Source organism: Natronococcus sp. A-GB1 (assembly GCF_029688845.1).
GTDB lineage: Archaea > Halobacteriota > Halobacteria > Halobacteriales > Natrialbaceae > Natronococcus.
In genome coordinates, this window is record NZ_JARUKW010000012.1 from 1 (window position 1) to 110604 (window position 110604).

Annotated in this window: 115 protein-coding genes, 3 tRNA genes and 3 pseudogenes (1 of these 121 only partly in view); 58 read left to right on the forward strand and 63 right to left on the reverse strand. The window is 65.5% G+C overall.

Annotated features, from left to right (window positions below; translation table 11 throughout):
- The first annotated feature begins 345 nt into the window (after positions 1-345).
- Complete coding sequence (locus tag QA600_RS14230) at positions 346-576, forward strand: hypothetical protein (RefSeq protein WP_005559786.1); 231 nt, start codon at positions 346-348, stop codon at positions 574-576.
- Positions 577-979: 403 nt separating this feature from the next.
- On the opposite strand, the pseudogene QA600_RS14235 reads toward QA600_RS14230, so the two are convergent.
- Positions 980-1534, reverse strand: a pseudogene (locus tag QA600_RS14235) (manganese catalase family protein); the annotation flags it as partial.
- Between the two features lie 173 nt (positions 1535-1707).
- Positions 1708-3093: an NAD(P)/FAD-dependent oxidoreductase gene (locus QA600_RS14240; protein WP_278292611.1), complete on the reverse strand. Its 1386-nt coding sequence runs from the start codon at positions 3091-3093 to the stop codon at positions 1708-1710.
- Between the two features lie 114 nt (positions 3094-3207).
- Here QA600_RS14240 and QA600_RS14245 point away from each other — a divergent pair, with 114 nt between their 5' ends.
- Both QA600_RS14245 and QA600_RS14250 read left to right on the forward strand, forming a co-directional pair.
- The gene (locus QA600_RS14245) at positions 3208-4176 is read left to right on the forward strand and encodes a D-2-hydroxyacid dehydrogenase (protein ID WP_278292612.1); all 969 of its coding nucleotides are present in this window, start codon (positions 3208-3210) and stop codon (positions 4174-4176) included.
- A 151-nt stretch (positions 4177-4327) separates the two neighbouring features.
- Positions 4328-4759 carry a universal stress protein gene (locus tag QA600_RS14250; protein ID WP_278292613.1) on the forward strand — a complete coding sequence of 144 codons (432 nt, stop codon included), beginning with the start codon at positions 4328-4330 and terminating at the stop codon, positions 4757-4759.
- Between the two features lie 13 nt (positions 4760-4772).
- On the opposite strand, the gene QA600_RS14255 is transcribed toward QA600_RS14250, so the two are convergent.
- Positions 4773-5159, reverse strand: a complete 387-nt coding sequence (locus QA600_RS14255; protein WP_278292614.1) for an ArsR family transcriptional regulator — start codon at positions 5157-5159, stop codon at positions 4773-4775.
- A gap of 142 nt (positions 5160-5301) precedes the next feature.
- The gene (gene asd / locus QA600_RS14260; RefSeq protein WP_278292615.1) at positions 5302-6336 is read right to left on the reverse strand and encodes an aspartate-semialdehyde dehydrogenase; all 1035 of its coding nucleotides are present in this window, start codon (positions 6334-6336) and stop codon (positions 5302-5304) included.
- Between the two features lie 208 nt (positions 6337-6544).
- Between asd and QA600_RS14265 the strand changes: the two genes are divergently transcribed.
- Positions 6545-6811, forward strand: coding sequence for a hypothetical protein (locus QA600_RS14265; RefSeq protein WP_278292616.1), 267 nt, complete (start codon positions 6545-6547; stop codon positions 6809-6811).
- An 87-nt stretch (positions 6812-6898) separates the two neighbouring features.
- On the opposite strand, the gene QA600_RS14270 is transcribed toward QA600_RS14265, so the two are convergent.
- The 5 genes from QA600_RS14270 to QA600_RS14290 all read right to left on the reverse strand — a co-directional run bounded on the left by QA600_RS14270 (position 6899) and on the right by QA600_RS14290 (position 10864).
- Entirely contained in the window at positions 6899-7090 is a 192-nt protein-coding gene (locus tag QA600_RS14270; RefSeq protein ID WP_005559773.1) for a 30S ribosomal protein S17e, read from the reverse strand.
- Positions 7091-7179: 89 nt separating this feature from the next.
- Positions 7180-7821, reverse strand: coding sequence for a DUF447 domain-containing protein (locus tag QA600_RS14275; protein WP_278292617.1), 642 nt, complete (start codon positions 7819-7821; stop codon positions 7180-7182).
- Positions 7818-8675: a triphosphoribosyl-dephospho-CoA synthase gene (locus QA600_RS14280; protein ID WP_278292618.1), complete on the reverse strand. Its 858-nt coding sequence runs from the start codon at positions 8673-8675 to the stop codon at positions 7818-7820. The genes QA600_RS14275 and QA600_RS14280 overlap by 4 nt, the downstream gene beginning before the upstream one ends.
- Before the next feature lie 81 nt (positions 8676-8756).
- Positions 8757-9977 carry a PQQ-binding-like beta-propeller repeat protein gene (locus QA600_RS14285; RefSeq protein WP_278292619.1) on the reverse strand — a complete coding sequence of 407 codons (1221 nt, stop codon included), beginning with the start codon at positions 9975-9977 and terminating at the stop codon, positions 8757-8759.
- A 134-nt stretch (positions 9978-10111) separates the two neighbouring features.
- Positions 10112-10864 (reverse strand): hypothetical protein, encoded by a 753-nt coding sequence (locus QA600_RS14290; RefSeq protein WP_278292620.1) that lies wholly within the window; start codon positions 10862-10864, stop codon positions 10112-10114.
- 99 nt (positions 10865-10963) lie between these two features.
- Here QA600_RS14290 and radB point away from each other — a divergent pair, with 99 nt between their 5' ends.
- A complete protein-coding gene (gene radB / locus QA600_RS14295) occupies positions 10964-11674 on the forward strand; it encodes a DNA repair and recombination protein RadB (RefSeq protein WP_278292621.1) in 711 nt (236 codons plus the stop codon).
- Positions 11675-11758: 84 nt separating this feature from the next.
- Here the strand turns inward: radB and QA600_RS14300 are convergent, their stop codons facing one another.
- Both QA600_RS14300 and QA600_RS14305 read right to left on the reverse strand, forming a co-directional pair.
- A complete protein-coding gene (locus QA600_RS14300) occupies positions 11759-12232 on the reverse strand; it encodes a hypothetical protein (RefSeq protein ID WP_278292622.1) in 474 nt (157 codons plus the stop codon).
- A gap of 590 nt (positions 12233-12822) precedes the next feature.
- Complete coding sequence (locus QA600_RS14305; protein ID WP_278292623.1) at positions 12823-13980, reverse strand: CBS domain-containing protein; 1158 nt, start codon at positions 13978-13980, stop codon at positions 12823-12825.
- A 103-nt stretch (positions 13981-14083) separates the two neighbouring features.
- Here QA600_RS14305 and QA600_RS14310 point away from each other — a divergent pair, with 103 nt between their 5' ends.
- The 3 genes from QA600_RS14310 to QA600_RS14320 all read left to right on the forward strand — a co-directional run bounded on the left by QA600_RS14310 (position 14084) and on the right by QA600_RS14320 (position 16125).
- Positions 14084-14386, forward strand: a complete 303-nt coding sequence (locus QA600_RS14310) for a lycopene cyclase domain-containing protein (protein ID WP_278292624.1) — start codon at positions 14084-14086, stop codon at positions 14384-14386.
- 63 nt (positions 14387-14449) lie between these two features.
- Positions 14450-15217 carry a CAP domain-containing protein gene (locus QA600_RS14315; protein ID WP_278292626.1) on the forward strand — a complete coding sequence of 256 codons (768 nt, stop codon included), beginning with the start codon at positions 14450-14452 and terminating at the stop codon, positions 15215-15217.
- Between the two features lie 92 nt (positions 15218-15309).
- Positions 15310-16125: a YihY/virulence factor BrkB family protein gene (locus tag QA600_RS14320; RefSeq protein WP_278292627.1), complete on the forward strand. Its 816-nt coding sequence runs from the start codon at positions 15310-15312 to the stop codon at positions 16123-16125.
- 65 nt (positions 16126-16190) lie between these two features.
- Here QA600_RS14320 and QA600_RS14325 read toward each other — a convergent pair whose 3' ends face one another.
- Positions 16191-17099, reverse strand: coding sequence for an AEC family transporter (locus tag QA600_RS14325; RefSeq protein ID WP_278292628.1), 909 nt, complete (start codon positions 17097-17099; stop codon positions 16191-16193).
- Positions 17100-17321: 222 nt separating this feature from the next.
- A complete protein-coding gene (locus QA600_RS14330) occupies positions 17322-17966 on the reverse strand; it encodes a hypothetical protein (RefSeq protein WP_278292629.1) in 645 nt (214 codons plus the stop codon).
- A gap of 207 nt (positions 17967-18173) precedes the next feature.
- Between QA600_RS14330 and QA600_RS14335 the strand changes: the two genes are divergently transcribed.
- From QA600_RS14335 to QA600_RS14355, 5 genes are all read left to right on the forward strand, one after another.
- The gene (locus QA600_RS14335) at positions 18174-18773 is read left to right on the forward strand and encodes a hypothetical protein (RefSeq protein WP_278292630.1); all 600 of its coding nucleotides are present in this window, start codon (positions 18174-18176) and stop codon (positions 18771-18773) included.
- Positions 18774-18864: 91 nt separating this feature from the next.
- Entirely contained in the window at positions 18865-19923 is a 1059-nt protein-coding gene (locus tag QA600_RS14340) for a site-specific DNA-methyltransferase (RefSeq protein WP_278292631.1), read from the forward strand.
- A 68-nt stretch (positions 19924-19991) separates the two neighbouring features.
- Positions 19992-21659, forward strand: coding sequence for a gamma-glutamyltransferase (ggt, locus tag QA600_RS14345; protein WP_278292632.1), 1668 nt, complete (start codon positions 19992-19994; stop codon positions 21657-21659).
- Between the two features lie 89 nt (positions 21660-21748).
- Positions 21749-24886: a PAS domain S-box protein gene (locus tag QA600_RS14350; protein ID WP_278292633.1), complete on the forward strand. Its 3138-nt coding sequence runs from the start codon at positions 21749-21751 to the stop codon at positions 24884-24886.
- Between the two features lie 97 nt (positions 24887-24983).
- A complete protein-coding gene (locus QA600_RS14355) occupies positions 24984-25283 on the forward strand; it encodes a HalOD1 output domain-containing protein (RefSeq protein ID WP_278292634.1) in 300 nt (99 codons plus the stop codon).
- Between the two features lie 995 nt (positions 25284-26278).
- On the opposite strand, the gene QA600_RS14360 is transcribed toward QA600_RS14355, so the two are convergent.
- The 3 genes from QA600_RS14360 to QA600_RS14370 all read right to left on the reverse strand — a co-directional run bounded on the left by QA600_RS14360 (position 26279) and on the right by QA600_RS14370 (position 29109).
- On the reverse strand, positions 26279-26509 hold the full coding sequence (locus tag QA600_RS14360) for a hypothetical protein (RefSeq protein ID WP_278292635.1): 231 nt from the start codon (positions 26507-26509) through the stop codon (positions 26279-26281).
- Positions 26510-27164: 655 nt separating this feature from the next.
- A complete protein-coding gene (locus QA600_RS14365) occupies positions 27165-27923 on the reverse strand; it encodes a hypothetical protein (protein ID WP_278292636.1) in 759 nt (252 codons plus the stop codon).
- Between the two features lie 1033 nt (positions 27924-28956).
- Positions 28957-29109 (reverse strand) — tRNA-Met (locus QA600_RS14370).
- Positions 29110-29210: 101 nt separating this feature from the next.
- Between QA600_RS14370 and QA600_RS14375 the strand changes: the two genes are divergently transcribed.
- The gene (locus tag QA600_RS14375) at positions 29211-30200 is read left to right on the forward strand and encodes a hypothetical protein (protein WP_278292638.1); all 990 of its coding nucleotides are present in this window, start codon (positions 29211-29213) and stop codon (positions 30198-30200) included.
- Positions 30201-30204: 4 nt separating this feature from the next.
- Here QA600_RS14375 and QA600_RS14380 read toward each other — a convergent pair whose 3' ends face one another.
- The 4 genes from QA600_RS14380 to QA600_RS14395 all read right to left on the reverse strand — a co-directional run bounded on the left by QA600_RS14380 (position 30205) and on the right by QA600_RS14395 (position 34463).
- Entirely contained in the window at positions 30205-30588 is a 384-nt protein-coding gene (locus QA600_RS14380; RefSeq protein WP_278292639.1) for a DUF5830 family protein, read from the reverse strand.
- Between the two features lie 118 nt (positions 30589-30706).
- Positions 30707-30871 carry an HVO_2523 family zinc finger protein gene (locus QA600_RS14385; protein WP_278292640.1) on the reverse strand — a complete coding sequence of 55 codons (165 nt, stop codon included), beginning with the start codon at positions 30869-30871 and terminating at the stop codon, positions 30707-30709.
- 38 nt (positions 30872-30909) lie between these two features.
- Entirely contained in the window at positions 30910-31227 is a 318-nt protein-coding gene (locus tag QA600_RS14390) for a carboxypeptidase regulatory-like domain-containing protein (RefSeq protein ID WP_278292641.1), read from the reverse strand.
- A gap of 113 nt (positions 31228-31340) precedes the next feature.
- Positions 31341-34463, reverse strand: coding sequence for an adenosylcobalamin-dependent ribonucleoside-diphosphate reductase (locus tag QA600_RS14395; protein WP_278292642.1), 3123 nt, complete (start codon positions 34461-34463; stop codon positions 31341-31343).
- A 1145-nt stretch (positions 34464-35608) separates the two neighbouring features.
- Here QA600_RS14395 and QA600_RS14400 point away from each other — a divergent pair.
- A complete protein-coding gene (locus QA600_RS14400; RefSeq protein ID WP_278292643.1) occupies positions 35609-35779 on the forward strand; it encodes a hypothetical protein in 171 nt (56 codons plus the stop codon).
- A 357-nt stretch (positions 35780-36136) separates the two neighbouring features.
- On the opposite strand, the gene trpG is transcribed toward QA600_RS14400, so the two are convergent.
- The 4 genes from trpG to trpD are packed head-to-tail and all read right to left on the reverse strand — an operon-like array spanning position 36137 to position 40147.
- On the reverse strand, positions 36137-36772 hold the full coding sequence (gene trpG, locus QA600_RS14405; protein ID WP_278292644.1) for an anthranilate synthase component II: 636 nt from the start codon (positions 36770-36772) through the stop codon (positions 36137-36139).
- Entirely contained in the window at positions 36769-38466 is a 1698-nt protein-coding gene (gene trpE, locus QA600_RS14410) for an anthranilate synthase component I (protein WP_278292645.1), read from the reverse strand. Before trpE ends, trpG begins: the two co-directional genes overlap by 4 nt.
- Positions 38463-39122 (reverse strand): phosphoribosylanthranilate isomerase, encoded by a 660-nt coding sequence (locus tag QA600_RS14415; RefSeq protein ID WP_278292646.1) that lies wholly within the window; start codon positions 39120-39122, stop codon positions 38463-38465. Before QA600_RS14415 ends, trpE begins: the two co-directional genes overlap by 4 nt.
- The gene (gene trpD / locus QA600_RS14420; protein WP_278292647.1) at positions 39119-40147 is read right to left on the reverse strand and encodes an anthranilate phosphoribosyltransferase; all 1029 of its coding nucleotides are present in this window, start codon (positions 40145-40147) and stop codon (positions 39119-39121) included. The genes QA600_RS14415 and trpD overlap by 4 nt, the downstream gene beginning before the upstream one ends.
- Before the next feature lie 181 nt (positions 40148-40328).
- Here trpD and QA600_RS14425 point away from each other — a divergent pair.
- Positions 40329-40403: transfer RNA gene (locus QA600_RS14425), tRNA-Val, on the forward strand.
- Positions 40404-40746: 343 nt separating this feature from the next.
- Positions 40747-41310: a hypothetical protein gene (locus tag QA600_RS14430; protein WP_278292648.1), complete on the forward strand. Its 564-nt coding sequence runs from the start codon at positions 40747-40749 to the stop codon at positions 41308-41310.
- A gap of 38 nt (positions 41311-41348) precedes the next feature.
- Here QA600_RS14430 and QA600_RS14435 read toward each other — a convergent pair whose 3' ends face one another.
- Positions 41349-42293 carry an A/G-specific adenine glycosylase gene (locus QA600_RS14435; RefSeq protein WP_278292649.1) on the reverse strand — a complete coding sequence of 315 codons (945 nt, stop codon included), beginning with the start codon at positions 42291-42293 and terminating at the stop codon, positions 41349-41351.
- A gap of 122 nt (positions 42294-42415) precedes the next feature.
- On the opposite strand from QA600_RS14435, the gene QA600_RS14440 reads away from it, so the two are divergent.
- Positions 42416-42739: a hypothetical protein gene (locus QA600_RS14440; protein WP_278292650.1), complete on the forward strand. Its 324-nt coding sequence runs from the start codon at positions 42416-42418 to the stop codon at positions 42737-42739.
- 22 nt (positions 42740-42761) lie between these two features.
- Here QA600_RS14440 and QA600_RS14445 read toward each other — a convergent pair whose 3' ends face one another.
- Positions 42762-45947 (reverse strand): PAS domain S-box protein, encoded by a 3186-nt coding sequence (locus QA600_RS14445; protein ID WP_278292651.1) that lies wholly within the window; start codon positions 45945-45947, stop codon positions 42762-42764.
- Positions 45948-45999: 52 nt separating this feature from the next.
- Positions 46000-47904: an OB-fold nucleic acid binding domain-containing protein gene (locus QA600_RS14450; RefSeq protein ID WP_278292652.1), complete on the reverse strand. Its 1905-nt coding sequence runs from the start codon at positions 47902-47904 to the stop codon at positions 46000-46002.
- Positions 47905-48008: 104 nt separating this feature from the next.
- Between QA600_RS14450 and QA600_RS14455 the strand changes: the two genes are divergently transcribed.
- The 3 genes from QA600_RS14455 to QA600_RS14465 all read left to right on the forward strand — a co-directional run bounded on the left by QA600_RS14455 (position 48009) and on the right by QA600_RS14465 (position 50654).
- Positions 48009-48503 (forward strand): Mov34/MPN/PAD-1 family protein, encoded by a 495-nt coding sequence (locus QA600_RS14455; RefSeq protein ID WP_278292653.1) that lies wholly within the window; start codon positions 48009-48011, stop codon positions 48501-48503.
- A gap of 82 nt (positions 48504-48585) precedes the next feature.
- Positions 48586-49017 (forward strand): FAD synthase, encoded by a 432-nt coding sequence (locus QA600_RS14460; RefSeq protein ID WP_278292654.1) that lies wholly within the window; start codon positions 48586-48588, stop codon positions 49015-49017.
- A gap of 272 nt (positions 49018-49289) precedes the next feature.
- Positions 49290-50654 carry a cell surface protein gene (locus QA600_RS14465; protein ID WP_278292655.1) on the forward strand — a complete coding sequence of 455 codons (1365 nt, stop codon included), beginning with the start codon at positions 49290-49292 and terminating at the stop codon, positions 50652-50654.
- Between the two features lie 229 nt (positions 50655-50883).
- Here the strand turns inward: QA600_RS14465 and ilvD are convergent, their stop codons facing one another.
- A complete protein-coding gene (ilvD, locus tag QA600_RS14470) occupies positions 50884-52623 on the reverse strand; it encodes a dihydroxy-acid dehydratase (protein ID WP_278292656.1) in 1740 nt (579 codons plus the stop codon).
- 91 nt (positions 52624-52714) lie between these two features.
- Positions 52715-53353 (reverse strand): molybdenum cofactor guanylyltransferase, encoded by a 639-nt coding sequence (locus QA600_RS14475; RefSeq protein ID WP_278292657.1) that lies wholly within the window; start codon positions 53351-53353, stop codon positions 52715-52717.
- Between the two features lie 198 nt (positions 53354-53551).
- Between QA600_RS14475 and QA600_RS14480 the strand changes: the two genes are divergently transcribed.
- The 3 genes from QA600_RS14480 to QA600_RS14490 all read left to right on the forward strand — a co-directional run bounded on the left by QA600_RS14480 (position 53552) and on the right by QA600_RS14490 (position 58171).
- Entirely contained in the window at positions 53552-54712 is a 1161-nt protein-coding gene (locus tag QA600_RS14480) for a glutathione-independent formaldehyde dehydrogenase (RefSeq protein WP_278292658.1), read from the forward strand.
- A gap of 93 nt (positions 54713-54805) precedes the next feature.
- The gene (locus QA600_RS14485; RefSeq protein ID WP_278292659.1) at positions 54806-56497 is read left to right on the forward strand and encodes an ATP-dependent DNA ligase; all 1692 of its coding nucleotides are present in this window, start codon (positions 54806-54808) and stop codon (positions 56495-56497) included.
- Between the two features lie 684 nt (positions 56498-57181).
- Positions 57182-58171, forward strand: a complete 990-nt coding sequence (locus QA600_RS14490) for an mRNA 3'-end processing factor (protein ID WP_278292660.1) — start codon at positions 57182-57184, stop codon at positions 58169-58171.
- A 25-nt stretch (positions 58172-58196) separates the two neighbouring features.
- On the opposite strand, the gene QA600_RS14495 is transcribed toward QA600_RS14490, so the two are convergent.
- Positions 58197-58364: a hypothetical protein gene (locus QA600_RS14495; RefSeq protein ID WP_278292661.1), complete on the reverse strand. Its 168-nt coding sequence runs from the start codon at positions 58362-58364 to the stop codon at positions 58197-58199.
- Positions 58365-58515: 151 nt separating this feature from the next.
- Here QA600_RS14495 and QA600_RS14500 point away from each other — a divergent pair, with 151 nt between their 5' ends.
- Positions 58516-58674, forward strand: coding sequence for a hypothetical protein (locus tag QA600_RS14500; RefSeq protein ID WP_169331752.1), 159 nt, complete (start codon positions 58516-58518; stop codon positions 58672-58674).
- On the opposite strand, the gene QA600_RS14505 is transcribed toward QA600_RS14500, so the two are convergent.
- A complete protein-coding gene (locus tag QA600_RS14505; protein ID WP_278292662.1) occupies positions 58669-59850 on the reverse strand; it encodes a GTP-binding protein in 1182 nt (393 codons plus the stop codon). The two genes, QA600_RS14500 and QA600_RS14505, sit on opposite strands and share 6 nt — an antisense overlap.
- Before the next feature lie 318 nt (positions 59851-60168).
- Between QA600_RS14505 and QA600_RS14510 the strand changes: the two genes are divergently transcribed.
- The 6 genes and pseudogenes from QA600_RS14510 (at position 60169) to QA600_RS14535 (ending at position 65270) form a co-directional block, all read left to right on the forward strand.
- A complete protein-coding gene (locus QA600_RS14510) occupies positions 60169-61197 on the forward strand; it encodes a PhnD/SsuA/transferrin family substrate-binding protein (protein WP_278292663.1) in 1029 nt (342 codons plus the stop codon).
- Positions 61198-61284: 87 nt separating this feature from the next.
- Positions 61285-61971, forward strand: coding sequence for an ATP-binding cassette domain-containing protein (locus tag QA600_RS14515; protein WP_278292664.1), 687 nt, complete (start codon positions 61285-61287; stop codon positions 61969-61971).
- Positions 61964-62791 carry a phosphonate ABC transporter, permease protein PhnE gene (gene phnE / locus QA600_RS14520; protein ID WP_278292665.1) on the forward strand — a complete coding sequence of 276 codons (828 nt, stop codon included), beginning with the start codon at positions 61964-61966 and terminating at the stop codon, positions 62789-62791. Before QA600_RS14515 ends, phnE begins: the two co-directional genes overlap by 8 nt.
- Positions 62792-62993: 202 nt before the next feature.
- A pseudogene (locus QA600_RS14525) lies at positions 62994-63203 on the forward strand (histidine kinase); the annotation flags it as partial.
- 81 nt (positions 63204-63284) lie between these two features.
- Positions 63285-64268, forward strand: a complete 984-nt coding sequence (locus tag QA600_RS14530; protein WP_278292666.1) for a beta-ribofuranosylaminobenzene 5'-phosphate synthase family protein — start codon at positions 63285-63287, stop codon at positions 64266-64268.
- Between the two features lie 678 nt (positions 64269-64946).
- The gene (locus QA600_RS14535; protein ID WP_005559661.1) at positions 64947-65270 is read left to right on the forward strand and encodes a transcription factor S; all 324 of its coding nucleotides are present in this window, start codon (positions 64947-64949) and stop codon (positions 65268-65270) included.
- A gap of 4 nt (positions 65271-65274) precedes the next feature.
- Here the strand turns inward: QA600_RS14535 and QA600_RS14540 are convergent, their stop codons facing one another.
- Positions 65275-65655, reverse strand: a complete 381-nt coding sequence (locus tag QA600_RS14540; protein ID WP_278292668.1) for a MaoC/PaaZ C-terminal domain-containing protein — start codon at positions 65653-65655, stop codon at positions 65275-65277.
- 226 nt (positions 65656-65881) lie between these two features.
- On the opposite strand from QA600_RS14540, the gene QA600_RS14545 reads away from it, so the two are divergent.
- The 5 genes from QA600_RS14545 to QA600_RS14565 all read left to right on the forward strand — a co-directional run bounded on the left by QA600_RS14545 (position 65882) and on the right by QA600_RS14565 (position 68503).
- Positions 65882-66019 carry a hypothetical protein gene (locus tag QA600_RS14545; RefSeq protein ID WP_278292670.1) on the forward strand — a complete coding sequence of 46 codons (138 nt, stop codon included), beginning with the start codon at positions 65882-65884 and terminating at the stop codon, positions 66017-66019.
- Between the two features lies 1 nt (position 66020).
- On the forward strand, positions 66021-66458 hold the full coding sequence (locus QA600_RS14550) for a hypothetical protein (protein ID WP_278292671.1): 438 nt from the start codon (positions 66021-66023) through the stop codon (positions 66456-66458).
- Between the two features lie 24 nt (positions 66459-66482).
- A complete protein-coding gene (locus QA600_RS14555; RefSeq protein ID WP_278292672.1) occupies positions 66483-67016 on the forward strand; it encodes a hypothetical protein in 534 nt (177 codons plus the stop codon).
- A complete protein-coding gene (locus tag QA600_RS14560) occupies positions 67013-67144 on the forward strand; it encodes a hypothetical protein (protein ID WP_278292673.1) in 132 nt (43 codons plus the stop codon). Before QA600_RS14555 ends, QA600_RS14560 begins: the two co-directional genes overlap by 4 nt.
- Positions 67145-67228: 84 nt before the next feature.
- Positions 67229-68503: a DNA polymerase IV gene (locus tag QA600_RS14565; RefSeq protein ID WP_278292674.1), complete on the forward strand. Its 1275-nt coding sequence runs from the start codon at positions 67229-67231 to the stop codon at positions 68501-68503.
- On the opposite strand, the gene QA600_RS14570 is transcribed toward QA600_RS14565, so the two are convergent.
- Positions 68504-69133, reverse strand: coding sequence for a uracil-DNA glycosylase family protein (locus QA600_RS14570; protein ID WP_278292675.1), 630 nt, complete (start codon positions 69131-69133; stop codon positions 68504-68506).
- Positions 69134-69238: 105 nt separating this feature from the next.
- Between QA600_RS14570 and QA600_RS14575 the strand changes: the two genes are divergently transcribed.
- Positions 69239-69730: a metal-dependent hydrolase gene (locus QA600_RS14575; RefSeq protein WP_278292676.1), complete on the forward strand. Its 492-nt coding sequence runs from the start codon at positions 69239-69241 to the stop codon at positions 69728-69730.
- A gap of 230 nt (positions 69731-69960) precedes the next feature.
- Positions 69961-70524 (forward strand): annotated as a pseudogene (locus QA600_RS22815) (transposase); the annotation flags it as partial.
- 14 nt (positions 70525-70538) lie between these two features.
- On the opposite strand, the gene QA600_RS14585 reads toward QA600_RS22815, so the two are convergent.
- Positions 70539-71510 carry a phosphoadenosine phosphosulfate reductase family protein gene (locus QA600_RS14585; RefSeq protein WP_278292678.1) on the reverse strand — a complete coding sequence of 324 codons (972 nt, stop codon included), beginning with the start codon at positions 71508-71510 and terminating at the stop codon, positions 70539-70541.
- A gap of 149 nt (positions 71511-71659) precedes the next feature.
- Here QA600_RS14585 and QA600_RS14590 point away from each other — a divergent pair, with 149 nt between their 5' ends.
- From QA600_RS14590 to QA600_RS14605, 4 genes are all read left to right on the forward strand, one after another.
- Positions 71660-72322, forward strand: a complete 663-nt coding sequence (locus tag QA600_RS14590) for a phosphate ABC transporter permease (RefSeq protein ID WP_278292679.1) — start codon at positions 71660-71662, stop codon at positions 72320-72322.
- A 260-nt stretch (positions 72323-72582) separates the two neighbouring features.
- Positions 72583-73371 carry a hypothetical protein gene (locus tag QA600_RS14595; RefSeq protein ID WP_278292680.1) on the forward strand — a complete coding sequence of 263 codons (789 nt, stop codon included), beginning with the start codon at positions 72583-72585 and terminating at the stop codon, positions 73369-73371.
- Between the two features lie 39 nt (positions 73372-73410).
- Entirely contained in the window at positions 73411-74628 is a 1218-nt protein-coding gene (locus QA600_RS14600) for an amidohydrolase family protein (protein ID WP_278292681.1), read from the forward strand.
- A gap of 49 nt (positions 74629-74677) precedes the next feature.
- Entirely contained in the window at positions 74678-74989 is a 312-nt protein-coding gene (locus QA600_RS14605) for an ASCH domain-containing protein (protein WP_278292682.1), read from the forward strand.
- A gap of 9 nt (positions 74990-74998) precedes the next feature.
- Here QA600_RS14605 and QA600_RS14610 read toward each other — a convergent pair whose 3' ends face one another.
- From QA600_RS14610 to QA600_RS14645, 8 genes are all read right to left on the reverse strand, one after another.
- On the reverse strand, positions 74999-75313 hold the full coding sequence (locus QA600_RS14610) for a zinc ribbon domain-containing protein (RefSeq protein ID WP_278292683.1): 315 nt from the start codon (positions 75311-75313) through the stop codon (positions 74999-75001).
- 211 nt (positions 75314-75524) lie between these two features.
- Positions 75525-76697 carry a C45 family autoproteolytic acyltransferase/hydolase gene (locus tag QA600_RS14615; protein WP_278292684.1) on the reverse strand — a complete coding sequence of 391 codons (1173 nt, stop codon included), beginning with the start codon at positions 76695-76697 and terminating at the stop codon, positions 75525-75527.
- Between the two features lie 283 nt (positions 76698-76980).
- Positions 76981-77562: a hypothetical protein gene (locus tag QA600_RS14620; RefSeq protein ID WP_278292685.1), complete on the reverse strand. Its 582-nt coding sequence runs from the start codon at positions 77560-77562 to the stop codon at positions 76981-76983.
- Between the two features lie 115 nt (positions 77563-77677).
- Complete coding sequence (locus tag QA600_RS14625) at positions 77678-78025, reverse strand: glutaredoxin family protein (RefSeq protein ID WP_278292686.1); 348 nt, start codon at positions 78023-78025, stop codon at positions 77678-77680.
- Positions 78026-78096: 71 nt separating this feature from the next.
- On the reverse strand, positions 78097-78564 hold the full coding sequence (locus QA600_RS14630) for a DUF6691 family protein (protein WP_278292687.1): 468 nt from the start codon (positions 78562-78564) through the stop codon (positions 78097-78099).
- A gap of 85 nt (positions 78565-78649) precedes the next feature.
- Positions 78650-79207, reverse strand: coding sequence for a YeeE/YedE thiosulfate transporter family protein (locus tag QA600_RS14635; protein WP_278292688.1), 558 nt, complete (start codon positions 79205-79207; stop codon positions 78650-78652).
- A 132-nt stretch (positions 79208-79339) separates the two neighbouring features.
- The gene (locus QA600_RS14640; RefSeq protein WP_278292689.1) at positions 79340-80137 is read right to left on the reverse strand and encodes a succinylglutamate desuccinylase/aspartoacylase family protein; all 798 of its coding nucleotides are present in this window, start codon (positions 80135-80137) and stop codon (positions 79340-79342) included.
- An 86-nt stretch (positions 80138-80223) separates the two neighbouring features.
- On the reverse strand, positions 80224-80727 hold the full coding sequence (locus QA600_RS14645) for a DUF309 domain-containing protein (protein ID WP_278292690.1): 504 nt from the start codon (positions 80725-80727) through the stop codon (positions 80224-80226).
- A gap of 204 nt (positions 80728-80931) precedes the next feature.
- On the opposite strand from QA600_RS14645, the gene QA600_RS14650 reads away from it, so the two are divergent.
- From QA600_RS14650 to QA600_RS14690, 9 genes are all read left to right on the forward strand, one after another.
- Entirely contained in the window at positions 80932-81093 is a 162-nt protein-coding gene (locus QA600_RS14650) for a hypothetical protein (protein ID WP_160167170.1), read from the forward strand.
- A gap of 48 nt (positions 81094-81141) precedes the next feature.
- Positions 81142-81224 (forward strand) — tRNA-Leu (locus QA600_RS14655).
- A 602-nt stretch (positions 81225-81826) separates the two neighbouring features.
- A complete protein-coding gene (locus QA600_RS14660) occupies positions 81827-82630 on the forward strand; it encodes an inositol monophosphatase (protein ID WP_278292691.1) in 804 nt (267 codons plus the stop codon).
- A 63-nt stretch (positions 82631-82693) separates the two neighbouring features.
- Positions 82694-83812, forward strand: a complete 1119-nt coding sequence (locus QA600_RS14665) for a DUF63 family protein (RefSeq protein ID WP_278292692.1) — start codon at positions 82694-82696, stop codon at positions 83810-83812.
- A gap of 72 nt (positions 83813-83884) precedes the next feature.
- Positions 83885-84541, forward strand: coding sequence for a DUF2391 domain-containing protein (locus QA600_RS14670; protein ID WP_278292693.1), 657 nt, complete (start codon positions 83885-83887; stop codon positions 84539-84541).
- A gap of 68 nt (positions 84542-84609) precedes the next feature.
- A complete protein-coding gene (locus QA600_RS14675; RefSeq protein WP_278292694.1) occupies positions 84610-85500 on the forward strand; it encodes an NOP5/NOP56 family protein in 891 nt (296 codons plus the stop codon).
- A complete protein-coding gene (locus QA600_RS14680) occupies positions 85497-86135 on the forward strand; it encodes a fibrillarin-like rRNA/tRNA 2'-O-methyltransferase (RefSeq protein ID WP_278292696.1) in 639 nt (212 codons plus the stop codon). The genes QA600_RS14675 and QA600_RS14680 overlap by 4 nt, the downstream gene beginning before the upstream one ends.
- Before the next feature lie 165 nt (positions 86136-86300).
- Positions 86301-87632: a hydroxylamine reductase gene (hcp, locus tag QA600_RS14685; protein ID WP_278292697.1), complete on the forward strand. Its 1332-nt coding sequence runs from the start codon at positions 86301-86303 to the stop codon at positions 87630-87632.
- Positions 87633-87706: 74 nt separating this feature from the next.
- Positions 87707-88789 (forward strand): glutamate--cysteine ligase, encoded by a 1083-nt coding sequence (locus tag QA600_RS14690; RefSeq protein WP_278292698.1) that lies wholly within the window; start codon positions 87707-87709, stop codon positions 88787-88789.
- Positions 88790-88795: 6 nt separating this feature from the next.
- Here the strand turns inward: QA600_RS14690 and QA600_RS14695 are convergent, their stop codons facing one another.
- Positions 88796-89794: a Gfo/Idh/MocA family oxidoreductase gene (locus tag QA600_RS14695; protein ID WP_278292700.1), complete on the reverse strand. Its 999-nt coding sequence runs from the start codon at positions 89792-89794 to the stop codon at positions 88796-88798.
- 91 nt (positions 89795-89885) lie between these two features.
- On the opposite strand from QA600_RS14695, the gene QA600_RS14700 reads away from it, so the two are divergent.
- Both QA600_RS14700 and QA600_RS14705 read left to right on the forward strand, forming a co-directional pair.
- Positions 89886-91079 (forward strand): AGE family epimerase/isomerase, encoded by a 1194-nt coding sequence (locus QA600_RS14700; RefSeq protein ID WP_278292701.1) that lies wholly within the window; start codon positions 89886-89888, stop codon positions 91077-91079.
- A 125-nt stretch (positions 91080-91204) separates the two neighbouring features.
- Positions 91205-91801 carry a helix-turn-helix domain-containing protein gene (locus QA600_RS14705; protein ID WP_278292702.1) on the forward strand — a complete coding sequence of 199 codons (597 nt, stop codon included), beginning with the start codon at positions 91205-91207 and terminating at the stop codon, positions 91799-91801.
- A gap of 6 nt (positions 91802-91807) precedes the next feature.
- On the opposite strand, the gene QA600_RS14710 is transcribed toward QA600_RS14705, so the two are convergent.
- Complete coding sequence (locus QA600_RS14710; protein WP_278292703.1) at positions 91808-92899, reverse strand: M24 family metallopeptidase; 1092 nt, start codon at positions 92897-92899, stop codon at positions 91808-91810.
- Positions 92900-93038: 139 nt separating this feature from the next.
- Here QA600_RS14710 and QA600_RS14715 point away from each other — a divergent pair, with 139 nt between their 5' ends.
- Positions 93039-93911, forward strand: a complete 873-nt coding sequence (locus QA600_RS14715; RefSeq protein WP_278292704.1) for a COX15/CtaA family protein — start codon at positions 93039-93041, stop codon at positions 93909-93911.
- Positions 93912-94114: 203 nt separating this feature from the next.
- Here the strand turns inward: QA600_RS14715 and QA600_RS14720 are convergent, their stop codons facing one another.
- The gene (locus QA600_RS14720) at positions 94115-94303 is read right to left on the reverse strand and encodes a hypothetical protein (protein WP_278292705.1); all 189 of its coding nucleotides are present in this window, start codon (positions 94301-94303) and stop codon (positions 94115-94117) included.
- 174 nt (positions 94304-94477) lie between these two features.
- Here QA600_RS14720 and QA600_RS14725 point away from each other — a divergent pair, with 174 nt between their 5' ends.
- The gene (locus QA600_RS14725; protein WP_278292706.1) at positions 94478-94672 is read left to right on the forward strand and encodes a hypothetical protein; all 195 of its coding nucleotides are present in this window, start codon (positions 94478-94480) and stop codon (positions 94670-94672) included.
- Positions 94673-94685: 13 nt separating this feature from the next.
- Here the strand turns inward: QA600_RS14725 and QA600_RS14730 are convergent, their stop codons facing one another.
- The 4 genes from QA600_RS14730 to QA600_RS14745 all read right to left on the reverse strand — a co-directional run bounded on the left by QA600_RS14730 (position 94686) and on the right by QA600_RS14745 (position 97508).
- Entirely contained in the window at positions 94686-94877 is a 192-nt protein-coding gene (locus QA600_RS14730; RefSeq protein ID WP_278292707.1) for a hypothetical protein, read from the reverse strand.
- 131 nt (positions 94878-95008) lie between these two features.
- Positions 95009-95800, reverse strand: a complete 792-nt coding sequence (locus QA600_RS14735) for a 2-oxo acid dehydrogenase subunit E2 (protein WP_278292708.1) — start codon at positions 95798-95800, stop codon at positions 95009-95011.
- Positions 95801-95848: 48 nt separating this feature from the next.
- Complete coding sequence (locus QA600_RS14740) at positions 95849-96595, reverse strand: hypothetical protein (protein WP_278292709.1); 747 nt, start codon at positions 96593-96595, stop codon at positions 95849-95851.
- Between the two features lie 79 nt (positions 96596-96674).
- Complete coding sequence (locus tag QA600_RS14745; protein ID WP_278292710.1) at positions 96675-97508, reverse strand: aldo/keto reductase; 834 nt, start codon at positions 97506-97508, stop codon at positions 96675-96677.
- 291 nt (positions 97509-97799) lie between these two features.
- Here QA600_RS14745 and QA600_RS14750 point away from each other — a divergent pair, with 291 nt between their 5' ends.
- Positions 97800-98828: a proline racemase family protein gene (locus QA600_RS14750; RefSeq protein ID WP_278292711.1), complete on the forward strand. Its 1029-nt coding sequence runs from the start codon at positions 97800-97802 to the stop codon at positions 98826-98828.
- Positions 98829-98908: 80 nt separating this feature from the next.
- Here QA600_RS14750 and cmk read toward each other — a convergent pair whose 3' ends face one another.
- From cmk to QA600_RS14770, 4 genes are read right to left on the reverse strand one after another with little or no spacing between them, the layout of a single operon-like run.
- Positions 98909-99520, reverse strand: a complete 612-nt coding sequence (gene cmk, locus QA600_RS14755; RefSeq protein WP_278292712.1) for a (d)CMP kinase — start codon at positions 99518-99520, stop codon at positions 98909-98911.
- Positions 99521-99575: 55 nt separating this feature from the next.
- Positions 99576-100031 carry a hypothetical protein gene (locus QA600_RS14760; protein WP_278292713.1) on the reverse strand — a complete coding sequence of 152 codons (456 nt, stop codon included), beginning with the start codon at positions 100029-100031 and terminating at the stop codon, positions 99576-99578.
- On the reverse strand, positions 100031-101629 hold the full coding sequence (locus QA600_RS14765) for a sodium/proline symporter (RefSeq protein ID WP_278292714.1): 1599 nt from the start codon (positions 101627-101629) through the stop codon (positions 100031-100033). Before QA600_RS14765 ends, QA600_RS14760 begins: the two co-directional genes overlap by 1 nt.
- Positions 101622-102122: a hypothetical protein gene (locus QA600_RS14770; protein WP_278292715.1), complete on the reverse strand. Its 501-nt coding sequence runs from the start codon at positions 102120-102122 to the stop codon at positions 101622-101624. Before QA600_RS14770 ends, QA600_RS14765 begins: the two co-directional genes overlap by 8 nt.
- 269 nt (positions 102123-102391) lie before the next feature.
- On the opposite strand from QA600_RS14770, the gene QA600_RS14775 reads away from it, so the two are divergent.
- Positions 102392-102865 carry a hypothetical protein gene (locus QA600_RS14775; protein ID WP_278292716.1) on the forward strand — a complete coding sequence of 158 codons (474 nt, stop codon included), beginning with the start codon at positions 102392-102394 and terminating at the stop codon, positions 102863-102865.
- Here the strand turns inward: QA600_RS14775 and QA600_RS14780 are convergent.
- The 5 genes from QA600_RS14780 to QA600_RS14800 form a co-directional block, all read right to left on the reverse strand.
- A complete protein-coding gene (locus QA600_RS14780) occupies positions 102856-104595 on the reverse strand; it encodes a YcaO-like family protein (protein ID WP_278292717.1) in 1740 nt (579 codons plus the stop codon). The two genes, QA600_RS14775 and QA600_RS14780, sit on opposite strands and share 10 nt — an antisense overlap.
- A gap of 407 nt (positions 104596-105002) precedes the next feature.
- Positions 105003-105440, reverse strand: coding sequence for an RNA-binding protein (locus QA600_RS14785; protein WP_278292718.1), 438 nt, complete (start codon positions 105438-105440; stop codon positions 105003-105005).
- A 61-nt stretch (positions 105441-105501) separates the two neighbouring features.
- Positions 105502-105708, reverse strand: coding sequence for a DUF1918 domain-containing protein (locus QA600_RS14790; RefSeq protein ID WP_278292719.1), 207 nt, complete (start codon positions 105706-105708; stop codon positions 105502-105504).
- A gap of 67 nt (positions 105709-105775) precedes the next feature.
- On the reverse strand, positions 105776-105949 hold the full coding sequence (locus QA600_RS14795; protein ID WP_005559566.1) for a hypothetical protein: 174 nt from the start codon (positions 105947-105949) through the stop codon (positions 105776-105778).
- Between the two features lie 45 nt (positions 105950-105994).
- A complete protein-coding gene (locus tag QA600_RS14800) occupies positions 105995-106669 on the reverse strand; it encodes a type 1 glutamine amidotransferase domain-containing protein (protein WP_278292720.1) in 675 nt (224 codons plus the stop codon).
- 137 nt (positions 106670-106806) lie between these two features.
- Here QA600_RS14800 and QA600_RS14805 point away from each other — a divergent pair, with 137 nt between their 5' ends.
- Positions 106807-107256, forward strand: coding sequence for an Hsp20/alpha crystallin family protein (locus tag QA600_RS14805; protein WP_278292721.1), 450 nt, complete (start codon positions 106807-106809; stop codon positions 107254-107256).
- A gap of 23 nt (positions 107257-107279) precedes the next feature.
- Here the strand turns inward: QA600_RS14805 and QA600_RS14810 are convergent, their stop codons facing one another.
- The 5 genes from QA600_RS14810 to QA600_RS14830 all read right to left on the reverse strand — a co-directional run.
- Entirely contained in the window at positions 107280-108281 is a 1002-nt protein-coding gene (locus tag QA600_RS14810) for a bifunctional oligoribonuclease/PAP phosphatase NrnA (RefSeq protein WP_278292722.1), read from the reverse strand.
- Between the two features lie 135 nt (positions 108282-108416).
- A complete protein-coding gene (locus QA600_RS14815; RefSeq protein ID WP_278292723.1) occupies positions 108417-109415 on the reverse strand; it encodes an ornithine cyclodeaminase family protein in 999 nt (332 codons plus the stop codon).
- Positions 109416-109466: 51 nt separating this feature from the next.
- The gene (locus QA600_RS14820) at positions 109467-109682 is read right to left on the reverse strand and encodes a hypothetical protein (protein WP_278292724.1); all 216 of its coding nucleotides are present in this window, start codon (positions 109680-109682) and stop codon (positions 109467-109469) included.
- Between the two features lie 375 nt (positions 109683-110057).
- Entirely contained in the window at positions 110058-110480 is a 423-nt protein-coding gene (locus QA600_RS14825; protein ID WP_278292725.1) for a DUF3054 domain-containing protein, read from the reverse strand.
- Between the two features lie 65 nt (positions 110481-110545).
- Positions 110546-110604, reverse strand: partial view of a hypothetical protein gene (locus tag QA600_RS14830; RefSeq protein WP_278292726.1) — the 3' end only. 334 nt of this gene lie beyond the right edge of the window; only the last 59 of its 393 coding nucleotides appear in the window; its start codon lies off the right edge, out of view; its stop codon occupies positions 110546-110548.

The following is a 110604-nucleotide window of genomic DNA, read 5'->3' on the forward strand; positions in this document are numbered from 1 at the left end:
CCACTAAGCCCACACAGCGATTGCTGTGTGGGCTTTCTGTATTTATACCCCTACGCGACAGAAACCTCTCTGTAGAGCATAGCAAGTATTCAACACCCATCAGATCATCAAACATGTTTGGACCCGTTCTTATACGAGAGCGGTGAGATAGTCGTACATATGTCGAACTCACCGAACCACGACGTTGCCTCCGTTTTTGAACTGTTGTCGCGCTCAAGATGTCGGTACACCGCCTGTTACTTTTTGCAAAACCAGCACACGTCGATCGAGCAGTTGACCCGTCAAATTACCGCCTGGGAACAGGAGTGTCCGCCGGACGCGGTAAGCGAAGCGGAGCGTCATCGTGTGAGGACATCGCTGATACATCACCATCTTCCCCGACTCACCGAACATGGACTCCTCGAGTACGATCGCCGAAGCGGGGACGTTACGAGCACGGCGACGTTCGAGTCGATGCGCGATGAGATCAGGCGGGTGCGCACGCTCGACGATGGACCGGTACCCGACGAGGAACCGCTCGATTCGGTCCTCTACGCGGAACCGCTAACGGAAGGATCCCCGACTCCGAGCGAGTGACGACCGTCGCTCGGAGCAACGCGACTGCCGAACACGGTGTGTCCGATTCGAACCGTCTCGAGTGCGCTCGACGATCGGCACTGGTCGGCGCAGTCGCTCGAGAGAACTGAGTTGTCGCCCGGAACACTAACGTCCAGCGTCATTCCGTGGCGGCGTGCCGCGTCGGCTGGCTAACCCTCGTGCCGGGCGGGGGACTCGGTCCCCAGACGTGACGGGAATCCGTCACGGTCGAGATGTCACGTGCCCGGGTTCGCCGTACTGTCATCGCACCCGAATGGGTTCGCTCGGACGGGGACTAAAGGCACGTATTCATGCTAGGCCACTGGGGTGTTTAAGTCTTGTTTGCGACTCCTGCTGGCGGGTGCTGGATAATTCGGTTTCGAGACAGGCGTATCGAGAGCGGTTACCCGTCTCCCTCCTCCGGAATGTTGTACGTACTCGGATCCGGCTCCGGCGGGATTCCGGATCCGTCGCCGGGCTGTTCGGCGAGGGAGGAGAACTCGCCCTTGCTGTCCGGGCAGCCCCCTGCGTCCACGGTGCTTCCGGATCCGACTGTGGGTCCTGCCTGGTCGACATGAACGAGTAGTTGACCTCCTGGTTTTCCTCTTCCTGCGGGAAACTCGCCGGAACTGGAACCGGGTCCTCGAGCGACTCGAGTGCGGCGAGCCACTGGTTCTGGCATCGTGTCGCGCGTGATAAGATACGAGAGCATGTCCTACATCCCGGGGTCGTCGGTGTACTCGTAGAGACGGGTGGCGAGAGTGCGCCCGGTCCCCTCGGCCATCACGTTCGCGTAGAAGTCGCCCGCGAGGTTTCCTGAGGCGACCACGTGGCCGCCGGAGAACGGGATGCCGTTGCTGTCGACGGGCATCGCTGACTGGCCCGCCGAGAGGAACTGGCACGGGTTCTGCCCGGTCATCGACGCGGTGGTCGATGCGACGTCTTCGGCGTCCTCGCTCCTTGAGTGTGACTGCGGGAGTGATCTGAGGGAAGGGGGATACCGAATGGACCGAATCCGAGGTGCGGTATTAGAGACGAGTTGGCCCCTCGTTACTGTCGGTCTCGATCCCTGAGTGTCGGGGGTTCTGCAAACAGAGACCGTGGTTACACGAACCCGAGAGTCGGTCTCGTTCAGTAGAAGTACTCGTCTTCGGAGAGCTGGACGTACCGCCCGTCGCGATAGGCGAACTTGCGTTTCTTGTAGGCCGCGAGCAGCCTCGTCGCGCCGATACCGGCGGAGTAGGTCTGCTCGAGGATCGCCGTGTCCGTTCCGGAACCCTGCATCTCGTTGATGACCTCGAACGCCCGGTCCCAGTCGTCGGGCTCGTACTCGGCGACGATGTCGGCGAAGGCGACGTTACGAATGATCTCGTCGCCGATGGCACGTTTCCAGACCTCGTTGTAGTTCTCGAGGGAGTCGGTCGCGGCGAGACGTCCGGCGATCTTGCCCGTCCGTACGGCGACGTGGTAGCCGCCCTCGTGGAACGCCGACGTGGTGCCCATCGCGCCGCCGGCGACGGCGATGTTCGCGCCGACTGGTGAATCGATCGGTCGCGTCGAGGAGATCGGGTACGTCTCCGTCCCCCTCGATTTTCCGCGATCCTCGACGATCGGGATGTCTTCCTCGATGTCGTACTCGTCGCCGTACTCCTGTTCGAGCAGTCGGCGGATGTACTCGGCTCCCGACGGAAGTTGGTCGTCGGTCGGCTCCAGCAACGCGTAGGCAGCGGGATCCGAAACGTCCTCGAGGGTCATCCCGATCGGCATCGTTAGACCGACCCGGGCGACAGTGCCGTCGTTGGGGAACACCCACGGGTAGGCGGTCTCGCCGGGCATGTACCCCCACCAGAACTTGAGCCGATCCTCCTCGAACAGTTCGGGGGGAAACTCCCGGTACTCCTGGTAGGCGATATGGTTCGCCTCCGGCGGCGAGAGGTGGTCCGAGACGCTCCGCCCCGGCGGGGTAAACTGATCCAGCGCGTCGAGGGTAATCCGGCGCTGCGGGCCGTCCGCGAGGACAACGTACTGTGCTTCGAGTTGGTCGCCGTCCGACAGGGTCAACGTGTGGGTCGGCCCCTTCGGACTCGAGGCGCGCAGATCGGTCTCGAGGGATTTGACACCGGTTCCGACCCGGAGGTCGGCGCCGGCGTTCGCGGCGCGTTCGTGGAGCCAGTCGTCCATCCGGGCGCGGTGGAAGGTGTAGCCGAACCTCGGGTAGTCGGCCTCCATCCCCGTCGTTGTCAGTTCGAGCCGGTTCGACGGCCCGACGAATTCGGTGGCCTCGAGTTCCTGGTGGATGACGTCGTCGGGAATTTCCCGATAGTCGAAGTCCATGATGTCGATCCAGTAGTCGAGCATACCGGCCGCGTCGGTCGAGTCCGGGCCGAGTTCGTCACGGTCCTCCCGCGGGACACCCTGTTCGAACAGCACCGTCTCGGCGCCGTGTGCGGCAGCTCGCTCCGCCGCACAGGCGCCTGCGGGGCCGCCGCCGACGATCGCGACGTCAACGCGTTCCATACTTCGTTGGGACTGGACGGGCCGTATTAAACTGTCTGAAGTTCGGATCGATCACCGGCGGCGGTACTCCCCGCGAACTGAACGCTTTTGGGGACACCACTCGAGGCACCGGATATGCCCGCTACCGACGAGACGGATCTGCTCGTCCTTCGTAAGGGAACTCACGGAACGCCGATCGAACGGTACGCCGAGACGCTTCGGGATCGGCTTCCCGACCGAACCGTCGAACTCGCCCGCACGCCGACCGCCGAGCGCGAACTGATCGAGGACGCCCGCTTCGTCACCGGGATGACCCTCGAGGAGGAGTTGCTCGAGGCCGCCTCGAACCTCGAGGTGTTCGCCTGTGCCTACGCAGGGACCGGTCATCTGCCACTCGACCGACTCCGAGAACGCGGTGTCAGGGTGACCAACGCCTCGGGCGTCCACGGGCCGAACATGGGCGAACACGTCCTCGGTGCGATCTTGCACTTCACACGCCGGTTTCACGTCGCCGAGCGCAGGCAGCGCCGACGTGAGTGGCGCCACTACCAGGCCCACGAGCTTCAGGGGTCGACGGTCACCATCGTCGGCCTGGGCGCGATCGGACGGGCGACCGCCGAGCGCCTCGAGCCGTTCGACGTCGAGACGATCGGCGTCCGCTACAGCCCGGAGAAGGGCGGCCCCACCGACGAGGTCGTCGGCTTCGACGACGAGCCCTTCGAGGATGCGCTCGCCCGGACCGACTACCTCGTGCTCGCCTGTCCGCTCACCGACCTCACGCGGGGATTGATCGACCGCGAGGTCATGATCACGCTCGATCCCGGAGCCGTGATCGTCAACGTCGCCCGGGGGCCGGTGATCGACACCGATGCGTTGCTCGAGGCGCTGCGCTCGAGCTGGATCCGCGGGGCCTCGCTCGACGTTACCGATCCGGAGCCGCTACCGGAGGACCATCCGCTGTGGAACGTCGGGAACGTCCAGATCACGCCCCACAATGCCGGACAGACGCCTCAGTACTACGATCGGCTGGCCGATATCGTCGCGGAGAACGTTCGTCGGTTCGACGACGGCGACGACGACCTCCGGAACCAGGTCGTTCCCTAAGCGGGCTCCGATCACGGTCGAGGCTCGCGAGTTCCGACTATACTTTTTTGACTCGCGGACACCGACCGTCGAGTATGGCATCGAGCACGATCGTTCGATCGGCGCGGCCGATTCGATTCACCACGGGTCGACCGAAACGGAGGACAGGAAGATGACGCTGACGTTCGACGGGACCGTGATTGTCCCGGCGGCGGATCCGGACGACGGGGAACGGACCGCCCGTGCCCTCGAGGGTCATCTCGCGCCGTCGAGTACGGTGATCGCCGTCAACGTCATCGAGAAAGCAGGTGGCGGGATCGACAAGGCACCGATGGAGCAACGCGAGGATCACGCCGGCGACATCTTCGAGCGGATCAGGGGTGTCCTCGACGAGTCGCCTGCCGCGGTCGAGACGGAGGTGCTGTACGGCACCGACGTCGTCGAGCGGATTTTCGAGGCTGCCCGCGAGGAGCAAGCCGACGCCGTCGTGTTCAACGCTCGAGAGGGGAACCGGATCGCGGAGTTTCTCACGGGCAACGTGGCGAGACGGCTGGTCAAGGAGGCGTCCGTCCCGGTCGTTGCCCTCCCACAGACGGAACCCTGACCGTCGACGGCGCCTACTCGTCGATTCGGGTCAACCGACCCAAAAGCCCGGATCCGTTTTCACCGAGAGAGACGGCGTTCGAACCCGAATCGACGTCGACCACGTTGGTCTCGGCCAGTTTCGGAAGGTGAACGTGGTGAAGCGAGAGCCGCATGCGGCGACGCGTTCCGATAACTGCGTCGCCGACGCTGGCGACCGATCCGCTCTCGGAGCCGTCCTCCGCAAGTACCACGTGGTCTACGAGGTCGTCTACCGAAACCGGCGCGTCGGATTCCGCGAGGCGCCGGAGGACGAGACGCCGGCGCCGGTTCGCGAGGAGGTCGAACGTCGCACTCGTTTCGTCGGCGGCTTCGGTCGACAGAGCGGTCAACGACTCCGGATCGGAGATGGCGGGAAGCATCGTTCGTTGGTGGGGTCGTCCGTACTTCTGCGCCGCGCCAAACTGTGATGGAGGGGCGCCGCGACTCCGGATTCAGGTCGGTTGCTGCAGATACGTGGTACGAACGAAAACTACAGAAACAGGACGTCGGCCGGCGACCGGGTTACAGGTAGCCGTTCTCGAGCAGCAGTTCGCCGTTCAATACACTCGCGCCCGCGGCGCCGCGGATCGTGTTGTGCGCGAGACAGTTGTACTGCAGGCCGAACGAGGACTCGCGGAGCCCGCCCGCGGCGACGGCCATCCCGTCGCCAAGCGAACGGTCGAGGCGGGGCTGTGGGCGGTCGGGCTCGTCGAAGACATGGATGAGTTGGTCGGGCGAGGAGCGAAGCTCGAGCGAGGGGTACGAAGCCATTGCGTCGGCCGCGTCCTCGGGTGAGAGGTCCTCGTCCGTTTCGACCCAGACGTTCTCGAGGTGGCCGTCGATCGTCGGGATGCGGTTACAGGAGGCGGCGACCTCGACCCTGTTGTGGCTGAGTTCGGCGCCGTCGAACTCGCCGAGCAGCTTGCGGGACTCGGTCTCGAGTTTGTCCTCCTCGCTGCCGATATAGGGGATCGCGTTGTCGATGATCTCCATCGAGGAGACGCCGTCGTACCCCGCACCGGAGACAGCTTGCAGGGTCGCGACGTGGATCTTCTCGAGGCCGTAGTCGGCGAGCGCCGCAAGGGTGGGGACGAAGGTGATCGTCGAGCAGTTGGGGTTTTTGACCATTGCGCCGTCCCAACCGCGTTCGTCGCGCTGGACCTCGAGCAGGTCGAGGTGGTCGGCGTTCACTTCTGGGATCACGAGCGGAACGTCGTCGGCCATCCGCGCGTTCGAGGAGTTCGAGGACATAACGTACCCCGCCTCGCAGAACGCGGGCTCGACCTCGCTCCCAACGCTCGAGGGGAGCGACGAGAACAGCAGGTCGACGTCGTCGGGCACCTCGTCGGGATCGGTCGCCGAGACGGTCGTCTCGGCGACGTCGTCGGGGATGGGGCCCTCGACGCGCCACTTTGCGGCCTGCCGATAGCTCTTCCCGGCACTCGAGTCGCTCGCCGTGAGGGCGGCGATCTCGAAATCAGGATGGGGATCGAGAAGTTGAATCAATCGCTGTCCGACGGCTCCGGTCGCGCCGAGTACGCCAACTCGTACTGCCATTTTCCCGACTCTCGGGGTCGTATCCGCAAAACGGTTTGGATTTCCGCGACTGCTGCCGTCCGCCGGAGGCTGTCGGCTCGTAGACGGCCGTATAGAAGAGATTAAGAAAACGGAGTCGATCATATCGACTGATGCAGTACTACCAACGCCGACGCGATCCAGGTACCGCAACGGCAGCGTCTCACATCCTTCGCTTGAGGTGGTCGCAGTGACGAACTCGACGGCCGGTCTCGGCGATCTCGGTCTGTTCGAGACCCGGTTCAGTATCGGTGCGACGATCCTCGCAGTGCTCGCCGTGGTGCTCGGGATCGTTCTCGGCGTGATGGGATACCAGGAGATGAGCATCCCGCTCGCCGGAGAGCTCTCGATCGTCACCGGAATGGTCGGCCTCCTGTTCGGGCTCTTCTTCGGGATCGTCGCGTTCGTCGCCGCGGCCTACATGGACTCGGGTTACGGCGACGACCACGGACACTGAACCGATCACCGAATCGGCCCCATCTCTTCGACCGACCGACGCGACGCTATCGACTCTCGGTTTCGGATTTCCGGGGAAGAACTCGAGTTATGCCGGGACTTCGGCGCCTTTCTTTCGCGTGACGTAGCCGGCAATGCGGTTGCGAACGCCCTTGGACTCGACGTTCGTCAGCTTCGTGACGCTGTCTTTGTTCTGTTCGAAGTCGGTCGTGAACGCCTCCGGGTACCGCTCCAGCAGGAGGTTCCCGGTCTTCTTGACGTAGGCCGGTTTGATTGCCATACAGATAGGTTTCCCGAGCGCGCCCTAAAGCCATTCGTTCTTCGGCGACACGGCGGGTGTGTCGCGAGCGATGACACTCGGAGGCGTCGTCACCACTCGGCGTGGTCGCGCACGCACTCGAGGGCCTCGCGTTCTCGCTCGCTCCCGGCACGATCGACGACCGAGGCGAAGTACTCCAGTCGCTCTCGGAGCGCGTCCTGGTCGTACGCCGGCACGCCCAGACGTGAGGCAGCGACGGTCGCCTCGATCACGGCGCCGAACCCGCGATCGATCGTCGGCACCGTCTCCGCAACGACGTCGGCCTCGAGGGGCCGGAGCGTCCACTCCTCCCACTCGGTTTCGCCCTCGAGACCCGAGTCGACCCGCTCGACCGCGACGCGTACCCAGGCGTTGGCCGACTCGAGGATCGGCTCGTCGAACTCGTTGATCGAGAGCGCGGCGTCAGCAAAGGCGACGGGGTCGACGGTGAACTGGACGTACCCCTCGCCCTGCCGGTGGAAGTTCCGTCTGGTTCGTGTGTTTCCCCACGTTTTCGCGGTGACGGGATCGTCGTTCTCGTCGCCGTCGCCGGCGAACAGCCCGAGCGGAGCGGCGTTCCACCGGTCGTTCGGCCCGAGCGTCGTCACGATCGACTCCGTGACGCCTGCAAGCAAGACGGGCCACTCGACGGTATCGGGATCGGCGCTTGTGTTCGTACTCGCATCCGCGGTTCGGTCCGAGCGCTCGGTCACAGTGTCACCGTTTCGTGCTCGAGGGCGATGAACAGCCCGGCTGCGGTGAGATCGGCCGTCGTCCCCGGGTTGATCCCGCGGTCGACGAGTTCGTCGGCGAACGCCTCGACCGTCTCGCGATCGGTCTCGAGCGCGTCGCGCTCGACCAGGGCAGCCGCTCGCTCGGTCACCTCGGCCGCGACGGCCTCGCCGCTGCGGTTCGCGACGAGCGTGTCGGGTCGCTCCGCGAGCAGGGAGAGAAAGACCGCGGCGGTCCGTTCGAGGATCGGTCCCTCGGCCGCGGCGAGCCGTTCGGCTGCCGCGAAGGAGCGTTCGAACCCGGTGACCCACTCGCGGGCGACGTCGTCTCCAGGGACGCTGCGGTCCATCACGTCGAACAGCGTGAGGCCGAGGTCCTCGAGGGTTGGAATCGCAGCCGCGCCGCGTCGAACGTCGAGCGGGGCCATTCCCTCGGGCGGATCGGCGACGAAGACGTCGACGTGTTCGAACGCCCGGTAGAACGCGGCCGCGTCGGCGACGGTCGTCCCCTCGAGGACGCCCTCGACGACGGGCTGTGAGAGGTCGTCGCGGGTCGCCCGGACGAGCGGGACGAGCAACAGCAACGCGCCGAACTGGGTGTTGCCCCCCTCCTGGTCGGTCATTCCCTCGACGGCGCGCTCGAAGGAGTGACCCACGGCCGCGCCGTTCGCGGCCAGTTCGAGCCCGTCGCGGGCACCGACGGCCCCGGCGAGGAAGTGTTCGAACCGCAGGTCCTCGAGGTCGCGGTGGCGATCGACGTTGCCCGGTTTGGGCGTCCCCGCGACCTCGAGCAACAGCGCGAGTTCGGCGGTGCGGTCGGGCGCGGCTCCGTACATACGGTCGTCTACGGTGGCCCGGGATAGAAGTACGTCCCTTTCTTCGCTGTGAGTGCGATCTCGGCTCGGAGTCGCGAGCGACTACGAGGATCGAACGGCGGTGAACTGCCCGTCTCTGTCCACGTAGATCGTTTCCCCGTCGACAACGGCGTCGATCGGGAACCCGTCGCTCCAGTGGGCCTCGTCGAACGTGAACGTCCAGCGTTCGCTCCCGTCTTCGAGGTCGAAGCCGACGAGTTCGTCAGGCGAGGACCGCCCGCGACGGCTGTGGGCGACGACCACGAGGTCGCCGACGATCGTCGGCTTGCCGTAGGCGTGGGTTTCCCGATCGTTCCACGGCGCCTCTGCACCGGTGCTCGAAAGCGTGTATCGCCCGTGAGTGACCGCCGTGTCGCCGACGGCCGCGCTGTCGAACGCGTCGCTGACCGTCTCGACGATCTCCCGCGAGCCGACGTCGAAGACGACGACTCCCTCCTCGGTGGGCGTTTCGACGAACAGGGCGTCCTCGGTGGCTGCCAGCCCGCTCGCGGTACGGCCCGATTCCAGATGATCCGTCCACAGAACCTCGCCTGTCGTCGGATCGAGCGCCGCGAGCCCGTCCGCACTCGCGCCGGACTCGCTCCGACGCTTATCGAGCAGGGCCCAGACCGTTCCGTCGGCGACGGCGACCGTTCCGTTCCTCGAGTGGAACCCGTAGGCGCCCTCGCCGGCCTCGGTCTCGACGTCGACCGTTTCGTGCTCCCACCGGAGCGATCCGTCGGCCGCGTCGTACGCGCGAAGGGTCCCGTCGACGCTCACGTAAACCGTTTCGAACGCGACGACGGGCGAGGAGACCGACTCGGCGTCGTCGAGCCCCTCGCTCCAGCGAACCTCGCCGGTTTCGGTCTCGAGCGACGCGACCCCATCGCCCGCGACGTAGACGCCGTCGTCAGCGATCGCCGGGGTTCCGGACGCCTCGATCGCGTCGGCCGTCCACCGGAGGCTGCCGTCCGCAGCGTCGAGCGAGTGAATCTCACCGTCGGTTTGCAAGAAGACGACACCCTCGACGACCGAAGCTGGACCGCTGTGTTCGTACTGCCAGGCGATCGCGTCGGGTCGACCGATCCCGTCGCTCGAGGGGACGTGTCGACAGTTCCCGATCGTCCCACCGTGTGAGGACCACCCCTTCGGTTCGGATTGGTCGGGGGTTACGGGGGCGTCGGGGGATTCGTTCGCGCTACTCGTTCCGACTGCTGCGAGGGCGGTTCCGGTTGCGAGCGCTGCACTCGAGACCATCACCGATCGTCTATTCCATTCACCCATACAGACTTTCATATTTTCCAACTATATGTCTTTTATGGAATTTTGAAGTTATAGCATAACTTGATAATCTAGTAGTGAGGAAAACGACCGCAAGTGCGAGTCCGTTTGCCCGTGGCTTCGGGCTGACCACTGACTCAGAAGTCGGAACCGTCGGTCGTCTCGTCCTCCTGGTGTCGGATCAGTGCCTCCTCGATCGTCAGTTCGCCTTCGGCCACTCGTCGAGCCAGCACCTCGTCGATCGCTCGGTTCGTCTCGCTGTGCTCGCGGGCCCGATCCTTGATCATCTGCAGCTCGCCCGCGGTCGGTTCGATCTCGCGGCGCTCGACGGGCTCACCCTCGAGACGGGCGATGTTCACGGCCGCGAGCACGTCGCCCATTCCGCGCGCGCCGGTACCGAGGTAGGGTGTGGTTCCCGTCTCGTCGACGAGTTCGACGCGGACGTCCTCGAGGTCGTTGATCAGCGTCGAACTCTGGATCCGGGCGCCGTCGCCGATCCGAACGACGGGTGAGGCGGCCTCGGCGACCTCCCGCTGAATGGTGTCGACGGCGTCGGAGAGAGGGACCTGGAACGCGGCGACGACCATCTCGCCCGCCAGCACGGCGATGCCGGGTTTCCGTCCGGGGTCGACGCCGACAACCGTTCGACCGCCCTCGCCGCGGGCGGTCGTCAGCGCCTGGTCGACCGCCCGACGAGGTGCGTCCGGGTCCGCGACGACCGTTGTCACGTTCGGGAACGTCTCGGCGTAGTCGGCGCCGGTGACGACGACGGTCGTTCCCTCCGGCAGCGGCTCGTCGGGTTCGACGGTCGTGAACGCGGCGCCGCGCTCGCGCAGCTCGTTGACGACGCCGTGGTATACTTCGAAGTCTGACGTGGCGACGACGATCACAGCCGTCCTTCACTCCCAATCCGAATAAACGTACGCGAACCGCCGTCGGCACGGGGTGGATTTCAGGAGGTTTTTGCGCGGTGGCGAGCAATACCGCCCGTGAACGACGAGCCGATTCCGACCGGCTGTGGGCCGATCGACGAGCTGCTGGGAAACGGGTTCGAGCGCGGAACCGTCACGCAGCTGTACGGACCGCCGGCCGCCGGCAAAACGAACCTCGCGCTGTCGGCCGCGGTCGAGACCGCCGTCGCGGGCGAGACGGCCGTCTACATCGACACCGAGGGACTCTCGATTGACCGCTTCGAGCAGTTGCTCTCCGCGAGGGCCGACGAAACCGAGGACGTCGAACGCGTCGCCTCCCGGATCGTCGTCGAGGAAGCGCTCGATTTCGAACAGCAGGAGGAGGCCGTCCGGGACGCCGAGGAGTTCGCCGACCGCGCCTCGCTGATCGTCCTGGACAGCGCGACGGGGTTCTACCGCCTCGAGCGAACCGGCGAGGGCGACGACGGCGAGGCGCTTCGCGGGGTCGCCCGCCAGATCACTCACCTGCTCTCGCTGGCGCGCAAACACGACCTGGCGGTCGTGCTCACGAACCAGGTGTTCTCCGATCCCGACAGCGACCGAACCCGCCCGCTCGGGGGAAACACCTTGGAGCACTGGACGGGAACCGTACTCAGGATCGAGCGCTTTCGCGGGGGCAACCGACGGGCGACCCTCGAGAAACACCGCTCGAAGGCTGTCGGGGATTCGGTCCAGTTCCGGATCACGGAGACGGGTCTCGAGGGCGGGGACGGCGACGGGCTTCGCTGATCTCGCACGCAGTAGATCGCCGTCACCACTCGACAGAATGCCGTTCGGCGGCCGACTCTGTCTGTAGAGCGTCACCGATCGACGTTACGCCTCGCTGCGGCGGTACCCCGCGACGAGAACGCGCGAACTCCTGTAGAGGACGACGACTCCGGCGCCTCCGACCAGGAGTCCGAGGGCGACGATACCCCAACCGAATCCGTCCAGCACTGCCGACAGCCCTGCCCACGTCGCGGCTGCAAGCGCGGCGAACGCGAACGCGGTGAATAGCAGGTACCGAACGAGCGCGACGCGGGGCGACCCCCGCCCGAGCGCCTCGAGGCCGCCCAGCTGGACGGCGGCGACCTCGATAGCAATCTGGAGTCCGATTGCTATCGACACCACGACCAACAGCAGGCCGCCGACCGGAGGGAGCTGGTGAATGCCGGCGAGCTCGAGGACGCGGCCGACGACGAAACTCAGCACCGTCATCGAAGCCGCCACCGCCGGGATTCCGATCAGCACCGCAGCACCGAGGTAGACGAGACTCGGAACCACCAAGGAACGTCGATCGGTTGACATACGATTAGTCGCTCGTATCATCGCAAAAGATTGTCGGTCACCGACGGAACAGCGCAGTAGCACGGACTTACCACTCTGGCTGTGGCGTTCTCACGCTACGCATAGGTGAACTGTGTATCAGTCGTCGGACCGAACCCGGGCCGATCAGTCTTTCTGCGGTGGCATGCGCCGTCGATCGACCGAGCGAAAGCGAGGTCGGTCGACGATGCCGCGCGAGGTCTTCGTGAACAGCGTGAACGAAGGCTTGTCAGAGCGTGCTCTGACAGTGGACAAGCGAGCGCAGTGAGTGAGTCGGCTGGGGAGGGCGTGGCGATCCCCTGTGTTCGTGCGATCAGGACCTCCTACTCGTCAGCATCACCTCGAAAGCCCAGCCCCTTTCAGTCCCACCCAGCGGCGGCTGATCGGCACCGCAGACTCGAGGCCGGACGTTCCATTCGAACGCTCTACGTAGCGATTCGACCGGCTCGGATTCAACACTACGACCGACCAACAACATTACCGAGAACCCTCGCCGTTTGCGACGGGAGGCCCACGTCTGTCCACGGTGGGACGAAAAAAAATCTGCCGTCTGAAACGGCGTGTTCGAGGATTTACAGCTCGTTGAGCTTCCGCAGCAGCTGGCCGCGGTACTCCTCGTCGTTGGTGACGCCCTTCAGCTCGAGGACGTTCCGCTCGAGCTTATCGAGTGCGACGCGGAAGGCGTTCTCGGCGCCGTACCCCTCGCCGGTGCCGGCGACCTGCCCCTTGTTGGTCCGCAGGCGGATCTGACACTGCACCAGGGGAGTCCCCCGGAGCTTCTCCTTATGCTCGGAGAACCGAACGTGGGCGTGCATTACCTGCATGTCGGCGTACTTGTCGGCGACGTCTTGGATGCTCTCGGTGATCCCCTCGCGGGTGATCGTATCGAGCATCGAGATGTTGGTGATCTGGACGTCCATGTGCTCCTCCTCGGTGAAGGTGAGCGCCCGTAGCACGTCGGTCTTGGTGATGACACCGATGACGACGCGGTCGTCGTCCTCCGGGGTGACCATCAGTCCCGCGTAGTCGTCGTCGAGCATGGTCTCGACGGCCTCCTTCGCGGTTTTGTCGAGGGAGGTCGTCCGGACGGGACTGTTCATGATGTCGTAGATCGGGACGTCGAGCATCCGGTCGGTGTCGCCGACGCGGTCGCCGACCGTCGTCTTGTTGTTCTCCCGGATGACGAAGTCGGCGATGTCGTGTGTCGTGACGACGCCCGTCAGGAAGCCGTTCTCGTTGAGAATCGGCAGCCGCGAGACGCTGTGCTCTCGCAGGTGGTTGATCGCCTTCCCAATACCGTCTTTTTCTTGGAGCGTTACGGGGTCGGAGGTGTAGATGTCGTCGACGGTGAGTGCGTCGAGGTTCTCGAGGACCGCCTCCAGGATCGCGTCGTCGGTGATGACGCCCCACAGCTCCTCGTTCTCGAAGACGGGTGCGACCTTCGAGTTGCTCTCGATGAGCATCCGGGCGGTCTCCCGGACGTTCTCCTGGCGGTCGATCTTCGGTGCCGGCGAGTTTCGGCTCGGTTTGATCAGTGCCGCGACCTTTGCGTCGTCCTCGACGTGGGACTGGAGGACCTCGCGCTCGCTGAGGACGCCCTCGTACTCCCCGTCGTCGGTGACGATGATCCCCTTCGGGTTGCCGTCCTCGAACGTCGAACGGACCTTGCCCATCCGCGTGCCAACGTCGACTTCGATAAACTCCTTCGTCGCGATATCAGCGATATTCATCGTTCGGGTCGTCCTACTCACGCCGGCGTATTTAACGTACTGCACGGTGCTGCCGGCTGGGATCATGGCCACCATTCTTTGCCCCGCCCTCCGTACTCGGCCTATGGCACCCGATATCAGCGTCTTCGGACGATATACCTACCTCGTGACCGAGCTGTTCTGGGGCGCGATTGCGTTCCTCCTGCTCCGTCGCGCGAACGCGCTCCGGCGGGCGGGCGCGACGATCCTCGCGCTGTACCCGATCGCCTACGTCTGGGATCGTTACACCCTCGCTGTCGGCGTCTTCGACATCAAGCTCCGGACCGGGATCGACGTCGCCGGCATCCCGCTCGAGGAACACCTCTTCATGGCGGTCGTGCCGGGGCTCGTGATCGCCTTCCACGAGACGCTGTTCGGCTCGGAGTAGGTACCACCTACAGGGTATGTGCAACCGCGAAGCTCTTGGTTCCCTACCACTTGAAGTGGAACGATGGGAAACCGCCGCTCCGCGAGTCCGACCGCGGAGCAAGGAGAAACCGACCGAGGGCTGCTGCGCGGACTGGTCAGGTTCGCCGTCGTCGCGGCGCTGCTCGGTGCGATCGTGCTGGCCGGCGCCGCGTACGGGCCGGCGCTCGTCGACGACCTCGAGCAGTTCGACGACGTCGACGAGATCGAGGTTGGAACGCAGCCCTCGCCGAGTTCGGAGCCGCCGCCGACGGACGAACGTGATCCCGAGACGACGGATCCGAACGATCCGAACGAATCGAGCTACGAGACCGACGTCGAGACCGTCGTCTCCGACGACGTCGAGGACTTCGTCCACGCCGAGGTCAACGACCGGCGGGCCGAACATGACCTCGAGTCGATCGAGTGGGACGGCACCGTCGCCTCGGTTTCGCGAGCCCACAGCGGGGATATGGCCGAGCGGGAGTACTTCTCGCACACGAACCCCGACGGCGACCAGCCCTACGACCGGTTCAGTGACGTCGAGGGCTACTGCCAGGGGTACGGCGAGAACATCGCGATGACCTGGGTCGACAGGCCGGTCGAACAGTCGGGCGACGACGGCACCGTCGAACACCAGACCGCGGAGGGGCTCGCCGAGGGGCTGGTCAACCAGTGGATGAACTCCACCGATCACCGCGAGGCGATCCTCGAGGAGAACGTCCCCTACGGCTGGGACCGCGGCGGCGTCGGCGTCTACATCGCCGACGACGGCCAGGTGTTCGCGACGCACAACTTCTGTCACGAGTGGTAACTACTTCCACGCCCTCTATCGTGGACTCCCGGCCGTTTTGATACCTACAGCAGGTCTTACACTCTTGGCGCTCCCGTTCGAAACACGGGTACATGGATACGACGCGGTTCTCGACGATCTTGCTCTCGATCTACCGTACCGCACAGGACCGAGAGATCACCTTCCTCGCGGCCGGCTTCGCCTACTACGCGTTCGTCTCGCTGATCCCGATGGTCCTGCTCGCCCTGGTCGTCGGCTCGCTGTTCGGCGGCGAGGACGCCGCCGAGCGGCTGGTGCTGGTTACAGGGGACTTCCTCCCGCCAGCCGGCGAGGACCTGGTCGCGGAGGCGCTGGCGACCGAGTCGGGGCGCAGCCAGGCGACGATCGTCGCGCTCGCGATCGCCTCCTGGGGTGCGCTCAAGGTCTTTCGCGGACTCAGCCGGGCGTTCGACATGGTCTACGACGAGGTCGAGGAGAGCACGTTCCTCGACGAGGTGCGAGACGGATTTACCGTGATCCTGGCCGGGACCGGGGCGATCGTACTGATGCTCGTCATCGGGACGATGCTAGGGATCGCCGCGGACGTGATCCCGCTGGCGGGTTTCGCGAGCTGGATCACGCTGCTTGCCGGCCTGTTTCTGGTCTTCCTGCCGATCTACTATGTTCTGCCGCCGATCTCGGTTACGGTTCGGGAGATCCTGCCCGGGACGGTCGTCGCCGCCGTCGGCTGGACGATCCTGCAGGTCGGGTTCCAGATATACGCCGCCAACGCCGCCCAGTACGCGGCCTACGGCGCGGTCGGCGCGGTCATCCTGTTTGTCACCTGGCTCTACTTCGCCGGGATCCTGATCCTCCTCGGGGCGGTGGTCAACGTCGTCCTCTCGAGCCCGACCTTGGCCGAGGAGGGGGAGGTTCCAGAGCCCCTCTAACCGAGAGCCGGTTCGAGGCCCTCGTTCCACCTCGAGCGAAAGCAAAGCGGAGTCGAGCACCCACACTAGCCGACCAGCGTGATGAGCACGAACAGGCTGGCGACGGAGGCGACCGTCGTCGCGAAGACGTTCAGCGAGGCGAACTCGGCGTCGCCGCCGAGCTCGTTCGCGTAGACGTATGTCGACACGGCGGTCGGCATCCCGAGCATCACGACGCCCGCGGTGAAGGTGGCGCTGTCGACGGCGAGCAGCGAGAACACCGCCCACGCGAGCAGCGGCATACAACACAGCTTCAGCGCGACGACCGAGCCGACGGCCTCGAGGTCGACGGCGTCGGCGTCGATCTGCAGGGCGGCGCCGACACACAGTAGCGCCAGCGGGAGCGCAAGCGATCCGAGTGCGTCGAGGCCGACGACGACATCTCCGGGAAACGTCACGCCGACCGAACCTACCGCGAGGCCGGCGGCCAGCGCGAGCAACACGGGGTTCGTCGCGAGGCTTTGGAGTTCTCGGCCGATCGCGGCCTCGGCTGCCCCGAACGCACTGAGCACGACGATCGTCAGCGGAAGCTGGACGAGGGTGACGAATCCCAAAATCACGCTCGCGATGGCGGTGACCTGCGCGTCGAACGTCGCGGCGACGAGCGGGACCCCGAGGTAGCCGAGGTTCGAGTGGTACGACTGGATGATCGCGACGCTCTGTCGGTCGGTCGAGAGTCGGTTCCGGTAGGTGACCCAGGCGATGGCTCCCGTCGCGAAGAGCACGACGAGCGACCCCACGAACAGCTCCGCCGAGAGGAGATCACCGATCGACTGATCGTAGGTCGCGACGAACACCAGCGCTGGGAGGGCGACGTAGTAGGCGGCCGCGTTGAGCCGGGCGGTTCTGGTAGCGTTCAACACGCCCGAGGACCGAAGTCCGGTCCCGACCAGCAACACCGCGAGCATCGCCAGCAGCCGACCGAGAACCTCCATACGCGCTCGAGTTGATCCCGACTTTTCTACCGTTCGATCCCGCTTCGGGTCGTCGTCCCCCGCCAGTTCGTTCACAAGAACTGCACCTCGTACGCGGGCTCGTCAACCAGAGGAAACACGGTACAAGCGATCGCGACGAGCTCCCTCGAACCGAGGGACCGGCGGGGCTCCCCATCTCGCCCCCACCCGAGAGCGTTTCTTGCCGTGAGTAGGTGTACTCGCTCACGACTCGAGGAGCCGCTGAAACCGTCGCTGGTGGGCACAGACCGCGATAACGCCGAAACCGATTAGGCCGAGCTGGAGGGGCTCGATTCGAACGACCACCGTCGCGACGCCGAGCGGAATCGGCGGCGAGTCGATCGCCCAGTCGGGAACCTGGGCAGACCAGAGCAGGAGCCCCGCGCCGAGCGCGAGCAGGATCCCGGGACCGATCGCGGCCAGTCGATCGGGGTCGGCCGAACGGGATCGACACGCCGCCTGCTCGAGGGCGAGCTGGGCCGTGATAACGACTCCCAGAAATCCCGTCGCGACGATCGGCCCTGCCGGCGAACCGACGGTTTCGGCGAGTAACAACCAGCAGATCCAGCCGGCGGTCGCCACGAGCGAGAGTCCGAGCCACCGCGGTCCGCGGCGGAGCCGCCGGCTGCCGACGACGGCGGCGACGACCCGTGCTCGCAGGAGCGCTCCGCCGACCAGCACAATGACTCCGATCAGCGCCGTCGTCGCCGTCCGCGAACCAGCCGCGAGGACGAACCAGACGCCTACCGAGACGGCCTCGACTGCTCCCGCCGAGAGGGCGCCGGTCGCACCGAGGACGTGCTGGCGTCTCGTTCGTCCGAGGACGTCCGGCTGTCGGAGCACGCTCATACACCTCCGTTCGGCGGCATCCGTTTCGTTATGCGATCGTTATTCTCGGTTTCGTCGGACTGTTTCTGCCCCTGATTACCGGACCGAACGTGTTCGACACTCTCCGGGGATAGCCGGTGAATTCTTCTCCTTGTGGTCCGTTACTCTCCCGCACGATAGGTCGATTCGTTGGATAAACCTATGTATCGTGATGTAGTTGGCCGGTGTATGGAAGAGACCGAATCTGATAGGACGATGTCGGAACTCGTCGTCAAGGAACTGGTCGAGCAGGGACTCGACTCCTCGATGCGAGACTCGATCCTCGAGGCCGTCGAGGAGTCCGAGGGCGACGCCGGCGGCTCGCGCAACCTACCGGTCGCGGGTGCGCTGGTCGGCGTCGGCGCCGCGCTCGGCTACCTCGCGGGCCGAGAGTCGACCGACCTTGAGGACGTCTCCCTCGAGGACGTCGAGGAGCCCGAGATTATCGAAGACGTGACGGGCGGCGACGAAGACGAGGATGCCGAGAGCGAGTCCGAGGAAGCCGAGGCCGAAGCAGCCGAGGCCGAGACCGAAGCCGAAGCCGAGACCGAAGCCGACGTCGAGGACGGCGGTTCGTCGGGCGTGCTCGGTCGACTGCTGCTGGCCGTCGGCCTGCTCGTCGGTCTCGCCGTTCTGCGCCGTCGCTTCGGCGGCGACGCCGACGAGGAGTGGGAGCCGATCGAGGAGTTCGAGCCGGCGACCGAGATCGACGCCGACGAGGACGACGAGTTCGAGGGTGTCGACGAGGACGAGGAGCTCGAGGCCGAGACCGACGACTCCGAGGAGTAGATCCCACACCGCTTTCTTCACCGTTTTCGCTCCCGATAGCGACGCCGTCCGACGAAGGAGCTAAGGGGGCGACGCCGACACACTCCAGTCGATGGAGACGACTCACCGCGTCGTCGTCGGCGACGCTCGCGAGCTCTCGCAGGTAGACGACGACTCCGTCGAACTCGTCGTCACGTCCCCGCCGTACCCGATGATCGAGATGTGGGACGAGCTGTTCGCCGAACTCGACCCGTCGATCGGCGACGCCCTCGAGGACGGCGACGGCCGAGCCGCCTTCGACGCGATGCACGCTCAGCTCGAGCCCGTCTGGGACGAACTCGAACGCGTCCTCGTCGACGGCGGCATCGCCTGTATCAACGTCGGGGACGCGACCCGAACGGTCGACGGCAGCTTTCGAGTGTACCCAAACCACGCCCGCGTGCTCGAGGCGTTCGAGTCCCGCGGGTTCGATCCGCTGCCGGACGTGCTCTGGCGCAAGCCGGCCAACAGCGCAGCCAAGTTCATGGGCAGCGGGATGATCCCGCCCAACGCCTACGTCACGCTCGAGCACGAGTACGTGCTGATCTTCCGCAACGGCGGCGACAGCCGTTCGTTCGAACCCGGCGCCGACCGCCGGTACGAGGCAGCCTACTTCTGGGAGGAGCGCAACCGCTGGTTCACCGACGTCTGGACCGACGTCCGCGGCGAGCTCCAGACTCTCGAGGACGACCACGAGGAGCTCCGGGCGCGGTCGGCGTCCTACCCCCTCGAGATACCCTACCGACTGATCTGTATGTATTCGGCGTACGGCGACACCGTCCTCGATCCGTTCTGGGGGACCGGGACGACCTCGCTGGCGGCGCTGTGTGCCGGCCGGAGCTCGATCGGGTACGAACTCGAGGAGGCCTTCCGCGAGGTCTTCGCAGACCGAGTCGAAAGCGCGTCAGCGCTTTCACGGACGATTGGGCGACGACGCCTCGAGCGCCACCGCGAGTTCGTCGAGGAGCGTCGAGCCGAGGGCGAGGAGCCGTCCTACGACGCCGTCCACTACGAGACGCCCGTGATGACGAAGATGGAACGCGAAATCCGCTTTCGGGAAGTCAGCGGGATCGACACCCTGGAATCGGACGACGGCTACCGTGCCGTTCACGAACCGCTCGCGCTCGAGTAGTGCCGGCAACCCGGGCGACGCATCCGGGACCACCAGCGTTTTGCATGGGGACCACACCCATACGATCGATGGATACCGACGTCGATCCGGACCGATTCGACTCGAGACGCTCGACGGCCTACGCCAACCGCGGGATGGTCGCGACCAGCCAGCCCCTCGCCGCGGAGGCGGGCCTGTCGATCCTCCGAGAGGGCGGCAACGCCTTCGACGCCGCGGTCGCGACCGCGGCCGCACTCAACGTCGTCGAGCCGACCTCGACGGGACTGGGCGGGGACGTCTTCGCGCTGTATCGCACCGCCGACGGCGAGGTCGGCGCGATGCGTTCCTGTGGCCCCACCCCCGCCGAGGCGACGATCGAGAACGTCCGAGGTGTCCTCGAGGATGCCGACGATATCTCGGAGTACTACCCCGAATCCCGTGGGTACGCCGTCGACGGCGATTCCGATGGAGCGGACCTCGAGATGCCGTTTCTCGGTCCCCACGCCGTGACCGTTCCCGGGACGGCCCGCGGGTGGGAGGCCACCGTCGAGGAGCTGGGAACGCTCTCGCTCGCGGAGGCGCTCGAGCCGGCAATTCACTACGCGACGGAGGGATACCCTGTCTCGCCGATCATCGCCGGCCACTGGGCGGGCGCCGAGGAGCTCTTCACCGACGAGCACGCTCGCGAGGCGTACCTCTTCGACGGCGAGGCGCCCGACGTCGGCCAGACGGTCACGCTGCCGCGACTGGGCGACTCCCTGAAGCAGATCGCCGACGAGGGCGCCGACGCCTTCTACGAGGGTGAGATCGCCGACGAGATCGTCGAGGAGATCCAGTCCGCCGGCGGTTTCATGACTCGCGAGGACCTCGCGGAGTTCTCGCCCGAGTTCGTCGAGCCCGTCAGCACGACCTATAATGGAACCGAGGTGTACGAGCTTCCGCCGAACAACCAGGGACTGGTCGCCCTCGAGGCGCTCAATATCGCGGAGGAGATCGGCGCCGGCGAGCACGACTACGACTCGCCAGAACGCGTTCATGCCTTCACGGAGGCGATGAAGCTCGCGTTCGTCGACGGTCACCACTACATTACCGATCCCGAGTTCGAGGAGGCCCCGCCGCTCGCTTCCAAGGAGTACGCCCGCGAACGCGCCGCGGCGATCGGCGACACGCCGATCCAGAATCCCGAAGTGGGAGTCCCGACGAAGGCGGCCGAGGACGCCGACACCGTCCTCCTGACAGTGGGCGACGAGGAGGGGAATCTCGTCTCGTACATCAACTCCCGGTTCGCCGGCTTCGGCAGCGGACTGGTCGCGGGCGACACCGGAATCGCGCTTCAGAACCGCGGGGCGTCGTTCTCGCTCGATCCCGACCACCCCAACAGCCTCGAGCCCGGCAAGCGCCCGTTCCACACGCTGGTTCCGGCGATCGCCAAGCTCGACGCGGACGACTGGCTCGCCTTCGGCGTCATGGGCGGCTACATGCAACCCCAGGGCCACGTCCAGGTGCTCTCGAATCTCGTCGACTACGGGATGGATCTGCAGGAGGCTCTCGATCGCCCGCGCTGGCGCTACCGCGAGGACGGCAGTCTGGGGATCGAGGAACGGCTGCCCGGCGCCGCGAAGCTCGCCCGCAAGGGCCACGACGTCCGCGTCCTCCCGCCCGTGATGTTCGGCGGCGCACAGGCCGTCCGACGACGGGGCGAGACGCTCTCGGGCGCGACCGAGCCGCGCAAGGACGGAACGCCGATCGGCTACTGAGTCGTTTCCGCCCGCTCCGCGAACGACCCGCCGCCCGCTCTCGATTGAACCGTCGCGACGTTTTTATCCGCGCCGATCCCAGCGAGGGTATGGATGCCGGACTCGAGGTCGACGGGGCGAGACCGGTCCGCGTGCTCGTCGTCGGCACCGAGCCCTGGGCCGAGACGGTGACGACCACTGTCGAGGATCGGAACGGGTTTCGGACGATCACGGGGGATGAATCTGCGACCGTACTCGAGCGGGCCGACACGGTCGACTGCGTCCTCACGAACGATCGAACCGCCGTTCAGGAGATCGACGGCCGACACCCCGTTGTCTACGTCGCCGACGACGTCCTCGAGACCGACGTCGAGGAACTGCTCGCCGACGGTGCGACCGACGTCGTCGGTACGCGAGCGAGCGAGCGACCGGCACTGCTCGAGCGCCGGCTTCGACTGGTGGCGAGTGACTCGCCGAACCGCGCGGCGATCGGCGACGACGAGGCGTGGCACCGATCGCTGCTCGAGTGTTCGTCGGACCTGCTGCTCGTCTTCGACCCGTCGGGGAGACTCACCTACGCCAGCCCCGGCCTCGAGCGCGTCACCGGACTCGAGCCGTCCGAGTTTGGGAGTGCCCGGCTGTTCGAGGGGATTCATCCCGAGGATAGGGCGACCGTCGACGACTCCCTCGACACTGTCCGGACCGATCCGCCGGGCGAAACGCGAACCGTCACCTATCGCTATCGCGGCGAGGACGGCTGGCGCGTTCACGAGGCAGTTCTGACGAACCTCCTCGAGGATCCCGTCGTCGACGGTGTGGTCGCATCGATACGGGACGTGACTCGCTCTCACCGCGTCGAACGGGATCTGTCCGAGTCGTTCGAACGGGTCAGCGACGCCTTCTACGCGCTCGATACGGACTGGCGGTTTACCTACGTCAACAGTCGGGCCGAGGAGCTGCTGGGTCGGCCGCGATCGGAACTGCTCGGCGCCGACGTTCGGGAGCTGTTCCCCCACGGGTCCCGCTCGGAGCTGTTCGATCGGTTTGCCGACGCAATGGAGCGCCAGGAACGGATCTCGTGGGAGCGGTACTCCGAGTCCCTCGAGATCTGGATGGAGATCCACGCCCACCCGTCCGAAACCGGCCTCTCGGTGCACTTCAGAGATATCACCGACCGGATCGAGCGCGAGCAGGAACTGACCGAGCGAACCGAACGGCTGCGGATGGTCATCGAGAACGCGCCGGTCATCCATTACGTCATCGACACCGAGGGGACGGTCACGCTCTCGGAAGGACGGGGGCTCGACAACATCGGTTTCGAGGCGGCCGACGCGGTCGGCGACTCGTTCTTCGAGCTCTTCGATGAGTATCCCGCGATCCGCGCCGACGCCCGTGCGGCCCTCGAGGGCGAGTCCGTCCACGGCCAGCGCCGGATCCTCGATCGGGTCTTCGACTCGTGGTACCGGCCGATCGTCGAGGATGGCGAGGTCACGCGGGTGATCGGGGTTGCAATCGACGTGACGGAACGTGTGCAGTACCGGGAAGCGTTGAGCACCCTTCACGAGGCGACCAGCCACTTACTGACCGTCGACTCGAAGGACGACGCCTGCGAGTACATCGTCGCCGTCGCCGACGACGTGCTCGATCTCGACAGCATCGTCTTCCGGTTCGACGAACAGCGCAACGAGCTCGAGCCGGCTGCGTACTCGAGCGATCTCGAACGGGCGATCGGGACGCCACCGCGGTTCGAGCCGAACGAGGGGATCACGTGGGAGACGTTTGTCACCGGCACGCCGTCAGTGTTCGAGGACGTTCGTGAGTCGGAGCTGGTCTACGACGAGTCGACGAACGTCAGGAGCGGGCTCTACATTCCTCTCGGCGAGCACGGCGTCTTCGCTGCGGTGTCGACCGTCACAGATCAGTACGACGAGGACACCGTCGAGCTAGTGAAGCTGTTCGCAACGACGGCGAAGGCGGCGCTCGACCGGATCGGCCGCACCCGCCGGCTCCACGAGAACGAACAGGAGCTGAAGCAACAGAACCGGTATCTCGAGCAGGTAAACGAGTCGAAACAGGTTCGTCAGAATATCGAGGAACACCTGCTGCGGGCCGATTCCCGGGAGACTATCGAGCGCGCCGTCTGTACCACACTCGCCGAGACCGAGCACTGCTCGTTCGCCTGGATCGGGGAACCAGACCCCAGCGGCAGTCGGATCAGACCGCGGAGCCACGCCGGACTCGAGCGAGGATACCTCGAGGCGGTTACGGTAACCGCCGTCGACGATTCCGCCGCGGAGCCGGCCGGCCGAGCCGTCCGGACCCGCCGTCCGGTCGCCGTCGACAACGTCGCCGACAGCGTCGGAGACGGATCGTGGCGAACCGACGCACTCTCGCGGAACTTTCAGTCGGTGATCTCGGTACCGCTCGTCTACGACGGACACCTCTACGGTGTCCTCTCGGCGTACGGCGACGACCCGAACGCCCTCGACGATCCGTTCGGATCGATGCTCACGGATCTCTGCGACAGCATCGCGTACACGATGGACGCCGTCAAGCGAAAGAATGCACTCCTCGAGGAGCGCGTCACGGAGGTCGAACTCGAGCTCGGGGCCGAGTCGCCGCTGTGTCGGTTCGCCGACCAACTCGACCACCGCGTCGCGTTCGAGGGAGCGACGCTGCAGGACGACGGCAGTACGCTCGCGTTCGCCTCCCTCGAGCCCCCGATCGACAGCGAGAATATCGATACATCCGTCGACGGGATCGACGATCCGGTCGTGCTCACTGACTCGGATCAACAGACGCTCGTTCAGCTCCGGATAACGGGGCCGTTTCTCGGCAGAATCGTGGCCGACCACGGCGCCACGCTGCGGGAACTCGTCAGCGATGACTCGGGCCACCGGGCGGTCGTCGACCTCCCGGCCGGGCTCGAGCTGCGGACGGTGCTGTCCGATATCACCCGTCACGGCCTCTCGGCATCGATGGTCGCTCGCCGTGATCGGCCGTCCGGGAACGGTGCTTCGCTCGAGGGGCCGGCGCGGAAGGCGTTGCTCGACCGGCTCACGGCTCGACAGCAGGAGGTCGTTCGAACGGCCTACCACAGCGGATTCTTCGAGTGGCCCCGGCAGACGACGGGCGAGGCCGTCGCGGATTCGCTTTCGATCTCTCCGCCGGCGTTTCACAAACACGTCCGCTCCGCCGAACGGAAGCTCTTCGCGACGTTGTTCGAGGGCGTGACGACCGACGGTTAATCAGTTAACCCTGCCGGGGGGCCGTCGTTACACGGTTAACGAGCAGACTCTTTGCTCCCAGTCGAGAAAAGTCGCCGACGACTCACAGTGGGGCACCATGACTGAAACGACACCGCAACCGCTCTCCGAATCGACGAACGACTGCTACGTCGTCCAGCACGACCGACTCAACACCAGCCCGCTCAGCGTCACGATCGCCGAGGCGGTCGCGACCTACCGCGGGACCGACGCGACGGAACTCGAGCCGCTGCACTACGCTGTCAACGCCGACGCACTCGAGCGACTGTTCGAGCCGCGAGCCGACGGCCTTCGAACCGGCGGCTCGGTAACCTTCGAGTACAGCGACTGTTTGGTCACCGTTACGGCCGACGGCGAGATCCGAATTACGACCGCGTAAGCTCACAGTTCCTGGCAGTCCAGATGTGGGTGATACAGAATACTATGGTGTATAAACACATTATATTGTAATTATTCAACCCCCGAAAGAGCTATACCTGCTCGATCGGAAGGACCGATACCATGTCAGAACACACCACTCAGACGATGAAAGACGTCAGCCATACGCCGCCCGCCGGCGAGTCCGTGACGAACGTCTGGAACCGCGGCCGAGACGACGACGAGTAATCGGCCCCTTCTCGCGGCCGCTCTCAGTTCGCTCGAGTCACGACTTCTCGACGACTTCTTGAGCGGAACTACCCGATAGCACACGGTTCGGACGTAAACAGGAGGGTCGGAACGAGCGTCACCTCACACGCCGTGCAGCCCCGACCACGTGGACGGTTCCGCCGGCCCGATATCTGCTTTGTGGTTCGCGGTCGCTCGAGATCCCGCGGAACGGTGTCGACCGCCGGCTTGAGGCTGTCAGCGCGCTCGAGGCCGACGGAACTCTTGTCGAGGCAGTTGCCTCGGTTAGATCAGGACGTGGGAACCCACCGATCCGTTGGAGTCGATCGCGGGGACGGCCTCCTGATCGCAGTCGTACTGGCTTCCCTTTCGTCCACTCCGAAGAGGCCGATTCCATCCCGACGAGACGATCCACGAGCTATTGTAGAATGGATCTTTCGGGAAAACAGCGAGCCGAATTGAATCGGCTGTACCCTTCGTTGTCACACGCTCCCTGCAGAAAATAATGCAGAGGGGTTCCGGCATAAGCTTTGTTACTCGATCGTACCGAACTTCGCGATCCCGAGAAACACTGCACGAATCCTCGTAGATGGATACCGTTTCGGAAGCGAAGTGGTTATCAGACCCTTAGTAGCTGATACGGCGGTCTGCCGAATACAGAGCCCGTACCGTTTACGGTCCGCTCTTCGTTCAACACAGACAGATTTGTCACCGAATAGCGTCATGAGGTTGGATTTTTATGACATATTGGAGGAGTCGAAGCGTCGGTCACCACAGAAGGAGCAAGCCGGCGAGAAGGAGTGCGAGTTTCACTGACGCGAACGCCGCCTCGTGACCCTCGAGCAGCGACTGGACGCGCGCCGAGTCGTGTTCGGCCGCCGTCAGTATCGAAAACTGGATCAAACACGCCGCTGCGAGCCAGTTCGTGGCCGCGACCGAGAGGCCGTACGCGAGTGCCAGCATCGCCACGAACAGGCTGAGAACGCGACCGAGTTCCATACACTACCTCAGGTTACGCCCGGTCTTGGCGGTTCTGATCGATGCGCCGCCCGTAGTGGACAGCCCGCTTCGTCGGTCGTTCATCGAAAGTAGACGCCGTATCTCACGAGAGCAAGGCAGCTTCCCTCGCGTCACGATCTCATCGTGTTAACCCTTACCGCGCCCGTCGCTCGAAGATGTCCGGAAGCTCAGTAACACTATAGCGCTCGGGCTCGAGGGAACTCTAATCGAGGCAGTGGGCGTCGGTCACATCGAGGCGCGACAGTCAGTTCTGACACCGTCGGAGCCAGAAATCAGAACGTCCGATGCCCGAGGGAAGTTGTTGTGAATCGCCGGAGTGACTGCTCGGTTTCGGCTTCCCGAGACAGGGGTCGGGCGGCAAGAAGGATGGTCGAAGACTCGAGTCTCGCCGCTCATACCATTTCGATTTGTATGGTGGCAGGGTGCCATAGTACCTCTCACAGCCCTATCCGGTGATTGTACGGGTCTCATTCTGCACCTCATCTCCTGAAAACGCCGTCTCAGAATTCAAGTCGTAGTCTAACGCTTGGAATATTCTGCTCGAGAACTATTGAATGACACCTTCTACTACGCCTATCGGTAAACAATTCCCGTAATCACTATCAATGGCTCACGGACGCGTCGTCGCGCCCGCTTAGTCGCTCATCCCACCGATCTCCATACACTCCATCTCCGGCGGTTCGATCGGATCGACCGCTCCCCAGGAGTGGAAATCCATCGTGCCCTCCTCGAATTCGATCCGGTGGATGTACCCCGTGTCGACGCTGACGTAGTAGGTCGTGTCCTCGTCGACTGCCCCATCCTCTGCAGCGAGGAGTTCGAAGACGTACACCTGTTCTCCGTCGATTTCGTCCGTTCCAGCCGGTTCCAGTTCCGCGTGTTCGGTGGTTTCGTCCTCGAAATCGGGATCCTCCAAGTCTTCTGCTTCGGGGTCCTCCTGGATGGCTTCGCCCGGACCCATCAGGAAACACTCGTCGCCCTCGACCCAGTAAGTCTCGTCGCCGATCACGTACGACTCCCTCGTCCCCTCGTCGCCCTCCAGTCGCATGTAACTGTCCTCGCCGTGGACACGCCCGATCCATTCGACCCGTTCGCCTTCCACCTCCATTTCTGCCTCGTAGGCGTAGGCGTCGGCCATCCGGACCGTCTCGCCGAACCGTGCGTCTCCTTCCCCTTCGTCTTCGTCGTCCGCGTCGTCATCGTCTTCGGCTTCAGCGTCATCTGCGTCGTCTTCGTCGTCCGTGGCGTCGTCCGGGCCGTTCGCGTCGTCCCCGGTATCATCCGATTCGTCACCGTCGTCGGTGTCGCCGCCCGCACATCCGGCGACGGCGACGATTCCGGCAACGCCTGCCACCCGCAGAACCCGTCGGCGGGCTAGCGGTTCGTTGGTCATCTCGGAGCCACCACCATTGTCTCGCTCGCCGTTTTGTTCCCCCTCGGATCGACTGCCGATCCGCGTTCCGTGTCGATTGTGTCGGCTCTCATGATATTCTTCGTGGACCCTCGGTGCTCGATCGTCGGTATCGGTTCCTTGTGTCGTCTCCGAATTCGAACCCTAGGGAACCACGGTGTACGTGCCGCACTAAGAGAATATAAAAACACTCACTAATCAGTTAGCAGTACTGTTCTGAATCGCTATACTGTAGCTGAAAAAATCCTTCCCGTAGTTCGTTCCGGAGTCTCCCCGTGCCAACAGAACACTACGAGCAGACGGTTCGCGACGGGGTTTGGCTCGTGGAGGACTCAGATCCGATGCTCTCTGAGGACGCTTCGCTCCTCCGCAAGCACCGGCGAGAGAAGAAATGTAACGAACGCCGCCACACGACACGATGGGCGTCGTCTCGGCGAGCAAGCGACCGTGAGCTGCGACGACCACGCGAGATGATTCCGTCACTGCCGACCGATAACCCACCTGTCGCCACGGCCTGATCCACAACCCGTGGAAACGGAGACGTTGTACGTACATTGAACGATACGCCGTTTCGATCATTGGCATCCCGTGCTGTTTCGACGCGCCTTCCATCGATTCGCTGGCCCCTCTCTGAATTTCGCGATTGTCGGTCCCCGATCCACGTCTCTTTTACGCCCTCTAGAGACTCGCCGATTTTCCGGCTGCGATAACCGAAGATGGCTGCCGAACCGTCCTCGGACATTATGATCGGCCAAAACGGCTCGTCGGCGGTCAGATCCTCTCCAGCAACAGTCGCGTAGACGGCTCCTTCGGAAACACGCTCGAAGTTCTCGACATCGGGGCCGTGATCGCGGTTGTTGGCCACCGACGACATGTAGCCACCTCCACCGCTGCCGCTCGAGGACGCTCCACATTGCCATCTACTATAGAATTGTTACGACTGGAACTCGAGTTATATCCGCAGAAACCCGTCCCAACGGATGTTTTCACGTGGGGATGTAAAGAATTTGATGAGTGCCCGGGGAGGGCTCCGAACCCTCGATCTCCGCATGTCCCAGGTCCGAGGCTCGGCAGTCCTCTAAAGGGACACGGAGGCTTCCAAGGCGGAACCGCACCGAATCTCTGAACCCTATGAGTGCGGCGCTATGTCCAGCTAAGCCACCCGGGCTCGTTTTCGAGTAGTGCGGTCTGTTTCTTTAACCTTCCCTTTCGCGTCGGCCGTGCAAGCAGAACCCACGCATTTATCACCGAATCTACCCAACGCCGGATATGACCGTTCCCGTCATCGTTCGATCCGACCTCGGCGACGAGGAGGTCCGAACACGGGTCTCGCTCGGCGGTGACGACGAGCTCTTCGTTGCAGACTCGAGCAGTATCGTCTACCGTGCGGAGGGGTTGCTGACCGACGAGTCGACCGAGGAACTCACCTACGACGCAGACCGACTCACCCTCTCGGATGGGCGCCGAAAGACGTCGCTCGCCCTCGAGTACCCCCTGTCTGGCACTGCCGAGGTGACCGTTCCCGCGAGTAAGACCGACGACGTTCTCCGACCGGTGCTGGCGGGCGTGTTGCGAGCCAACGACGTTATCGACCCCGACGAGTCGCTCATCGAGGTCTACCGGTTCAGCGAGCTCACCCTGATCCTGACCGAGCGGCGGCTGATCGAACACGTCGGCACGGCGGTCTGGGACGAGGGGTACGAGACGTACCACTTCCGAGACGTGACGAACCTCTCGTTCGAGGAGGGCGACGTCGCGACCCGTATCGTTCTCGAGGTCGACGGGCGTCCTCAGCGAATCAAGGCGCCCAACGATGCGGCCGACGACCTCCGCGAGCGACTCAAGCGGGCGCTGGTCGACTACTACGAGCGCACCTCGGGAACCGACCCCGAGGAACCGGACCCGCTCGAGAGGTCCCAGGAGCGAGTGCCGACCGGCGAGGAGCAGACTGAACGACCCTCCCGGTCGAGGCGAGCCGTCCGTTCGGAGCCGGCGCGAGCCGACGGCCAGCGGGCCGCAGTCGAGTCGCGACCGCCGATGGCCGGAACCGCCGACGGCGCGACGGCCGACGCCACCCAGAACGTCGCGCGGGCGGCAGTCGCCGACTCCACCGGCTCCGACGGCGACGATGCGGCGAGCCAGGAGATCCTTGAGCGACTCGAGGCTCTCGAGGAGACCGTCGAGCGCCAGAACGAACGCCTCGAGGCCCAACAGCAGACGATCGAGCGACTCATCGACGAACTCCGGCAGGGACGGTAGCTGACTACTCCCGACCCGTTACCTTCCGAATACAGGATGAGCCGTACGGACCGAGCTCGCCGCCCTCGAGGTCAATGAAGTAGCCCGTCGAGAGCCCCGAGCCACAGCGCCGACAGGAGAACTCGCCTTCCTTCGTGATCACGTCCCGATCGAACCGCACGTACTGGCGGCTCTTCGGTCGGACGATCCCGTCCTCCCGCTCGATGATCCCGCGAAGTTCGGCCTCGTCGAGGATCGTCCGGACGACCGTCGGGTCCGTGGTGACGGTCTCGATCCGGTCGACGACGTCCGGTAGGGGCAGCGATTCGTGCTCGAGTCGCTCGAGCAGCGCCAGCCCGAGTTCGACGCGGTCGTCGGTCGGATCGACCGCACGCTCGTCGCCGTTCATCGCCGAACACTGGCCTGCCGGAGCGAATAAACGTTGTGTTGAGGCGCGTTTCGGATAGTCTCCTTCACCTCGAGCGTACGCAGGAGTCCGGAGGTGCTACCGAAGTGGCTGTAACGGACTAGCGAAACGGGTCGCTACAGTCGATGACAACGCCGTGTTGCGGACAGACGTACTTGCAGTGGCGCTTGAACATCGGTGCTTCGCAGTGCGGACAGGTGGGGGCGCCCGCGGCTCCGCTCGTCGACTCCGAACTCCCGGCATCGTCGCTCCCGCGGTCGGTCATACGATTCCGTTCGCTCGAGCGCCACAAGTAGCTCCCGCTCACTCGGAGCAGGCGGCGATCCGGCGCACCCGCTGTGCCATCGCCGGCCTCGTAACGGCACGGATGAGCGTCGTCGCCGGCCGATACGTGAGCTCCCCCTCGCTGAACTTGGTCGCCGTGAGCGACCACAGTCCAGGTGCGTGAAAGGCGATCCGACAGCGTCCCGTCTCGTCGGTTCGGACGGCCTTTCGTCGGCTGGAGACGGTGACGCCCTCGATCGGGTTCTGCAGTCGGTCCCGAACGCGGACCGTCACGGGTTCGCCGAGCAGTACTTCGTCGGAGTCGACCTCGATAACGAGCGTTCGCGTCGTCCTCATGCTGAACGTTCGCACGCCACGATCAAAATGCTATCACCTGACCATGATGGGATAGCGGATCGATTCGCTCGAGCCAGAAAAGTCGAAACGACAGTCGCGTCAGCTACCGGCCGTTAGCACTCGCTCCAGCCACAGGACTCGCAGGTCTTGCAGCCTTCGGAGTAGTACAGCGACAGCGAACCGCAGTCCGGACATTCGGGCGACTCGCCTGCGTCGATGAGGTCCTGAATCGCGTCGTCGTCGCTCGCCCCGCTCGCGGCGGCGGCGCCGCCGTCGGTCTTCGGCCCGTCGACGGCCGTCTCGGCGTCTGCGTCAGCCGCATCCTCCAAGGTCTGCTGAGTCGGGTACGGTTTGTCGATCTCCTCCTCGAGGTAGCGACGCATCGCGGTGCCGATGGCGTCGGGGATCGACTGGATCTGCTCGCCCTTGTCCCAGGCCACCTTGGGACTTCGGGTCCCGCAGAGTTCGTCGACGATCTCTTCGGGGTCGACGCCCGAGCGAAGCGAGGTCGAGATGACCTTCGCCAGCGCCTCGGTAAAGGAGTTCGTGAATCCGCCCGAGTGGCCGATGTTCGCGAACAGCTCGAACGGCTGGCCCGTCTCGGGGTCCTCGTTGATCGTGACGTAGACCTTCCCGTAGCCGGTGTCGATGCGCTGGCTGACGCCGTGGAGGGCGTCTGGTCGCTCGCGCTTTTCGGTGAAGTCGACCTGGACGGGCTCGCGGTCGTCCGCCTCGTCGACCAGCGAACCGACGTCGTCCTCGAGGATCTCCTGGACGTTCTGGCTCTCGAGGAACGCCTCGAGGCCGCCGAAGATCTCGTCGATCTGCTCGACGAGCGTCTCCGCGGCCTCGGTCTCGTCGGCGAAGTCGGCGTTCTCGGCGCGGGTCGTCAGCACCTGCTTCGACCGGGTGCCGTCACGGTAGTAGGTGACCCCCTTGCCGCCGTGTTCGTAGATGTACTCGAAGACGTCCTTGGCGTCCTCGAGTGTGGAGTCGCTGGGCGCGTTGACCGTCTTCGAGATCGCGGAGTCGACGCCGGCCTGACAGGCGACCTGCACGCCCGCGTGTGCCTTCGCCGAGAGGTCGCCGGTCGTGACGAACAGCTCGCCGATCGCGTCGGGCACCGTCGAGAGCCCCTCGACGCCGTTGAACTGGTTGGTCGCCATCTGTTCCTGGGCCTCCTCCTTGACGGCGTCGACGTCGATGCCGTTGTCCTCCAGCACCCGGAGGAAGTAGTCGTCGAACTCGACTAACATTTCGTCGCCCTGGACGTCGTCGGAGACGTTCTTGTAGTAGGCGACGTTGTAGATCGGCTCGCAGCCGCCGGTGGTGTTGCCCACCATGCTCGTGGTGCCCGTCGGTGCGATGGTCGTCGTGTTGTGGTTGCGAATCGGGAACCCGTCGGCCCAGTCGTCGGCGTCCTCGCCGGTCTGGTGTTCGAACCACTCGCGGTACTCGGTCGGGTCCGCGTACTTGGACTCGGTCCACTCCTCGAAGCTGCCCCGCTGCTCGGCGAGTTCGTGGGAGGTCCACTTCGAGGTGTGGTTGATGTGGGTCATCAGCTGGCGGGCGACCTCGTTGGAGGTCTCGCTGCCGTACTCCATGCCCAGCTGAATGTACAGCTGCGCCAGGCCCATGATTCCCAGCCCGATCTTGCGCATCTCCCGGACCTTCTGCTCGATCTTCTCGACTGGGAAGTCCGACATGGTGACGACGTTCTCCAAAAAGCGCGTCCCCATCTCGATGCGACGGTCGAACTCCTCGAAGTCGACGGCCTCCTCGAGGAAGGCGTTGACGGCCGCCTCGAGGTCGTCGTACTCGTCGCCGTGCTCGTCGTACCAGACGCGCCAGTCCGGCGCCTCGAGATCGGCGAGCGTCGAGAGGTTGATGTGGCCGAGGTTACAGGCCTCGTACTCCTCGAGGGGCTGTTCGCCACAGGGGTTCGTCGCGAGGATGCGGTGGTCGGGGTGTTTCTCGACGTCGAAGGAGTGTTCCTTGTTCACTCGCTCGAGGTAGATCACGCCGGGCTCGCCGTTCTCGTGGGCGCCCTCGACGATGTCGTCCCAGAGCTCTTCGGCCGGGATCGACAGCTCCTCGCCGACCTCGACGTACTCGCCGAGACCGAACATCTCGTACAGTTCCTTCGTCTCCGCGGTCGCGATGTGGGGCTCTTCCGTGCGGGGGTTGGTGAACGTGAACTCCTCGCCGTTCTGCAGGGCCTCCATGAAGTCGTCGGTGACGCCGACGGAGATGTTGAAGTTCGAGAGGTGGCCCTCGACGGCGTTGCGAAGGTGTTTCGGAACCCGGCCCTCGTCGTCGATGAGCTCGCGGGCCTCCTCTAAGGCCGCCTGGAAGGTGGTGTGCGTGTAGTCGTCGGGGTCGTTCAGGCGCAGCGTCTCGGCCAGGGAGACGTCTTTGTTCTTGGCGTGGATGAACTGGATGACGTCCGGATGGGAGACCCGCATGACGCCCATCTGGGCGCCCCGTCGTGCGCCACCCTGGGCGATCGTCTCGCACATCTGGTCGTAGGTGCGCATGAACGTGATCGGGCCGCTGGCGATACCTCCAGTCGAGCCGACCGCGTCGCCGTAGGGCCGCAGGCGCCAGAAAGCGTACCCCATGCCGCCGCCGCTCTGGAAGACCTGTGCGGCCTCCTTTGCGGTCTGGTGGATGTCGTCGATGTCGTCCTCGGGGGAGTCGACGAAACACGCCGAGAGCTGCTGGAGCTCGTCGCCCGCGTTCATCAGGGTCGGCGAGTTCGGCATGAAGTCGAGGTTCGCCATCATCTCCTGGAACTCCTCGGCGACGTCCTCGACGTGGGCCCGGACCTCCTCGGGCAGCTCGGGGACGACGGTGTCGTAGGCGAACTTGTTGACGTTGTAGATAGAGAGCGCGGCCTCGCTGTCGTCGTTCGCCGTGGTGCCCGCCCCGAAGACCTCGGCGGCGAGTTCGTCCCGCCGCGGATGGTCGGGCTTGAGCTGGTCGGGCGTAACCGTGATCTCGAGGTCGCGTTTCTCGGCCTCGAAGACGGCCTCCGCGAGCGCGATGTTCTTGCCGACGCGGTCGAACAGGTCCTCCTGGCGCTCGACGAGTTCGCCGTCGGCGTCCTTGCGGAGGTATCGGGCGGGGAGAATGTTGTCGTAGGCGTTGGCGGTCAGGCGCTCCTCGAGGGTGTCGCCCTCGGTGCGCTTGATCGGGAGGGTGAGCTCCTCCGCGGAGAGATCGGATTCGCTCATGCGCGGGTCACCTCGAGGGTAGCCCGCTGTCGGCTGTCGATTCGGGTGCGGGACCAAGTCCTGACGAAGATCATTGTAGCGAAGAATCGATATTCATCGACATCGTATAACTTCTTCCATTTTTGGTTCACTAGTGAAAGTGTAGTTGCAAAGCTATTCCTATGCTCTATCAAGGCTCGCGGGGAAAGAGCGAAACTGCCCTTTTCGCGCTTATGAAGGACTACTACGCCAACCGACTTAATGATTTTCAGAGCAAAATGAAAACGCATCTCTAAGAAAAGTTCTTGCCTGATTGCTATGCATATTTCATTTATAACTTCTCACCTGAATACAGATCCTGGAAATTCGGATGGAGTATAAAATATTTTCGCAGCTGAACAGGCTTCGATGATTCACAGCAGTATGAGGAGCAAATAGACGCCATTTGGCTGGCAGTTTTATACACATACCTATCCCAGATATATATATGACTGAATCTGCATAGTAGATCTGTCGCCCAGCAAGATCCGGTAGGAAGATAGCAGACTAGACGGATTATATGCTGGGCAAAAAGCGGAATCATCTGGACTGCTGCCACAGCCCAGTGGTTGTCGCGCTATCTGGAAAACCAGACGACCAATGCACAGGCGTAAGCTACGAGCCCAAACACGGCTGCCACTAAGACAGTAGTGGATTCACCGGTTGAACTGGCCGCAATAGCAGGGAAAGGGGCGCCTACTGCGAAAGTCGTCTCCAGGTCTCTACTGTCCGTGTCGTTGGAGGACATGCTCGTTAGGGGTGTCGCATGCGGTCTTTCGCATGCGGCTCCAAGTGACGGCCACTTGTAGCGAAGAATCGGTATTCATCGGCGCCTCATAATTGTAGTGGTATTCTTCCATTCTTATTGTGGTAGTACAACCATGGTTGCATAGCTGGTCCGGTACTCAATCAGGGGTTGTGATGCGAGGGTGAAACGGCTCTCTTCGCGCTTACGAGTGAGTAGTACGGCGACGGCCTTAATGATTTTCAGACCAGACTGAAAGTAAATTTGCGGACGATGAGGTCCCTCATCCACGCCTCGAGCTGTACGGAACAGATACTGTAATCTTTGCGTGTCTTTCAAAATATCCAGAAAGACTACATAGTTGCCGTGCGGGATGGAACGTATGCTCGATCCACTCACATCCAGTACGGGGATCCTCCTCGCGCTGGCCGTCCTCGTCCTCGTCATGGTCGCGATCCTCGCGGTTCGGGTCGCGATCAAACTGGCCATCCGCGTCGGCCTCGTCGCCGGCGTCGCCCTCGCGGGGCTCTACACCGTCGGCGTTATCGGATAGGTCGTTCGAGAACCCACGGCAGTGTCGGCTGCCGAAGACTCGAGCGTGCTACTCGAGCCGACAACACGGGATCGCCACGCCCTCCCCAACCGATTTCTGCTCACGGACGCTACGCGTCCGTTCGCACGGTATGCGAGACCAGGTTCCGCGCTACACTCACTCACTTCCTTCGTTCGCTCATCCGCTGTCAGAGCACGCTCTGACAAGCCTTCGTTCACGCTGTTCACGAAGACCTCGCACGGCTTGGGTCCGAGAGCTCGCAGTTCGCTCGCTCTCGGTCAGCGCGCGCCACTGCAATGCCGGTCGCTCAGTCGGGAGTAACAGAAGTCAAGCCAAAAGTAGCCGAACCGACACCCGTTACAGCCCCTCGAGGAAGTTCTCGATCACGTCGTGACCCACGGCCGTGAGCACGCTCTCGGGGTGGAACTGGACGCACTCGATGGGGTGCTCGCGGTGGCGCACGCCCATGACCAGCTCGGTGCCGTCGTGGTCGGCCGTCGCCGTTACCGCGAAGCAGTCGGGTACCTCGGTCGCGACCAGCGAGTGGTAGCGGCCGGCGCGAAACCCCTGTTCGAGGCCGTCGTAGACGCCCTCGCCGTCGTGGTCGACCGCCCAGGCCTTTCCGTGGACGGGGTCGGGCGCGCGACCGACCGAGCCCCCGTAGGCGTAGACGGCCGCCTCGAGGCCGAGGCATACCCCAAGAGTCGGCACCTCGGGGCTGACCTCCCGGAGGACGTCCAGCGAGACGCCGACGTCGCGGTCGTTCTCCGGGTGGCCTGGGCCGGGGCTGACGATAATCCCATCGGGGTCGACGGCCCGGACCTCTTCGAGCGAGGCCGTATTCTTCAGCACCTCGGTTTCGGTCCCGGGCTGCTGGCTGACGTACTCGACGAGGTTGTAAGTAAAGGAGTCGTAGTTGTCGATCACGAGGACCCGGACGGGCTCTCCCTCGGCTTCGTCTGCGTCCTCGGATTCGGCTCCTGTTGCGCTCATCGACCCACCTCCGGCGTCGCCTCGTGCCGGTCCTCCTCGATTGCTTCGAGAGCAGCGAGTACGCCGCCCATCTTCTTCTCGGTCTCCTCGTACTCGGCCGTCGGGTCGCTGTCGGCGACCAGTCCGGCGCCGGCCTGGACGGTGATCCGATCGCGGTCGCCGTCGGCTCGCGGGTTCCCCGCTCGCTTATCCGCGGTGCGTGGCGCCGCGCTCTTCTCGACGGTGGCGGTCCGAATGACGATCGCGAAGTCGGCGTCGCCCGTCCAGGAGTAGTAGCCGACCCCGCCGCCGTACAGTCCGCGCGGTTCGGCCTCGAGGTCGTCGATGATCTCCATCGCGCGGATCTTCGGCGCGCCCGAGAGGGTCCCCGCGGGGAAGGCAGCCCGGGTCGCGTCGAACGCATCTGCGTCCTCCGCTAGCTGACCCGTCACCGTCGACTCGATGTGCTGGACGTGGCTGTACTTCAGGACGTTCATGAACTCGTCGACCCGCACCGACCCCGGTTCGGCGACCCGGCGCACGTCGTTGCGCGCCAGATCGACGAGCATCGTGTGCTCGGCCCGTTCCTTCTCGTCGGCCAGCATCTCGCCGGCCAGCCGTCGATCCTCGACGGGGCCCGACCCCCGGTCGCAGGTGCCCGCGATCGGGTTCGACATGATCTCACGTCCCCGCACCGAGACCAGGGTCTCCGGACTCGCGCCGACGACGGTCAGGTCGTCGTGCTCGAGCAGGTACATGTACGGCGAAGGGTTGACCTCGCGCATCGCCTCGTAGAACCCGATGGGATCGACCTCACCATACAGCTCCCGCGTCCGCGAAATGACGCCCTGGTAGATGTCGCCGTCGAGGACGTGCTCTTTCGCGCGGCGGACGCTCTCCTCGTACGCCTCGCGCGAGCCCGCACGTTCGTCCTCGCGAACGAACCCGCCCGAATCCGGCTCCGAGGCCTCGCCGAGGGTCTCCGCGACGTCGGCAGCCTCCGCGAGCAGTTCGTCGTAAACCGCATCAGGGTCGTCGCCGTCCTCGAGAACGGGCGTAAATACCAGCGAGACCGTCCCGTCACGCTCGTCGAACGCGAGCGTCCTCGTCGTCAGGACGAACTGCGCGTCCGGGAACCGCGAGTCGGGCCGCTCGCAGCCGACCTCCTCGAGCCAGAGGTCGTAGACGGCGTCGTAGGCGAGAAAGCCGACCAGTCCGCCCTCCAGGTGCTGACGGTCGTGATCCGGGAAGTTCTCGAGCCGGACGTCCGGCAGGGCGGCCCGGAGCGTATCGACCGTATCCCCGTCGGGATCGGTCTCGAGGGACTCGAGCGGTGGGTTCTCCGAGAGCGTCTCGACCGAGGCCCCCTCGGGACCGACGGTAACGACGGCCTCGGGATCGTAGCCGACGTAGGAGTAGCGGGCGTGGCGATCCGCCCGGGTGGCGTTGGGTCGGAAGGCGCCGTCGGGGTCGCTCGAGGCGGTCTTTTCGGCGCTCTCGAGCAGGAAGGCGTACGGCGAGCGCTCGCGGTCGCTTCCCCTCGAGCGCCCGGTCAGGGCCGCGTACGCGGCGAGTGGCGACGTCTCGACGTCGAGTTCGGCGACGGCCCGGACGACGACGGGCCGGGACTCGTCGGACTCGGCGTACCCGCGGAACGTCTCGCGATCGACGTCCAGTGCACTCGCGGCGGTCGGCGATCGTTCGGGGTCGCTCATGTGTGGGCGATTGCCGCGGACGGATACTTCGCTCGTTCGACGAACTCCCGAACCGCCTCGGGATCCGTGCGCCCCTCGGCGTTCTCGATCCCGCTCGCGACGTCGACGGCGAACGGCTCGACCGCCCGAACCGCCTCGGCGACGTTCTCGGGGGTCAGCCCGCCGGCGAGGACGAGCGGGGAGTCGAGGTCCGCTGCGAGTTCGCGGGTTAGCTCCCAGTCGTGGGTCTCGCCGGTGCCGCCGCCACCGTCGACTGCGGGGGTATCGACCAGCAGCCCGTCGGCGACCGCGTCGTACGCCTCCGCGGTCGCCGCGTCGGTCTCGCCGGCCTCGAGGACGACGAGCACCGTCGCATCGACCGCTTCGCGGACCGAGGCCACCTCGTCGGGCTCGAGCGTTCCGTGGAGCTGAACGGCGTCGGGACGGACGCGTTCGACGAGCCCGATCGCCTCCGCGGGCGTCTCGGGCATCGTTACGAGCACGGTCGTCACGAACGGCGGCGCGGCCGCCGCGAGCGACCGCGCGCGCTCGGGCGAGATCTCGCGGTGGGTGTCGACGGGGACCTCGGAAATGAGTCCGATCGCGTCGGCGCCTGCCTCGACGGCCGCCTCAAGGTCGTCCTCGCAGGTGGTGCCACAGGCCTTCACCCGCGTCATCGTCCCTCTTGGGTCGGCGTCCGGGCTCGATTCTGCGCGCAGAGGTCCTCGAGTTTGGCCGCGGCGTCCCCGGCGTCGATGGCCGCGCGGGCGGCGTCGACACCTGCGGCCAGCGAGTCGACCTCGCCCGCGACGTAGACGGCCGCGCCGGCGTTCGCGAGGATCACGTCCCGCTTCGCGCCGCCCACGTCGCCCTCGACGATCCCGCGCATGTCCCGGGCGTTCTCGGTCGGGGTCCCGCCCGCGATCTCTTCGATGGCGCGTTCCTCGAGTCCGAGGTCGGCCGGCTCGAGGACGTACTCCTCGACGTCGGTTCCCTCGACCTCCGCGACCTTCGTTCGGCCGTGGATCGCGATCTCGTCGGTGCCGGCGCCGTGGACGACCAGCGCGCGGTCGACGTCCATGCGCGAGAGGGCGTCGGCGAGCACCGGAACGAGGTCGGGGTCGTAGACGCCGACGACCTGGGCGTCGGCGCCCGCGGGGTTGGTCAGCGGCCCGAGCACGTTGAACAGGGTTCGCATGCCGAGTTCCTTTCGCGGACCGATGACGGCCTTCATCGCCGGGTGGAAGACGGGCGCGAGCATGAACCCGATCCCGTCGCGCTCGATGGCGTCTTCGACGGCCGGCGGTTCGGCCTCGATCTCGACGCCGACCTCCTCGAGGACGTCCGCGCTGCCCGAGGACGATGAGACGGAGTAGTTGCCGTGTTTGGCGACCGGAACGCCGGCGCCGGCGGCGACGATCGCGCTGGTGGTCGAGACGTTGATGGTGTCGTAGTCGTCGCCGCCCGTGCCGCAGGTGTCGACCAGCGGCTTTCGGGCGGGGTCGATCGTCCGGGCGGCCTCGCGCATCCCCTGGGCGAAGCCCGCGATCTCGGCCTCGGTCTCGCCTTTCGCCCGCAGCGCCGCCAGTAGCGCGCCGATCTGGGCGTCCGTTGCGCCCTCGAACACGGCCGTCGAGGCCGCTCGAGCCTCCTTCTGTGTGAGATCCTTCCCGTCGGCCACCCGCTCGATGAACTCCTTCATAGTGAACACCAATGTACGTAGTTGTCTTACAATGTCCAAATGAGTACACTAACTTAAGCGTGTCGCCGGCCCGTGGGGCCGAGTTACGCACAGCGGACGATTCGAAACCTTCAATTACGGTGGCGGGCAACGAACGAGTGCAGGCGAGGTGGCGCACGACGCCACGGACGCGAAACCAGGCGGGTTGGTGGTCTAGTCTGGTTATGACACCTCCTTGACATGGAGGAGGCCGGCAGTTCAAATCTGCCCCAACCCACTTTTGACGGAACAACAACGACGAGCGAAGCGAGTCGTTCGTTCCGTCAAAATTGTTACGGCAGTTTGAACCAGGGAGTGAAGCGAACGAAGTGAGCGGAACGACCGTGGTTCAAATCTGCCCCAGTCCCTCTTTGGTAGACTGGTAAGCGACGCGTGAAGCGATCTACTACCGCACGAGCCTCCCTCGACGAGACTCGAGCGTTGTTCGAACACCGCCACTCGAGTCCCCAGTCGCCTTTACTCGAGAACTTTCCCCAAACCCCTCCACTCGAGGCCGCTGCCGCCGATCTTGTGTTTCATGGCCAACACTTTTCTACGGCATTGAGCTAGCACGAAGCGGTATGAGCACTGAATCCGCAAGTCCCACGAACTACGGCCTCGGCGGCAGCACGAACTGGCTGCTCGGCGGCGCGATCGGGGGCATCGTCGGCTCGTTACTCTTCGGCGCCCTGCTGTGGGTCATCGATCCCGAGATCGTGACCGACGTCATTCCCGGGATCTACGGCTTCGATACGGCCGGCGGGCTCGGTTGGGTGTTCCACCTGTTCCACGGGCTCGTCCTCGGGGTCGTGTTCGGCGCGCTCGTCTCCCGTGAGACGATCCTCGGGACGATCACCGCCGACACCCAGTTCACCGTCCTCGAGGAGACCGGCATGGCGGTGCGGTTCGTCCTCGCCGGCTTCGTCTACGGCCTGGCGGTCTGGGCGTTGCTCCCGGTCATCGCGGGCACCGTCCTGATCTCGGTCGGCGGCGCCGACCCCGTCTTCCCCGCGATCGCCGCCGAGACCCTTGCCGGCCACGTACTGTACGGGATCCTGCTCGGCGCGCTGTTCGCGGTGTTCGTCGACACCGACGCGGCCCAGGAGGTCGAGGCGCCGTTCGAAGAGGCGTCGGACTCGAGCTGACGCGCTCGACCGATGATTTCCCAGCCGCTTCGAGGGAGCTACCGCTCGAGGCGTGCGACCGGTTCCCCGTCCCGTTTTTCGACCTCGACTAACCCGTCGTCCGCGAGATCCGAGAGGAGCCCCTCGAGCCACGCCCGCCCGTACTCACCCTCGGGAACGTAGTCGACCCGGATCCGGTGGCCGAGCGCGTCCAGCTCGAGCTCGTCGTACTCCCGAAGCGTTCCGATGACCCGCCCGCGGAACTGCCGTCGACTCCCCTCGAAGCTGGGCTGGGTCGGCACGTCGGGAGCGGTGAAGTCGCCCGTCGCGTAGGCCGAACACCACTCCCGCCAGGGGCAGCCGACCTCGTCACAGCGGGGCGTCTGCCGGCAGGCGACCCCGCCGAGTTCCATGACGGCGTTGTTCCAGACCCTCGAGCGACCCGCGGGCATCAACTCGTTGGCCGTCTCCTCGAAGGCCGAATCGTCGTCGGGAACGTCGAATGCCCGGTACAGAACGCGTTTGACGTTAGTGTCGACGACCGCGTTCCCGCTGTTGAACGCGAAGCTCGCGACGGCGTTCGCCGTATAGGGACCGACGCCCATCAGCTCCTGGAGCTCCTCGGGCGTCGTCGGAAACTCGCCGTCGTACTCCGCCTCGACCTGTCGGGCGGCCTCGTGGAGGTACTTCGCGCGGTTGTTGTAGCCGAGGCTGTGGTCGGTCCAGAAGCCGACGACGTCGGCCCGATCCGCGGCCGCCAGCTCGGCCGTCGTCGGCCAGCGCTCGAGGAAGTCCTCCCAGGCGTCGCCGACCCGATCGAGCTGGGTCTGCTGGCTCATCACCTCGCTGACGAGGATCTCGTAGGCGTCGTCGGTCTCGCGCCAGGGGTACGAGCGGTGGTCGGCCTCGTACCACGCGATCAGCGACTCGCGGACCGGCTCGAGGTCGTCGGGTACCGACGGCTCGTCGGTCCCGGAGTCGACGTCGGCGTCGGCATCACTCATCGGCCGTTCTAGCGACTCCCCCGGCTTACGTCTACTGAATCGGCCCGCGCTTCGAACGTGCTCGAGGAGCCTCGTCGGGCGAGCACGAAAGGCCTATCCGGCCCGCACGAGTCCGCTCCCGTATGAGCCTCGACGATCTCAACGACGACGTCCAGGAGTCCTACGCCGACGTCGGCGACGAGCTGACTGTCACGCTCGATCGCGAAACGAGAAACGAGCTGGCGCTGCTCGAGTCCGCCCTCGAGCCCGAGGCGACCGACGAACTCGTCCGCCGGGCGATCCACATGCTGTTCCAGACGACCGTCGAGAGCGGCAAGCTCGACTTCCAGCTGCGCTCGGGCTACGACGTCACCTACGACGAGTACCTCTCGGGGATGACCTTCGACGAGATGACCGGCGCCGACCAGTATCCGAGCATGGACGACGAGCGACGCTACCAGTTTTAACCGACGAGCGCGAGCGGCGGCCTCAGCGCTGCTGAGCCGGAAGCGTAACGGTGAACGTCGACCCCTCGCCGGACTCGGAGTCGACCCGGATCTCCCCGCCGTGGCGCTCGACGATCCGCTGACAGAGTGCGAGTCCGATCCCGGGTCCAGCGTGGTCGTCGACGGGATGGAGCCGTTCGAACACTTCGAAGACGCGATCGGATTCGCCGTCGGGGATCCCGATTCCCTCGTCGCTGACCGAGACGATCCACGTCTCGCCGCTCCGTTCGGCCTCGACCTCGATTTTCGGGGGCGTCTCGCCGCTGTACTCGATCGCGTTCTCGAGCAGATTCTGGAACAGCTGTCGGAGCTGGCTGGCGTCACCCTCGACGCGGGGCAAGGAGCCGACCGAAAGCACCGCGTCGCTTTCCTCGAGCCGGAGCTGGAGGTCGTCGCGTACGTCCTCGAGGACGTCCTCCAGGTCGACGGGCTCGAGGGCCTGGCCCTGGTTCTCGACCCGGGAGTACGCGAGCAGCCCGTCGATCATCTCGCGCATGCGGTCGGCGCCGTCGACGGCAAACGCGAGGAACTCCTGTCCGTCCTCGTCGAACTCCGTGGCGTAGCGGTCTTCGATCAGTCGAAGGTAGCTCGAGACCATCCGTAACGGCTCCTGGAGGTCGTGAGACGCCGCGTAGGCGAACTGCTCTAAGCGCTCGTTCGACTTCTCGAGGCGGTGGTTGGATCGCTCGAGGCGCTCGTTCGTCCGCGCGAGTCGATCGTTCGTCTCCTCGAGTCGCTGCTGGTAGCGCTTGCGCTCGCTGATGTCGATGACGACTCCCTCGATGGTCTCGATGCTGCCGTCCTCGACGACCGCCCGCCCGGTCTCTTTGACCCACCGTTCGTCCCCGTCGGCGGTTTCGATCCGATAGGTCGCCGAGAACGGCTCCCGATCGGAGACGTTCGTCTGGATTCGCTCCCAGAGCTTCCTGCGGTCCGCCGGGACGACGACGTCGGTTCCCCACTGCACGTCCCCCTGCTCGAGGACGGTCGAGCTGTACCCGGTCAGCTCCTCACAGCCGTCGCTGACGAACTCCATGGGCCAGCCGCGCTCGTTCCGACAGCGGTAGACCATCCCGGGAACGTTGCCCATCAGCCGTGAGAGTTCCTGTTCCCGCGCGCGAAGCTCCTGTTCGACCTTCCGCTGGTCGGTGACGTCGCTTGCGATCCCGACGATTCGGTAGACGTCGCCGTCGTCGTCGCGGATCGGAACGGCGCGATCCCGCACCCAACGCATCTCGCCGTCCGGGCGAACGACGCGGTACTCCTCGTCGTAGGTCCCCTCCCGTTGTTCGGGAAGGGCCTCGAGGACGCGGTCCCGATCCGCCGGATGGATCGCGTCGACGAACGACGCCGGGTCCTCGTACAGCGAGTCACGACCCCGGCCCCAGACCTCCTCGTAGGCCGGGTTCACGTAGAGCATCTCGTCTTTTTCCGGGCTGCTCAGCCAGACCACCTCCGAAACGTTCTCCGTGACCTGGCGGAACTTCGCCTCGCTCTCCCGGAGGTCGGTTTCGATCCGCTTTCGCTCGGTGATGTCGACGAACGAGAACACCGCCCCCGATATCTCGCCGTCCTCACGCAGTGGCGTCCCGCTCACCGAGAGCCAGATCCGTCGTCCGTCGGCACGCTCGAGCCCGATCTCGAGGTCGTGGATCGTCTCGCCGTCGGAAAAGACCCGCCGGGTCGGAATCTCGTCGGGTGAAAACGGCTCTCCGTCAGGTTTCACGGGATCGAGGCCGGCCGTTCCGCCGGCGAGGTCCTCGAGCTCGTTGGCCGCGTACCCCGTGATCTCCTCGGCTCGTCGGTTCATCCGCTCGAACGAACCGTCGGGGCCGAGCGTAACGATTCCGGTCGGATTCGTCTCGATGATCCGGTCAGTGAGATCACGCTCCTCGCGCAGGCGCCGTTCCCGCTCTTTCTGCTCCGAGATATCCCGGAAGTACACGGAGAGTCCCGTCTCCGAGGGGTAGACGTGGATCTCGAACCAGGTGTCGAGCGGGTCGGGGTAGTAGAGTTCGAACGAGGACGCCTCCTGGCGCTCCATGGCGCGTTCGTACTCTGTGCGGAGCTTCGAGTCGGCGGCCCACTCGAAGACGTCCCAGACGCGCTCGCCGACCAGTCCTCGACCCGTGACGTCGATCAGCTCCGCCGCACGCTCGTTGACGTGCGTGAACCGCCACTCGGCGTCGAGCGCGTAGAAGGCGTCGGTCACCCGGTCCAGTATCTCCTCGAACTCGGTCTCGATTCGTTTCTGGTTGGTGACGTCGGTCAGCGCAAAGACCACGCCGGGACGGTCCGTGTCGTCCGTTCGCAACGGCGCGGTGTCGACCGAGAGCCAGACTCGCGTTCCGTCCGGGCGGGTCGCGCCGAGCTCCACGTCGGTGACCGGTTCGCCGGTCTCGAGGGCCCGGTCGAACGGGAGGTCGTCGGTCGAGATCGGCTCTCCGTTCGCATCGACGAGCCCCCAGCGCGGGTCGTCGTGGGCGACGTCGGCGATCTCTGTGCGACTCCGTCCGAGAATCTCCTCCGCTCGCTCGTTCGCGAACTGCAGCGTCCCGTCGGCGTCGACGACCGTGATCCCGACGGGGCTCCGTTCCAGAATTTTCCCCTTGCAGGTCCACTCCCCGCCGAGCTCGTCGTCCGCGTCCGACGACGCGGACTCGAGCGCGCCAGCGAGGACGTTCGCGATCGTCCGCAGGGTCGCGGCGTCGTCCGCGTCGAACGCGTTCGGTACCGCGGCGCGAACCTCGAGGACGCCCCAGGGGTCGTCGATGCCGACGGGCGCCCAGAGCCCGCTCCGGACGTCGCGTTCGAGCAGCCGATCCGGCCACTCGAGTTCGCGACCTGCTCGCAGCTCGTCGACGTCGACGGGCTCGCCGCGGGCGATCGCCCGTCCGACGGGCGAGTCCTCGGGGTCGAGCGAGACCGTCGTCGACGCGGCGTCGTCGCTCGCACCCGTACTCCGACGACACACCGCGCAGTTCCCGCCGGGGAGTCGCTCGAAGAGCAGCGAGGAGTCGGCCTCGAGGGCCCCCGTGGCGGCGTCGACGACCGCGTCCAGCAGCTCCTCGGTGTCATCGATCCGGAGCGCCAGCTCGGACAGCTCCGCGACGATCGCCTGCGAACTCTCCTGGCTGTCGAACGTCGTGTCGTCTCGGGACGAACTCATTCGATACGCAGCGTCGCTTTTCACTTCGGAGTGATAAAGGGTGTGGCCGGTTTTAGTCGTCGATCAGCGCCGCACTCGAGAGCGCCTCGTCGATGTCGGCCTCGGCCATCTTCTCGATCAGGGCATCGACGACCTCCTCGCGTTTGCCCTTGACGAACTTGATCGAGCCGACGACGAGGTGGCCGCCGCCGGAGACGCCGCCGCCGGGGATCTCTTCCTCGAGCTCCGAGACCATGTTCGGGATGTCGAGGCGAACGCCGTCCGAGCGGAGGACGGCGAAGTCCGGGCCGTAGCCGACGGTGATCACGGGGTCACCGGTCTCCTCGATCTTCCGGTCGTGGAGTTCGCCCGTCGTCTTCCCCGGCGCGGGGTAGGTAAAGCGGTGGGCGTAGTTCTCGACGTCGATCCCGTAGAGGTGGGCGCCGTTGTCGAGCTCCTCGTGTTCGACGTGGGGCAGGACGGCCTCGAGCTGTTCGTCGACCTCCTCGCGAGCGCGGTCGGCGAAGAACGACACCAGCTCGCGGTGGCGCTCCTCGTCGTCGCTGTCGACCTGGAGCAGGTCCTGGATCAGCTGATCACCGGAGTTGTACCGGAGCCAGAAGGCGGCGTAGTCCAGCGCTTCGCTGACGTCCTTCAGGCGATCCTCGTCGTACCCCTCCTCGGCGGCGAGAGCGAGGTAGTCGTCCATCGCGTCGGCCTTCGAGCGATCGGAGAGGCCGGCGACGGCGGGGATGTGACGGAGCTCGTCGGTCATGTCCGGGTAGATCATCCGGGCGAGTTCGACACAGAGCATCCCCGTCGTGATGCGGTAGTCCTCGTCGTGGAGGTAGGGGTTGACGTGGGCGTCGAGCAGTCCGCCGACGGCGTCGGGGTCGGGGTGGTGGTGGTCGAGCGCGACGATCGGGATATCGTAGTGGGCCAGCGTCTCGTAGGCCGGGACGTCCTCGGCCGTCGAGCCGTTGTCGAGCATCAACAGAAGCGGAAGCTGCTGGCCGTGTTTCTCGCGGTCCTCGAGCGCGAAGTTCAGATCGCGCGTGGCGTCTTCCATCTCATAGAAGGGCGCCTTCGCGGGCAGCCGCTTGATGAGGTGTCGGGGGGCATCCTCGTCCTCGTGGACCTCGCTGATGAACCGCTCGAGGGCGATCTGGACCGGAACCGCGGCGCACATCCCGTCGCCGTCGGCGTGGTGGCGGACTCGGATGGGACGTCCCTCGAGGACGGTTCGGCGAAGCAGCGTCGCGACCTCCTGCAGGTTGGGCCGGAGCTTCTCGAAGGCGGGCCAGTCGATCAGCGGCTCGACGTCGTGGGGCTCGGCGCGCTCCTCGAGGGCGTCCTCGAGTCGCTCGCGGGCCTCTTCGGCGTCCTCGCCCTCGAGCTTCGAGAGGCCGTCGACCTCGATCTGGACGTCGCCCTCGCGGTGTTCGGGCATCCCGGTGACTCGGACGACGTCGCCGACCTCGATGGTGGGGTAGGCGCGGACGCCCGCCTCCTCGAAGGCGGCACAGGGAACGACGCCCTGCTCGTCGGCGACGTGGAAGATGGTCGGCCCGCCGGTCTGTTTGACCTGGACGACTTTCCCCTCGACGTGGATCTGGTCGCCGACGTTGGCCTCGAGACGGTTGGTGCCGGTCAGCGCGTAGTCACGGGAAACCGATTCGAGAGTGTACTCCTCGACGTCGACGGGTTCGAACGCCATGTCGCCGTTCTCGCGGATCGACTCGAGCTCGACGACGAGTTCGTCGCCGACGGCGTAGGTGCCCTCGAGGACCGACTCGTGGACGAGTCCCGAGATCGAATCCGAGAGGTCGACGAAGACGCCGTAGTCGACGATACCGTTGATCTCGGCCAGATACGGCCGGTCCTGTTCGAGGTCGTCTGCGGTACAGTCGGCAGCAAGATCGTAGACGACGGAATCCCCGTCGTCCGCGCCGGAGTCTCCGGCGGACTCAACAGTCATCGTTGCCCGTTGTTTGTGACGGGCGCGTATAACCCTTGTTAAGCCTGCCGACCCGCTGGGTGGCCTTTCGGAACGTTTAGCAACCGGAAGCCCGGAGGAGGGGTATGGGGCTGTTCGACGCGCTGTTTCGCTCGAGCGAGGTCCTCGGCATCGCCGAGGAGACCCTCGAGTTCGCCATCGAGTCCTCCGAGGCGGCCCACCCCGACGAGTATATGGGCTTTCTCCGCGGGACCGAGGCTCGCGAGCTCGGACTCGAGCAAAGCGGGCTCGTCATCACGGACGTACTGGTCGTGCCGGGAACCGAATCGAACAGCGTCAGCGCGACGGTCCGGACGAGCCAGATTCCCAACGACGTGAAGGCGCTGGGGAGCGTCCACTCCCATCCTAACGGCGTGCTCCGTCCCAGCGGCGCGGACCTGGAGACGTTCGGCCGGGGGAGCGTTCACGTCATCATCGGGGCACCCTACCGCCGAAGCGACTGGAAGGCCTTCGACTCACAGGGACGGCCGACGACGCTGAACGTGATCGACGTCGAACTTCCGGACAGCGACGAGTTCTTCGATTTCACGCAGGCCGATATCGACGAGGATCTCTCATGACTCCGAACGCGACTCTCCCGCTCGAGACGACCGACGACTCGAACACCGATCGACGGCCGGCGACGGGGGCGCGATCGACGGTATGAGCCGCACCGTCATCGCGCAGGGAACGTTCGATATCCTCCACCCCGGACACGTCCACTACCTCGAGGAGGCCGCCGCCATGGGCGACGAACTGTACGTGATCGTCGCCCGGAAGGCCAACGTCGATCACAAGGAGGCGCCCGTCTGTCCGGCGAGCCAGCGACGGGACGTCGTCGGCGCGCTCGAGGCCGTCGACGAGGCTCTGCTGGGCCACGAGGAGGACATTTTCATCCCGATCCAGGAGATCGATCCCGACGTGATCGCGCTCGGCCACGACCAGCACCACGACGCCGGCGCGATCCGGACGGCGCTCGAGGAACGCGGCGTCGACTGCGAGGTTCGCCGAGCGAGCGCGCGCGAGCCGGCGGCCGACGACGAGATCCTGTCGACGCGACTGATTATCGATCGAATACTCGAGCGGCGCAGCTGAGGCCGATAGCGGTGAGAGAGGGATAGTTAGCTAACTGTGGGTGTGGAAAATATACCCTCACTGAGGAACGTAGATAGCGGAAACATAATCCTGTTCTACCCGTACCGAGTTGGCCGGCCTCGACGAAACGGTCGGTAGCTCGCGTCTCCGGCGTTCGGGCCCGTTCGAGTGAGACAAATCTTGCCTCTTCCTATGGCCCAGAATTCTGAATTCTCGAGGTAGAGGGCCTGAAACCCGCAAACTTTTGAGGACGGAGTACAGAGTATCTCGGTATGCAGACGAACTCCACTCGCAGGCGGTTTCTCGCGGGAAGCACGACTGCGGGAATCGTCGCCGTCGCCGGCTGTCTCAGCGAGACGGACGGCGACGAGAGCGACGACTCGAACGGTGACGACACCGAGGAGACCGACGACACGACCGACTACGCCGACGCCGAGTACGAGGTCTGGGCGCTCGATCAGGGGACCGATAACGTCCACATCTACGAACCCGGCGAGGGCGACGCCGAGTTCGATCTGAAGACGACGGTCGACCTGAACGAACTCGAGGGCGTCCCCGAGGAGGGCGTCGTCCCGCACATGATCGACTTCAGCTCGGACTACGAGTACGCTGCCATCGCGTGCACGGCCGGCCAGCGCGTTCTCGTCTTCCGAACCGAGGGCTGTGAGCTCGTCGGCAACGTCGAGACCGGTCCCGGTTCGCACATGGCGATCTTCTCGCCCGACGACGAGTACATCCACGTCGACGTCATCGACGAGGAGGCGGTCGCCCGCGTCGAGGCCGACCTCGAGAACGAGTCCTTCGAGGAGGTCGACCGCCTCGATCTGGCCGAGGACGAGACGGTCCAGGAGGCCGGCATCGAGTCGGCGAACCCGATCTGTCACCAGTTCGACGGGCAGGGGCGATCGATCCACACGCTCGGTCCGAGCTACCACGACGCCGGCGTCGTCATCGTCGACCACGACAGCTTCGAGGTCGAACGGGCCTACTCCGGCGACGAGCTGCCGGCTAACTGCGGAACCATGCCCCACTTCGAGGACGGGAAGTTCTACCTCACCGCCGGGCTGCCGTCGGATCCCGAGGAAGGCGAGGACGGCGTCGGCAAGTACTATGTCTACGACGTCGAGGAGGACGAGATCATCGTCGACGGCGAGAGCACCGAAGGTGTCGACGCGCACGGCTTCTGGTTCACTCCCGACGGCGAGGAGCTGTGGGTGCTGAACCGCGAGACCAACGACGGCGTCATCGTCGATCCGGAGACCGACGAGGTCGTCGAAGAGATCGACGCCTTCGGACCCGCCCAATCCGACGACCCCGAGGATCGGGACGCACCCGACATCATGTGGTCCTCACCGGACGGGAAGTACATGTTCGTCACCCTGCGCGGTCCCGTCCCGCTGTCGGGCGACCCTCACGCCGCGACCGGCGTCACGCCGGGCTTCTCGGTGCTCGATATCGAGAGCCGCGAGATCGTCGACGTCGTCGAGCCGGATCCGATCGACGACTACGAGGAAGAGGAGCTACAGGCCGCACGGGACGAGGAGGAGGACGCACCCGCAATCCCGGACTTCCACGGACTGGGGGTTCGCGTGTTCAGTGACGGCGACGGCGAGATTCCGAACTCGCCACCGTTCTGATCGGCGCCGCTAGTTCTTGTTGACGCACGACGGCGGAAGCCGTATCGAGTCCACCGTGTGGCCGGTCTCGACGAAGTGCTCGATCGCCTTCCGCGAAACCTCCTGCTCGCTATCCCCGTCATCCGTACTCGCCTTCCAGTCACACTCGAAACAATACTTGTGCATCCCTCGTTCTGTTCGTAGTCGGGGACGGGACCGGGAAAGCCCCGTGCAGGAAATCGAAGGGAGGCTACTCCCGCTTGACGCCCGGATTGGTCACGGCACCGTTCGACGCCGAGTCGAAGTCCCGGCCGTACTTCGCCAGCACACCGGCGTTGTAGGCCGGCTCCGGCTGGTCCCACTCCTCGCGGCGAGCCTCGAGCTCCTCGTCACTGGCGTCGACCGCGAGAGTCCGCTCGGGGATGTCGACGGTGATCTCGTCGCCGTCCTCGAGCAGCCCGATGGGGCCGCCAACGGCGGCCTCGGGCGCGACGTGACCGATCATTGGACCCCGCGTGGCGCCGGAGAACCGTCCGTCGGTGATCAGCGCGACGTCGTCCTCGTGGCCGGCGCCGACGACCGCGGCGGTGACGCCGAGCATCTCGCGCATCCCCGGTCCGCCCTGGGGACCCTCGTTGCGAATGACGATCACGTCGCCGCTCTCGACGTCGCCTTCCTGGACGTACCGCATGGCCTCTTCCTCGGTCTCGAAGATCCGGGCCGGCCCCTCGTGGTGGAACTGGTCCTCGCCGGTCGCCTTGAGGACGGCGCCGCCGGGGGCGAGGTTGCCCGTCAGGATCTTGATCGCGCCCTCTTCCTGTTTGGGCTCGTCGACGGTGTAGAGGAAGTCGGCCTCGATCTCCTCGTCGTCCGGGAGCCCGCGCTCGGCCTCGAGGTGCTCGAGCTCCTCGGCGACCGTCCGCCCCGTGACGGTCATCGCATCGCCGTGGAACAGGTCGGCCTCGAGCAGTCGTCGGACGACGATCGGCACGCCGCCAAGCTCGTGGAGGTCGTTCATCACGCTGTTGCCGCCGGGCTGGAGGTCGGCGATCTTCGGCGTGCGCCGGGAGATCTCGTCGAAGTCCTCGATCTCGAGGTCGATCCCGGCCTCCCGAGCGAGCGCCAGCAGGTGGAGGACGCCGTTGGTCGAGCCCCCGATCGCGGTCTGGAGTGCGATGGCGTTCTCGAAGGACTCCCGGGTGAGGATATCGGACGGGCGGCGGTCCGCCTCGACGACCTCGACGGCGAGTTCGCCCGCGCGCTCGGCGACGTCGTAGCGCTCCTCGTCCTCCGCGGGTGGGGAGGCGCTGCCGAGGGGAGCGAGGCCGAGGGCCTCCGAGACCGAGGCCATCGTGTTCGCGGTGAACATTCCGCCACAGGAGCCGGCGCCGGGACAGGCGTTGCGCTCGAGTTCATCGAGTTCCTCGGCGTCCATCTCGCCGGTGCCGTAGGCGCCGACGCCCTCGAACACCTGGACGATGGTGACGTCCCGCCCCTCGTGCTCGCCGGGCATGATCGACCCGCCGTAGAGGAAGACGGAGGGGAGATCGGTTCGGATCGCGGCCATCATCATGCCGGGCATGTTCTTGTCGCAGCCGCCGATCGTGACGAGGCCGTCCATGCGCTCGCCGAAGCTGACGAGTTCGACGCTGTCGGCGATCAGCTCACGGGAGATCAGCGACGCCTTCATCCCCTCGGTCCCCATCGAGATCGCGTCCGAAATCGTGATCGTGCCGAACTCGATGGGCATCCCGCCGGCGGTGTCGGCACTCTCGAGGGCCGAGTCGGCGACGTCATCCAGATGCACGTTACACGGCGTGATGTCCGCGGCCGGGTTCGCCACGCCGATCATCGGCGAGGAGAGGTCCTCGTCGTCGAACCCCATCGCGCGAAACATCGCGCGATGGGGGGCTTTCTCGGCGCCCTCCGTGACCTCGCGGCTCTGAAGTCGCTCGTCTTTCCCGTGGTCGAACCGATCGTCGCTGCTCATGATCGGCCCTTGTCTCGAGGGGACATAAGTCACGCCTTCTCCTCAAGGGTTGCTGGCGATCGGCTCCCCGGCTACCGGGCTCGGTGAGCGGTTAGCCGTGGCTCGGTGTCTCGAATCGGGCGGCTGCCTCCCGAAGCGCCTCCTGCGTGTCGATGCTCTCGAAGGTGTCCCCGCTCACTCCCTCGAGTTCGTCCTCGTCGACCACGACGACGTCGAGGTCCTCCACGGCCGCGAGAATCCGCCCGTCCTCGCCCTCGAGGGCGTCGGCGCAGGCCTGGGCCATCGGCTTGGTTCGGTAGACCGCCTGAGTCGTCTGGTACCAGCCGTCCTCGAGTTCGACGAGCGCCCCGTCGCGGCCCTCGGCGCGGTCGGCCAGCGCCTCGAGCAGGGTAGGGTCGACGAACGGCATGTCGCAGGCCACGGCGGCGGCGTACTCTCGAGTGGCGGTCTCGAGTCCGACGGCGATCCCCGCGAGGGGTCCGCGGTCGGGTTCGGGATCGGTCGCGAACGCGACGGGCTCGGGGAAGTCGACCATCGCCGCCTCGATCGCCTCGCGCTGGTCCTCGCGACAGTTGATTACGAGTTCGTCACAGACCGTCGCGAGCTGATCAGCGACCCGCCGGATCATCGGCGTTCCCGCGAGCTCCGCGACCGCCTTGTCGTCCTCGCCGAACCGGGTCGAGTAGCCGCCCGCGAGGACGACCCCCGACAGTGATCGCTGGGAACTCATGGTCGCCGCTTGGTGTGGAGGGCCGTAATACCTGTCGGGGACGATGCGAAACCGACCGTTCGTCCGATTCCGACACGAGGGGGAATACTAGATATCTACCATAGAATAATAACTTCACACAACAACTGAGGAACCAATCACAGCAACATTTACCCACGAATTCGTGGCAGGTACCGTGGAGTCTGATATCGAATGTCAATGAACGCTGTCGTATACCAGGGACCGCACGAGGTAGCTATCGAGGAGGTCGACGAACCGGAGCTCCAGCATCCGAACGACGTCCTCGTCGACATTACGACGAGCTGTATCTGTGGCTCGGACCTCCACATGTACGAGGGCCGGACCGCTGCCGAGGAGGGAATCGTCTTCGGCCACGAAAACATGGGGATCGTCAGCGAGGTCGGTGACGCCGTCACGACGCTCGAGGAGGGCGACCGCGTCGTGATGCCCTTCAACGTTGCCTGTGGCTTCTGCCAGAACTGCGAGGACGGCTACACGGGCTTCTGTACCAACGTCAACCCCGGCTTCGCCGGCGGCGCCTACGGCTACGTCGCGATGGGGCCGTACAAGGGCGGCCAGGCCGAGAAACTTCGGGTCCCGTACGCCGATTTCAACGCCCTGAAACTGCCCGAAGGCGACGAACACGAGGACTCGTTCGCCTTGCTCGCGGACATCTTCCCGACGGGATGGCACGGCACCCGTCTGGCGGACCTCCAGCCGGGCGAGTCGATCGCCATCTACGGCGCCGGCCCGGTCGGTCTGATGGCCGCCTACAGCGCGAAGATCCAGGGCGCCTCCGAGATCTACGTCGTCGACCGAGTGCCGAGCCGCCTCGAGATGGCCGAGGATCACTGCGACGCTCACGCGATCAACTTCGAGAAGGGCGACCCCGTCGACCAGATCGTCGACGCACACGGCGACCAGGTCGACAAAGGTGTCGACGCCGTCGGCTACCAGGCGATCGACCCCGAGACGGATCCGGGCGACGACGCCTACGACCCCGCCCGCGAGAACCCCGCGGTCGTGCTCAACCAGCTGATCCAGACCGTGCGGCCGACCGGACAGCTCGGTATTCCGGGACTGTACGTCCCCTCCGATCCCGGCGGACCCGACGAGATGGCCCAGCAGGGCCGACTCGGCATCGACTTCGGGAAGCTCTTCGAGAAGGGCCACAAGTTCGGCACCGGTCAGTGTAACGTCAAGCAGTACAACCGCCAGCTCCGCGACATGATCATCGAGGGGCGGGCCGACCCCAGCTGGGTCGTCTCCCACCGGGTCGACCTCGAGGAGGCCCCCGAGATGTACGAGCGCTTCGACGACCGCGAGGAGGGCGTTATCAAGGTCCTGCTCGAGCCCTGAGCCGACAGCCAACGACAACTTTTTTGTGCGATCTCCGGCCGCGAGCGTGCCGGCTACGGAGTTTTATCGCTTCGCTGCCTACTTCAGTTGTTCATGCAGTACGCCGCCCTCGTCGAGTCCTATCGCCGCATCGCCGCGACCGCCTCGACCGACGAGAAGACCGCGATCGTCGCGTCGGTCCTCGAGGCGGCGACGACCGACGAGCTCGAGCGACTGCTGCCGCTGTTTCGCGGGAAGGTAACGCCAGCGTACGAGGGGGCCGATCTCGGTATCTCCTCGAGTCTCACCCTGGAGGCGATCCGCAAGGCGACCGGCGTCGCCAAATCCGAGATCCGAACGACGTGGCGCGAGACCGGGGATCTCGGCACTGCCGCCGCCGAAGCCGTCGCAAACCAGACCCAGCAGACGCTGTTTTCGACCGATCTGACCGTCGGGTCAGTTTTCGAGACGCTTCGGGACCTTCTCGAGTACGAGGGCGAGGGGAGCCAGCAGCGCCGCATCGACGCCGTCGCGAAGCTGCTCTCGAATGCCGAGCCCGAGGAGGCGCGCTACGTCGTTCGTACCGTTCTGGGCCACCTTCGGATCGGCATCGGTGAGGGGACGATCCGCGACGCCATCGCCCAGGCGGCCCTCGACGGGAGCGACGAGGCGACCGACGCCGTCGAGTACGCCTACCAGCTCACGAACGACTACCCGCTGGTCGCCCGAACGGCCCGCGAGTCGGGCGTCAACGGCCTCCGTGACCTCGAGATCGAGCTGTTCCGGCCGCTGCAGGTGATGCTCGCCGATTCGGCCGACAGCGTCGAGGACGGGATCGACGCGGTTGCGACGAGTGACGGGCCGCTGCTGGCCGAGTACAAGTACGACGGCGTCAGGGTTCAGATTCACAAGGACGGCGACGAGGTGCGGGCCTTCACCCGCCGGCTCGAGGAGATCACCGAGCAGTTTCCCGACGTCGTCGAGAGCGTCCGTACGCGCGTCGCGGCCGACAGCTGCGTACTCGAGGGCGAGATCGTCGGCTACGATCCCGACACCGGGGCGCTGACGCCGTTCCAGGAGCTCTCGACCCGGATCACTCGAGAACACGATATCGAGGCGGCAGCCGAGGAGACGCCGGTCGTCGTCTACCTCTTCGACCTGCTCTCGCTCGAGGGCGAGTCGCTGCTCGAGGAATCGCTCGAGGAGCGCCTCGCTCGCCTCGATTCCGTCCTCGAGCCCGAGGAGTGGGCGATCGAACCGGCACAGCACGTCCGGTTCGATCCCGCCGACCCCGAGCCGGCCCGCGAGCTCTACGCGGACGCCCTCGCCGCCGGCCACGAGGGGCTAATGTGCAAGAACCTCGAGGTTCCCTACCAGCCGGGTCGGCGCGTCGGCTACATGCTGAAGGTCAAGCCAACGATGGAGCCCCTCGACGTCGTCGTCACCCGCGGAAAGTACAGCGAGGGCCGCCGGAAGGGAAAACTCGGTCGGCTCTACCTCGCCTGTCGCGACACCGAACGCGACGAACTCAGCGAGGTCGGCCGGCTGGCGACGGGGTACACCGACGAACAGCTCGCCGCCCTCACCGACGCCCTCGAGCCGCTGATCACCGAAACCGACGGTCGCGACGTGAACGTTCGCCCGGAGGTCGTCCTCGAGGTCGAGTATGAGGAGATCCAGTCTTCGCCGACGTACGACTCGGGCTACGCGCTGCGATTTCCCCGATTCGTGCGCCGGCGGGAGGATCTCTCGGTGTCGGACGTCGACACGCTCGAGCGGGTTGAGGCGCTGTTCGAGGCGCAGTAGCGACTCCTCACCCTTCGCCCAAGACTTTCACTTTCACTACGGTTGGCGACGGTTTATCCGACCGTCGCCCGTTACTACGAGACGTCCCAGTTCGACGGTAAGCGACCGGTCCTGGCGCGGAATTCGGGTTAGCTGCATCGCCGGGCCGAGTGACAACGCCCGCGCTCACTACGTCCGCGACGCCCCATCACAAGTCGTCGGCGACGGCGACCGAAGGACCGCCCATGCCGTAATCTCATATCTCAAAAATGAACGAGTTCGACCCTACTCCGACCGACCGTATCGACACCGCCGCCTCGAACCACCGCCCGCTCGCGGGCCGCGAAACGCGGGTCCACGACGACCAGCCGTTCGGAGCTGAGCATTAGTGTCCGACCTCGGCATCGTTTTGATCGTCGTCGGACTCTGTCTGATGCTCGCGTCCGGACTGCTCGCGCCGATTATTAGATCCGGCTTCGAGCAGGACTCCGGAGGCGTCGACTGGTGACCGTCGGCTGGCGTTCGCCGCTCGGCGGCCCTCGCTACGACGGACCGGGGCTCGGCGAGCCAATGCGCGAGGAGTGTCGTCTCGAGGGTCGTAACCGAGAGGCGTCGACGGATCGAAGACAGGTGGTGGATGTGGACGTCGCGACCGAGTGCAAGCACGCCGCCCATCATCGTCTCGGCCATACTGCGGGATAGCACATGCGTCGAGTTCGCCTCGGAGACGGGATCCGGTTCGATCTGACGAACGGCGAGACCGTCGTCTGCGACGGCGAGCGCTCGAGCGACGGGATTCGCGTGCTGAGCCACGCTCACGGCGACCACCTCTATCGGGAGGACCCCGGCGCCGTGATCTGCTCGGACGTTACGGCGGCGCTCGCGCGGGTTCGACGCGAGGACACCCCGCTCGAGCGGACGACACATCCCGCCGTCGACCTTCACGACGCCGGCCACGTCCCCGGCTCGCGCGCGACTCACATCGCGGATCCCGACGGAACGACCTACTGCTACACTGGCGACTGCTCGACGCGAGACCGGTTCTACCTCGAGGGGTTCGATCCTGACGCCGTCGACGCCGACGTGCTCGTGATCGAGGCGACCTACGGCGAGCCCGAGTACGTCCTGCCGCCCCAGGAGACCGTCGAGGCCGAGATCGTCGACTGGCTCGAGGACACCGCCGATCGTCCGGTGCTCCTGTTCGGCTACACCCTCGGACGGGCCCAGGAGCTGCAGCTTTTGGTGAATCGATCCTCGCGGGATCGACTGTTCGTCACGCAGGCGACCGAACGAATCAACGCGGTCGTCGAGGACCACTACGACATCGACTTCGGCGCACGGCGCTACCGCGACGAGACGGAGCTCGGCGCCGGCGACGCGTTGATTCTGCCCTCCCAGACGAGCAAGCTCTCGTTCGTCGACGCGCTGGTCCGCGACGCCGACGCGATCAAGGCCGGGTTCTCCGGGTGGGCGATCGACGACAGCTTCCAGTACCGCGGCGACTACGACGTGACGTTTCCGCTCTCCGATCACTGCGATTTCACCGAACTCGTCGACGTCGTTCGCGGCGTCGATCCCGACGTCGTCTACACCCAGCACGGCTCCGCCGCGGAGCTCGCGACGCATCTCGAGACGGTCGAGGGCTACGAGGCGTACCCGCTGGTCCGTAACCAGCGCTCGCTCGGCGACTTCTGAGTCGGTCGGACAGCGCGGGATGGGGCTACCGTCGGAGCCAGACTCGCGGGTGGGCCTCGCGGAGGTGATCCTGGTACCGTTCGATCAGGGCGGGGTAGGCGTCGTCGACGGCGTGCCACTCGCAGTGGTCACAGGAGCGTTCGACGACGTCGGTCGTGCTGGCGACGTAGGCGCCGTTTCCGTTCGTGTTCATTGTCGATGGTCCGGCGGCGGGCCGTCGGATACCCGCTCTCGACGATACACCGGTATGGCTCTGTTGGATCGGGAGCCGGTTTCAGCGTCGGTGATAGGTTTTCGTGGCGGCGACGGAAAGGCGTATGTCGACGTCGGTTCTACCCGTCTCCGTGTGCAAGTACTGTAACTACTCGTTCACCGACGGCTGGGGCCAGCTGCTCGAGTACGACGACGTCTACCAGAACGCCCTCCCCGAGTCGGTGACGACGCAGTCGACCCACGGCTTTCACGAGTCCTGGGACGAGCTCAGCGACGAACTCGAGTCATAGTGGAAACGGATCCGCCCAGCTCTCGGCTCCGTCGCGTTCGTCCGGATCGACCAGCATCGCCTCGAGCTCCTCGCGAATCCGCTCCTCGTCCATCTCGCGGCCGATGAACACGAGCTGCGTTCGCCGATCGTCGTCGGGCCGCCACTCGCCGATCGGTCCCGCCTGCACCGCGGGGCCGGCCTGACTGAGCCCGATCACCTCCTCGCGGCCGGCGACGTGACAGACCCCCTTCGCGCGGATGATCGAGCCGTCCCACTCCTCGAGCCACGCGCCGAGCTCGTCGGGTCGGAAGGGGTCGTCGGCCCGGAAGACGAACGAGGAGACGCCGTGGAGGTCGGCGGCAGAGTGGCCAGGGCCGTGGTCGTGATCCTCGTGATCGTGATCGTGCATCGCATCCGCTTTCCCGTGCTCGTGTTCCGCTTCTGCGTCCCCGTGGTCGTGGCTCTCGCCGCGCAGCTCCCGTTTCCATCCCTGAGAGCGCTTCGCGTCCTCGAAGTCGAACCGCCCCGTCCCCAGTACGAGGTCGGGGTCGACCTCGGAATACGTCGTTCGCACCCGTTCGGCCCGCGGCTGAAGCCGATCGACGACGGTCTCGATCTCCTCGAGGACGTCGTCGGGAACCATGTCGGTCTTGTTCAACAGGAGGACGTCACAGAACTCGACTCCCTCGACGAGAACCTCGCTCAGCGGCCGCTCTTCGTCGGGCTGGGCACCCTCGGGGAGCGTCGCGCCCGCGTCGAACTCCTTCCAGAAGCCGTAGGTGTCGAGGACGGTCACCATCGTATCGAGGCGGAACCGCTCGGTCGGATCGATCTCGCTCTCCTCGGTTCCCTCGAGAAACACTCGCGCCACCGGAATCGGCTCGCTGATTCCCGACGATTCGACGAGCAGGTAGTCGAACTCGCGGCTCTCGGCGAGCCGACGGGCCTCCTCGAGTAGGTCGCCCTGTAGCCGACAACAGATACAGCCGTTCGAGAGGTCGATCACCCCCTCCTCTTCGTTCTCACGGGCGATCAGGTCCGCATCGATGTTCACCTCTCCCATGTCGTTGACGATCACCGCGATCTCGTGCCCCGCCTCGTTCGTGAGCAGGTGGTTGACGAGCGTCGTCTTGCCGGCACCGAGGTAGCCGCTGACGATCGTCACCGGGATGCGATCGGCTTCCGTTCCTGGCATGTCCTACCGTACAGCACGAAAGCCGGCTACTAAACGCCGTGGGGTTGAGGTCGATCTCGGGCATAACTATAGATCCGCTTCGATTCGGATTGTCGGTCACGTTCGAAGAGGGCCCTGTATTTGGACTGTATGCTCTCGAGCCAGTTGCTGGAGGAGAGTCAGCCTCGATGCCTGAGCCTGTAGTTCAGTCGGCGCGCATCGTTCCAGTAGAACTCCTGCCAGCCCGGAATTTGATGGCCTTACCTCCTTTATTCAATTTCCCTGTCTCTATAGCATGAGTGAGCAAAGTTTTAGTTTAGAGTAGTCAAATGCCACTCGATGGACCCCGACCCCGATTCGGATGCGATAGATGTCGCGCGCCGAGCCGTACTCGCAACGACCGCTGGCGTCGCCGCAGTCGGACTGTCCGGCTGTCTCGGCGACGATGATAGTTCGGAAGAACAAGGGGACAGTAGCGACCAGGACGGCGACCCAGATGTCGCCGATGAGTTCGTCTTCGCTATCGAGGCCCAAGACGACCCGGCAGACATCGAACGGGATTGGGGGCCCTTAGCCGAGTGGATCGAGTCTGAAACTGGTGTCCCGACCAGCATCGATACGGTCCCTGACGACGGCGCAGCTATCGGAGCGCTTGCGACAGGACAGGCCCACGCGTCGTATCTAAGCGGCGGACCCTCGTGGGTCGGGTGGAACGAGCACGGCTTCGAAACGCTCGCGGTCGAAGCCGACGAATACGGGCAGCCGTATTACGTTGCGGCCGCCTACACCCGCTCTGACACCGGAATCGAAACGATGCGCGACGCCGAAGGCGTTGACAGTGCCCACACGGGAGATTTGACGGGTGCAGGCATGCTGGTTCCGACTGCGTATCTCGCCGAAGAGGGGCTGGTAGAATTCGACAAGGACGATGACGTGATGGCGATTCGTGAAGCGGTTGAGGCGTACTTCGGCGATCCAGTCGTCGGTGGTGGATACGTCGGTGCGCTCCAAGCGCTCTCCGAGGGACAAGCCGATATCGCGTTCGGGCGGGCCACCACGCCGGAAGAGTACTGTGGCGGCGACGATGCGGAGGAGTGGTGCCTGGAGCCGGACGAATACGAGATCGTCGAGGAATTCACGCGAGTGCCGAGCCATCCGGTGCTGGCCAGCTTGGAGGCAACCGACGCGGAGAAAGAACTACTCGAGGAGGCGCTCCTCGCGCTCAACGACGACCCGGACGGTCAGGAGGTGCTCGAAGACGTCTTCGACGTCCAGGAACTCCAAGAAGCGACGTCGGAAGAGCATCTCGGCCCGTACGGCGAGCTGATCTCGAACCTGCCCGGCATCGAAGATCACCTGATCGAGTAGAACAGCGACATCGGAATCGATCCTCAAAATCACAATGAAAGTGCTATGACCCGATCATCACCACCGATCCGCTGCCGGAGACTTTCTGTGGGGTACGACGAGAAGCCGGTCCTCGAAGATCTCTCGTTCACGGTCGAGAGGGGATCTACGGTAGCGCTCGTTGGCCGGAGCGGCTGTGGCAAGACGACGCTGCTCAAGACGCTCGCCGGGATTCTCGACCCGCTCGACGGCGAAGCTACCGTCCTCGACACCAGTCTGCCGGACTCGACGCCGCCCGGTGAGTTGGGGTACATTCCACAAACCCTGGGACTCGTGATGCACGAACCGGTCCTCACGAACGTCCTCCACGGCAGGCTCTCGGACCTCGGGAAGGTGCGAAGCCTGCTCGGACGTTTCCCGGCGGACGCCAAAACCGACGCGCGTGACGCGATCGAACGAGTCGGGCTCGACGGGTACGAACAGAGCCGGGTAAAAGAGCTGTCGGGCGGGCAACGACGACGCGTGGCCATCGCTCGTGCCTTCGTCCAGGAACCTCGCGTATTGCTGGCCGACGAGATGCTCTCCGAACTCGATGGAGAGACCGCCCGGTCAGTTGTGGACTGTCTCGTCTCACTCCAGCGAAAAACGGGAATGTCCGTCGTCGTCGTCGAACACGACCTCGACGTGGCGACGGACATCTCGGATACGGTTCTCAGGGTGGGGTCCGGAGGGATCGAAGATCGAATAGAATCTGTGAGTACACGCGAGCCGGCACCGCGACAGAGCAATGAGTAATGTAGATCGGACGGTCTCCGCCGCATCGTTTCTAACGTCTCTCAAAGCGTTCAGTAGACCCCTGCTCTTCACCCTCGTCTCCGTCTTGGCGGTCTGGAGCATCTGGGTACTGGAACTCCATCAGACCGACTTCTCGGGCGGCGCTGATGGTCTGGCTTTCCTGTATGGGGCTGCGATCCCTCCGGAAATGAGTGTGCTGGAGGTTGGGCTCCGAGGGCTTCTTGAGACGCTGTATATCGCGTACGTAGGGACACTGTTTGGGGTCCTTTTGAGCCTGCCAGTGAGTCTGATGGCGAGCCGGAACCTCTTCCCGTGGTATCTCACACTCCCTGCACGGTGGTTTCTGGCGGTGCTTCGCGTCCTCCCGAGCATTCTGTGGGCGGTGATCTTCGTCATCCTCATCGGGACGGGACCAGCGGCAGGCGTGTTCGCGATCACGCTCTATACGATCGGATTTATAGGCAAGCTCGAGTACGAAGCGTTCGAAGGGCTCGACAACGAGCCCATAGAAGCGGTCTCCTCCTCAGGTGCAACTCGGTTTCAGGTACTCCGCTTTGTAGTGCTCCCTCAAGCAGCTAACTCTCTGATCAGTCAAACGATGTTTATGTTCGAGTATAACGTGCGCCATGCCGCCGCAATCGGGATCGTTGGCGCGGGCGGCATCGGGTACTACATCATGGGGTACCTCGACTTCCTGCAATACGATAGGGTGGTCGTGCTGCTTGCAATCGTGTTTCTGGCTGTGTTAGTTATCGACGAACTCAGCTACCGGCTGCGGTCGTTCTTTCTCGGCGACACGAGTACCAGCCTCAGCAAATAAAGCCTCCTGTGGCCCGTATATCGACTTAACAGGGTTCGAACGGGTTCTGATCGACAGTGTTCACCTTCAGCTGTACTGAACGCACTCTCTGGAGTCCAAACGGCACGTAGCCTGTTCCACGACACGCTCTACTTCTGTAACTACGCGTACCTCTCGACGCATGTCGGCGAGAACGACCTGACGATACGCTGTTCTCCGAGGGAACGACGAGGCTAATACGAACGGCCACCGTTCGCTCGAGGCCGTTCCGGAGATCGACGAACACACCCGTCACGTCGACGAACTCCTTCGTGATCTCGATCCCGTGCAGGCCCAGTCGCTCGGCCTGGTGCTCGACTCGCTGTCCCGCAGCGCCGACTACGGTGGCAACATCGCCGAGACGGCCCTGCAGAAGGCCGCACCCCGCCCCTGATCGTCCACCAGCAAGCGAGCGTCGTCGATCGTTGCCAGCGTCGAAACCCCCTTCCCGGACGGATTCCTACGGCGAGAACAGATGACTACGGCGACCGTCAGCGCGGGTGCGCGCCTCCACTTCGGCTTTCAGAACCTCTCGCTCGCCCGACGACGCCTCTACGGTGGTATCGGGGTCGGCCTCGAGCGACCACGGGTCACCGTCACCGCCGAGCCCGCCTCGACGGTCGAGGCGTCGGACTCGCTCCTCGAGCAGTACGCCCGTCGAGCCGTCGACGTCCTCGATGTCCGGGGCACCGACGTCGCTCTCGAGGAGCGACTCCCCCGCCACGTCGGCCTCGGGAGCGGCACCCAGCTCGCGCTCACCGTGCTCGCGGCGACGGCTCGAGCGCACGGGCTCGAGCCGCGGATCCGGGAGCTGGCACCTGCGATGGGCAGGGGCGGCCGCAGCGGGATCGGCGTCGCGACCTTCGAGGACGGCGGGTTCGTCGTCGACGCGGGCCACCCGACCAGTCGGTTTACGACCGAACCGCCCGCGGAGGGCGACTGGACGGTCCCCCCGGTCGTCGCCCGTCATGACCTGCCCGAGAAGTGGCGCTTTCTGATCGTTGTCCCCGACGCCGACCCGGGACGCAGCGGTGAGAACGAGGACGCGAGCATGCGCGCGGTCGTCGAACGAGCCGATCCCGCCGTCGCAGACGAGCTCGCGGGCGTGGTCACCCGCAAGCTGTTGCCCGCCGCGGCCGAGGGTCGCCTCGAGGCCTTTGGCGAGGCGGTCGCCGAGATCGGCCGCAAGAACGGCGCCTGGTACGCCGACGCCCAGGGCGGGGTCTTCCGCCCGCCTGCGGGCGAGCTCGTTGCGACCCTCGAGGACTGTCCCGTCCTCACGGGCGTCGGCCAGTCCTCGTGGGGGCCGGTCGTCTACGGGCTGACCGATGCCGACCACGCAACGGAGGCCAGGGACGCGGCCCAGGACGCGCTCGAGGACCGCGGACTCGGCGGCGAGGTCGTGCTCTCGGCTGCCGCAACCGGGGGAGCGACGGTCGCCCTCGAGACGGAGCGGTGAGTCGACTTCCGACTGAACGACCGGTAGGTCGGAGTGCGGTTCCTTCGGAACTCCCGTGTCACTCGTTTCACTGATAGGTTTCGACTCCCGGACCGCATCAGCGACAGTTACAACGGTCAGCACTTGGGGCGGCACGCTCGGCTCCGATAGCGAACGGCATGCGCCAGAGTTCGATGGACGATCGGAGTAAGCGTCCCCACGAAGCTGCGACGCGTTCTGCCGGGCGTCTGCGAAGGGCGGGAACGGTGTCCGAACGCGGACGTTCGGTGAGGACCGTGCCACAGCGTGGACACGTATACTGGACGTAGTCTCCGCACGTGTGGAGCACCCATTCTTCCTCGATCGGACTCGCGTGGTTGCACTCCCAGCAGAACAGCATCGATTTCCGACGAGTCGGGTCGGTACCGCTGTCGTCGTTCGGAGCGGGGGGTACCATCGCTTGGGAAGAGCGGGAGAAGACGCATAGCTCTGTCTTCCCCCTTCCTTGGGTTATTATAGAAATTAAACGTCGTACTACTGTTGGACGAGTGTTCAGTAGCGGTCCGAACGCGGGATACTGCACGATTCGGGTGCAGAACCGAGACCGAGCGACCCGTACTCCGGATCGCTGTGAGCCCTGCGGTGGCGTACGCTGACCGAGCGAGGGAGTTTTGTCGCTGTACGTGCGTATGTGCGGACATGCAGTTTTGCGACGACTGCGGCTCGATGATGAAAGCCGACGGCGACCGCATGGTCTGCTCGAACTGCGGCGCCTCGAGCGAGCGCGACCGCGAGGCCGAAAGCGAGTTCGTCACGACCGAGTCCCAGACCGACGACGAGATAATCGAGTCCAGCGAGGACGCGAACTTCGAGGGCAAGCCCAAGGCGACCGACGTCGTCTGCGACGAGTGTGGCACCCAAGAGGCGTGGTACACCCTCAAGCAGACCGCCTCCGCCGACGAGCCGCCGACCCGATTTTTCAAGTGTACGGAGTGTGGCCACCGCTGGCGCGGGTACAACTGAGCGCTTACTTCCAGATCAGGCCCTCGACGGTCGCCGTCAACACCGTCTCTCCCGCGTCGTTCTCGCAGTCGACGGCCGCAACGAGATCGTACCGATCCTCGACCTCCTCGACCTCCTCGTAGCTCCACGTACAGACGATCCGGTCTCCGGTATACACCGGCCGGCGGAACTCGAAGCTCATCTCGGAGGCCAGCACCTCGAGGTCGCCGCCGATCTTCGTCGGTAGCGTCGCCGTGAGCAGCCCGTGGACCAGCAGCCGTCCCTCTTCGTCGGGCTCCGTGTGACGAGGCTGGGTATCCCGCGAGAGCTCCGCAAACTGCCGAACCTCCTCGGTCGTGAACGTGCGCTCGAACGCGTAGGTCTCGCCCTCGGTCGGTCGGTTCATACGGATCGATTCTCGTCCCCGGGCGAAAAACCTCGAGTTTCCGGCACGTCGCTCGAACCCGCCCTCGGGGGCGACACTCGTCTACTTCCTCGCCGTCCGACTCGAATAACGATCCTAATACAGACCCTATTCGATTGGAGATACTACACCAGTAGTACGGCTCACTCAAATACTAGGTATTTGTAAACTATTACCGCTATAATGTTTAGAGTGGTGTGGATATACCATGTGCCACGAAACGTTCGACTGCGCCCCGCGCGGATTCCACGACGGACTGTTACTCGAGTCGGATCGGACGAGCGACCGGGAGGCGGAGGTCGACCCCGACCGCGCGGACGAGCCGAACCTCGGGGTGCGTGTCTGAGATGTCCGGCGGCGAGCCGTCCGACCCGGCCGTGGCCGGCGTCCGCGGGGGTCCCGAGCGGGCCCTCTCGGTGCTGACGTTCGGCTACTTCGTCGGGCTCGTCGGCGTCGTCGTCTACGGCCCCGTCGCCTCGGAGTTCCAGGACGTGCTCGGGCTGTCCGGACTCCTGCTCGGGCTGCTCGTCGCCGCGCCGCAGCTGACGGGGTCGCTGCTGCGGATCCCCCTTCAGCGCGTGGGCCGACAGCGTCGGCGCGAAGAAACCCTTCAGCGTCCTCCTCGGACTCTCGGTCGTTGGGATGGGCGGGCTGCTCGCGATCCTGGTGTCGGCCTACCCGACGGGTTGACGCTCGCTCACTACCCGCTGATCTTCCTGTTCGGCTCGCTGAGCGGCTGCGGTATCGCCGCCTTCTCGGTGGGGATCACGGACACCGCCTACTGATACAGCTCGGAACGACGCGGAACGATGCTCGCGCTGTTCGCCGGCCTCGGCACCACCTCGCCGGGGCTGTTCACCATCGCCTCCCCGGTCGCCCTGCTGGCGCTCGGGCTGACGGGGACGTACGCCGCCTGGTTCGTCTTCCTCCTCGTAGTGACGATTGTCTTCCTCGTTTTCGCCGTCGACTCACCGTACTTCCAGTACCGCAAGCGCGGGCTCGAGGAGGCGGAAGCAAAGAGTCGCGCTCGGGACGCCGGCCAGGAGCTGTTTCCGAACGGTGACGCGATTGCGTCGGTTCGGCAGGCGGCGACCATCCCTCGTTCGTGGCTGCTGACCGTGATGTTCTTCGCCTCCTTCGGCGGCTACCTCGCGCTGACGACCTGGTTTCCCTCCTACTGGAGCAACTTCCACGGGCTGGACCTCCGCACGGCCGGCGCCGTCACCGCGCTCACCTTCACCCTCCTGTCGGCGCTGTCAGCGATCGAATCGGCGGGCTCGGCGGCTACGGTGGGTTCGCCGTTCCCCCGATGCTGGGGCTGTTCGTTGACGTCCAGGGCGTGAGCGGGTACGCGACCGGGTTCGTCGTCTACTTCGTACTCGGGCTCGGCGCGCTCGCCATCGCCGTCTCGCTGTACCGCTCGGAGCCGACGACCGTCCCGACGGAGACGCCCGCCCCAGCGGGCGACTGAGCCCTCGAGCCCGATTCCAACTATCGAGTCACTCCCGAACGAGGGGCGCAACGTTCACAACCGTCCGCCCGAACTCTCCTGTGAATGGCAGACGGGCCGCGACTTCCCGGCGTCGAGGACGACGAGGACGACGAAGACCCCATAATCCTCCACGTCGACGCGGACTGCTTCTACGCCGCCTGCGAGCGACTGCGCGAGCCCGAACTCGAGGACGACCCGGTCGTCGTCGGCATGGGGTACGAGCCCGGCGAGACGAACGGGGCCGTCGCCACCGCCAGCTACGAGGCCCGCGAGTTCGGCGTCGAGAGCGCGCAGGCGATCTCGACGGCCCTCGAGCGACTTCCCCGTCGCGCCGCTCTCGACCCTGACGCCGCGGATCACGACCCCGAACTCGTCGAATCAGAGACCGGCTACTACCGCACCGTCGACCTGGACTACTACGAGTCCGTCGCAAGCGAGGTCCAGGACATTCTGCACGACTGCGCCGACGTCGTCCGTGAGGTGAGCATCGACGAAGCCTACCTCGAGGTCACCGACCGAACCGCCTGGGAGGTCGCCGACGGCTTCGCCCGCCACGTCAAAGACCGCATCCGCCGGGAGGTCGGCATCGTCGTCAGCGTCGGCGCCGCGCCGACGATGAGCGCGGCCAAGATCGCCAGCGACTTCGACAAACCCGACGGGCTGACGGTCGTTCGTCCCGGCGAACTCCGCGAGTTTCTGGCCCCGCTCGAGATCGATCTGCTCCACGGCGTCGGCCCCGTCACCGCCCGCGAACTGCGGGAGATGGGTCTCGAGACCGCCGGCGACGTCGCCGCAGCCGACCCCGAACCGCTGGTCGAGCGCTTCGGCGAGCGCGGCCGGGAGCTGTACGACCGCGCCCGCGGGGACGACGACCGTCGCGTCGAGCCGAAAGGGGACCCCAAGAGCTTCTCGCGTGAGTCGGCGTTCGCCGAGCCCGTCAGCGACCCGGAGCCGAAGTACGAACAGATCGAGACGCTGGCGGCCGCGGTCGCCGACCGTGCCCGGCGAGAGGGCGCCCTGTACCGGACCGTCGGCGTCAAGGCCGTCGAGCCCCCTTTCGAGGTAAACACCCGCGAGCGATCGCTGCCCGGCCCGATCGACGAGCCGAAACTGGTCGAGCGAATCGCTCGAGAGCTGTTCGCTGAGTTCGAACGGGAACCGGTCAGGAAGGTCGGCGTCAGGGTCGCGAACCTCGAGTTCGCCGCGGCCGACCAGACGAGCCTCGACGGCTGGGCGGGGACCCCCGATACCGAAGCCGAACCAGTTGACGGAACTGGTGCCGATCGGGACGGCGACCCGAGCCCCGAGGAGGGCCAGTCCTCGCTCGAGGACTTCTGACTATCCGACGAGCGTTGCGACGCCCTTCGTCTGGCGGTAGTCCCGCCCGAGGATCGCCTCGAGGCGCGCGACGAGCGCCTCCCGTTCCGTATCCACCCACTCACTCGGGTCCCTGATCGGGACGACCAGAAAGCCCCGGCCGCGGATCTCCGTGGCGTGTAACGCGGGCATCTCGAGGTCGATCCGACCCCGCTGGGTGGTGTACCCCTCGAGGACGCGGTCGGTCGCCCGCTCGCCGACGGGCATCAGGATGTGGGCGTTGATCGCGCGCAACTCGGCGTCGAAGTACCGCTCGAGGTTGTCGTACTCCCGTTCGGTCGGGACGTCGCCCGTCGGAAGCGTACACATGTGGACGTAGCTGGCGAACAGGTTCTCGAAGACGGGCTCGTCCCGCGGGCCGCTCTCGAAGCCGACCTCGCGGAGGGCCTCCCGCAGCGGTTCGACCTCGGGGGCGCCGAAAGGAATTCCGGTGTCGGCGCCGCCGTGGACGCCGGGGTGGTCGCCGATCAGGTGGAAGTCCGCGTTGGCGTCGCCGTAGCCGAAGACGGCGGCTCGATCGCCGGGCGGGCTCCGGTCGAAGGGCGGTCGCATGCCGAACGGGTTGCTCGTCCTGTCGGTGACGTTTTGCACGGCCCGTACTGAGGGGGTCGGCTCCCATAACGACCGCGGTTGGACGCGAGCGACTCGAGGCGTTCGGGGGAGAACTTATCAACGATCGGGAACCAGTTACCCGAGATGTACCAGTACGGTCACTACGGCGCCGCCCTGCTCGCGTACGCGCCGATCGGCGCCGCCGTCGCGATCGCCGGTTTCGAGGCCGTCGCGATCGTCGGCGGACTCGTCTGCGTCTCGCTGTCGACGCTGCCCGACGTCGATCACCGGCTGCCGTTCGTTGCACACCGCGGGCCGACCCACACGCTGCTCTTTGCGACACTGATCGGCGCTGCCCTCGCCGCGGCCGCCGCCGTGCTCGTTGAGGCCGCGTCGCCGCTCGTCGACGTCGCGTTCGTCGGCTTTGCCTTCCTCGTCGGAGCGCTCTCGATCGGCTCGCACCTGCTCGCCGACGCGCTGACGCCAATGGGGATCAGGCCGTTCTGGCCCGTCTCGAGGCGACGGTACACGCTGAACGTGACGCCCGCGAAGAGCCCAGTGGCGAACTACGTGCTGTTTCTCGCCGGCGTCGCGGCGACAGCCGCGGCTGCGGGAGTCGTGGTCACGGCCGGATAGCAGCAAACGGTCGTACTAGTCTTTCTGGACGGTGATCTGGCCAAATCCCGTTCCGTACAGGCCAAGTGGGTAAGGGAGTGACCGTTGGTTTCTCCGATAACTGTCAAAAGTCGCCTGCTGAATATAGAGGATGAGTTTAGTACCGTTTCATTGCCATTCACTGATCTCATCCGAATAAAACACGTACATGAGAACCCACAGAAATATCGAGATTGCGAATCCTCCCACAGCACTGGTCATGCGTTCAATTGATGAAAGACCGCGAACACCACTGGATGCAAGACGAACTGCATCGTGCCTCGAACCAGATTCTCGAAGAAGCCCGTAACCATGCGCGTACGCATATCGCGTTCGAGAGTCTGACCGATATTCGCAATCGAATGGCTGGAGCGAAGCGATTCCACGCATGGGCGTTCCGACGCTCTCCCAGTATGTCGAATACAAAGCCGAGATGTTCGGTATCGAGGTCGAGCAGGTGAGTCCCGCGTACACGTCTCAGCGGTGTTCGTCGTGTGGTTTTACCCACGAGAACAATCGACGGTCGAAGCACCAGTTCGTGTGCCAGAAGTGCGAGTACGAACTGAACGCGGACTACAACGCGAGCAAGAACATCGCTCGCAAACTTCTCAAGAACCTCCACTCGGGGCAGAAGTCTTCGGGTGGAGGCGCACCCTGTCAGTGTGCGCTACCGTCAGGGACGCTGAACCTGAACGGCGAGTTCCACGCCTCCGTCGATTCGACGGCAGAAGGGGGTGTCCACTGACAAGCCCACGACTGAAGTCGTGGGTAGCTGACTGACTGCTTGCCGCTACATGTAGCCCAGATCGCGTAGACGCTCCATCAGGTCCTCCTTGTCCTGGGCACGGCCCGCGCGTTCGGTCGTCCCCTCGAGATCCTGGAGCCAGGCGGGGTCGTCCTCGGTCTTCTCGGTGCTGATCTCGCTGCCCAGCGATCGGAACCCTTCCCAGTACTTCGGCGAGACGGGCGTGTCGGCGGGCTCAAGACCCTCCGGAAGGTCGTCTTTCCCCTCGGGGACGTAGCCCTCGTCGGGGAACTCCGCGACGGTGTCGGGGACGACGAAGTTCCAGAACGCCTCCCAGACGGCGGCCTCCTCGAACTGCAGGATGGGCTGGACCCGGTCGTGGGGCGGGTAGATGTCGGGGTCGTGACGCGGCGAGAAGAACGTCTCGTCGGCGCGGGCCTCCTGTTCGTCCCAGCGGACGCCCGAGAGGATGCCGTCGATGTCGTGCTCCTCTAGGGCGTTGTTCAGCGCGACCGTCTTCAGCAGGTGGTTGCCGACGTAGGTGTCGAGCAGGAACGGGAACGTCTCCTCCTCGTACTCGAGCAGGTCCCGGACGTGGTGGCGGTTCTGCTCGGAGAGCTCCTCGATCTCGATCTCGTCGCCGGGCTCGAGACCGTGCTCGTCGACGTAGTCGCCGACGTCCTCGTTTCGCGCGTAGATGACTTCCAGGTCCCACTTCTCGGCCCAGTCGTCGACGAAGTCGTGGATCTCGTCGAAGTGCTGGTAGTGGTCGATGAAGATGGCGGGGGGTACCTCGAGGTCGTACCGTTCGGCGACCTCCTTGACGAAGTACAATACGAGCGTCGAGTCTTTCCCGCCGGTCCACATGACCGCGGGGTTCTCGTACTGCTCTAAGCCCTGGCGGGTGACCTCGACGGCCTTCTCGATCTTGTCGTTGATGTGCGGGTAGTCCTCGGGATCCTCTCCCTCGCCGTCCTCGTATTTTACGTCGACGTAGTCGGGGAAGCTCTCGGTCATCGTACTGTAATTAGATATAATTAGGAGGGTTAAACCGTTTATGGGACCGGAAACCTCTGACGGAACTCCGGACATCCGACGACACCCGACGGGTCGGCTGTCGACGAGTGAACAAATCGTTTATTTATCCGGGCTCGAGAACACTCAGCATGATCGATGCGGTCGCCGCCGCGTTTGTCCTCGCCGGGATCGCCCTCCTGCTCTCCGGCACCGCCCTCTCGGTGTACGGCGTCGTCGCCCTCGGATTCGCCGCGGGCGCCGGCGGCGGGTATCTGGTCGGCCCCGCCGTCGGAGCCGCGCTTGGACTCGAGGGTGTCGCGGCCGCGGGTACCGCCGCCGCGCTCGGCGCGGTCGTCGGCGGTCTCGGTAGCTACCTCGTCCTGTCGGCGGCCGTCTCGCTTCTGGGGTTCGTCGTCGGGTCGTCCCTCACGCTCGCCGCGATCGCCGCGGTCGCTCCCGAGAGCGGCTGGCCCCTCGAGTGGGGGCTCGCAGTCGCCGTCGGCCTCGTCGCTGCGGTGCTCGGACTGGTACTGACGCAGTGGGTGACCGCCGCGATCACCGCAGTCGTCGGCGCCGCGCTCGCCTCGCGGTCGCTCACCCCCGACGCCGTGCTCGCCGCGGGAGAGGCGCTAACGCTCGAGCCGCTGCTGTTCGACGTCACCTCGCCGCTGTTCCTGGCGCTGGTCGCGCTCGGTCTCCTCTCGCAGTTCGGCCTGTTCTCGCTGGGGACCCTCCCGCGGCTCGTCCGGGCGGTTCCGGGATTCCTGTGGCCGTCGCGTCGTCGTCGCGACGACCCCGGCGCGGCAAGGTGACCCGCCCTGGAAAAAGGTAGGACGGGAGCGGACGCCACCGGAACCGAAATTCCGTACGCCGAGTCTCGTCCGAGAGTCGTGTCGATGACGGCGAGGATAATGGACGACTACCGGCAGAAACCGCCTGACGGCGTCCGCCAGGATCGACGGCGTGATCACGTCCGATCGTACCGCGGACCGGCCTTGCTCGGTTCCGAAACCGTCGCCCGCTCGAGGAAAGGTGTGGCTTACTTTGTCGGTCCCTCTCACACAGTGAGGTGATGACGTTCGCCGAAGATCGACTCGCGAGACACCTCGTCGACGGCGAATCGGTTCGGGCGCTCGCTACCGGTTCGTTCCCCGGAGAGCCCGGATCCGAGCCGGTAGCCGTCGGCCTCACCGACCGGCGCGTGCTCTGTGTCTCGGCGGGAGGCGGGCTCACCGACATCAGGTACGAGTTTGTTAGCTCGGTCCGGAGCCGACCCCGACACCGGTGGCAGTACCGCTACCGGATTGACGACGCGCTCCTGGTCGGGGCCGTCGGAGCGCTTCTCACGGCGATCGGCGTCCTCGTCGCAATCGGTGTCGCCGCCGGCGTCGGACCGATCGGCGGGGCGCTCACGACCGCGCTCGCAGCGGGCGCCGCGACGACGCTCGCGGCGACTCGTCGTGTCCGAACGATGACCGGGCTCGAGCAGACGGTTCGGCGGCTCCTGATCGGCGCCGGCGGCTTCCTCCTCCTGTCGATAGCCGCGCTCGCGGCCCTCGCCTCTTCGATCTCCCCCTCGCTACTCGCAGCCGCGACGGTCGCCGGGTTGGGGAACCTCGCCTTCACGCCCCGGTTCGTCGCCGCGTTCGACGGCGTCGGACTCTCGCGAACCCGCGCGACCGAGCTGACGATCGCCACGGTCGACGGCGAGACCGTACGCCTCCTGTTCGAGGGCGACTCGGAGTTCGGTCGGATGCTCGGTGCCTCGCTCGCTCGAGACGAGTCAGCCTCATCGAACGACTTTGAGGACAACGGACCGACGCTCCTCGCTCGAGATCCCCTCGAGGGAGAGGGGCGATAACGCACAACTGCTAACCGCCCCCGTGGTGAACGTCCCGATATGCGAGTTATCGATGCGGACGTGGTCGTGACGGGCCGTGACGAGCCGCCGCTGTCAGACGGACGGCTCGTCGTCGACGACGAGGGGCAGCTCGACGCCGTCGGGACACAGGAGGACGTCGCCGCGCCGTCGGCGGCCGCCCACGACAGCTACCCCACCGTTACCCCGGGCCTGATCGACGCCCACGTTCACCTGCAGGGAACCCGGGAGATGAACCCGCTCGTCTGGGCCACCGAATCCTCGGAGCTGGGGACTGCACGGGCGACCGCGGACCTCCGCTCGCTGCTCGAGGCGGGCTTTACCGCCGTCCGGGACGTCGGCTCCTCGACGGGGCTGGGGCTTCGCGAGGCCGTCGCCGAGGGCGCGATTCCGGGACCGCGGGTGTTCACGAGCGGGCAGAGCATCAGTCAGACGGGGGGCCACGGCGACTCACACTTCCTCCCCTACGAGTGGGCCGCCGAGGGTGACAGTTCGCTGTCGACGCTGGCCGACGGCGCCGACGACTGTCGCAAGGAGGCCCGCAAGCGGATCCGCGACGGCGTCGACGTCATCAAGATCATGACGACCGGCGGGGTGTTGAGCGAGAAGGACGCTCCCGACCAGAGCCAGTTCACCGACGCCGAGATTCGGGCGTTCGTCGAGGAGGCCCACCGCGTCGGGATCCCGGTCGCCTCCCACGCCCAGGGCGCGCCGGGAATCAAGGCCGCGCTCCGCAACGGCGTCGACACCATCGAACACGGCTTCTGGGTCGATGAGGAGTGTCTCGAGCTGTTCGCCGAGACGGGAGCGATCTTCGTCCCCACGCTGGCGATCATGGATCGCTTGCTCGACCACGGCGCCGACCACGGCGTCCCCGACTACGGCCTCGAGAAGGCCCGGGAGGCCAGCGAAGCGCACTTCGACTCCGTCCGGCGCGCCTACGAGGCCGGCGTCCCGATCGCGACGGGGACGGACTTCCTCGGCCCCGAACTGGTCCCTCACGGCGAGAACGCCCTCGAGCTCGAGCTGTTCGTCGAGGAGATCGGCATGAGCGAGCACGAGGCGCTCCAGGCTGCGACCCGGGTCGCCGCCGAAACCGTTCCTGCGGACGATATCGGCACGCTCGAGGTCGGCAACCGCGGCGACGTCCTCGCGCTCGTCGGCGACCCCTGCGAGGATATCGGCGCCGTCAGGAGTCCGGAGACGGTGTACGTCGACGGCGAACCGGTCGGGCTGTAAGACTTCGAGTCACCGATACCATTATTCCTCGGCGACCGAAGGTCCGTCCATGGGAACGATCGACGCGAGCGACCTCCTGCCCGCCGAACGACTTCGAACGAGCGCTCTCGAGGGCGAGATCAGCCAGCTCCACCGCGGGGACAAACACGCCGCGGAGGGCGATACCTTCGAGATCGAGGGGACGACCTTCGAACTCGTCGAGGTAACGGAACGGCGGCTCGGCGATCTGACCGACGAGGATGCCCGCGCGGAGGGGTCGTCTGACCTCGAAGCCTACAAGCAACGGATCGAACGCACCCATGGCACCGAGTGGAACGACGAGAACACCGCGTTCTTGCACCGGTTCGAACCGATTTCTTGAGCTTGACCGTCAGGGCCCCGAAAACTGGTCCAAACAGTTCGGACAGCACCGCTCGTCGGTGCCGTTCGGTTCTCCGCAGGTCGGACACTCGATTCTCGAGCCGTCGGCACGGTCGAACTCGAGTCCGTTTGCCAGCACGGCGAGGACGTCGTCGTTCGGCGACGGCTCGAGGGTTCCCTGCTGTCGTAGCTCGAGGACGAGCGCGTCGTTTTGCAGTCGCTCTAACCCTCGCACCAGCCCGAGAAAGAGGATCGTCGGTGCGACCATGACGAACGCCGCGAGCGCGAGTCGGCCGACGATCCTGTAGCTGCTCGGATCGTCCATACGTGGAGTACGGGGACGGAACGGAAATCGCTACCGTCGGTCGGGTCTCGAGAAGCTCGCGCTGCCGGGAGGCTCAGCCGCTGCTGAACGTGTCGTGTATTTTCGCGTCGGGTAAGCCGTCGACAAACAGTCGGTTCCGGAACGCACATCGACTCCGGATCGCTCTCGACCGATCTTCGTGCTGAGTCGGATGCTTCCCATCACGAAGCGACTACCGACGGTCGAGCCACTGACGCCCCGTTCGAAGGTCACTCGGAACCTCACCACCGAGCGAACACCGCACGCGGTCCGCCGTGCACGGATTCCCTATTGTGACTTCGATCTCCGGAGAGCCCCCCTCGAACACTGCCGAACTCGCGGTTGTCAGCTGTCCGAAGCCGTTCGGTTCGTCCGTTTCGGGTTCGGGGTGCCGACAGATCGAGTCGTCACCTGGCCCGTTCGCGTGGTCCTGAGCGAACCGCCACAGCTCGTCCCTACCGATCCTATCGGCGTCTTCGAGTAGCGATGACAGCCGGTTCAGACGTGCCGTCGAACTCTCAGTTGCAGACGACTCCGAGAGGACGAAGTGGTTTGTTCGCGTTGCGACAGACCCGGCCTCGACGGCGGTTTCCTCCGCGATCGGGTCGATCTCGAGTATCACACCGTCGTTCTCGTCGGCGAGAAACAGCGTTTGCCCCATCAACAGATATGTCGGAATCGACTCAAGTAGCGTTCGGGCCTCTGTGACGGTCGCACACTCCTCCAGTATTCTTCGAACGATGGTCCCGTTCCGGATCTGCAGTTCCCGGTCAACGCCGTCTTGCTCTCGGTCGATGTTCGTATTCGCGATGACCAGTCCCCGATCGTTGACGCCCTTGAAAATCGAGACCGTTCCGCAGGAGTCGACCGATAGAAACCCGTGATAGTCGTCTATCGGTGGCTGTTCGATAATCGACTTCGGTCGCAGATTCTGTCCGGCGATATCCCGGTTCTTGAGCACGAGCGGGCCCGTTGCCGGAGCGTCGTGTCTGGATGCATCGGAGGTCGCTATCGACGGCTCAACGAGTACGTTCGCACACCCGCCTCCACCACTTTTGGATCCGTCGTTACTGAGCGCTCCACAGAGTTCCGGGTACGCAAAGACGTACACCTCGTAGATATCGCGATCGACGTCGAAGGTCTCAGCCATCGCGTCGTAGGCTCGCCGATGACGATCTGGCAAACTCTTACGGCTCTGCTCGGCCTTCTCGAGGAGCGGATCGGCGTCGATTCCCTGTATCGTGATCTCGGACTCGAGTTCGTCGACTGCCCACTCGACCGCTGTCCGTTCGGTCTTCGCACGTCGGCGAGCCTGCTGAGCAAACGTATCTACTTGGACGATCGTCTCGGACTCCGATTGATCCATGGCCGGAACAGTTTCTCGGTCGGTTTATGTTAACAGCTTGCAAATCTGACTGATTACTAGTTGCGGGGAAGAAGACCCAGTTAGGAGAGCGGAGGTATCGAGGCATACTGACCACAGCACTCAGCCCCTGCCGGATCGGTCCGGTTCGGTAGCTGTGGCGCAAGCAGTGCTCGAGAAGAGCACGATCCGTACAGAGTAGGTGGACGAAAACCCTGTACGACCGACCGGTGGTCGATACGAGGAGCGAATTTCGCTTCGTCTGCGGACGAATTCCTGCGGAGCCTCAGTCGCTGATGAACTTGTTGTCCCGCCAGTTGACGCCGCCCTGGCTCGAGCTGTGGTCTCGTGGCCCCTCGACGACCTCGATATCGGCCGGCCGGGGCTCGCCCTCGACGATCCTGGTTGCCTCGAGCTCGCCGTCGAACTCGGCGATCGCAGTCAGGGTGCCCTTCTCGGCGGCCTCGGCGATCTCACAGAGGACGAGGAACATCTCGTACTGCAACAGGGAGTTCTGGAGGACGGTCTCGCGGTCGCCCTTGAAGGCGGCGAACTCGACGAGTTCGGACTCGATCTCGTCTTCCTCGTCCTCGTCCCAGCGAAACGAGTTGTGTCGCTCGTCGGGGTCTTCCTCGTAGACCCGGTTCTCGGTGACGCTGGCCTTGAGCTGGGCGGTCGGCGTGTACTTGCTTACCGTCTCGTCCTCGGCGACGGCTTTCAGGATGAGCGTGTTGTTTCGCCGCGTGATCTCGACGTCCGAGACCCCGTCGGGGTACGTCGCCTCGTCGATGTGGTCGTGGAGATCTTCGAGGGGCAGTTCGAGGGTCGAATGCAATCGATAAACGTGTCTGGATTCCTCTGTGGACATAGTGGGAAGGTGTGGGACGGTCGCTGGTTCGTAGTACGGTCGCGTGGCTTATATGACCTGCTATTAAATTCGGGCGCTTCGAAAAGGAATAAATTCAATTCGGTCTCGCCGCTAGTTATCCGTCGGCCTCGAGCGTCTCGGCCAGCTCACCGCGTTCCTCGAGTTCGGCGAGGATGTCCGAGCCGCCGACGAACTCGCCGTCGACGAACGTCTGCGGGATCGTCTCCCAGCCGCTGTGGTCCGCGAGGGCCGCCCGGTACTCGTCGAGCGACTCGAGGACGTCGACGGTCTCGTAGTCGTCGCGGTACTGGTCGATCAGCCCGAGCGCTCGCCGGGAGTAGCCACACTGTGGCATGAGTTCCGTTCCCTTCATGAAGAGGACGACCTCGTTTTCCTCGAGCACGTCGGCGACCTGTTCGTCGACTTCGTCCTGATCGAGCCCCTGGTTCGGTGGAAAGTCCATACGCCGGTTACGGTCGTGACGCGGATAGACCTTACGTCCCCGGTTATCGTACCACGGTTCGTCTCGTCTCCTCAGTCGGCCGTCGATGCCGGCGCCTCGCCCTTGGCCCGGGCCGACCGCCAGTAACCCTGGACGTAGGCGCCGAGGAACATGCCGGCGATCCCGTAGAGGATCGCGACGTTCCCGACCCCGAGACTGGCGTAGGCCGCGCCGGGACAGATCCCGGAGAGCCCCCAGCCGACGCCGAAGATGCCGCCGCCGAGGACGACGTTTCGATCGAGGGTCTTCAGCCGACGGGCGTAAGATGTTCCGGTAAACGGTGCCGTACTCCGGACCTGTTTGATGCCGAAGAACGTGATACCGGTGACGACCGCTGCCCCGCCCATGACGAACAGCAGCCCGAAATCCTCGAACTGCAGGAAGTTCAGGACGATCTCGGGCTGGGCCATGTGGCTGAAGCCGAGGCCGAAGCCGAAGATCAGCCCGCCGACGAACACCAGCGGCATGAACAGCGGGTGTTGCTCGTGGTCGGCGCTCATCGCTCACACCGCCGTTCGTGGCTCGCGGTTCGCTTCGCTCGCCGCTCGCGTCCTCGGGATTCTCGTACAGCTCGAATCCCGCTCATCAGGGGCTCACCCCCAGGGCCTGGACGAGCTGGGCGACCCCGATCGCGATCAGCAGGAACGTCGCGACGCCGACGAGAGAGGCGCTCGAGGCCGATCCGACTCCGCAGACGCCGTGACCCGACGTGCAGCCCTTTCCGACGCGGGTGCCGATCCCGATGAGGATCCCCCCGACGAACAGCCGCCAGGGCTGGACCTCGGTCATCCACAGCGTCAGACCACCGACGTCGTAGAGCTGCCCGGTCGTCGCGGGCTGGTGGAGCGAACTCGAGACCAGTCCGGACTGGAAGGTGACGGCGTAGATCGCCGCGCCCGCGACGATTCCCAGGGTAAAGACGACTCGCCAGTCCCGCGATGGGACGTACCGCTGGAACCGCGAGAGGTTCGAGACGTACGAGAGCGTCGACTCGAGGAACGTACTCGCGCCGGCGGCGATACCGGTGCCGAGATAGATGACGACGGTACCGAGCCCCACGAGGAGACCCCCGATCGCGTAGTGGCTGATCCCGTTCGGGAACAGCTCCCCGAACGCGACCGCGAGGAGTGCTGTCGCTGTCATTATACGATCGATGGGGACGGCGAGGCATCAATCCTCCTCACTCGGGGAAACTTGTGCGTATCTCGGAGCTTCGCGGACTGACTCGAGCCGGTAGCCGATGAACCTCCCGCGTTCACGCGTAGATACCGGTCGTCAGTCGGCCGCGCTCGAGGTCCTCACGACGTCGAGCTTCTCGGCGGCGTAGCCGAAGACGTCGCGGTAGCCGTAGGAGGACATGAGAACGGGGTAGAACGACTCGGTCGCGACCTGCGTGTCGCCGTCGGCGGCGGCGAACGGATCGCCCGGCTCGATCTCGGTGAAGTTGTCGACGAACACCTCGTAGCTGTCGGCCTCACCTTTCGGAATCGAATCGACGAGTCGGTAGACCGGGAGGTCCCGTCCGACCGTATCGCCCGGCAGCGCGTCGACGGCGGTCAGGAACGATCGGGTGAGCCGGAGGGCGTTCTGGGCCGCCGTCTCCGACCCCTGGAGCCCGCACTCGACCTCGACGGTCTCGATCTGGGAGAACAGCCGTCCCTCGGCGAACTCGCTGGTCTCGACCATCGCCTGGACGGGCAGCTGCGGACAGATCGACGTCGCCCGCTCGTTGACCTGGTTGACGATGGCGAACGGTTCGGCGTGGCTCTGCGTGGAGTGCATCGAGAAGGCGAAACAGCCCGACAGCTCGTCGACGAGCTCGTCGGCGAGCTGTCCCTCGTGCGTCTTCGCGTTCGGATTGCCCGGAAACACCCGGTTAAGATCTTCGTCGACGAACCGGACCTGCCGCTCGAGGGCCTTCTCGTTGGCGACCACGAGCTTGACCGGACGCTCGACGGTCGGGTTCTCGTCGAGCAGCTGCTCGACGGCGCGAACCCCGCAGGGTTCGTCGCCGTGGATTCCCGCAACGACCGCTATCTCGGGCGTTCCTGACCCGAGCTGTGCAACTTTCATTACCACTCATAGGAACTTCGGCTTCAAATGCGATTCGGTCCGGTGTGAAACGTGACCGCGGGAGGGAACCGGTGATCTGACAGCCATCAGGGACCGTTCTCGAGGTCGGCCGCATACTCCCGGTCGATCGCCCGTGCGGTCGGGCGTTTGCCGTCGAGGGGGATCCGCCAGCCGTCGATCGTGGCAGGCGACTCGAGCGCTGTTGCCATGGTCTCTCGGACCTCGAGAACGTCGACCCCGTAGTAATCGTCGGGAACGTCCTCGAGGTACTGCAGGGCCGTCCGGAACAGGCTGCGCATCCCGCCGTCGTCCTCGAAGTCGGCGCGCTTGTAGGCCCCGGCGGCGACCTGGACCATCCCGTGGAGGAAGGCGCTCTCGGTCGTCCCGCGGCCGTAGTTGTACCACTCGAGTTCGAAGCAGTCGTGGGACTCGTGGAACTCGCCGTCGTTGAACAGGCGCACGCCGTGGACGACGGCCCGCCGGAGCGTGCCGTGCTCCCAGCCGTTCGACGCCCCGCGGTCGGGATCCCACCCCGTCGGTGAGCCCGAAATCGGCGGCGCGACGGCGTAGTCCCGCGTGTGGTCGGTCATCGGTGGTTGGTCGTCGGCCGGATGCGGTCTACGAGCGGTTCGACTCCCATCATCCGTTCGTTCGGGCTCGAGGGTCCCGTACGTTTCGCTCGACGGGTGCTCGTTCCCACGGCGCCGCGACCGTCCTCCGATCGACGCGTTGGACCAGCCACCCACGCTCGTTCCCGGAATGCTTATTCCCCGCCAGGAGTGACCGTCGGACCGATGAAGCACTCGGACGGACGCTGCCTGAGCTGTGGCGAGCGCCTCTTCGCTCACGTCGACGGCGGATACGCGTGTCACAACTGCGGCGCGCGACACCTCCTCGAGCCCCTGGGCGGGAGATCAGCGGAGCAAAGCGGCCTCGAGCGCCGGCTCGAGGTGTAGACGAAACCGCAGGGTATTCATACGACAGCTACGAACCGTCGTCTGCGTGCGAGGGTAGCCAAGCGGTCAACGGCGGCGGACTCAAGATCCGCTCGTGTAGACGTTCGTGGGTTCGATCCCCTCCCCTCGCACTCACCACAGTGCGGCAAGAGCGAGCCTCTTGCCCTCGCAAACTTCTACGCAACACTGACCGACGAGTAGCTACGAACGTCAGCGTGCATCATCGCACGACTGGAGCGTGGAGCGACATGATCCGCGAGCGAACGGAACGAGTAAGAACCGCGAACTAAACGATCGGTGTCCAAAACAGGCTCAGTTGGCACTCTTAGTAGCTGCAGTACGACTTCCGTGTTTAGTCTGGCCCGTGAATCTGGGTCGGTTTGTTAGCTACAGATGCGTATGGAACGGCGTAAATCGGAGAAGCATACGCCGAGTGAAGCGAGGCGTTTTACCGACGGTGAGTACCGTGGGCGAGCCGTCGGCCTTGTTTCATCGAAGTTTTTTGGAGGGGTTCGACCGAGTGAGCACAGCGAACGAGGGAGGACCTCGCTAAAAAAGTTCGCTGTACGGAACGCAGATTTCGCGCGACCGTCGAGTAACAAAACTGTGTGACTATCCACTGCTGTAGTTGCTATCAGCTTCTCGAGAACCAGCGGTCCACGGACGCCGACTCGAGCCGAGGGGCGTGTCGGAACGTGATCCCTTTTTCACGGCGGCCCACCGAAATCGGATAATGAGTGACTCCGACGAACTCGACCGACGAGCCGACACCGCCGTCCGCGCCGCTCGAGCGGGCGCCGCGATCGCCGGCGAGGCGTTTCGCACGAGCCTGGACGTCGAGACGAAAAACGGCAAGACCGACGTCGTCACACGGGCCGACCGCGAGGCCCAGGTCGCGGTGATCGAGGCGATCCGCGAGACCTACCCCGACGACCCCGTCGTCGGCGAGGAGGACGACGAGCTAAAGGCGGTCCCGAACTCGGGCCCGGCCTGGATCGTCGACCCCATCGACGGGACGAACAACTTCGTCCGGGGTATCCGGGCGTTTGGGACTGCCGTCGCAGCGGTCATCGACGGCGAACCCGTCGGCGCGGCAATCGTCTGTCCGGCCCTCGAGGACGAGTACCGAAGCGGTCCCGAGGAGGCGTTTCGGAACGACGAACCGATCGTCGTCAGCGACTGTGCCGACCCCGAGGCCGCGACGGTCTCGCCGACGTTCTGGTGGGACTTCGACCACCGCGACCAGTACGCCGCCGCAAATCGGGAGATCGTCACCCGCTTCGGCGACATGCGCCGCTTTGGCTGCGCCCAGCTCGGACTAGCGATGGTCGCCGCGGGCGCCCTCGAGGGGATCACGACGAACCTGCGGGCGAATCCCTGGGACACCGTCGCGGGCGTTCACATGATCCGGCAAGCTGGGGGGACCGTGACCGATCTCGAGGGCGAACGCTGGCGCCACGACAGCGAGGGGCTGGTCGCCTCGAACGGCGCGGTTCACGACGAGCTGCTCGAGGCCGCCCGGGGGATCGACGCGTAGGCTGGCGTTTTTCTCGGAGTGTAAACCGGAAATGGTAAGCGGTCGCTCCAACGGGTATCGGGTATGGACGAGTACATCGAACGGTTCGGCCCTGTCAGAATATGGGCCGCGACCGTCGTCGTGCTCGCTGTCGCCGTCGTCGCCCTCGCGGTGGCGTTTCCACAGCGAGTGTACGTCGATCTCATCTGGCAGTACTACTGGGGGCCAGTCGTCGCCGACGCTCACGGCTGGAACTGTGTCGCGTGGGCCGACGGCGCCGAACTACCCTGCAACGAGGCTGGCGCCGACGCCGGACCGACCGCAGAGCCCGGCTACACCGCGATATCGTACGCCGGCTACATCCCGACGCTTCTGTTGTTGTTGATCGGGATCTACTTCATCATCGACTGGCTCGAGATCGAGCGCTACCGAGCGGGCTTCTTCGCGCTGTTCCCGTTCATGCTGTTCGGCGGCGCCCTGCGAACCGTCGAGGACGCGAACGTCGCGGCCTACCGCGACACGGGTGAGCTGGCGATCGAGCTGCCGTGGTCGGGCTTTCTGATCAGCCCGCTGATCTACGTCACCGTCTTCCTGGTCGCGCTGGTCGCGATCGTCGCCGGGGTCTGGCTCGAGCGAAAGGAGTACGTCTCGGGCTACGAGTACCCGCTGTTCGGGGTCGGTGCCGTCGCGCTCGCGGCGACGCTCGGCTTCCTCGGATTCACCGCGGCGACACAGCCGTACTCGACGTTCTACCCGTCGATCCCGGCGATCGTGCTTACGGCCGCCACCGTCTCGACCGCGCTGGTCTGGCTCGGTATCGAGCGGTTCGCGCCCGAGCTGAACGCGGGCACCCGGTACATGGGGATCGTCATCATCTGGGCCCACGCCGTTGACGGCTTCGCGAACCAGCTGATGCTCGACTGGTCACACGTCTGGGGGATGACGTACACGCCGAAACACCCCATCAACGACGCGATCGTCACGTACACTGGAGCGTTGCTCCCCCAGAGTGCGGAGGTGATCGGCGAGGCCTGGCCCTTCGCGCTCCTGAAACTCGCCGCGCCCGTGTTCATCATCTGGCTGTTCAACGAGGAGATCTTCGAGGAGAGTCCGCAGTTCGCGTACCTACTGTTGGTCGCCGTCGTCGCCGTCGGCCTCGGTCCCGGAAGCCGCGACATGCTTCGGGCCACGTTCGGCGTCTAACGCGGCGGATCAGTCGTCGCGCCCGCCTCGAGTCGACGTGCTTTTGCGCTCGCCCTCGGATATCCGTCTCGAATGACCGAGCGAGAGCCACGCACCGGTTCGGAGCCCCCGCCGCACAGGGATCCGTCGTCCGAGGCCGATCTCGAGCGGCTCGTCGAGGAGCTTGAGGAGCTCGAGGAGCTCGTCGACCACCCGGCCGAGCGCGAGCAGGTCCGACGGGCGATCCACACCGCCCACCGCGTGCCGGGCGTCCATGCGGTCGAGAACGGGATCAAGCGCTACACCACCCGCGACATGGCCGAGGCGTTCGTCGGCAGCATCCTCCTCTCGCTTCCGCTGCTCGTCGAGGACGGCGTCTTCGAGATCGCCGAACACTTCGTCGAGTTCACCGTCTCTGGAATCCCGATCTTTCTGATCTCGAACGTCCTGTTCATCGGCCTGTTTACGACCGCGTTGCTCTACTGGACCGACATCCGCGACGTCGGCGTGACCGACCCCCTGTTCGGCTTCGTTCCCCGCCGCCTGGTCGGTGTCCTCGGGATCTCGCTGCTGACGGCGACCGGGTTGATGATCATGTGGGGACGGATCTTCGAGGGGGAGCCGACGAGTGCGGAGGCGTTCGGGCGGATCACCGTCATCTGGACTGCGGGGGCGTTCGGCGCCGCCCTGGGTGACCTCCTGCCCGAAGACGACGCTCTCGCGGCCGACCGGGCCAACGGCGAATACTAAGCAGTGACAGCAACGACACCGTCCCCGGATCGGGAACGACTTACCGCGCCGAGATACAAGGGACGGGTATGACAGCAGATTCGCCCGCGGAGGCGGGCTGGTTCGCGGGCCTCGAGCCCGACGACCCCGAGGCCGCGGCGGCCGCGATCGCCGAGGAAACGGCTTCCGAGCCCGCGGACTGGCCGAAGCTGGCCGTCGAGGCTGGCTTTGCGAGCGACGCCGAGGAGTACTACGATCGACTCAAGGAGGCGACGACGGTAGCAACTCGAGAGGCCGTCGAGCGAGCTGAGCGAGCCGACGACCGCCAGCTCGTCCACGCGGTGCGGACGATGGACGACTGTCAGCGAACGGCCAACGAGCTGGCCGAACGCCTCGCCGAGTGGGCGGGGACGGTCGATCCCGACGCGGGTGCGGGCGTCGAGTACGCTCGAGCGATCGTCGACGAGGACGCCGACCGCGACGGTGGCGTCGATCACCCCCGAATCGTCTCGCTCGCCGAGCGCGTCGTCGCGCTGGCCGACGAGGCCGAGGCCCTGCGGGAGTACGTCGAGCGTGAGACGCCGACCGTCGCCCCCAATCTCGCGGCGCTTGCCGGCCCCGTGCTGGCGGCCCGGCTGATCTCGCTGGCCGGCGGGCTCGAGCCCCTCGCGAAGAAACCCAGCGGAACCGTCCAGGTACTCGGCGCCGAGGACGCCCTCTTCGCCCACCTCCGGGGTCACGCTTCCTCGCCGAAACACGGGATCATCTACACCCACGACGCGGTACGGGGCACCCACCCCGACGAGCGGGGCTCCGCGGCGCGGGCGGTCGCTGGCAAACTCTCGATCGCGGCCCGCGTCGACCACTACTCGGGCGAACGCAAGCCCGAACTCGAGGCCGAACTCGAGGAGCGTATCGAGACGATCCAGTCCCGAACCGCCGATGACGAAAGCGGCGAGAGCGGGGGTGACGACGAGTGAGCGAGCTTCCTGCGGGCGTCGAACGCCGTCAGTTCGACGGTGAGGAACGCCTCGCGACGCAGGGCGAGCCCGTCTACGGCGAGCCGACGAACGAGGGATGGCGCGCCTGGAACCCGAACCGGTCGAAGCTCGGCGCGATGCTCTCCCTCGGCATGGAGGCGGGGCTCGCAGGTGGGGACGAGGAGACGGTGCTGTACCTCGGCGCCGCCAGCGGGACGACGGTCAGCCACGTCGCCGATTTTGCCGGGCCGACCTACGCCGTCGAGTTCGCCCCGCGTCCGGCACGAGATCTGCTCGAGGCCGCCGACTCCCGGCCTCGACTGTTTCCGCTGCTCGCGGACGCCCGGAAACCCGAGCGCTACGCCCACGTCGTCGAGCACGACGTCGACGCGCTCGTCCAGGACGTCGCGACGCGGGGTCAGGCCCGGGTCGCCCTCGAGAACCGCCGGTTTCTCGCCGATGACGGCCGCCTGCTGCTCGCGGTCAAGGCCCGAAGCGAGGACGTGACCCGCAACCCGGGCGACGTCTTCGCCGACGTCCGCGACGAGCTGTCTAAGGGGTACGAGATTCTCGAGTATCGTCGGCTCGACGACTACCACGCGGACCACCTCGGGATCGTCGCGCGCCCGCGGTAGTCGGCTGAAGACGCGCCGCGTGAACGTATCCGCGCCAGACTGGTCCGTCGAACGGACCGTCATAGCAAGGGCACATAAATCCCAACCCGAACCCGTTTTGCGGGTCTTACGAGCCCGCGGGAATTGCGTTCTGACCTTATGTGGTCGCTGTTCCGTGACTCGAGTATGGACTGCAACCAGTGCGAGCAAACCCCGGAAGGCGGCTGTACGGTACGGGGCGTCTGCGGGAAGGAGCCCGACATCAACGGGCTTCAGGAACTCGTTGTCTACGGGCTCAAGGGGATCTCGGCGTACGCGACCCACGCCCGCGACATGGGCTACCGCGACCCCGACGTCGACGCCCTCGTCCACGAGGCGCTGTACTCGACGCTGACGAACGTCAACTTCAGCACCGAGGATCACGTCGACCTCGCGATGCGGTCCGGGAAAGCCGCCGTCGACGTGATGGAGCTGCTCGACGAGGCGCACACGACTGAGCTCGGCGTCCCGGAGCCGACCGAGGTGCCCCAGAACGCCGTGGAGGGGAAGTCGATCCTCGTGACGGGCCACGACCTCTACGGGCTCAAGCAGCTGCTCGAGCAAACCGAAGACGAGCCGATCAACGTATATACCCACTCGGAGATGCTACCGGCCCACGGCTACCCCGAACTCGCGGCGTTCGATCACCTGAAGGGCAACGTCGGCGGCGCCTGGCACGACCAGCGACTCCTCTTCGCCGACTTTCCCGGCGCGATCGTCGGCACGACGAACTGCGTCCAGCCGCCACGGGAGGAGTACCGCGACCGCTTCTTCACGACGGGGCTGACCGGCCTCGAGGGCGTCGAAGCGATCGACGACTATGAGTTCGGGCCCGTCATTGAGAGGGCCAACGAGCTGCCGGCGGTCGACTGGGAGAGCGACGAGACCGTCATGACCGGGTTCCACCACGAGCCCGTCCTCGATCAGGTCGACGAGATCGTCGACGCAGTCGAATCGGGCAAGCTCCGGCGCTTCTTCGTCGTCGCGGGCTGTGACGGACCGACGCCCGGTCGGGACTACTACCGCGAACTCGTCAAGGGGATCCCCGACGACTGCGTCGTGCTGACGACCTCGTGTGGCAAGTTCCGGTTCAGCGACCTCGAGATGGGGACCGTTCCCGGCACCGAGATCCCCCGGTACATCGACCTCGGGCAATGCAACAACTCGATCTCGACGGTCAAGATCGCGGGCGCGCTCGCCGAGGCGTTCGACTGCGGCGTCAACGACCTTCCGCTGTCGGTGGTGCTGTCGTGGTTCGAACAGAAGGCGATCGCCGTCCTGCTAGGGCTGCTCTACCTCGGCGTCGAGGATATCCGGCTGGGGCCGACGGTGCCGGAGTTTCTCACCGAGTCGAACGTCGAACTGCTCCACGAGGAGTTCGGCCTGCGGCCGATCGGCGAGCCCGAGAGCGACCTGCGGGCGATGCTCGGCGAACCGGCAGCCGGCGATGCAGCCGGGGCGACGCCGGCCGACGACTAGGGCTTCGGCGGCGCGTTTCCACCGTCCCGCCGAGTCCAAACGGTATTTATCACCGCGGCCGAAAACGGGAGCCAATGGAACGCGGGTCGCCGGAATCGTTTACGCGCATGGGTACCCTCGGGATCGAGGAGGAGTTCTACGTCGTCGACGAACGGGGCCGCCCGACGAGTGGCACCGACGACCTCGTCTACGAGCACGATCCGCCCGAGATCCTCGAGGGACGGCTCGACCACGAGCTGTTCAAGTTCGTCATCGAGACCCAGACCCCGCTGATCGAGGGGCCGGGCGACGCCCGCGACTCGCTGCTGTCGGTTCGAGAGGCACTGGCCGACCACGCCGAGGCCCACGGCTACCGGATCGCCGCCGCCGGCCTCCATCCGCTGGCGAAGTGGCGCGAACTCGAGCACGCCGAGAAACCACGATACCGATCCCAGCTCGACCGCATCCAGTACCCCCAGCACCGCAACACGACCGCGGGCGTTCACGTCCACGTCGGCGTCGACGACGCCGACAAGGCGGTCTGGATCGCTAACGAGTTGCGCTGGTACGTGCCGATCCTGCTCGCGCTGTCGGCGAACTCGCCGTACTGGAACGGGTTCGACACCGGACTCCAGTCCGCCCGCGGGAAGATCTTCGAGGCGCTGCCCAACACCGGGATGCCGACCCACTTCGAGGACTTCGAGGACTTCGACCGCTTCGAACGGCGAATGCTCGAGACCGACGCCATCGCCGACCGGGGCGAGCTCTGGTACGACGTTCGGCCCCACACGGCCCACGGCACCGTCGAGCTGCGGACGCCCGACGGCCAGGCTGATCCGGACGTCGTGATGGCGTTCGTCGAGTACGCCCACGCGTTAGTCGAGGTCCTCGCCGAGGAGTACGAGGACGGGACCCCCGGGCGCAAGCACCGCCGGGAGCTGCTCGACGAGAACAAGTGGCGCGCGATCCGCCACGGCCAGGACGTCTCCCTCATCGATCGCGACCTCGAGGGCACCGTCGACCTCGGCGAACTCGTCGACCGGGAGTGCGAACGGCTGGGGATCGACGGCATCCGCGAGGTTTACGAGCGCGAGAGCGGCGCCGAGCGCCAGCGCCGGCTCCGCGAGGAGGAGGGAACCGACGCCCTCTGCGAGTCGTTGCTGCTCGAGACGCACTGAGTGCTCTCAGGGGAGCGCCCGAAGCTCCCCGCGCTCGGCGCTCTCGTAGAGCGCGTCGATCACCCGCATGTTCGCGACGGCCTCGTCAGCGTCGGTCCGGGCCCGCGCGCCCGATTCGACGCAGTCGGCGAACCGCTCGACCTGCAGGCGGTAGTGGTCCACGGGATCGAACGTCTCGACGGCGTGGCGGCCGTCGATCCGGTACTCGAGCTCGAGCGGCTCGTCCAGCGAAGCGTCGAAGGCGTCCTCGACCTCGAGCCAGCCGTTTGCGGCCTCGACGCGGTAGCGCTGTACTTTCTGCGTGTCGAACCCGGAGGCGATCCGGGCCGAGGCGCCGTCGTCGTACTCGAGGATCCCCGCGAGTTCGGTGTCGACGCCCGCACCCCGGGAGTCGTGGATGTGGGCGTAGACCCGGTCGGGCTCGCCGAGGAACTGGCGGGCGGCCGAGACGGCGTAGCAGCCGACGTCCATCAGCGAGCCGCCCGCAAGGTCGGGATCGAGGCGGACGTTGTCGGGATCGAGGCGGACGTTGTCGGGATCGTCGAACAGCGGGAACTTGAACGCGGCCGAGACCGAGCGGACGTCCGCGACCTCCTCGCGGGCGAGTTCGATCGCGCGCTCGGTTCGAGGGTGGTAGCGGTACATGAACGCCTCCATCAGCGTGACGCCGCGGTCCTCGCAGTGCGCCGCAACGTCGCGGGCCTGGTCGGCGTCGATCGCCAGGGGTTTCTCGCAGAGCACGTCCAGGCCGGCGTCCGCGGCTCGGATCGTCCACTCGGCGTGGGCGGCGTTGGGCAGAGGAATATAGACGGCGTCGATCCCGCCGTCCTCGAGCAGTTCCTGGTACGCGCCGTAACTCCGCGGGATGTCGAACTCGTCGGCGAACGCCCGCGCCCGCTCGGCGTCGCGGGAGGCGACCGCCCCGACAGCGTGCTCGCTCGCGTCGATCGCGGGCAGCACCGACTTCCGTGCGATCCCCGCTGTACCGATAATGCCGAACTCCATGCGTCGAATCTCTCAGCCGATCGCAATGAAGGTGAGCGCTCGAGGGTCGACTGTCCGAATCAATATGTGATCCCGTCGGATACGACCAGCCATGAGCGTCTATCGGACCCGAACCGGGCTTCGCCACCAGTTCCGCGACGTCCTGAACTTCTACTACCCCGCCTGTATCGACACGTCGGTCGGAGGGTACGTCGCTCAACTCGACGAACGCGACGGCCACGTCTACGACTCGCGGACCAGACACCTCGTCGCGACCGCGCGGGGCGTCCACAACTTCAGTCTGGGCGTCCTCGCCGACGGCCCCGACTGGTGTCGGTACGCCGCCGAACACGGCCTGCAGTTTCTCTCCGAGGTCCACTGGGACGACGACCGCGAGGGGTACGACTGGCTGCTCGAGGGCCGCGAGCCCGTCGATCGAACACGGTACTGCTACGGCCACGCGTTCGCGCTGCTGGCCGGAGCCAGATCGCACCAAGCCGGAATTTCCGGCGGGCGGGCGGAACTCGAGCGAGCCTTCGCCGTCCTCGAGGACCGGTTCTGGGAGCGCGAACACGGCCTGTACGCCGACCAGGCCTCGTCCGACTGGGAGCTGTCGTCCTACCGCGGCCAGAACGCAAACATGCACGCCTGCGAGGGGCTGCTCGCGGCCTACGAGGCGACGGGCGAGGATCGCTTTCTCGAGCGCGCGTACATTGTCGCCGACCGCTTTACGCGCGAGGTGACGAGCGCGACTGACGGCCTGCTGTGGGAACACTACACCGAGGAGTGGGAGCCGGACCTGTCGTACAACGAGGACAGCCCGCGCCACCAGTTCCGTCCGCCGGGCTACCAGCCGGGCCACCACGCTGAGTGGGCGAAGCTGCTCGCAATCCTCGCCGACCACCGCGCCGAGGAGTGGCCCCTCGAGCGGGCGTTCGAGCTGTTCGACGCCGCGGTCGACCTCGGCTGGGACGACGAGTACGGCGGGCTCTACTACACGGTCGAGGCCGACGGCGAACCGATCGTCCCCGACAAGTACGGCTGGGTTCACACGGAGGCGATCGGCGCCAGCGCGCTGTTGAGTCGCCACGACGACGCCTACGCCGACTGGTACGATCGACTGTGGGAGTACTCGCTCGAACACCTCCGGAACCCGAAGTACGGCAACTGGTACGAGCGACTGACCCGCGAGCACGAGCGCGACGATCCGAACCGCGGGACGGCCGTTGAACCGGGTTACCACCCGCTGACGAACGCCTGGCTCGCGATGCGAGCGCTCGAGGACGAGTCCGCTGTTTTCGAGTGACTGAGGGCCCCGACGCACACCGGGCCGCATCCACTCGAAACGCGCGTCTGAGCCACTCGAGGCCGGGAACCGGACCTCCACAAAGGTTTAACCATACAGGTGGCCTCGTCCTCCATGAGAGGGACATGGCTTCAGACGACACCGACGACCGTCCGGACGAGGGGGGCGGGGACGACGAACGACTCGAGGCCGACGGGACGGGCACCGAACGTCCCCCGACCGTCGAGGAGGTCGACCAGCGGATCGTGGATCTCCTCTCGTGGATCCTCGACACGGAGACGCGCGCGAAGATCTACGTCCACCTGCTGGCGAACCCGGGCAGCACCTCCGAGGAGGTCGCGAAGGGGACCGGGCTCTACCCGAGCACCGTCCGGGAGGCGCTGGCCGAACTCCACGACGAGGAGCGCGTCAGCCGGGAGAAACGCGAGAGCGAGGGGGCCGGCAACAACCCCTACGAGTATACGGCGATCCAGCCGAGCGAACTGGTCGGCGGCGTCGTCGACCAGGTCCAGCACGAGCTCAACACCATCTTCACGCTCGATCGGGTCCTCGACCGCCACGCCGAGGACGGGTTCGAGGAGGACCTCGAGCCCGTCACGATCACCGTTGATGACACCGACGCGACGCCGACCGACGACGATATCGATCCGATGGGCCTCGAGGACGACATGGACATCGACAGCGGCGAATCGGACGACGAGGAACCGGAGTCCGACCGGTAGCGGTCCCTACTCCTCGAGCCCGAGCACCGCAGGCCGCTCGAGTTCGAACGATCGATCGACGGCCGTCGCAGCGAGCATCGGCCACTCGCTGGTCTCGGTCAGCACCTCGATTTCGGTCTCGGTAACGAGCCCCGTATCCTCGCTCTTCGCACCCTGTACCGTCGGGTTCCAGGCGTAGGCCATCGGCGACCGGACCGGTGCTCCGTGATCGGGCGTCGCGATCCACTCCCGGCCGGCGAAGCCGGCGGCCCCGCCCTGGTGGTGGCGCTCCCACTCGCCGTCGTGGCCGACCGCGGCGTAGGCCTCGCGGATCGAGTCGAAAACGTCGCCAGCTGTGCCGCCGTTCGTCGCGGCCTCCCGTGTCGCCGCCAGCGCCGTCGTCTCGACGCGGGCCGCGGCCCGATGGCGTTCCGCGAGCCAGTCGGGCGGGTCGAAGGCGACCGCTCGGGTACAGCTCGCGTGCAAGCCGCCCCGCTCGGCCGTCACCGAGACCAGCGCGTAGTCGTCGAGCTCGGTCTCGGTGGGCGTGTAGTGACGATACTGCTGAGCGCGTTCGCTCCCGCCGGCGAGGGCGACGGGGGACTCGATCCCGCGGGCCGAGAGCCCGACCCGCAGCGCCGAGACGACCTCGCGTTCGGTGTCTCCGGGCTCGAGCTCCCGACAGACCGACTCGAGGACCGTCGCCGTCTCCCGGCCGAGCTCGCGGTAGCGCTCTCGGTCGCGCTCGGTTAGCGGCTGGCGGAGTTCGGTCGGATCGACCCCCTCGAGTCCGGGGACGTCGATGTCCGCGGCCGCGCGATCGCCCCCAGTTCGATCCGCGATCGCCTCGGCCAGCGAGGTCTCGTACCAAGGGAACCGCTCGAGGGAAACGACCCCGAGGTCGGGCAGCTCCTCGGCTTCGATGCGGGCGGCCTCGATATTGTTCGTCACGACGCGGAACTCGCCGTCGTATCCGACGGCCGCGACGCCGGCGTCGCCCTCGCGGTCGACGACGTTGTTCCCGCCGGTGAGCCAGGCGAAGGCGTTCGGCCGGGCGAACCAGATCGAGTCGAGGTCGCGGGCCTCGAGGTGGCGCTCGAGTCGCTCGCGTTTGTCCATGTCGTGCGCTGGTGAGGACGAGTCTTGAATGCGACGAACCGGTTCGGCTCGAGTCGGGCGAACAGCGCGAATCCACCCGGGACCGGGCTCGACTCGGGCAATCTAAATACGGGTGGTCCTAACCCCCGCCAGAACGCCCGTGTCGACCCACAGCCACACCCCCGGTCTCCGATTTCGCTCGTTGATCGCTCGCGTTGGCTTCCCACACCTGCTCGCGGCGACGCTCGCGCTGGTCGCGGCGACGATCCTGCTCGGCGTCGCGGCGAAAGCCACCGGTGCGGGACTGGCCTGCGAGGCGAACTGGCCCCAGTGTGACGCCGGCCCGTACAACCTCCTGCCCGCGAACCTGCCGAGCTTCTACGAGTGGTTCCACCGCTTCGTCGCGATGTTCGCCGGCTTCGCCATCATCGGCTCGGCGGTCGCGGCCTGGCGCTCGCCGTCGATCGACAAACGCGTCACGGCGCTCGTCGTCGCCGGGATGATCCTGACGCCGATCCAGGTCGTCCTGGGCCGAGAGACGGTCACCCAGTACACGATGGACATCCTCTCGCTGCACTTCTGGACCGCAGTCCTGATCTTCTCGATGTTCGTCGTCGCGACCGCGCTCGTCTGGTCGGCCTCGCTGCGAGCCGGCCACGTCAGCACCGCGCTCGGGCTCGGCCTTCTCGCCCTTCCCGCCCACGTCGCGCTCAGCCCGACCGACCTGAGCCTCGTCTCGAGCTACTCGCCGACGGTTCAGCTGCTCCAGTACGGCGTCACCCTCGCACTGCTGGCGTCGGTGATCGTCGCCGTCCTGGTCGGCCGATGGCGCTTCGACGACACCCCGCTGCTGGGGCTGCTCTCGGTGTCCGCCGTGCTAGCGCTGGTCGTCACCTACCTCGGCCGCCAGGCCGTGATGACCTACAGTCCGCTGCTGGACGACCTCTATCTGGTCACCGCGCTCGCGTTGCTCGTCGTCTTCGGCGTCGGAATCTGGCGAAGCCGATCCTCAGCCGGCGCTCGAGACGTCTGATCGCTCTCCTCTGCTGCTCAGTTGTTGAGAAAACGGGTTCGGTATTCGGTCTCCTTCGTGAAGCTTGATCGGTCGATTTGGTACACGGAGAGTGCGAACAGAACGCGTGCTACTCTCGGCTGAGGTTTGAGATGAGAACTGAACGATGAAGATATCCAAATTTTACGCCACGCGGATGGAAGAGTTGCTCGGGACCCGGTGGCTCAATCGCCGTTCGGGCACGGTATCTCCTCGATCTCCCGGATCTCGTCCGGTTTTTGCACGCGGTCGTACTGGCGCTGCCACGTTTCTCTGGGGAACAGGTTGCTTCGGTCGAACAGGTCACGAGCGGTATCGATCCGGACGAGATCGTTGATGAGGAACGCCTCCAGCTGCCCCCCATCAGCACGCACAGCTGAAGGACAAGTTGCATGGGAACGACCGGTTTGATGAAATCAAGCGAGCCGAGCGCAGGTACCTTGTCGTCGGCCGCGGTGATGAGGGAGGACCAGGAAAACGACGGTTGCAGGTCTGTCAGCAGTTGGACGCTCGCAGGGAGGCATCGACATTTCGTCTCGAGGACTTCGATGACGGACATGTGTGGGAACCTCGACGAGGAAACGGCCGACGCCGAACTCCTCGAGGGTCTCGAGGCGGCCTACGAGGAGAAGTACGACGTCCACCACGGGACGCCGTTCTTTCGCGTTCGTCCGAACGTCGTGTTTGCGTGGGCCGACTTTCCGACGGATGCGACCAGCTGGACGTTCGACGAGGGACCCTGAACTTCGATTTCGGCTACTTCATCGCCCGATACTGGCCGTGTTTGACGCCGATCAGCAGCATGATCCCGCCGAAGATCACCATCGAGGGGACGACCATCATCAGGATGCTGTCGGTCGTCATCATGTCCGAGGCGATCATCCCGACCGCGCCGAGCGTGATCAGTGCGATAAACGTCGCCGCCGTGGTTGGTAGATCGAACTCCATACGTGATCGTGGGACGGCCAACCCCCAAAGGGTATCGGAAACCGGCAGTACGCTCGACCTGACGCTCGAGCTGGGCCGAACGTATTCGGATCCGACAGTTCCACCGAGCTGCAGGGCCCCGGGATGGAACCTCACGTCTCGAGGCCCTCCTCCAGCCCGTACGCCGTTTCGATGAGTTCCCGCAGGCGTCCGACGAACCGAGCGGCGGGCGCGCCGTCGACGACGTCGTGATCGACCATCATTGTGAGGCTCAGGTATTCTCGGGGCACGACCTCGTCGTCGACGAGCCCTGGCTTGCGCTCGATACCGCCGACCGTGAGCTGGAGCGCGTAGTTCGTCGGCGTAACCGCCCAGCCGCCACCGGCTCCGAACATGCCGACCGAGGTCACCGCGACGGTGCCGGCGACGCGCTTCCAGCGTCGGGGGATGGTCCGAGGCAGCCGCCAGAACAGCCGTCGGACGGGACCGGGAAGCCGTAGGCCTACAGCCGTCAGGTCGCGCTGTCGTCCCACGCTCGGATCCGTCTGGACCGCTCGGATCTTGTCGTGAATCGACTCGAGCGACCGCCGATTCGCCGCCCTGAGGACGTGCGGGACGCCGATCAGTTCGCCGTCGACCTCCCGTTCGATCAGGACGTTCACGTCGACGTCCTCGAACCGGGCGAGTCGACCCCGCCAGTCGCGATACGTCTGGACGCGAGGATGGTCATCGATCGCTCGCGCCAGACAGAAGACGAGAAACGCGGTGAACGAGCGTCGCGTTCCAGTGCCCTCCTCGAGCTCTCGAATGCGCCGTCGAGCCTCGGTCACGTCGAGTTCGACGAGCCCGTGGACGACGCTTCGTCGGCTGGCCGTCCGCATGTAGTCGACGGTGCCGCGTCGCTGCAAGGGGAAGGGTTCGACCGTTTCGCCAGGCTCGGTCATAATCGTCGAACCACGAGGAGGAGCATACCGCTTGTCCGCAAATCCGATTCAGCTCGAGGGACGCACCAGGTTCGCCAGCGCGACTGCAAGTCCCAGCAGCCACCCCAGCGGGAACGCGATCGCGACCCACATCGCCGCGTAAGCCGCCCCCGCCAGCTCGAAGTTCGCCCGGAGCAGTTCGTTGATTCCGCCGACGGCCAGCGGCCCCTCGAGCAGCTGCACCGCGAACGCGTAGCTGGGCTCGAGGACGACCCCCTCGAGCGCCGGGGTCACGAGCGCGGCGACGACCGGGGGCAAACAGAGCGCGGTCAGCGCGAACGGGTACGCGAGCAGGACCGAAACGGATCGGCCGCCGATCCGCGAGCAGCCGGCCGAAAGCGCCGTCGCCCCCGTCGCGACTGCGCTGGCTGCAGCGACCGCGAGGACGGCGTCGGGCTCGAGTTGGAGGTGGGCGACGGCCGTCAGCCCGCCCCACGCGAGGACGGCGAGGCCGGTGACGCCGGCGATACCGAGCCGAGTTCGGGTCGAGTCGAGTTTCGCCGCGTAGTAGCGGGTCGCGAGGCCGACGACGGTGAGCGGGTAGGCGACGAGCAGACCGAGTGCACCGAGAACGCCCCAGCCGTAGTAGCGGATCTGCTGGGAGGGCGTCTCGGGAGTCCATCGACCCATGACGGCGTGGCCGCGGCCGCGCTGTCTGGGGAACCGAAGCGCCATCCAGCCGACGTGGAGCCGCCGGACGTCGGTCGCGATCTCGCCGAAGACGCCGGCGTCACCCCTCCGTGTGCGGGTTGCCATAGCGCCTGCGATGGCCCGAAAAGTGGTAAGCTTTCTTCCTATTCAGGAACTCGAACTGGTCGAGTCGGCAGCGCTCGCGTCAGTTCCAGGGGGCGAACTCGGGGTCGACCTCGCGGCTGACGTCGTCGACGTTGTCGATCGTGTCGACGTCGGAGCGGTCGAGCTCGACCAGCAGCGACTCCCAGTTGTCCTCGAGGTGGTCCTCGCCGGTCGCCTTCGGGATCGCGGTGACGCCCTTCTCGCGCAGCCAGGCGAGGCTGACCTGAGCCTCGCTGACGCCGTGTCGGGCCGCGACGTTCTGGATCCCCTCGTGATTGAACACCTGGCCACGGGCAAGTGGCGAGTAGGCGACGACGTCGACGTCGTACTGCTGACAGCGCTCGCGCAGGTCCGGCTGGGGGAGCAGCGGGTGGAGTTCGATCTGGTTGGCCGCGATCGGCGCGTCGCAGACGTCGATCGCCCTCTCGAGGTCCTCGGCCATGAAGTTGCTGACGCCGACGTTCTCGATCAGTCCCTCGTCGTACAGCTCCGAGAACGCCGAGAGGGTCTCCTCGGGCTCGTACGCCCCGGCGGGCCAGTGAACGTACAGCATGTCAAGGTAGTCGACCCCGAGGCGGTCCATGCTCTCTCGAGCGGTCTCCTTGACGTCCTCGTAGCCAAGGTTGTCGGTCCAGATCTTCGTCGCGAGGAAGACCTCCTCGCGGTCGACGTCGGCGTCTGCGATCCCCTCGCCGACGGCTTCCTCGTTGTCGTAGACCTGTGCGGTATCGATGTGTCGGTACCCTCGCTCGAGGGCGTTCTGGACGCTTTCGGCGCACTGTTCGGGATCGTCGTTCTGCCAGGTACCGAGGCCGAGCATCGGCAGGCCGTTCGACGTCGTCGGACAGAAGTCGGGAGCGATTTCGTCTACCATGTCCGAAGGATTCGTCAGGATCCGAAAAGGGGTTGGGATTGCGTGAGCAAGATCGGCAGCTCGGCGCGTTAACTCGACGCATAGTGGTGAATCACATTGTGGGTCCGTTCAGGGGTGGCCGTGAGGTTGAGTCGGAGCGCGATATTTGAGCCCGTTTCAAGATTTGGAAAATCCGTGCATATTGTCGGAGACACTATTTCGATTGCCGTTGATGAGGACGAGAGGAACAGTGAGTCCGAGTTACGTTCGATGAGTACATATACCATATAGAAAAACGAGAGCTAGTGAACTATGCTGGACCAGCCCCGGATCCCGAGTGAGCGGGATCGTATTACGACGATCGAATCGCACACAGGTGGAGAACCGCTTAGAATCATCGTTGACGGCTTTCCTGAGCTAACGGGTGAAACGATTCTCGAACGGCGTCGCTACATGCACGATGAGTACGATACGCTTCGGTCCGCACTAATGTGGGAACCACGCGGACATGCGGACATGTACGGCGCGGTTCTCACTGAACCGGTTTCCGACGAAGCCGACGTTGGTGTCCTGTTCACTACAAACAACGGCTACAGTTCGATGTGTGGGCACGGTATTATTGCGCTGGGGACGGCTCTCTTCGAGACTGGGATGCTCCCGCCGAACCAGCCCGAAGAAATCGTCGCTTTCGACACTCCCGCAGGACTCGTCACCGCGACATCCCAAATCGAGAAGGATCGTGTGACGTCGGTTTCTTTCGAGAACGTTCCATCGTTCGCTCCGCTACTAGATCAAACCGTCACTGTTCCCGAACTTGGCCCGGTCGAATTTGATCTCGGATACGGGGGCGCGTTCTATGCCTACTGTGATGCCGATCAGGTGGATCTGGATCTTTCACCAGATAACGCTGACGAAATAATACGCACCGGTATGGCTATCAAGCGCGCCGTTTCGGATTCTTTTGACATCAAACACCCGGTTGAAGACGATTTGAGTTTCTTGTACGGGACCGTCTTCAGAAAGGAGTCTTCCACCGAAGGGTGCGACAGCAAGAACGTGTGTGTGTTTGCAGACGGGCAAATCGACCGCTCGCCAACCGGCACCGGTGTCAGCGGCCGACTCGCTATCCAATACGCACGCGGCGACCTCGAGGTGGGTGACGAACTTGTCGTCGAGAGCATCATCGGTACGGTGTTCCGAGGAACAATCACCGGGCAAGAACCGTATGGCGGCTACGACGCGATCGTTCCGCGGATCTCCGGAAGCGCCTACGTCACTGGGCGGAACGAATTTGTGATCGATCCGGAAGATCCCTTATCCGATGGGTTCTTGATTCGATAATACGGCCTTCGATTGAGTCACGGCTGGGGTTCAGCACAGTACTGGCCTCTCCCGTCGTCTCCGGTAGTGGCGGGAAGCGACTACGGGTCCAGCGCCGGCGTCGGAAACGCTCCCGTATCGGCGTTCGGGTCGTACTCCTCGAGTGCCGCCCGGACGATCTGGAACACGCCCTCTTTCCCCCAGCGGGCGGTGTTGAGCTGCAGGTCGTAGAACTCCCGCTCGTCGATGTCGATCTCGTAGTACGACTCGTAGCGGCCGGCCTCGCTAACCTCCCGGACACGCATCTCGGCCTCGGTCTCGAGACGATCCTCGATTCGCTCGAGGCGGACGTCCTCGGGGGCATCGAGCCAGATCCGCAGATCGGCGCGCTCGCCTGCGATCCAGCCCGCGAGCCGGGACTCGAGGATGAAGGGTTTGTTCGCGGTGCCCCACTTCTCCGCGATCGACTGCAGCCGCCGATCGAGCGCCCGGTCGATATCGTCCGACGCCTCCGCCTTCGCCGTCAGCTGGTTGAGGCTCATGTCGCGGTCCTCGGCGAGTTCGCGGAAGATGTCCCCACCGGAGACGTACGGACAGCCGATCGCGTCCGAGAGGCGCTCACAGAGCGTCGTCGCGCCACAGCCCGGCGGTCCGGAGACGGTGATGAACAGTGTCGTGTCGATCTCGACGGTCGTCGTCGCACCCGTGGACATACACGATCCCTCACGGGTCGACGTGAAAAGTCATCCGTTCGAGCGAAACGCGGTCTTAGAACCAGCCTCGCCGTTCGACCTCGATATCGACGTCCTCGAGGGACGGCTCGTCCTCGAGGCCGGTGACGGCGTCGACCTGGGCCTCGGCTCCGCTCGACGCCACCAGCGTCATCCCGTCCTCGTAGGGGGCCTCCGCGTCGTCCCAGTCGATCTCGAGTTTCGCCCGTCTGAACCGCGTTCCGGTGACGAGCCGGATCCTCTCGACGGCCTCGAGGGGAACCGAGAAGTTCCGCTCGTCGAGGGACTCGAGCTCCGCGGGCGCGCTGTCGGCGACGAGCGCACGGTCGCGTTCGCCCATGTCGGCCCGCAGCAGCATCGAGCGGTAGGATTCGCCGACGAAACAGCAGAGCAGTCGCTCGTCGGTGACCACCAGCTCCCAGAACTCGATCGAGTTCGGGCGCTGGCGGATCCAGTGGGTGAATCTCGCGATCGGCTCCTCGGTCGCGGTCATCACCGTTCGAACAGGGCGTGCAGGTCAGCGGGTAGTTCGCGTCCCTTTTGGGTGGCGATCGAGACGAAGACGAAGACGGCCATCGTCACGAGCAGCGAGATCGCCTCCGCGGGGACCTCCGGCGGGTACGGGTAGGTCGCCATCACAACGTTCTCGCTGACCCAGTTGAGCCAGCCCGCGTCGACGATCGCCGCGGCCTCGGGCACGACGTTGTAAATGATGTTGTACAGCATGCCGACCACGAGGGCGGCGATCGCCCCCTCTTTGGTCGCCCCCTTCCAGTTCAACCCGAAGACGGCCACCGGAACGAACGCGGCGGCGAAGAAGCCCCAGCTGATCGCGCCGAGGATGCCGACCAGCGCGTCGGAGTAGAAGACGACGATCGTCGACAGCACCGTCAGCCCCGCCAGCGCGCCCTGCGTGACCCGGAGCTCGGTCTTCGGGTCGGTGATCGGCCTGCCGAGCGCTCGCGGGATGTCCCGTGAGATCGCGGCCGCGCCGATGTTTAGGAACGAGTCGCTGGTCGACATGATCGCCGCCAGAAGCGCCGCGAGGATCAGCCCGGCGACGATGCTTCCAGTGTGATCGAGGACGAAGACCGGTCCGACCTCCGAGGCCGAGAACGTCGCCTCGCGCTGGCCGGCCTCGACCATCGCGCGCATCGAGAGGCCAGCGGAAAAGGCGATCAGGCTCGAGATCGCGTAGGAGATCGCCGCGATCGGGGCACCCCACTTGAGGATCGTGAGGTTGCGGCTCATGTAGAACTTCGTGATCAGGTGGGGTTGGCCGGCCGCGCCGACCGAGAACAGCACCCACCAGGCGATCCCGACGAGGACGGCGGTCGTGGCCCCGCCCATTGCGCCGAACGGCGAGATGAGGTTCGGATCCGTGGTCGCCAGGTTCTGGGAGATGTTCTCCATCCCGCCACCGAACGAGATCGCGTACGCGAAGACGAACACGGCGCCGACGACCATCGTGATCGCCTGCAGGAAGTCCGTCCAGACGCCCGCGATCATCCCGCCGAGCATACAGTACAGCAGCAGGATTAGCGCGCCCCCGAACAGGCCCCACAGCACGGGGATGCCGAAGATCGCCCGCATGACGAACTGCAGCGCCGCCAGATTGACCGCCAGGTAGGCGACGACGCCGAGTGCGACGGCGACGCCGCTGAGCCCGCGAACCCAGTCGCTCTCGTAGCGGACGTACATCGCGTCGGGAAGGGTCAACACGTTCCGGATGTCGGCGATCAGGCGCATCCGTTTTGCCAGGACGGCCCACGTCAGCAGGAAGCCAAGCGGCGCAGTAAAGAAGATCCACAGCGCGGTCGTCCCGAACTCGTAGACAAGTTCGGGACCGCCGATGAAGCCGAACCCGGACTGGATCACCGAGAACGCCGTCAGCGCGAGGACCCAGGTGCCGATGCTCTTGCCTGTGATCAGGAAGTCGCTGGTCGATTCCGTTCGCATCCAGCCCCAGATACCGATCAGGAGGACGATCAGCAGGTACGCCGCGCCGAAGCCGAGGATGATCGGGTCGTCCGCGACGGGGATCCCGTCCTGCTGAAGGACGGTTCCGGCGGCTCCGAGGACGCTACTCATCGGTCGACTCACCTCCGTCGGTCGCCTCTACGGTCTGTGTGGGTTGTTCGGGTGCGAGCGGGAGCGACTCCCCTCGCTGCGCCTCGCGGGCGTCCTCGAGGATGCCCTCGACGATCTCCTCGCTTGCAACCCGATCGAACAGCAGCGAGTAGTAGACCGCACAGGTCAGGGGCAACAGCCAGATGAACCCGAAGTAGATCAGCGTCGACGTCGGCACGCCCAGCACGTAGCTGTAGTCGGTGACGCCGGGCTCCCAGGTTAGCCAGATCCCGGCCAGGCCAGCGACGAAGAACGCGCCGAGGATGCCGATCAGTCCGGTGTAGGGCGCGAGATCGAGTTCGGACCCGTTGCGTTCGATCGTCGCGACCGCGAACACCGCCAGGATGGTCGCCGCACCAACAAACGAGAACACGCGGTACAGTCCCAGCGCCGCCGTGACGAGTGCGACCACCGAGAGCACGCCGATCACCGTCATCGTCGTGTTCCGCGTCATTGGTCGCTCACCCCTCGCTCGAGTCGTCGGTCCGGCCGTCCGCCGACGGTCTCGACGTGTTGCCCGCGTCCCCCGCGGAGCCCCCTCGGGACCGGCCGCGCTCGGCCGACCCGTAGCTTTCTATCACAAATCATCATCCTATTACACACAGTAGATTGCCGAGAAGGTGGTCGTTAACATGTTAAACTCCGTCGCCCCTCCTCGAAAGGAGCCGCTCACGGCGGGGCCGAAAAGTAATACTGACGGTCGCTCGGTCCCGAGAACCGAGCGTGAACCGCCGCAGGGTACTGCAGTCCGCCGGGACCGTCGCGCTCGTCGGTCTCGCGGGCTGTATCGACGGCGTCCAGGACCACTTCACGGGGAGCCTCCAGAGCCCGGTTCCGGTCGAGATCACCAACGAGGGGGATCGCCCGTACGACGTGAGCCTCGACGCCGTGGCTCGAGGCAACGGCCGGGAGAGCTACGAGGAAGCGTTCACTATCACGCCCGGCGAGCGCGTCGCTCCACCTCACATTGAGGGCGAAGATCAGCAGTTTCGCGTCACCCGACACGGCGACGACGAGGTCGACGATCTGGTGGAGATGGGGACGATCACCGACGAGACGGATCTCGTGTTGATCAGCCTCTACGAGGACGAGATCGACCTTGAGATCATCGAGGACGAGGAGGAAGCCGAGGAGGAACAGGAGGAACTCGAAGAGGAACACGACGACGGATCCGACGACGACGCGAATCAGGGGTAGGGGTGGAACGGTCGCTCGAGTGCGGGCTCGAACCCGAGCTCGGCCGGCACTGCTCGGGCGCGCTCCCCGAAGAACGACTCCCGGGTGAACAGCGGTTGGGCACCGGGGACGACGACTCGCACGCCCTCGAAGCCCAGCCCCTCGACGTCGCGGGTCGTCAGTCGCGCTGCGTGGGGCTCCAGTCCGGCGTCGACCGTTCGTGCGACGAGCTCCTCGAGTGCCTCGCGGCCGGTCGGAACCGGATCGGGCCCGACGCTCGCCGCGGGAACCGTCCGATCGACGTCGACGAACGTCTGTGCGGGGTCGGGGAACGAGGCGTACTCACCGATCGCGGCCGAGGCCTCGGCGGCCTCCTCGCGACCGAGCCCGCGCAGCTCCATCCAGTTCTGTAGCGCCTCCGCCAGCGCCGCCGTCGCCGCCTCAGTGGCGTCGAGCCCGGCCGCCGAGCCCGCGGCGAACGCCGGCCACTCGGTCTCGCCGTCGCCGTCTGCGGACTCGCGGTGGACCGCAACCGCGACCACGGGAACGTCGACGTCCTGAGTGACGAGCATCGGCGTCACTATAAGCCCCTCGCTCGCCGCGCGGCGCTCGAGATCTGCGAACGTCTCGCTCTCGACGGCGAGTCCGAGCGGGTCGAACGTCGAGTACCAGGCAAGCATCGTCGCGTCGCGCTCTATGACCTCCGTCAGCCCCGACAGCAGGGCGTCGACCGTCGAGGACCCGAGCCCGAGCCCGGTCGTGATCGCGGGGACGAGTCGCTCGCCGGGCTGGGGAAACTGGACGGCCGCAGCCGGCAGGAAGGTCCGCTCGCCCGTCTCGAGGTTCTCGCCCTCGACCCAGCGGTGCTCCTCGCTTGGATCGTACTTGGGGACGTCGTCGGGTCGAACGAGGTCCGTTGGTGAGACCGCGCGCTCGAGGTCGGCCTCGCTCGCGTGCTCGAACTCGCTATCCCGGTAGACGCCAGCACAGTAGCGCTCGAGCCCCTCGCCAACGGCCTTCATCAGCGCCGCGTTCCAGTCTGGATCGACCCCCGCCGCCTGGTTGGCCGCGCTGACGTCGCTGTACCCGCTCGTGTCGGCCGTCGTCGCGAGGTAGTACGGCGCGGGGAACGATTCGACCTCGCCGATCGTACTGACGATCCCGACCCGGTCGTCGATCGCCTGGTCGGCGTGCTCGACGGCGTGTTCGAGGTCGAACGGCTCGTCGTCGCGCTCGAGCGATCGGTCCCGCTCGCCGCCGCAGACACAGCCCGGGACCGGGAGAACGCGCCGTCGGCTGTGGGGGACCTCGACGACGTGGCCGATGACCGACCGCTCCTCGCCCGACAGCACCCGTACACACTCCCGACCCGCCAGCGCCCCGGCGAACCGGGCCGCGCTCGAGTCGGCGCTGGGCTCGTCCTCAGCGGACTCGAGGTGTGACTCGACGCGGGCGCGCAGACAGTCGAAACAGCCCGTCGCGGGGGCGAACCCGGAGACGGCGGCGTCCAGTTCCGCAATCGGGTGGCCGCCGACGCCGCCGATCTCGACGGCGATCCAGGGGGTCCCCCCCGCCAGCGCCGCCTCGTTCGCCTGCTCGAACGTCGCCGCGCCGGCGACGTCGCTGACGACGGCAAAACGGGCGTCCTCGAGGGCTGCCGGTCCGGTCGAACGGACCGAGACGTCGACGTCCTCGAGCGCGGTCTCGACGGCGTCGCGAACGGGATTCTCACCGACGACGGAAACGTGCATATCGGATCGTCGTACGGTCTGCTGTAAGTCATTTCCGGAGCAACCGCGGGACGACGTCAGATCGCATCGAAACACGGGTCCAGCGGATGGCCGCACACGTTCTGTCTTCTGTCTGGGCCGCAGATCTGAATGGGTCGGTTCGTTACGTAAGTAGGCCCACGTACCTTTTTCCGCCTCGGGATTCCTCACTGCGTTCGGAACCGCTCGGCGCAAAAATCTACGCTAAAAAGGCCGCTCGCTTCCCGCTGGTCGCTCGCGGGTGCTGCGCTTGTGATACTACCGCGGTGGTACCGCCTTCGCCTGTGCGTAACGCAACGTTCACACGAGGTTCTGAGAAAACCGCACTATCAACTACCGATCCAGCCGAGCGTCTCACGACGGGCGGTGGAAAACGCCGCGCTCGAGGACTACTCCTCGTCTCGTAGGCGCTCGAGGACCTCCTCGGCGTTGTCGACGGCCTGTTCCTTCTTGGCGGGGTAGGCCTCGACCTTCGCCCGGAAGGTGATTCCCTCGCCGAGACGGACTTCCTCGCCGAAGGCGGCCTGCTTGTCCAGTCGCAAGAAGAGCTCGGTGTTCTCGGTGACGCGGTCGTCGAGCTCGTCGAGGAGGCCGTCGAGCTCCTCGAGGTCGGCGAGCCGCGAGAGGACGTGGCGCACGTCGTCGGCGTTCTCGACGCGGGCCGACAGCACCAGGATGCGGTCGCCGTAGTGGCCCTCGCTCTCGACACGTTCGATCTCGAACTCCTCGGGGAGGAAGGTTCGAAGCGCCTGCTCGACGCGTTTCTCGTCCTCGGTGGCGTAGCAAAACGCCCGCAAGTCGACGTAGTGAAGGGGTATCTGTGGCATCTGCGGGTACAGTGCGGATCGCTGGTTCCGGAGGACGACCGTCGGGTCGCCTCGGTCGGGTTTACTCCTCGTCTTCGTCCTCGTCGCCGCCGTCGGCCGCCTCGAGGGAGTCCTCGGGGACACCGGTCTCCTGGCCGTCCTCGAAGCTGATCGTGTAGGTGACGTCGCCGAACATCGACTCCATCGTCTGGGTGATGGTGCCGGTCTCGCCGTCGAACTCGCTGTGCTCGTCGTGCAGAACGACGTCGTCGTCTTTCTCGAAGCTCATAGTGGCCGTTCCCCGGCGCGGGGTAAAAAGGGACTGATTCGCCACGGAGGAGCCGGTGCCGGGCCGGCTACCGCATGCTTTCGAGGGCGTAGACGGTGTCGGACATGAGCCACGCGTCGTCGTTTTCGGCGTCTTCGATGCTCAGGGCGAAAAACGAATCCCGACCGTCGTCGACAGTGATTCGGTAGCTTTCGCTCCGCAGCTCGGTCGTTCGCTCGGGCGGCGTCGGGTCGGCGGTCACACCCAGAACTCGGCAATCCGGAGGGATAACTGGCCCGGTTCGCGGTTAGAGTTCCTCGAGCAGCGCCGCGGCCGCGGCGCTCGAGGACTCGGGGCCGCGGGCCGTCAGCAGGTCGCCGTCGACGGTGACGCTCGTGTCGGCGTCGAGTTCGGGCTCGAACTCGCCGCCCGCGGCCTCGACCTCGTCGGCGACCCAGTAGGGGAGTTTGCGGCCGTCGGGCATCACGTCGTTCTCGTCGACGATGTCTTCCTCCCACTCGTTGGGGAAGCCGGTGACCTCGCGGCCGTTGACGATAAAGGCACCCTGGCTGTCGCGGGCGAACCCAAGCATGCCGACGGCGTGACAGACGACCAGGGCCGTTCCATCGTCGCCCTCGACGGCTTCCCGAAGGAGCCGACGGGCGTCGCTGTCCTGGTTGACGTCCCACTCGGTGCCGTGGCCGCCCGGGAAGACGACGGCGTCGTAGGCCTCGCCGTCGGCTCGCGCGACCGGGATCGGATCGTTCAGTCGCTCGTCGGTCTCGTGGACCTCGCGGACGTGTTCGGCGGTCTCCTCGCCGACCTCGTCGGGATCCGCCGAGGTCTCGTCGAGTTCGGGCGGTCCGCCCGACGGCGTCGCGACGGTGATCTCGGCGCCGGCGTCGGAAAGCGTCTCGAGCGGCTCGATACATTCCTCGCCCCAGTAGCCTTCCTCGCTGACGACGAACAGCGCTTTCGTCATACCCAAAGCGAGGGTCGGAAGACGGAAAACGACGAGCCTGGATGCTGCCGCGTTCGCGAGTCGACACGTCCGGACCGGTGACAGTCCTGGGGCTCGTGAATGGGTTTTTGGGGACGACGGTGGAGACTCGAACTGCTATGGCCGGCCGACGAAATCCCTTCGACCGCCTCGAGGAACTGTTCGACCGACTGAACCGCCAGTTCGAGGAGGCTGCCAGGGACTGGGAGGACGAACAGGGCGAGCAGTTCGCCTTCGGTAGCGCAACGACCACGCTCGACCTCGCCGACCACGGCGACGAATTCGTCGTCACCGTCGACGTGCCCGGCTACGAATCCGGGGACCTCGACAGCCAACTCTCGGGTGAAACCCTCTACATCAGCGGCGAACGCGAACACGGGACGACCGACGAGCGCGACGACAGCTACCTCCGCCGCGAGCGCGAACTCGAGTCGTTCAGTCGCCAGCTCACGCTCCCCGAGCCCGTCGACGCCGACGGGATCGAGGCGACGGTCAACAACGGCGTGTTGACGATCCGCCTGCCCAAGCTCGAGCCCGGTGAGGGGTCGCACGCGATCGACATCGACTGAGATGGGCACCGGTCTGTCTGCTCTCAGCCCTCGGCCTCGAGGACCTCGAAGAACCGATCCGGGAGCCGGCTCCCGACGACCGTCAGCAGCTCCCTGGCCTCGGGATCGACGTCGTCGACGATCGCCGCCAGCTCGATCCGACCGCCGGCCATGTCGTGGTGGCCGCCGGCGGAGCCGAGCTCGTCGAAGCCCGCCTCGAGCGCCTCGCCGATGTCGATCTCGGGATCGATCGATCGGGCGCTCAGCCGGATCGCGTCGTCGACGACGCCGTAGACCAACACCGTGTCGACGTTCTCGAGATTGAGCAGGTAGTCCGCGGCCTGTGGGAGCGCGTCCGTTTCGGGAGTCCGGCCGACGGTGGCGACCATCGACGCCCCCTGGCGCTGGCGGGTCGCGATCGCCCGACCGATGGCGTCGAGCGTCGCCGCGGAGAAAGCGCTGCCGTACAGCTGGTCGAGCGTCTCGAGTTCGGCCTCCGGGTAGATCGCGAGCGCGGCTTCGTACTCGCGGCGGGTCGGACTGCGAACGTAGTCGAGCCGTTCCCGGTGGAGCGCGAACAGCAGCGCCGAGGCCAGCCGGGGGGTCGGCTCGATTTCGAGCTCCTCGAGGTACTCGACGAAGATCGTTACCGTCGCGCCGTAGTCGACGCGGACGTCGACGAACGCGCCCTCGACCGGACCGCCGGGGTGGTGGTCGACGACGATCTCCGGGTGAACCGTCTCCGGCAGCTCGGTGTTGGCCCCGGGCTGGGAGTGGTCGACGAACGCGACGGCGTCGTAGTCGTCGAGCTCGATCCCGTCGAGGGTCTGCAGCGGGATCTCGAGGACCGAGACGAACGCGCGGTTCTGTTGGTGGGAGATGTCGCCGCCGTAGGCAATCGCTACCTCGCCGACGCCGACGTCGTCGGCGATCGTCTCGAGAGCCAGCGCGCTGGCCAGACAGTCGGGATCGGGGTTGTCGTGACAGACGATCGCAAGCGAGTCGCGGGTCTCGAGAACCGCGGCGAGTTCGGCCGCGCGTGACATGGGACGCCGTAGGTGGTCGAAACGTTTGAACGCCCCTACGGTTTCGCAGGAATTACACTGGAAATTAAACGTTATCGCGAGGTAGCAGCGCCATATCTCGCAATCACCGTCGGTAAGCGGCGTGTACCTGTTCGCTCAGTTACCCGTCAACGCCTCGCTGGCTGGCGCGAACGGGATCTCCGTGCCGAGCCCCTCCTCGCTCGCGCGCTCGTAGAGCATGTGGGCCGCTGCGACCGTCTCGACTCCGGTGCCGCCGCTGTCGAAGACGGTGATCTCCTCGGCGCTCGTCCGTCCGGGTGCGACGCCGGCGACGACCTCGCCGAGTTCGGCGTGGACGTCGGCCTCGCTCACGACGCCGGCCTCCAGCGCCGCGAGGAAGGCGCCGGCATCGAACGTCGCCCGCTCCCGCAGGTCGGGGACGTACGTCGCCCGCTCGATCGTCGTCGTATCCAGCTCGCGGCCGTCGGTTCCGTACTGACCCATCGCCGTGACGTGGGTCCCGGGCTCGAGGTCGTCCCCGTCGAACACCGGCTTGCTCGCTCGGGTCGCCGTGATCACGATATCCGCATCGGCGACCGCGTCGGCGCTCGAGGCGACCGCCCGGACGTCGGCCTCGAGTTCGGCGTCGAAGTCGGCCGCGAACGCTTCGCGGTTCTCGGCTGTCGGCGAGTAGACCCGCACGTCGGCGAGGTCGCGGACGGTCGCCGTCGCCCGGAGCTGGCCGCGTGCCTGGGCGCCGCTGCCGATGATCCCGAGCGTGTCGGCGTCCTCCCGGGAGAGGGCGTCGACGCCGACGGCGCCGGCCGCGCCGGTCTTGAACGGGTTCAGGCTCGCGCCGTCGAACAGCGCCAGCGGTGCCCCGCTGTCGGCGTCGAACAGCGGTAACACGAACCAGGCGTCCTCGGCGCCGAACCCGGCGCTGTACGTGTATCCACCCATGACACCGCTGTCGGGGAGGATGGCGGTGTAGCCGGTGAGCATCCCCGCAGGCTCGTCGCGAACGAGCTTCGATCTGGGCTGGGCGGGGGCGCCCTCGCCACGTTGTCGGTACCCCTCGCGGACGGCGTCGACGTACTCGGCTGGCGTCGCGAGGCCGTCGACGTCCTCGCTCGTCAGAAACAGGGTGTCGGTCACACCGGGGAGAACAGCGGGAAAGGAGAAAGGGATACCGGCTCGAGATCGGATTCAGTCCGCGTTGAGCGGCTGGGGCGTCGACTGGACGTCGTCCGTCGAGTCGAGCGGCGCGTTGACGAACATTGCGTGGCCCATAAGCATCATTGCGGCGAACGCTCCGGCCGGTACCGCCGCCGTCACTGACAGGCCGACGAACGTCAGTGCAGCGGTGATGCCGAGCAGTGCGACTGGGATGAGGCCGAGAACAATGTCGTAGTATCCAGTCATAATGTATTCTATACTATGCGGAATAGTGGTATAAGTGTTTCCCATAATTAGCTGATACTGGACCTATTTCTAACTCGTATTAGCCGGGACCGATTTGCATAACTTATGAGGAATTCATGCTGATATTCTGGAGCGCGAAACCATCGGTTTGACAGGAGCCATCCCCCACAGCGCGCCGACTATCTACCGGCTGAAGACCAAAAATAGCTCGATAGAGGCGTTCTGCGCCCGTCAATCGTCGAACACGGGAAAGAACACGATCGATAATTATATTGTCTTTTGGGCGTATCAGCAAGAAAACATCCTGTTCGGTTTCTGAGAGGCCCTGTGGAGGGTCAGCGTTCGGAGTCGTCGGGCGGAACCGTTTCGGTGCGGTCAGCGACGGGAGTGGGCGTAGACCGCGTATGCCCCGCGCCAGCCGACGAGCGCGAGCAGACCGAACCCGGTCATCACGAGCGGGAACGGCCAGACTGCGCCGCCGTCGAACAGCGCCGACGCCCGCAGGATCAGACCGACGTTCGCCGCCGCGACCCAGGCCACCGTCGTCAGGCGGATGGTGCGAGCGAGCGACGCGGCGACGCCGGGCGCGTACAGCCCCGTCAGCGGAGCCATCGCGAGCCAGCCGACGGCGAAGGGGACGACCGTCTCGAGGGCGGCTAGCGGCTCTCCGATCGGGTCGACGCCGTGGCTCAGCTGGCCGACGACGATAATCGCGGCGAGCAAGGCGAGATCGACCGCGCCGAGCGCAAGTCCCTCCCGGTCGATCGAGAACGCGGACGAGCGGGCCGGTGTGTCCATACCCGACTCTCGCGACTGCGTCCATATCGGTGTCTCGGTTCGACACTACGGGAGCCGGAACGCCGTTATTCGGCTTCGGGCGGCCCAGTGACCGTCCCGAGCACGCGCTGGGAGAACTCCACCT

Excerpts from the sequence above, each read along its gene's own strand:
- QA600_RS14730 (WP_278292707.1), bottom strand. The coding sequence starts at position 94,877 with ATGGAGTTCGATCTACCAACCACGGCGGCGACGTTTATCGCACTGATC.
- QA600_RS14675 (WP_278292694.1), top strand. The coding sequence starts at position 84,610 with ATGACAGCAGATTCGCCCGCGGAGGCGGGCTGGTTCGCGGGCCTCGAG.
- QA600_RS14780 (WP_278292717.1), bottom strand. The coding sequence starts at position 104,595 with ATGCACGTTTCCGTCGTCGGTGAGAATCCCGTTCGCGACGCCGTCGAG.
- QA600_RS14475 (WP_278292657.1), bottom strand. The coding sequence starts at position 53,353 with ATGAGTTCCCAGCGATCACTGTCGGGGGTCGTCCTCGCGGGCGGCTAC.
- QA600_RS14395 (WP_278292642.1), bottom strand. The coding sequence starts at position 34,463 with ATGAGCGAATCCGATCTCTCCGCGGAGGAGCTCACCCTCCCGATCAAG.
- QA600_RS14810 (WP_278292722.1), bottom strand. The coding sequence starts at position 108,281 with ATGTCACGCGCGGCCGAACTCGCCGCGGTTCTCGAGACCCGCGACTCG.
- QA600_RS14350 (WP_278292633.1), top strand. The coding sequence starts at position 21,749 with ATGGATGCCGGACTCGAGGTCGACGGGGCGAGACCGGTCCGCGTGCTC.
- QA600_RS14285 (WP_278292619.1), bottom strand. The coding sequence starts at position 9,977 with ATGGGTGAATGGAATAGACGATCGGTGATGGTCTCGAGTGCAGCGCTC.
- QA600_RS14770 (WP_278292715.1), bottom strand. The coding sequence starts at position 102,122 with ATGACGCGGAACACGACGATGACGGTGATCGGCGTGCTCTCGGTGGTC.
- QA600_RS14610 (WP_278292683.1), bottom strand. The coding sequence starts at position 75,313 with ATGGACGATCCGAGCAGCTACAGGATCGTCGGCCGACTCGCGCTCGCG.
- QA600_RS14460 (WP_278292654.1), top strand. The coding sequence starts at position 48,586 with ATGAGCCGCACCGTCATCGCGCAGGGAACGTTCGATATCCTCCACCCC.
- QA600_RS14490 (WP_278292660.1), top strand. The coding sequence starts at position 57,182 with ATGCGTCGAGTTCGCCTCGGAGACGGGATCCGGTTCGATCTGACGAAC.
- QA600_RS14550 (WP_278292671.1), top strand. The coding sequence starts at position 66,021 with ATGTCCGGCGGCGAGCCGTCCGACCCGGCCGTGGCCGGCGTCCGCGGG.
- QA600_RS14605 (WP_278292682.1), top strand. The coding sequence starts at position 74,678 with ATGGGAACGATCGACGCGAGCGACCTCCTGCCCGCCGAACGACTTCGA.
- QA600_RS14465 (WP_278292655.1), top strand. The coding sequence starts at position 49,290 with ATGCAGACGAACTCCACTCGCAGGCGGTTTCTCGCGGGAAGCACGACT.
- QA600_RS14430 (WP_278292648.1), top strand. The coding sequence starts at position 40,747 with ATGAGCACTGAATCCGCAAGTCCCACGAACTACGGCCTCGGCGGCAGC.
- QA600_RS14615 (WP_278292684.1), bottom strand. The coding sequence starts at position 76,697 with ATGGATCAATCGGAGTCCGAGACGATCGTCCAAGTAGATACGTTTGCT.
- hcp (WP_278292697.1), top strand. The coding sequence starts at position 86,301 with ATGGACTGCAACCAGTGCGAGCAAACCCCGGAAGGCGGCTGTACGGTA.
- QA600_RS14600 (WP_278292681.1), top strand. The coding sequence starts at position 73,411 with ATGCGAGTTATCGATGCGGACGTGGTCGTGACGGGCCGTGACGAGCCG.
- QA600_RS14595 (WP_278292680.1), top strand. The coding sequence starts at position 72,583 with ATGACGTTCGCCGAAGATCGACTCGCGAGACACCTCGTCGACGGCGAA.
- QA600_RS14670 (WP_278292693.1), top strand. The coding sequence starts at position 83,885 with ATGACCGAGCGAGAGCCACGCACCGGTTCGGAGCCCCCGCCGCACAGG.
- QA600_RS14735 (WP_278292708.1), bottom strand. The coding sequence starts at position 95,800 with ATGACCGAGCCTGGCGAAACGGTCGAACCCTTCCCCTTGCAGCGACGC.
- QA600_RS14725 (WP_278292706.1), top strand. The coding sequence starts at position 94,478 with ATGACGGACATGTGTGGGAACCTCGACGAGGAAACGGCCGACGCCGAA.
- QA600_RS14690 (WP_278292698.1), top strand. The coding sequence starts at position 87,707 with ATGGAACGCGGGTCGCCGGAATCGTTTACGCGCATGGGTACCCTCGGG.
- QA600_RS14805 (WP_278292721.1), top strand. The coding sequence starts at position 106,807 with ATGGCCGGCCGACGAAATCCCTTCGACCGCCTCGAGGAACTGTTCGAC.
- QA600_RS14565 (WP_278292674.1), top strand. The coding sequence starts at position 67,229 with ATGGCAGACGGGCCGCGACTTCCCGGCGTCGAGGACGACGAGGACGAC.
- QA600_RS14255 (WP_278292614.1), bottom strand. The coding sequence starts at position 5,159 with ATGCTTCCCGCCATCTCCGATCCGGAGTCGTTGACCGCTCTGTCGACC.
- QA600_RS14800 (WP_278292720.1), bottom strand. The coding sequence starts at position 106,669 with ATGACGAAAGCGCTGTTCGTCGTCAGCGAGGAAGGCTACTGGGGCGAG.
- QA600_RS14390 (WP_278292641.1), bottom strand. The coding sequence starts at position 31,227 with ATGAGGACGACGCGAACGCTCGTTATCGAGGTCGACTCCGACGAAGTA.
- QA600_RS14530 (WP_278292666.1), top strand. The coding sequence starts at position 63,285 with ATGACTACGGCGACCGTCAGCGCGGGTGCGCGCCTCCACTTCGGCTTT.
- QA600_RS14635 (WP_278292688.1), bottom strand. The coding sequence starts at position 79,207 with ATGACAGCGACAGCACTCCTCGCGGTCGCGTTCGGGGAGCTGTTCCCG.
- QA600_RS14335 (WP_278292630.1), top strand. The coding sequence starts at position 18,174 with ATGGAAGAGACCGAATCTGATAGGACGATGTCGGAACTCGTCGTCAAG.
- QA600_RS14495 (WP_278292661.1), bottom strand. The coding sequence starts at position 58,364 with ATGAACACGAACGGAAACGGCGCCTACGTCGCCAGCACGACCGACGTC.
- QA600_RS14585 (WP_278292678.1), bottom strand. The coding sequence starts at position 71,510 with ATGACCGAGAGCTTCCCCGACTACGTCGACGTAAAATACGAGGACGGC.
- QA600_RS14640 (WP_278292689.1), bottom strand. The coding sequence starts at position 80,137 with ATGAAAGTTGCACAGCTCGGGTCAGGAACGCCCGAGATAGCGGTCGTT.
- QA600_RS14385 (WP_278292640.1), bottom strand. The coding sequence starts at position 30,871 with ATGACCGACCGCGGGAGCGACGATGCCGGGAGTTCGGAGTCGACGAGC.
- QA600_RS14435 (WP_278292649.1), bottom strand. The coding sequence starts at position 42,293 with ATGAGTGATGCCGACGCCGACGTCGACTCCGGGACCGACGAGCCGTCG.
- QA600_RS14325 (WP_278292628.1), bottom strand. The coding sequence starts at position 17,099 with ATGGAGGTTCTCGGTCGGCTGCTGGCGATGCTCGCGGTGTTGCTGGTC.
- QA600_RS14505 (WP_278292662.1), bottom strand. The coding sequence starts at position 59,850 with ATGCCAGGAACGGAAGCCGATCGCATCCCGGTGACGATCGTCAGCGGC.
- QA600_RS14630 (WP_278292687.1), bottom strand. The coding sequence starts at position 78,564 with ATGAGCGCCGACCACGAGCAACACCCGCTGTTCATGCCGCTGGTGTTC.
- QA600_RS14510 (WP_278292663.1), top strand. The coding sequence starts at position 60,169 with ATGGACCCCGACCCCGATTCGGATGCGATAGATGTCGCGCGCCGAGCC.
- QA600_RS14440 (WP_278292650.1), top strand. The coding sequence starts at position 42,416 with ATGAGCCTCGACGATCTCAACGACGACGTCCAGGAGTCCTACGCCGAC.
- QA600_RS14820 (WP_278292724.1), bottom strand. The coding sequence starts at position 109,682 with ATGACTGGATACTACGACATTGTTCTCGGCCTCATCCCAGTCGCACTG.
- QA600_RS14485 (WP_278292659.1), top strand. The coding sequence starts at position 54,806 with ATGCAGTACGCCGCCCTCGTCGAGTCCTATCGCCGCATCGCCGCGACC.
- QA600_RS14310 (WP_278292624.1), top strand. The coding sequence starts at position 14,084 with ATGGCACCCGATATCAGCGTCTTCGGACGATATACCTACCTCGTGACC.
- QA600_RS14375 (WP_278292638.1), top strand. The coding sequence starts at position 29,211 with ATGACCGTTCCCGTCATCGTTCGATCCGACCTCGGCGACGAGGAGGTC.
- QA600_RS14305 (WP_278292623.1), bottom strand. The coding sequence starts at position 13,980 with ATGAATATCGCTGATATCGCGACGAAGGAGTTTATCGAAGTCGACGTT.
- QA600_RS14785 (WP_278292718.1), bottom strand. The coding sequence starts at position 105,440 with ATGCCACAGATACCCCTTCACTACGTCGACTTGCGGGCGTTTTGCTAC.
- trpE (WP_278292645.1), bottom strand. The coding sequence starts at position 38,466 with ATGAGCGACCCCGAACGATCGCCGACCGCCGCGAGTGCACTGGACGTC.
- QA600_RS14645 (WP_278292690.1), bottom strand. The coding sequence starts at position 80,727 with ATGACCGACCACACGCGGGACTACGCCGTCGCGCCGCCGATTTCGGGC.
- trpD (WP_278292647.1), bottom strand. The coding sequence starts at position 40,147 with ATGAAGGAGTTCATCGAGCGGGTGGCCGACGGGAAGGATCTCACACAG.
- QA600_RS14240 (WP_278292611.1), bottom strand. The coding sequence starts at position 3,093 with ATGGAACGCGTTGACGTCGCGATCGTCGGCGGCGGCCCCGCAGGCGCC.
- QA600_RS14545 (WP_278292670.1), top strand. The coding sequence starts at position 65,882 with ATGTGCCACGAAACGTTCGACTGCGCCCCGCGCGGATTCCACGACGGA.
- QA600_RS14340 (WP_278292631.1), top strand. The coding sequence starts at position 18,865 with ATGGAGACGACTCACCGCGTCGTCGTCGGCGACGCTCGCGAGCTCTCG.
- QA600_RS14380 (WP_278292639.1), bottom strand. The coding sequence starts at position 30,588 with ATGAACGGCGACGAGCGTGCGGTCGATCCGACCGACGACCGCGTCGAA.
- QA600_RS14480 (WP_278292658.1), top strand. The coding sequence starts at position 53,552 with ATGAACGCTGTCGTATACCAGGGACCGCACGAGGTAGCTATCGAGGAG.
- QA600_RS14415 (WP_278292646.1), bottom strand. The coding sequence starts at position 39,122 with ATGACGCGGGTGAAGGCCTGTGGCACCACCTGCGAGGACGACCTTGAG.
- trpG (WP_278292644.1), bottom strand. The coding sequence starts at position 36,772 with ATGAGCGCAACAGGAGCCGAATCCGAGGACGCAGACGAAGCCGAGGGA.
- QA600_RS14750 (WP_278292711.1), top strand. The coding sequence starts at position 97,800 with ATGCTGGACCAGCCCCGGATCCCGAGTGAGCGGGATCGTATTACGACG.
- asd (WP_278292615.1), bottom strand. The coding sequence starts at position 6,336 with ATGGCAGTACGAGTTGGCGTACTCGGCGCGACCGGAGCCGTCGGACAG.
- ilvD (WP_278292656.1), bottom strand. The coding sequence starts at position 52,623 with ATGAGCAGCGACGATCGGTTCGACCACGGGAAAGACGAGCGACTTCAG.
- QA600_RS14555 (WP_278292672.1), top strand. The coding sequence starts at position 66,483 with ATGCTCGCGCTGTTCGCCGGCCTCGGCACCACCTCGCCGGGGCTGTTC.
- QA600_RS14355 (WP_278292634.1), top strand. The coding sequence starts at position 24,984 with ATGACTGAAACGACACCGCAACCGCTCTCCGAATCGACGAACGACTGC.
- QA600_RS14360 (WP_278292635.1), bottom strand. The coding sequence starts at position 26,509 with ATGGAACTCGGTCGCGTTCTCAGCCTGTTCGTGGCGATGCTGGCACTC.
- QA600_RS14300 (WP_278292622.1), bottom strand. The coding sequence starts at position 12,232 with ATGTCAACCGATCGACGTTCCTTGGTGGTTCCGAGTCTCGTCTACCTC.
- QA600_RS14365 (WP_278292636.1), bottom strand. The coding sequence starts at position 27,923 with ATGACCAACGAACCGCTAGCCCGCCGACGGGTTCTGCGGGTGGCAGGC.
- ggt (WP_278292632.1), top strand. The coding sequence starts at position 19,992 with ATGGATACCGACGTCGATCCGGACCGATTCGACTCGAGACGCTCGACG.
- QA600_RS14400 (WP_278292643.1), top strand. The coding sequence starts at position 35,609 with ATGCTCGATCCACTCACATCCAGTACGGGGATCCTCCTCGCGCTGGCC.
- QA600_RS14330 (WP_278292629.1), bottom strand. The coding sequence starts at position 17,966 with ATGAGCGTGCTCCGACAGCCGGACGTCCTCGGACGAACGAGACGCCAG.
- QA600_RS14790 (WP_278292719.1), bottom strand. The coding sequence starts at position 105,708 with ATGAGCTTCGAGAAAGACGACGACGTCGTTCTGCACGACGAGCACAGC.
- QA600_RS14540 (WP_278292668.1), bottom strand. The coding sequence starts at position 65,655 with ATGAACCGACCGACCGAGGGCGAGACCTACGCGTTCGAGCGCACGTTC.
- QA600_RS14445 (WP_278292651.1), bottom strand. The coding sequence starts at position 45,947 with ATGAGTTCGTCCCGAGACGACACGACGTTCGACAGCCAGGAGAGTTCG.
- phnE (WP_278292665.1), top strand. The coding sequence starts at position 61,964 with ATGAGTAATGTAGATCGGACGGTCTCCGCCGCATCGTTTCTAACGTCT.
- QA600_RS14590 (WP_278292679.1), top strand. The coding sequence starts at position 71,660 with ATGATCGATGCGGTCGCCGCCGCGTTTGTCCTCGCCGGGATCGCCCTC.
- QA600_RS14765 (WP_278292714.1), bottom strand. The coding sequence starts at position 101,629 with ATGAGTAGCGTCCTCGGAGCCGCCGGAACCGTCCTTCAGCAGGACGGG.
- QA600_RS14450 (WP_278292652.1), bottom strand. The coding sequence starts at position 47,904 with ATGACTGTTGAGTCCGCCGGAGACTCCGGCGCGGACGACGGGGATTCC.
- QA600_RS14620 (WP_278292685.1), bottom strand. The coding sequence starts at position 77,562 with ATGTCCACAGAGGAATCCAGACACGTTTATCGATTGCATTCGACCCTC.
- QA600_RS14535 (WP_005559661.1), top strand. The coding sequence starts at position 64,947 with ATGCAGTTTTGCGACGACTGCGGCTCGATGATGAAAGCCGACGGCGAC.
- QA600_RS14695 (WP_278292700.1), bottom strand. The coding sequence starts at position 89,794 with ATGGAGTTCGGCATTATCGGTACAGCGGGGATCGCACGGAAGTCGGTG.
- QA600_RS14700 (WP_278292701.1), top strand. The coding sequence starts at position 89,886 with ATGAGCGTCTATCGGACCCGAACCGGGCTTCGCCACCAGTTCCGCGAC.
- QA600_RS14650 (WP_160167170.1), top strand. The coding sequence starts at position 80,932 with ATGAAGCACTCGGACGGACGCTGCCTGAGCTGTGGCGAGCGCCTCTTC.
- QA600_RS14270 (WP_005559773.1), bottom strand. The coding sequence starts at position 7,090 with ATGGCAATCAAACCGGCCTACGTCAAGAAGACCGGGAACCTCCTGCTG.
- QA600_RS14745 (WP_278292710.1), bottom strand. The coding sequence starts at position 97,508 with ATGGTAGACGAAATCGCTCCCGACTTCTGTCCGACGACGTCGAACGGC.
- QA600_RS14455 (WP_278292653.1), top strand. The coding sequence starts at position 48,009 with ATGGGGCTGTTCGACGCGCTGTTTCGCTCGAGCGAGGTCCTCGGCATC.
- QA600_RS14660 (WP_278292691.1), top strand. The coding sequence starts at position 81,827 with ATGAGTGACTCCGACGAACTCGACCGACGAGCCGACACCGCCGTCCGC.
- cmk (WP_278292712.1), bottom strand. The coding sequence starts at position 99,520 with ATGTCCACGGGTGCGACGACGACCGTCGAGATCGACACGACACTGTTC.
- QA600_RS14245 (WP_278292612.1), top strand. The coding sequence starts at position 3,208 with ATGCCCGCTACCGACGAGACGGATCTGCTCGTCCTTCGTAAGGGAACT.
- QA600_RS14705 (WP_278292702.1), top strand. The coding sequence starts at position 91,205 with ATGGCTTCAGACGACACCGACGACCGTCCGGACGAGGGGGGCGGGGAC.
- QA600_RS14280 (WP_278292618.1), bottom strand. The coding sequence starts at position 8,675 with ATGTACGGAGCCGCGCCCGACCGCACCGCCGAACTCGCGCTGTTGCTC.
- QA600_RS14710 (WP_278292703.1), bottom strand. The coding sequence starts at position 92,899 with ATGGACAAACGCGAGCGACTCGAGCGCCACCTCGAGGCCCGCGACCTC.
- QA600_RS14575 (WP_278292676.1), top strand. The coding sequence starts at position 69,239 with ATGTACCAGTACGGTCACTACGGCGCCGCCCTGCTCGCGTACGCGCCG.
- QA600_RS14665 (WP_278292692.1), top strand. The coding sequence starts at position 82,694 with ATGGACGAGTACATCGAACGGTTCGGCCCTGTCAGAATATGGGCCGCG.
- QA600_RS14760 (WP_278292713.1), bottom strand. The coding sequence starts at position 100,031 with ATGACCGCGACCGAGGAGCCGATCGCGAGATTCACCCACTGGATCCGC.
- QA600_RS14320 (WP_278292627.1), top strand. The coding sequence starts at position 15,310 with ATGGATACGACGCGGTTCTCGACGATCTTGCTCTCGATCTACCGTACC.
- QA600_RS14740 (WP_278292709.1), bottom strand. The coding sequence starts at position 96,595 with ATGGCAACCCGCACACGGAGGGGTGACGCCGGCGTCTTCGGCGAGATC.
- QA600_RS14315 (WP_278292626.1), top strand. The coding sequence starts at position 14,450 with ATGGGAAACCGCCGCTCCGCGAGTCCGACCGCGGAGCAAGGAGAAACC.
- QA600_RS14825 (WP_278292725.1), bottom strand. The coding sequence starts at position 110,480 with ATGGACACACCGGCCCGCTCGTCCGCGTTCTCGATCGACCGGGAGGGA.
- QA600_RS14625 (WP_278292686.1), bottom strand. The coding sequence starts at position 78,025 with ATGGACTTTCCACCGAACCAGGGGCTCGATCAGGACGAAGTCGACGAA.
- QA600_RS14250 (WP_278292613.1), top strand. The coding sequence starts at position 4,328 with ATGACGCTGACGTTCGACGGGACCGTGATTGTCCCGGCGGCGGATCCG.